Source organism: Marivita lacus, assembly GCF_014637725.1.
Classification (GTDB): Bacteria; Pseudomonadota; Alphaproteobacteria; order Rhodobacterales; family Rhodobacteraceae; genus Marivita; species Marivita lacus.
Genome location: NZ_BMFC01000001.1, coordinates 333,209 through 448,036, shown reverse-complemented (window position 1 = coordinate 448,036; position 114,828 = coordinate 333,209). Strand labels below are relative to the sequence as shown.

The 114,828-nt window shown below is 62.2% G+C and carries 104 protein-coding genes (2 of these 104 only partly in view); 56 read left to right on the top strand and 48 right to left on the bottom strand.

Annotation, left to right across the window (positions count from 1 at the left end; translation table 11 throughout):
* From IEV82_RS02245 to IEV82_RS02235, 3 genes are all read left to right on the top strand, one after another.
* A protein-coding gene (locus IEV82_RS02245) for a peptidase associated/transthyretin-like domain-containing protein (RefSeq protein WP_188480317.1) crosses the window boundary here: on the top strand, positions 1-226 show its 3' end. It extends 263 nt beyond the left edge of the window; the window shows 226 of its 489 coding nt (coding positions 264-489); its start codon lies beyond the left edge, outside the window; it ends in the stop codon at positions 224-226.
* A gap of 17 nt (positions 227-243) precedes the next feature.
* On the top strand, positions 244-849 hold the full coding sequence (locus tag IEV82_RS02240; protein ID WP_188480316.1) for a ferric reductase-like transmembrane domain-containing protein: 606 nt from the start codon (positions 244-246) through the stop codon (positions 847-849).
* A gap of 63 nt (positions 850-912) precedes the next feature.
* On the top strand, positions 913-1,845 hold the full coding sequence (locus tag IEV82_RS02235; protein WP_188480315.1) for an aldose epimerase family protein: 933 nt from the start codon (positions 913-915) through the stop codon (positions 1,843-1,845).
* A gap of 78 nt (positions 1,846-1,923) precedes the next feature.
* Here IEV82_RS02235 and cueR read toward each other — a convergent pair whose 3' ends face one another.
* The 5 genes from cueR to IEV82_RS02210 form a co-directional block, all read right to left on the bottom strand.
* Positions 1,924-2,316: a Cu(I)-responsive transcriptional regulator gene (cueR, locus tag IEV82_RS02230; RefSeq protein ID WP_188480314.1), complete on the bottom strand. Its 393-nt coding sequence runs from the start codon at positions 2,314-2,316 to the stop codon at positions 1,924-1,926.
* Positions 2,313-4,772: a heavy metal translocating P-type ATPase gene (locus IEV82_RS02225; protein WP_188480313.1), complete on the bottom strand. Its 2,460-nt coding sequence runs from the start codon at positions 4,770-4,772 to the stop codon at positions 2,313-2,315. The genes cueR and IEV82_RS02225 overlap by 4 nt, the downstream gene beginning before the upstream one ends.
* Before the next feature lie 98 nt (positions 4,773-4,870).
* The gene (locus IEV82_RS02220; RefSeq protein ID WP_188480312.1) at positions 4,871-5,323 is read right to left on the bottom strand and encodes a hypothetical protein; all 453 of its coding nucleotides are present in this window, start codon (positions 5,321-5,323) and stop codon (positions 4,871-4,873) included.
* Positions 5,324-5,508: 185 nt separating this feature from the next.
* Positions 5,509-6,696 carry a dual-specificity RNA methyltransferase RlmN gene (gene rlmN / locus IEV82_RS02215; protein ID WP_188480311.1) on the bottom strand — a complete coding sequence of 396 codons (1,188 nt, stop codon included), beginning with the start codon at positions 6,694-6,696 and terminating at the stop codon, positions 5,509-5,511.
* 114 nt (positions 6,697-6,810) lie between these two features.
* Positions 6,811-7,341 carry an invasion associated locus B family protein gene (locus IEV82_RS02210; RefSeq protein ID WP_188480310.1) on the bottom strand — a complete coding sequence of 177 codons (531 nt, stop codon included), beginning with the start codon at positions 7,339-7,341 and terminating at the stop codon, positions 6,811-6,813.
* 173 nt (positions 7,342-7,514) lie between these two features.
* On the opposite strand from IEV82_RS02210, the gene IEV82_RS02205 reads away from it, so the two are divergent.
* Entirely contained in the window at positions 7,515-8,513 is a 999-nt protein-coding gene (locus IEV82_RS02205) for an asparaginase (protein WP_188480309.1), read from the top strand.
* On the opposite strand, the gene serB is transcribed toward IEV82_RS02205, so the two are convergent.
* Positions 8,485-9,375: a phosphoserine phosphatase SerB gene (gene serB / locus IEV82_RS02200; RefSeq protein WP_188480308.1), complete on the bottom strand. Its 891-nt coding sequence runs from the start codon at positions 9,373-9,375 to the stop codon at positions 8,485-8,487. The genes IEV82_RS02205 and serB overlap by 29 nt on opposite strands.
* Positions 9,376-9,676: 301 nt before the next feature.
* Between serB and IEV82_RS02195 the strand changes: the two genes are divergently transcribed.
* Positions 9,677-10,858 carry a phosphoserine transaminase gene (locus IEV82_RS02195; RefSeq protein WP_188480307.1) on the top strand — a complete coding sequence of 394 codons (1,182 nt, stop codon included), beginning with the start codon at positions 9,677-9,679 and terminating at the stop codon, positions 10,856-10,858.
* Positions 10,859-10,962: 104 nt separating this feature from the next.
* Complete coding sequence (gene serA, locus IEV82_RS02190) at positions 10,963-12,558, top strand: phosphoglycerate dehydrogenase (protein WP_188480306.1); 1,596 nt, start codon at positions 10,963-10,965, stop codon at positions 12,556-12,558.
* A 102-nt stretch (positions 12,559-12,660) separates the two neighbouring features.
* On the opposite strand, the gene IEV82_RS02185 is transcribed toward serA, so the two are convergent.
* Positions 12,661-13,671, bottom strand: a complete 1,011-nt coding sequence (locus tag IEV82_RS02185) for a cytochrome d ubiquinol oxidase subunit II (protein ID WP_188480305.1) — start codon at positions 13,669-13,671, stop codon at positions 12,661-12,663.
* A gap of 3 nt (positions 13,672-13,674) precedes the next feature.
* Positions 13,675-15,060 (bottom strand): cytochrome ubiquinol oxidase subunit I, encoded by a 1,386-nt coding sequence (locus IEV82_RS02180; RefSeq protein ID WP_188480304.1) that lies wholly within the window; start codon positions 15,058-15,060, stop codon positions 13,675-13,677.
* A gap of 310 nt (positions 15,061-15,370) precedes the next feature.
* On the opposite strand from IEV82_RS02180, the gene IEV82_RS02175 reads away from it, so the two are divergent.
* From IEV82_RS02175 to IEV82_RS02155, 5 genes are all read left to right on the top strand, one after another.
* On the top strand, positions 15,371-15,805 hold the full coding sequence (locus IEV82_RS02175; RefSeq protein ID WP_188480303.1) for a universal stress protein: 435 nt from the start codon (positions 15,371-15,373) through the stop codon (positions 15,803-15,805).
* A gap of 19 nt (positions 15,806-15,824) precedes the next feature.
* On the top strand, positions 15,825-17,369 hold the full coding sequence (locus IEV82_RS02170) for an alanine/glycine:cation symporter family protein (protein WP_188480302.1): 1,545 nt from the start codon (positions 15,825-15,827) through the stop codon (positions 17,367-17,369).
* Positions 17,370-17,511: 142 nt separating this feature from the next.
* Entirely contained in the window at positions 17,512-17,985 is a 474-nt protein-coding gene (gene smpB / locus IEV82_RS02165; protein ID WP_188480301.1) for an SsrA-binding protein SmpB, read from the top strand.
* Between the two features lie 125 nt (positions 17,986-18,110).
* A complete protein-coding gene (gene sseA / locus IEV82_RS02160; protein WP_188480300.1) occupies positions 18,111-18,968 on the top strand; it encodes a 3-mercaptopyruvate sulfurtransferase in 858 nt (285 codons plus the stop codon).
* Positions 18,968-20,152 carry an amino acid aminotransferase gene (locus tag IEV82_RS02155; protein ID WP_188480299.1) on the top strand — a complete coding sequence of 395 codons (1,185 nt, stop codon included), beginning with the start codon at positions 18,968-18,970 and terminating at the stop codon, positions 20,150-20,152. The genes sseA and IEV82_RS02155 overlap by 1 nt, the downstream gene beginning before the upstream one ends.
* Positions 20,153-20,276: 124 nt before the next feature.
* On the opposite strand, the gene IEV82_RS02150 is transcribed toward IEV82_RS02155, so the two are convergent.
* From IEV82_RS02150 to IEV82_RS02140, 3 genes are all read right to left on the bottom strand, one after another.
* The gene (locus IEV82_RS02150) at positions 20,277-20,621 is read right to left on the bottom strand and encodes an antibiotic biosynthesis monooxygenase family protein (protein ID WP_188480298.1); all 345 of its coding nucleotides are present in this window, start codon (positions 20,619-20,621) and stop codon (positions 20,277-20,279) included.
* Positions 20,622-20,671: 50 nt separating this feature from the next.
* Entirely contained in the window at positions 20,672-23,656 is a 2,985-nt protein-coding gene (locus IEV82_RS02145; protein WP_188480297.1) for an error-prone DNA polymerase, read from the bottom strand.
* Positions 23,657-23,761: 105 nt separating this feature from the next.
* The gene (locus IEV82_RS02140; RefSeq protein ID WP_188480296.1) at positions 23,762-24,493 is read right to left on the bottom strand and encodes a 4'-phosphopantetheinyl transferase family protein; all 732 of its coding nucleotides are present in this window, start codon (positions 24,491-24,493) and stop codon (positions 23,762-23,764) included.
* 110 nt (positions 24,494-24,603) lie between these two features.
* Between IEV82_RS02140 and IEV82_RS02135 the strand changes: the two genes are divergently transcribed.
* The 5 genes from IEV82_RS02135 (at position 24,604) to rlmH (ending at position 29,726) form a co-directional block, all read left to right on the top strand.
* Positions 24,604-25,287 carry a hypothetical protein gene (locus tag IEV82_RS02135; protein WP_188480295.1) on the top strand — a complete coding sequence of 228 codons (684 nt, stop codon included), beginning with the start codon at positions 24,604-24,606 and terminating at the stop codon, positions 25,285-25,287.
* A gap of 76 nt (positions 25,288-25,363) precedes the next feature.
* Positions 25,364-26,350, top strand: a complete 987-nt coding sequence (gene deoC, locus IEV82_RS02130; protein WP_188480294.1) for a deoxyribose-phosphate aldolase — start codon at positions 25,364-25,366, stop codon at positions 26,348-26,350.
* Between the two features lie 34 nt (positions 26,351-26,384).
* Positions 26,385-28,733: an aldehyde dehydrogenase family protein gene (locus tag IEV82_RS02125; RefSeq protein ID WP_188480293.1), complete on the top strand. Its 2,349-nt coding sequence runs from the start codon at positions 26,385-26,387 to the stop codon at positions 28,731-28,733.
* Positions 28,734-28,885: 152 nt separating this feature from the next.
* Complete coding sequence (gene rsfS / locus IEV82_RS02120) at positions 28,886-29,251, top strand: ribosome silencing factor (RefSeq protein WP_188480292.1); 366 nt, start codon at positions 28,886-28,888, stop codon at positions 29,249-29,251.
* A gap of 1 nt (position 29,252) precedes the next feature.
* Positions 29,253-29,726: a 23S rRNA (pseudouridine(1915)-N(3))-methyltransferase RlmH gene (rlmH, locus tag IEV82_RS02115; RefSeq protein WP_188480291.1), complete on the top strand. Its 474-nt coding sequence runs from the start codon at positions 29,253-29,255 to the stop codon at positions 29,724-29,726.
* A 14-nt stretch (positions 29,727-29,740) separates the two neighbouring features.
* On the opposite strand, the gene IEV82_RS02110 is transcribed toward rlmH, so the two are convergent.
* Positions 29,741-30,544, bottom strand: a complete 804-nt coding sequence (locus IEV82_RS02110) for an undecaprenyl-diphosphate phosphatase (protein ID WP_188480290.1) — start codon at positions 30,542-30,544, stop codon at positions 29,741-29,743.
* A 220-nt stretch (positions 30,545-30,764) separates the two neighbouring features.
* Here IEV82_RS02110 and IEV82_RS02105 point away from each other — a divergent pair, with 220 nt between their 5' ends.
* Positions 30,765-32,198: an NAD(P)-dependent oxidoreductase gene (locus IEV82_RS02105; RefSeq protein ID WP_188480289.1), complete on the top strand. Its 1,434-nt coding sequence runs from the start codon at positions 30,765-30,767 to the stop codon at positions 32,196-32,198.
* A 68-nt stretch (positions 32,199-32,266) separates the two neighbouring features.
* Positions 32,267-36,805, top strand: coding sequence for a glutamate synthase large subunit (gene gltB / locus IEV82_RS02100; protein WP_188480288.1), 4,539 nt, complete (start codon positions 32,267-32,269; stop codon positions 36,803-36,805).
* A gap of 81 nt (positions 36,806-36,886) precedes the next feature.
* On the opposite strand, the gene IEV82_RS02095 is transcribed toward gltB, so the two are convergent.
* Positions 36,887-37,234, bottom strand: coding sequence for a hypothetical protein (locus IEV82_RS02095; protein ID WP_188480287.1), 348 nt, complete (start codon positions 37,232-37,234; stop codon positions 36,887-36,889).
* Between the two features lie 131 nt (positions 37,235-37,365).
* On the opposite strand from IEV82_RS02095, the gene mtgA reads away from it, so the two are divergent.
* The 6 genes from mtgA to msrA all read left to right on the top strand — a co-directional run bounded on the left by mtgA (position 37,366) and on the right by msrA (position 43,212).
* Complete coding sequence (mtgA, locus tag IEV82_RS02090) at positions 37,366-38,178, top strand: monofunctional biosynthetic peptidoglycan transglycosylase (protein WP_229747633.1); 813 nt, start codon at positions 37,366-37,368, stop codon at positions 38,176-38,178.
* Between the two features lie 122 nt (positions 38,179-38,300).
* Complete coding sequence (fzlA, locus tag IEV82_RS02085; RefSeq protein ID WP_188480286.1) at positions 38,301-38,966, top strand: FtsZ-binding protein FzlA; 666 nt, start codon at positions 38,301-38,303, stop codon at positions 38,964-38,966.
* Between the two features lie 132 nt (positions 38,967-39,098).
* Positions 39,099-40,157, top strand: coding sequence for a tRNA epoxyqueuosine(34) reductase QueG (queG, locus tag IEV82_RS02080; protein ID WP_188480285.1), 1,059 nt, complete (start codon positions 39,099-39,101; stop codon positions 40,155-40,157).
* Positions 40,158-40,184: 27 nt separating this feature from the next.
* Complete coding sequence (locus IEV82_RS02075; protein ID WP_188480284.1) at positions 40,185-42,194, top strand: hydantoinase/oxoprolinase N-terminal domain-containing protein; 2,010 nt, start codon at positions 40,185-40,187, stop codon at positions 42,192-42,194.
* A 65-nt stretch (positions 42,195-42,259) separates the two neighbouring features.
* Positions 42,260-42,709: a peptide-methionine (R)-S-oxide reductase MsrB gene (msrB, locus tag IEV82_RS02070; protein WP_188480283.1), complete on the top strand. Its 450-nt coding sequence runs from the start codon at positions 42,260-42,262 to the stop codon at positions 42,707-42,709.
* A complete protein-coding gene (gene msrA, locus IEV82_RS02065; RefSeq protein WP_188480282.1) occupies positions 42,706-43,212 on the top strand; it encodes a peptide-methionine (S)-S-oxide reductase MsrA in 507 nt (168 codons plus the stop codon). Before msrB ends, msrA begins: the two co-directional genes overlap by 4 nt.
* A 33-nt stretch (positions 43,213-43,245) precedes the next feature.
* On the opposite strand, the gene plsY is transcribed toward msrA, so the two are convergent.
* The 5 genes from plsY to IEV82_RS02040 are packed head-to-tail and all read right to left on the bottom strand — an operon-like array spanning position 43,246 to position 47,069.
* Positions 43,246-43,857: a glycerol-3-phosphate 1-O-acyltransferase PlsY gene (plsY, locus tag IEV82_RS02060; protein WP_188480281.1), complete on the bottom strand. Its 612-nt coding sequence runs from the start codon at positions 43,855-43,857 to the stop codon at positions 43,246-43,248.
* A complete protein-coding gene (gene pyrC, locus IEV82_RS02055) occupies positions 43,857-45,152 on the bottom strand; it encodes a dihydroorotase (RefSeq protein ID WP_188480280.1) in 1,296 nt (431 codons plus the stop codon). The genes plsY and pyrC overlap by 1 nt, the downstream gene beginning before the upstream one ends.
* Before the next feature lies 1 nt (position 45,153).
* Complete coding sequence (locus IEV82_RS02050; RefSeq protein WP_188480279.1) at positions 45,154-45,543, bottom strand: hypothetical protein; 390 nt, start codon at positions 45,541-45,543, stop codon at positions 45,154-45,156.
* Positions 45,544-45,561: 18 nt separating this feature from the next.
* Positions 45,562-46,098, bottom strand: a complete 537-nt coding sequence (locus IEV82_RS02045; RefSeq protein WP_188480278.1) for an aspartate carbamoyltransferase catalytic subunit — start codon at positions 46,096-46,098, stop codon at positions 45,562-45,564.
* Between the two features lie 8 nt (positions 46,099-46,106).
* The gene (locus IEV82_RS02040) at positions 46,107-47,069 is read right to left on the bottom strand and encodes an aspartate carbamoyltransferase catalytic subunit (protein WP_188480787.1); all 963 of its coding nucleotides are present in this window, start codon (positions 47,067-47,069) and stop codon (positions 46,107-46,109) included.
* A gap of 103 nt (positions 47,070-47,172) precedes the next feature.
* On the opposite strand from IEV82_RS02040, the gene IEV82_RS02035 reads away from it, so the two are divergent.
* The 4 genes from IEV82_RS02035 to IEV82_RS02020 all read left to right on the top strand — a co-directional run bounded on the left by IEV82_RS02035 (position 47,173) and on the right by IEV82_RS02020 (position 53,465).
* Positions 47,173-47,961 (top strand): uracil-DNA glycosylase, encoded by a 789-nt coding sequence (locus IEV82_RS02035; RefSeq protein ID WP_188480786.1) that lies wholly within the window; start codon positions 47,173-47,175, stop codon positions 47,959-47,961.
* Positions 47,962-47,964: 3 nt separating this feature from the next.
* On the top strand, positions 47,965-48,507 hold the full coding sequence (gene moaB / locus IEV82_RS02030) for a molybdenum cofactor biosynthesis protein B (RefSeq protein ID WP_188480277.1): 543 nt from the start codon (positions 47,965-47,967) through the stop codon (positions 48,505-48,507).
* A 92-nt stretch (positions 48,508-48,599) separates the two neighbouring features.
* Positions 48,600-50,057 (top strand): efflux RND transporter periplasmic adaptor subunit, encoded by a 1,458-nt coding sequence (locus IEV82_RS02025; RefSeq protein ID WP_188480276.1) that lies wholly within the window; start codon positions 48,600-48,602, stop codon positions 50,055-50,057.
* A 3-nt stretch (positions 50,058-50,060) separates the two neighbouring features.
* Complete coding sequence (locus IEV82_RS02020) at positions 50,061-53,465, top strand: efflux RND transporter permease subunit (RefSeq protein ID WP_188480275.1); 3,405 nt, start codon at positions 50,061-50,063, stop codon at positions 53,463-53,465.
* A gap of 2 nt (positions 53,466-53,467) precedes the next feature.
* On the opposite strand, the gene IEV82_RS02015 is transcribed toward IEV82_RS02020, so the two are convergent.
* Positions 53,468-54,289 carry a protein-disulfide reductase DsbD domain-containing protein gene (locus IEV82_RS02015; protein WP_188480274.1) on the bottom strand — a complete coding sequence of 274 codons (822 nt, stop codon included), beginning with the start codon at positions 54,287-54,289 and terminating at the stop codon, positions 53,468-53,470.
* Between the two features lie 121 nt (positions 54,290-54,410).
* Between IEV82_RS02015 and IEV82_RS02010 the strand changes: the two genes are divergently transcribed.
* A complete protein-coding gene (locus tag IEV82_RS02010; protein WP_188480273.1) occupies positions 54,411-54,980 on the top strand; it encodes a YqgE/AlgH family protein in 570 nt (189 codons plus the stop codon).
* A 5-nt stretch (positions 54,981-54,985) separates the two neighbouring features.
* On the opposite strand, the gene IEV82_RS02005 is transcribed toward IEV82_RS02010, so the two are convergent.
* Positions 54,986-56,032 carry an MBL fold metallo-hydrolase gene (locus IEV82_RS02005; protein ID WP_188480272.1) on the bottom strand — a complete coding sequence of 349 codons (1,047 nt, stop codon included), beginning with the start codon at positions 56,030-56,032 and terminating at the stop codon, positions 54,986-54,988.
* Positions 56,029-57,729, bottom strand: coding sequence for an acyl-CoA dehydrogenase (locus IEV82_RS02000; RefSeq protein WP_188480271.1), 1,701 nt, complete (start codon positions 57,727-57,729; stop codon positions 56,029-56,031). The genes IEV82_RS02005 and IEV82_RS02000 overlap by 4 nt, the downstream gene beginning before the upstream one ends.
* 138 nt (positions 57,730-57,867) lie before the next feature.
* Between IEV82_RS02000 and IEV82_RS01995 the strand changes: the two genes are divergently transcribed.
* Together IEV82_RS01995 and IEV82_RS01990 are read left to right on the top strand one after the other, a co-directional pair.
* The gene (locus IEV82_RS01995; protein WP_188480785.1) at positions 57,868-58,821 is read left to right on the top strand and encodes an L-threonylcarbamoyladenylate synthase; all 954 of its coding nucleotides are present in this window, start codon (positions 57,868-57,870) and stop codon (positions 58,819-58,821) included.
* Between the two features lie 5 nt (positions 58,822-58,826).
* Positions 58,827-59,039: a hypothetical protein gene (locus IEV82_RS01990; protein WP_188480270.1), complete on the top strand. Its 213-nt coding sequence runs from the start codon at positions 58,827-58,829 to the stop codon at positions 59,037-59,039.
* Here IEV82_RS01990 and IEV82_RS01985 read toward each other — a convergent pair.
* Complete coding sequence (locus IEV82_RS01985; RefSeq protein ID WP_188480784.1) at positions 59,003-59,974, bottom strand: MBL fold metallo-hydrolase; 972 nt, start codon at positions 59,972-59,974, stop codon at positions 59,003-59,005. The genes IEV82_RS01990 and IEV82_RS01985 overlap by 37 nt on opposite strands.
* Before the next feature lie 271 nt (positions 59,975-60,245).
* Here IEV82_RS01985 and IEV82_RS01980 point away from each other — a divergent pair, with 271 nt between their 5' ends.
* Entirely contained in the window at positions 60,246-61,289 is a 1,044-nt protein-coding gene (locus IEV82_RS01980; RefSeq protein ID WP_188480269.1) for a TRAP transporter substrate-binding protein, read from the top strand.
* A gap of 78 nt (positions 61,290-61,367) precedes the next feature.
* Here the strand turns inward: IEV82_RS01980 and IEV82_RS01975 are convergent, their stop codons facing one another.
* The 3 genes from IEV82_RS01975 to IEV82_RS01965 are packed head-to-tail and all read right to left on the bottom strand — an operon-like array spanning position 61,368 to position 63,346.
* The gene (locus IEV82_RS01975; protein ID WP_188480268.1) at positions 61,368-61,541 is read right to left on the bottom strand and encodes a hypothetical protein; all 174 of its coding nucleotides are present in this window, start codon (positions 61,539-61,541) and stop codon (positions 61,368-61,370) included.
* Between the two features lie 12 nt (positions 61,542-61,553).
* A complete protein-coding gene (rsmD, locus tag IEV82_RS01970; RefSeq protein WP_188480267.1) occupies positions 61,554-62,126 on the bottom strand; it encodes a 16S rRNA (guanine(966)-N(2))-methyltransferase RsmD in 573 nt (190 codons plus the stop codon).
* On the bottom strand, positions 62,123-63,346 hold the full coding sequence (locus IEV82_RS01965) for an NAD(P)/FAD-dependent oxidoreductase (protein ID WP_188480266.1): 1,224 nt from the start codon (positions 63,344-63,346) through the stop codon (positions 62,123-62,125). Before IEV82_RS01965 ends, rsmD begins: the two co-directional genes overlap by 4 nt.
* A gap of 94 nt (positions 63,347-63,440) precedes the next feature.
* Between IEV82_RS01965 and IEV82_RS01960 the strand changes: the two genes are divergently transcribed.
* Positions 63,441-63,929 (top strand): peroxiredoxin, encoded by a 489-nt coding sequence (locus IEV82_RS01960; RefSeq protein ID WP_188480265.1) that lies wholly within the window; start codon positions 63,441-63,443, stop codon positions 63,927-63,929.
* A gap of 63 nt (positions 63,930-63,992) precedes the next feature.
* Here the strand turns inward: IEV82_RS01960 and IEV82_RS01955 are convergent, their stop codons facing one another.
* A complete protein-coding gene (locus IEV82_RS01955; protein WP_188480264.1) occupies positions 63,993-65,135 on the bottom strand; it encodes an alkane 1-monooxygenase in 1,143 nt (380 codons plus the stop codon).
* 75 nt (positions 65,136-65,210) lie between these two features.
* Positions 65,211-66,266 (bottom strand): A/G-specific adenine glycosylase, encoded by a 1,056-nt coding sequence (mutY, locus tag IEV82_RS01950; RefSeq protein ID WP_188480263.1) that lies wholly within the window; start codon positions 66,264-66,266, stop codon positions 65,211-65,213.
* A gap of 82 nt (positions 66,267-66,348) precedes the next feature.
* On the opposite strand from mutY, the gene IEV82_RS01945 reads away from it, so the two are divergent.
* Entirely contained in the window at positions 66,349-66,858 is a 510-nt protein-coding gene (locus IEV82_RS01945) for a DUF721 domain-containing protein (protein ID WP_188480262.1), read from the top strand.
* A 32-nt stretch (positions 66,859-66,890) separates the two neighbouring features.
* Entirely contained in the window at positions 66,891-67,571 is a 681-nt protein-coding gene (locus IEV82_RS01940) for a DsbA family protein (RefSeq protein ID WP_188480261.1), read from the top strand.
* A 159-nt stretch (positions 67,572-67,730) separates the two neighbouring features.
* Here the strand turns inward: IEV82_RS01940 and IEV82_RS01935 are convergent, their stop codons facing one another.
* Genes IEV82_RS01935 through IEV82_RS01920 form a run of 4 tightly spaced genes read right to left on the bottom strand, consistent with a single transcriptional unit; the run spans position 67,731 to position 74,420 of the window.
* Complete coding sequence (locus IEV82_RS01935; RefSeq protein ID WP_188480260.1) at positions 67,731-69,773, bottom strand: hypothetical protein; 2,043 nt, start codon at positions 69,771-69,773, stop codon at positions 67,731-67,733.
* Entirely contained in the window at positions 69,773-72,544 is a 2,772-nt protein-coding gene (locus IEV82_RS01930; RefSeq protein ID WP_188480259.1) for a DUF4159 domain-containing protein, read from the bottom strand. The genes IEV82_RS01935 and IEV82_RS01930 overlap by 1 nt, the downstream gene beginning before the upstream one ends.
* Positions 72,541-73,416 carry a DUF58 domain-containing protein gene (locus IEV82_RS01925; RefSeq protein WP_188480258.1) on the bottom strand — a complete coding sequence of 292 codons (876 nt, stop codon included), beginning with the start codon at positions 73,414-73,416 and terminating at the stop codon, positions 72,541-72,543. Before IEV82_RS01925 ends, IEV82_RS01930 begins: the two co-directional genes overlap by 4 nt.
* The gene (locus tag IEV82_RS01920; protein WP_188480257.1) at positions 73,413-74,420 is read right to left on the bottom strand and encodes an AAA family ATPase; all 1,008 of its coding nucleotides are present in this window, start codon (positions 74,418-74,420) and stop codon (positions 73,413-73,415) included. Before IEV82_RS01920 ends, IEV82_RS01925 begins: the two co-directional genes overlap by 4 nt.
* A 70-nt stretch (positions 74,421-74,490) precedes the next feature.
* Here IEV82_RS01920 and IEV82_RS01915 point away from each other — a divergent pair, with 70 nt between their 5' ends.
* A complete protein-coding gene (locus IEV82_RS01915; protein ID WP_188480256.1) occupies positions 74,491-75,081 on the top strand; it encodes a DUF1285 domain-containing protein in 591 nt (196 codons plus the stop codon).
* A 27-nt stretch (positions 75,082-75,108) separates the two neighbouring features.
* Here IEV82_RS01915 and IEV82_RS01910 read toward each other — a convergent pair whose 3' ends face one another.
* The gene (locus IEV82_RS01910; protein ID WP_188480255.1) at positions 75,109-75,915 is read right to left on the bottom strand and encodes a phosphate ABC transporter ATP-binding protein; all 807 of its coding nucleotides are present in this window, start codon (positions 75,913-75,915) and stop codon (positions 75,109-75,111) included.
* Between the two features lie 115 nt (positions 75,916-76,030).
* Positions 76,031-76,849: a sulfotransferase family protein gene (locus tag IEV82_RS01905; RefSeq protein ID WP_188480254.1), complete on the bottom strand. Its 819-nt coding sequence runs from the start codon at positions 76,847-76,849 to the stop codon at positions 76,031-76,033.
* A 140-nt stretch (positions 76,850-76,989) separates the two neighbouring features.
* Between IEV82_RS01905 and IEV82_RS01900 the strand changes: the two genes are divergently transcribed.
* Complete coding sequence (locus tag IEV82_RS01900; RefSeq protein ID WP_188480253.1) at positions 76,990-78,567, top strand: DUF5928 domain-containing protein; 1,578 nt, start codon at positions 76,990-76,992, stop codon at positions 78,565-78,567.
* Between the two features lie 11 nt (positions 78,568-78,578).
* The gene (locus tag IEV82_RS01895) at positions 78,579-78,950 is read left to right on the top strand and encodes a histidine triad nucleotide-binding protein (RefSeq protein ID WP_188480252.1); all 372 of its coding nucleotides are present in this window, start codon (positions 78,579-78,581) and stop codon (positions 78,948-78,950) included.
* Positions 78,951-79,001: 51 nt separating this feature from the next.
* On the opposite strand, the gene IEV82_RS01890 is transcribed toward IEV82_RS01895, so the two are convergent.
* Positions 79,002-79,919: an ABC transporter ATP-binding protein gene (locus IEV82_RS01890; RefSeq protein WP_188480251.1), complete on the bottom strand. Its 918-nt coding sequence runs from the start codon at positions 79,917-79,919 to the stop codon at positions 79,002-79,004.
* A 78-nt stretch (positions 79,920-79,997) separates the two neighbouring features.
* On the opposite strand from IEV82_RS01890, the gene IEV82_RS01885 reads away from it, so the two are divergent.
* From IEV82_RS01885 to IEV82_RS01870, 4 genes are all read left to right on the top strand, one after another.
* The gene (locus IEV82_RS01885; protein WP_188480783.1) at positions 79,998-80,183 is read left to right on the top strand and encodes a zinc-finger domain-containing protein; all 186 of its coding nucleotides are present in this window, start codon (positions 79,998-80,000) and stop codon (positions 80,181-80,183) included.
* Positions 80,180-80,800: a Pr6Pr family membrane protein gene (locus tag IEV82_RS01880; protein ID WP_188480250.1), complete on the top strand. Its 621-nt coding sequence runs from the start codon at positions 80,180-80,182 to the stop codon at positions 80,798-80,800. The genes IEV82_RS01885 and IEV82_RS01880 overlap by 4 nt, the downstream gene beginning before the upstream one ends.
* 66 nt (positions 80,801-80,866) lie before the next feature.
* Positions 80,867-83,668, top strand: a complete 2,802-nt coding sequence (gene polA / locus IEV82_RS01875; RefSeq protein ID WP_188480249.1) for a DNA polymerase I — start codon at positions 80,867-80,869, stop codon at positions 83,666-83,668.
* 33 nt (positions 83,669-83,701) lie between these two features.
* Positions 83,702-84,889 carry a winged helix-turn-helix domain-containing protein gene (locus IEV82_RS01870; protein WP_188480248.1) on the top strand — a complete coding sequence of 396 codons (1,188 nt, stop codon included), beginning with the start codon at positions 83,702-83,704 and terminating at the stop codon, positions 84,887-84,889.
* A gap of 321 nt (positions 84,890-85,210) precedes the next feature.
* Here IEV82_RS01870 and IEV82_RS01865 read toward each other — a convergent pair whose 3' ends face one another.
* Together IEV82_RS01865 and nth are read right to left on the bottom strand one after the other, a co-directional pair.
* Positions 85,211-86,203 carry an adenosine kinase gene (locus IEV82_RS01865; RefSeq protein ID WP_188480247.1) on the bottom strand — a complete coding sequence of 331 codons (993 nt, stop codon included), beginning with the start codon at positions 86,201-86,203 and terminating at the stop codon, positions 85,211-85,213.
* Positions 86,200-86,844, bottom strand: coding sequence for an endonuclease III (gene nth, locus IEV82_RS01860; protein WP_188480246.1), 645 nt, complete (start codon positions 86,842-86,844; stop codon positions 86,200-86,202). Before nth ends, IEV82_RS01865 begins: the two co-directional genes overlap by 4 nt.
* 165 nt (positions 86,845-87,009) lie before the next feature.
* Here nth and IEV82_RS01855 point away from each other — a divergent pair, with 165 nt between their 5' ends.
* The 3 genes from IEV82_RS01855 (at position 87,010) to IEV82_RS01845 (ending at position 89,266) form a co-directional block, all read left to right on the top strand.
* Complete coding sequence (locus IEV82_RS01855; protein WP_188480782.1) at positions 87,010-87,810, top strand: methylated-DNA--[protein]-cysteine S-methyltransferase; 801 nt, start codon at positions 87,010-87,012, stop codon at positions 87,808-87,810.
* A gap of 114 nt (positions 87,811-87,924) precedes the next feature.
* Positions 87,925-88,578, top strand: coding sequence for a YiaD family glycine zipper/OmpA-like lipoprotein (locus IEV82_RS01850; protein ID WP_188480245.1), 654 nt, complete (start codon positions 87,925-87,927; stop codon positions 88,576-88,578).
* 133 nt (positions 88,579-88,711) lie between these two features.
* Complete coding sequence (locus IEV82_RS01845; RefSeq protein WP_188480244.1) at positions 88,712-89,266, top strand: NADPH-dependent FMN reductase; 555 nt, start codon at positions 88,712-88,714, stop codon at positions 89,264-89,266.
* On the opposite strand, the gene IEV82_RS01840 is transcribed toward IEV82_RS01845, so the two are convergent.
* Positions 89,267-89,956, bottom strand: coding sequence for a sugar transferase (locus IEV82_RS01840; RefSeq protein WP_188480243.1), 690 nt, complete (start codon positions 89,954-89,956; stop codon positions 89,267-89,269).
* Between the two features lie 906 nt (positions 89,957-90,862).
* On the opposite strand from IEV82_RS01840, the gene IEV82_RS01835 reads away from it, so the two are divergent.
* From IEV82_RS01835 to IEV82_RS01810, 6 genes are all read left to right on the top strand, one after another.
* Entirely contained in the window at positions 90,863-91,477 is a 615-nt protein-coding gene (locus IEV82_RS01835) for a ribonuclease D (protein ID WP_188480242.1), read from the top strand.
* 17 nt (positions 91,478-91,494) lie between these two features.
* Entirely contained in the window at positions 91,495-92,088 is a 594-nt protein-coding gene (locus IEV82_RS01830) for a hypothetical protein (protein WP_188480241.1), read from the top strand.
* Positions 92,088-92,570: a lipopolysaccharide transport periplasmic protein LptA gene (lptA, locus tag IEV82_RS01825; RefSeq protein ID WP_188480781.1), complete on the top strand. Its 483-nt coding sequence runs from the start codon at positions 92,088-92,090 to the stop codon at positions 92,568-92,570. Before IEV82_RS01830 ends, lptA begins: the two co-directional genes overlap by 1 nt.
* Entirely contained in the window at positions 92,570-93,328 is a 759-nt protein-coding gene (lptB, locus tag IEV82_RS01820; RefSeq protein WP_188480240.1) for an LPS export ABC transporter ATP-binding protein, read from the top strand. The genes lptA and lptB overlap by 1 nt, the downstream gene beginning before the upstream one ends.
* A 224-nt stretch (positions 93,329-93,552) precedes the next feature.
* Entirely contained in the window at positions 93,553-94,116 is a 564-nt protein-coding gene (gene hpf / locus IEV82_RS01815; RefSeq protein ID WP_188480239.1) for a ribosome hibernation-promoting factor, HPF/YfiA family, read from the top strand.
* Between the two features lie 41 nt (positions 94,117-94,157).
* Positions 94,158-94,622: a PTS sugar transporter subunit IIA gene (locus IEV82_RS01810; RefSeq protein ID WP_188480238.1), complete on the top strand. Its 465-nt coding sequence runs from the start codon at positions 94,158-94,160 to the stop codon at positions 94,620-94,622.
* 12 nt (positions 94,623-94,634) lie between these two features.
* Here IEV82_RS01810 and IEV82_RS01805 read toward each other — a convergent pair whose 3' ends face one another.
* The 7 genes from IEV82_RS01805 to cysQ form a co-directional block, all read right to left on the bottom strand.
* A complete protein-coding gene (locus IEV82_RS01805; RefSeq protein ID WP_188480237.1) occupies positions 94,635-96,068 on the bottom strand; it encodes a sulfotransferase family 2 domain-containing protein in 1,434 nt (477 codons plus the stop codon).
* Between the two features lie 3 nt (positions 96,069-96,071).
* Positions 96,072-97,778: a DUF5927 domain-containing protein gene (locus tag IEV82_RS01800; RefSeq protein ID WP_188480236.1), complete on the bottom strand. Its 1,707-nt coding sequence runs from the start codon at positions 97,776-97,778 to the stop codon at positions 96,072-96,074.
* Positions 97,775-98,761, bottom strand: a complete 987-nt coding sequence (locus IEV82_RS01795) for a glycosyltransferase family 2 protein (RefSeq protein WP_229747632.1) — start codon at positions 98,759-98,761, stop codon at positions 97,775-97,777. The genes IEV82_RS01800 and IEV82_RS01795 overlap by 4 nt, the downstream gene beginning before the upstream one ends.
* A 67-nt stretch (positions 98,762-98,828) precedes the next feature.
* Positions 98,829-100,046 (bottom strand): glycosyltransferase, encoded by a 1,218-nt coding sequence (locus IEV82_RS01790; protein WP_188480234.1) that lies wholly within the window; start codon positions 100,044-100,046, stop codon positions 98,829-98,831.
* Between the two features lie 52 nt (positions 100,047-100,098).
* The gene (gene galU / locus IEV82_RS01785) at positions 100,099-100,989 is read right to left on the bottom strand and encodes a UTP--glucose-1-phosphate uridylyltransferase GalU (protein WP_188480233.1); all 891 of its coding nucleotides are present in this window, start codon (positions 100,987-100,989) and stop codon (positions 100,099-100,101) included.
* A 107-nt stretch (positions 100,990-101,096) separates the two neighbouring features.
* Positions 101,097-102,338 carry a glycosyltransferase family 2 protein gene (locus tag IEV82_RS01780; protein ID WP_188480232.1) on the bottom strand — a complete coding sequence of 414 codons (1,242 nt, stop codon included), beginning with the start codon at positions 102,336-102,338 and terminating at the stop codon, positions 101,097-101,099.
* Positions 102,339-102,346: 8 nt separating this feature from the next.
* Positions 102,347-103,144: a 3'(2'),5'-bisphosphate nucleotidase CysQ gene (cysQ, locus tag IEV82_RS01775; RefSeq protein WP_188480231.1), complete on the bottom strand. Its 798-nt coding sequence runs from the start codon at positions 103,142-103,144 to the stop codon at positions 102,347-102,349.
* A gap of 126 nt (positions 103,145-103,270) precedes the next feature.
* Here cysQ and IEV82_RS01770 point away from each other — a divergent pair, with 126 nt between their 5' ends.
* A complete protein-coding gene (locus tag IEV82_RS01770; protein ID WP_188480230.1) occupies positions 103,271-104,101 on the top strand; it encodes an ABC transporter permease in 831 nt (276 codons plus the stop codon).
* On the opposite strand, the gene IEV82_RS01765 is transcribed toward IEV82_RS01770, so the two are convergent.
* A complete protein-coding gene (locus IEV82_RS01765; RefSeq protein ID WP_188480229.1) occupies positions 104,102-104,704 on the bottom strand; it encodes an alpha-ketoglutarate-dependent dioxygenase AlkB family protein in 603 nt (200 codons plus the stop codon).
* 208 nt (positions 104,705-104,912) lie between these two features.
* Here IEV82_RS01765 and dnaK point away from each other — a divergent pair, with 208 nt between their 5' ends.
* From dnaK to radC, 3 genes are all read left to right on the top strand, one after another.
* Positions 104,913-106,835 (top strand): molecular chaperone DnaK, encoded by a 1,923-nt coding sequence (gene dnaK / locus IEV82_RS01760; RefSeq protein WP_188480228.1) that lies wholly within the window; start codon positions 104,913-104,915, stop codon positions 106,833-106,835.
* Between the two features lie 77 nt (positions 106,836-106,912).
* Positions 106,913-108,064: a molecular chaperone DnaJ gene (gene dnaJ / locus IEV82_RS01755; protein WP_188480227.1), complete on the top strand. Its 1,152-nt coding sequence runs from the start codon at positions 106,913-106,915 to the stop codon at positions 108,062-108,064.
* A gap of 67 nt (positions 108,065-108,131) precedes the next feature.
* Positions 108,132-108,908 carry a RadC family protein gene (radC, locus tag IEV82_RS01750; RefSeq protein WP_188480226.1) on the top strand — a complete coding sequence of 259 codons (777 nt, stop codon included), beginning with the start codon at positions 108,132-108,134 and terminating at the stop codon, positions 108,906-108,908.
* A gap of 8 nt (positions 108,909-108,916) precedes the next feature.
* Here the strand turns inward: radC and IEV82_RS01745 are convergent, their stop codons facing one another.
* From IEV82_RS01745 to secA, 3 genes are all read right to left on the bottom strand, one after another.
* On the bottom strand, positions 108,917-110,476 hold the full coding sequence (locus tag IEV82_RS01745) for a substrate-binding domain-containing protein (RefSeq protein ID WP_188480225.1): 1,560 nt from the start codon (positions 110,474-110,476) through the stop codon (positions 108,917-108,919).
* Between the two features lie 24 nt (positions 110,477-110,500).
* Positions 110,501-111,466, bottom strand: a complete 966-nt coding sequence (locus IEV82_RS01740; protein ID WP_188480224.1) for a translocase — start codon at positions 111,464-111,466, stop codon at positions 110,501-110,503.
* A gap of 108 nt (positions 111,467-111,574) precedes the next feature.
* Positions 111,575-114,295: a preprotein translocase subunit SecA gene (secA, locus tag IEV82_RS01735; RefSeq protein ID WP_188480223.1), complete on the bottom strand. Its 2,721-nt coding sequence runs from the start codon at positions 114,293-114,295 to the stop codon at positions 111,575-111,577.
* 175 nt (positions 114,296-114,470) lie between these two features.
* Between secA and IEV82_RS01730 the strand changes: the two genes are divergently transcribed.
* Positions 114,471-114,828, top strand: the 5' end (the start) of a protein-coding gene (locus tag IEV82_RS01730; RefSeq protein ID WP_188480222.1) for a peptidylprolyl isomerase. The gene runs 494 nt beyond the window's last position; the window shows 358 of its 852 coding nt (coding positions 1-358); its start codon is at positions 114,471-114,473; the stop codon falls past the right edge of the window.

Below are 114,828 nucleotides of genomic sequence, written 5' to 3'. Positions count from 1 at the left end.
CACGACCGAAGGCCATGAACGCGACTGGGACAGCCACGGCGCGACCCTGACCGATGCCAACGGCGAATTCAGGCTTGAGATGCCGCAGATCGTGCCCGCGTTTGGACAGGCGCACGGCCATTTGGCCTATGATGGCGATGCGTTCGACACCGTGTTCCTGCGTCCGCTCATGGCAAGTGCAAACGACACCAGCCTGAGCGCGCATTTCGTGTTGCAGCCGGCCTGATCTTCGGGCGAGGCATCATGCAGGGGGTCATGCTCTGGGCCGCAAGTTTGGTCGCGATTGCCGTGCCTGCCGCCTTTGCCCTGACCAGCCCGCTGCTGCAATGGCGCGATCCGGTCTATATCCTGGCCGGATTTGCGGGGGTTGTCGGCATGGCGCTCCTGTTGTTTCAGCCCTTGCTGGTCGGCGATCACATGCCGGGGTTGGCTGGAAAACGCGGACGACTGGCGCACCGCGTTGTCGGTGCTGCGCTTGTCCTGGCCGTTGTGGTGCATGTGGTCGGGCTCTGGATCACCAGCCCGCCGGATGTTGTGGATGCGCTGCTGTTCCTTTCTCCGACACCATTTTCGGCATGGGGCGTGATCGCCATGTGGGCGGTCTTTGCCGCAGCAATGCTTGGAGTTCTGCGCCGCAGGATGGGATCAAGGCTGCGCCTTTGGCGCATGCTCCACAGTGCTTTGGCGGTGGTGATCGTGCTGGGAACGGTGGTTCATGCGGTGCAGATCCAAGGTACGATGGAGCCCGTGTCAAAAGGCATTCTGGCCGCTGCAATCCTCCTCGCCCTCGGTCGCGTTCTTCTAGACCGTCGCGTCTGGGCCTTGCTGCCCGTTTTGCGCCAACGCTGACGCACAGCGCGCATGGCTTGACGGTGCTCCGCCGCTTCGGTCAGGTGGTATCGGGGGAGCCGAATGGACCAGATCACATCGCATGTGCTGCGCGACGGTGACACTAAGGTGACGGTGTTGTCACTGGGCTGTGCCGTGATGGACTGGCGCGTGCGCGACCGGCATGTCGTGTTGGGCTACAGGACGCCCGAGCATTACCGACAGAACCCGGCCTCGATGGGGGTCATCTGCGGGCGTGTGGCGAACCGCATCGCCGGGGCGCAGTTCGACCTGGACGGTGTGACCTACAGTTTGCCCGCCAACGCGTCGCCGCATCATCTGCATGGCGGTCCGGGCGGAATCGGTCGCCGCAATTGGCAGATGTCGCGTGATGGTGAGCGTGCCGTGGAATTCCGGCTGCTGTCCGAAGACGGTGATCAGGGCTACCCTGGTCGCGTGGCGTTTCGTGTGGTCATGCGGCTAAAGGGCGGTCGCCTTACGTGGAAGATGGAGGGTGTGCCCGACCGTGTGACACCGATCAATTTGACGCAACATCTCTATTTCAACCTGACGGGGCAGGGGACCGTTGCGGATCACAACCTGCGGATTGTGGCAGATCGCTATACGCCCAATGGTCCGGACCTTGTTCCCCTAGGTCGGATCGACCCGGTGGCGGGCACGGCATACGACTTCAGAACCCCTGTGCGGCTCGGTGACGGGGAGGGCTGGGACGGGAATCTGATCCTGACCAAGGGGGCCGATCCTGCTGCCGAAGTGGCCGTGCCGGATGGCATGACATTGCGGCTCTGGACCGACAGGCCGGGGATGCAGGTCTATACAGCCAACACGTTGAAGCACGTGTTGCCCGAAGGACCAGGCGCGGCCCATGGGAGGTTTGCCGGTCTTTGCCTCGAAGCGCAGGATATGCCGAACGCGGTGAACGTGCCTGCATTCGGCTCGATCCTGTGTTCGCCAGATGCGCCGTATCGACAGGTCACATCCATCGAGATCGGTTAGTCTTGGGCGCACGATGCGTCGACGCATCGCAGCTTTCCGTCGACGGAAAGCCACGCGCCAAGAGAAGCCCGGTCGCGATCAATGCTGCCCGGTCGCAAGATCGCTCAGGATCGGACAGTTCGGGCGGTTGTCCCCCGCGCAGCTGTGCACCAGCTCCGACAGCGTATCGCGCATGGACTGGAGCTGTGCGATCTTGTCTTCGATCTTGGTCAGATGCGCCTGCGCCAGGTCTTTCACATCGGCACTGGCGCGGGTGTTGTCCTCGTACAGCGCCAGAAGCGTGCGGCAATCCTCGATGGTGAAGCCAAGCGCGCGCGCCCGGCCCAGAAAGGCCAGCTTGTGCAAATCGCTTTCGCGGAAAAGCCGGTAGCCGTTGGTGTCACGCAGCGGCGTGATCAGCCCGATATCCTCGTAATACCGGATTGTCTTCGGCGGCAGGCCGGCGCGCTGGGCCACGTCTCCGATGTTCATGCCGTGGCCTCCGTGTAGCGGGATGCAGGTGCGTCCTGTTGCACCGGTGCAATCCTGCGCAAGCGCAGCGCGTTGGTCAGCACGAAAACCGAACTGAAGGCCATCGCCCCCGCGCCCAGCATCGGGGACAGCAGGATGCCGAAGGCGGGGTAAAGGACACCGGCCGCCACCGGAATGAGCGCCGTGTTATAGGCGAAGGCCCAGAACAGGTTCTGACGAATGTTGCGCATGGTGTGTTTCGACACGTCCACCGCGTTGACCACGCCGGACACCCGGCCCGAGGACAGCACGATATCCGCCGCTTCGATGGCGACATCCGTGCCGGTGCCGATGGCCAGCCCGATATCGGCCTCTGCCAGCGCGGGCGCATCGTTGATCCCGTCGCCGACAAAGGCCACCGCGCCAAACTGGTGGCGCAGCGCCTTGATCGCGTCGACCTTGCCATCAGGACGCACACCTGCGGTGACATGGTCGATGCCCAGTTGACGCGCGATGGCCTCTGCAGCGGCAGCGTTGTCGCCGGAGATCATCGCGACCTTGAGGCCCGCGGCATGCAGTGCTTCGATGGCGGGTTTCGCGCTTGGCTTGATCCGGTCGGCCACGGCAAAAACCGCGACCGCTTGACCGTCAAGGGCAAGGCACACCAGCGTGTGACCCTTTTCGGCATATTGCCCGATGGCCTCCTTGAGCGGCGCGGTGTTCACACCCTGTTCCGAAAGGTGCGACTCCGAGCCCACCAGCGCTGTCTGTCCGTTCACTGCAGCGATCAGGCCATAGCCGGGAACCGTTTCACTGCCTGTCACCTTGGGCAGCAGATCGGACGGGGCCGCCACCAGAATGGCCCGCGCAATCGGGTGATCGGATCCCTGTTCCACCGCAGCGGTCAGGCGCAGCATCTCGGTCGGATCGGCACCCGGCACCACGTATTGATCGACCAGCGTTGGCCGCCCTTCGGTCAGGGTGCCGGTCTTGTCGAAGGCCACCACCTTGGCATTGTCGAGCCGTTGCAGCGCGTCGCCCTTGCGGAACAGCACACCCAGTTCGGCAGCACGTCCCGTGCCGACCATGATCGAGGTGGGCGTGGCCAGACCCATGGCACAGGGACAGGCGATAATCAGCACAGCCACCCCGGCGACAAGCGCGTATCCAAGCGATGGCTGTGGTCCGAAGACCAGCCAGACCGCGACCGTCAGCGCGGCGATCCCCAAAACCACGGGCACGAAGATGCGCACAACCTTGTCGGCCAAGGCCTGGATCGGCAGCTTCGCGCCTTGCGCGGTCTGCACCATGTCGATGATCCGCGCCAGCACCGTGTCGGACCCGACCGCCGTCGCCCGGTAGATCAGCGCCTTGCGCCCGTTGATCGTGCCGCCGGTGACCGGGTCGTCGACGGTTTTTGCAACGGGGATCGGTTCACCGCTGATCATGGATTCGTCGACAAAGGCGTCGCCTTCGATCACGACGCCATCCACCGCGATGCGGCCACCGGGCAGCACCTTGATGACGTCACCGACGGCAATCTCGGCCAACGGGACTTCGGTGAACGTGCCGTCCCGCGCCAGCAGAACCGTGTCCGGGCGCAGCCCGATCAGGTGACGAATGGCAGCGCCGGTACGCCCTTTGGCGCGCGCCTCCATCCAGCGACCGGCGAGGATCAGGGTGACGATCACACCCGCTGCTTCGAAGTAGACCGCGCGGGTGCCTTCGGGCAGCAGGGCAGGCGTAAAGGTGGCGATGGTGGAATAGCTCCAGGCCGCCAGCGTTCCTAGCGCAACAAGGCTGTTCATGTCGGGGCTGCCCTTGGCCAGCAGGGGCAGACCGATGCGGAAAAAACGCAGGCCGGGCCATACCAGAACCAGCGTGATGAACACGAATTGCATCACCCAGAAGCTTTGCATCCCGAGGCTGCCCATGATCGCGTGATGGATCGGCGGGTAGAGGTGGCCCCCCATTTCCGTCAGGAACACCGGCAGCGTCAGCGCTGCCGCGATCAGCGTATCCCGGCGCAGCGGTTCGATCTCTGAGGGTGGCTCGGTCTGGCCATCCGTATCGACCGGCTTGGCCGGGTAGCCTGCATCGGTCACGGTCTGTGCCAGTGTTTCGACCGACACGGCACCGTCAAGGCTGCGCACCGTAGCGGTTTGAGTGGCAAGGTTCACCTGTGACGACAGCACACCGGGCAGGGCCGCAAGTGCCCGCTCGACGCGTCCGGTGCAGGACGCGCAGGTCATGCCCGAAATCGACAGGCGATGCGTGGCTTCCCTGGCCGGGTAGCCTGCGGTCTTGAGCGCGTCGCGCAGCGTTTCGGATGACGCCTTGCCTGTGACCTGTGCGACATGATTGGCGATGTTGACCGACGCCTCAGTCACTCCGGGCGCCGCGGCAAGCGCACGTTCGGCGCGTCCCGCGCATCCTGCACAGCTCATGTTGTCGACGGAAAAGCGAAGCGTGGTCATGGGGAGATCCTTGTTGCGTAAGGATCACATAGGGCTTCCAGTCACTGGAAGGTCAAGAGGCTAGGCCAAAGAATGGCTGCGACGCTTTGGACACGAAATCAGTGGGTCGGCGTCCTGACCGATGGCGGCAGGATTCGCGACCGACATTCTTCGCACAAGAGCGGAAGCCCGAACTTGGAGGCAGCGCAGAGCAGGGGCAAAAGCCCTGCCGGCGACACGAAGAAGCCCGCCTCGGCCAATGCGGCGTCCCTGCGTTGTTCTGTCGATGCCATCACGAACCGTGCCAAAGCTGCTTCGTCCGGCGATACGCCCTTTGTGCCGATGGGCATGATTGCCAGCGATTGCCAGCCATGCAGGTTCAACAAGCCGAGCATCTGTTCGAACGCCTGCAGACAGGATTTGGCCCGCAGATCACCCATGGAAGTGGCCAGATCCTCCCACATGTCCTGTTGCGCTTCGGCACCGGTGTTCCATGCGCGCAACAGCGAGATCACACGTTTTTCAGCGGATCGCTGGTCATCGTCGGGCAATAGAATCGGCGTGTGTTGCATCTGCGGGCCTTTGAAAGCGGACGAGCCTGTGCGAATGAATCCTTAAGCCCGATAAAAAGAATCAGGTATTCACAGATATCGATGATTTCCGCCGCTGTTCAACCCTCAGAATACGACCCTGCGCGCAAAAGCGCGTTTACTTGCTGAATTTTCTGGGGGCTGATCGAAAAAAAAGCGAAATCGGGTCAGGCCGTTCCGCTCTCTGCCGCGATCTGCGCGCGGCTCTTGCGTTCGCGTTCCGTCGCTGATTTCAACTGACCGCAGGCTGCCATGATGTCTTCGCCACGCGGGGTGCGGATCGGGCTGGCATAGCCCGCCTTGTAGAGGATGTCGGCAAAGGATTCGATGCGGCTCCAGTCGGACCGCTCGTACGGCGCGCCGGGCCATTCGTTGAAGGGGATCAGGTTGATCTTGGCCGGGATGCCCGCGATCAGCTTGACCAGGCGCCGGGCGTCCGCGTCGCTGTCGTTCACGTCCTTGAGCATAACGTATTCAAAGGTGATGCGCTCGGAGTTCGAGTTCTTCGGATATTCGCGCAGGGCATTCAGCAGCGTTTCGATGTTCCAGCGCTTGTTGATCGGCACCAGCGTGTCACGCACCTCGTCGGTGGTGGCGTGAAAGCTGACGGCCAGAAGACAGCCGATTTCCTCGGCAGTCTTTGCGATCTCTGGCACGACACCGGAGGTGGACAGCGTGATGCGGCGGCGCGACAGGGCGATGCCCTCGCCATCCATCGCGATCTTCATCGCGTCACGCACGTTGTCGAAATTGTAAAGCGGCTCACCCATGCCCATCAGCACGATATTCGACAGCAGGCGCGGGCCATTTTCGCCAGTGCCGATGCCCGGCTCGGGCCATTCGCCCAGATCGTCGCGCGCCAGCATGACTTGCCCGATGATCTCTCCGGCAGTCAGGTTGCGCACGAGTTTTTGCGTGCCGGTGTGACAGAAGGAACAGGTGAGCGTGCAGCCGACCTGAGACGAGATGCACAGCGTGCCGCGGTCGGTTTCGGGGATGTAGACCACCTCGACCTCGTGCCCGCCCGCGATGCGGACAAGATACTTGCGCGTGCCATCCGCCGAGACCTGCTTGGACACGATCTCGGGCAGGGCAATCTCGAAATGATCGTCAAGCAGGGCGCGGTACCCTTTGGCAAGGTTGGTCATGGCGTGGAAATCGCGGACACCCCACTGGTAGACCCATTGCCAGATCTGGTTGACCCGCATCTTGGCCTGTTTTTCCGGCGTTCCCATCGCGATCAGCGCGTCGCGCAGTTTGACGCGGGTCAGCCCGACGATATTCGTCTTGCCTCCCTCCGGCAGCTTGCGGGGGATTGTCAGAACGTCTTGCGTGATCGGTGCAACGCCGGTCATGGGTCAGCCTTTCTCGAGAAGAGTAGGCCACATATAGGATTCTTTGGACTTTGCCAAAGGGGTTATCGCCCGACAGCACCAAACTGTCAGGCCGGACCGGTCTCGAACGTCAGATCAGGACTCGCAACGTTTCTCGGCATCCTCGACTGCGGCGGTGAAGCCCAGAAGCGAGAATGTGTCTTTTGTCGTGGTCCCGCGTGCCGACCGTGCCGTCACAACTGCATCCGCACCGCGCTTCATCGCGGTGACGATCTTTGAATCGTCCTGCGGCGTCGCGGGCCATGCCCAATCCCCCTCGGTAAAGAGCTCGAACTCGGTGCCGCTGATATTGAGGTTGACGGTCGACCCCGGTGCAAACGGATAGCCTCCGGTAAAGGCCAGCTGCCCCTGCACTTCGGCTCCGGGACGGTAGAACACCATCAGCAGGATTTCGCCGCGCGTCACGGCCACAACCCGGCCATCCTTCGTATTCACGCTTTCCTTGTAGGTCGTCACCGCCCAGCACTCGCGGGGCTCCTGACCTTCAAAAACGCTCCAGTCCGTGATGGCGTTCACGCGGTTCGTGCTTGTGTCTTGTGCAAAACTCGCACTTGCCGCCACCAGCGCCAGAGCACCGATCACCGTACCACCTATCCATGATTTCATGCGTCCAGCCTCCAGACTGTCCTTAGCCTCAACTCGTTTCTGCGCCACAGTATGGGGTTTGGCCCCCTTATGTCACTGCAACTTTGCCCTCGACGGCGTGAGAATAGCCTGATTTACGGGGGCCTTCAAAGCCCAATTGGCAGTTTTTTGCCCAAGTAGGAAGGAGCGAACCCATGGCACACCCCGTGTCGTTGGCCGAGGTTTGGCGCGGCCCATTTCTGGAGAGCCATCATAGTGGTCACGCGGTGATCTGTGACGGGTCAGGGCAGATCGTTTCGGCCTGGGGCGATCCGGATGCGGTCGTGCTGCCGCGCAGTTCGTCCAAGATGATCCAGGCGCTGCCACTGGTCATGTCCGGTGCCGCAGATGCCCGCAGCTTGACCAGTGAGCAACTTGCCTTGGCCTGCGCATCGCACCAGGGCGCGCCGATTCATGTCGACAGGGTGAATCGCTGGCTGGCGGATCTGGGCCTCGATGACGCTGCGCTGTGCTGTGGGCCGCAGGTGAGTCGGGACACCGACCTCAAGCTTGCAATGATCCGCGCCGACGAATCGCCCTGCCGGGTGCACAACAATTGCTCGGGCAAACATGCAGGCTTCCTGACGCTGACACAGCATCTGGGCGCGGGGCCGGATTATGTCGATCCCGACCATCCGGTGCAGCGCGCCTGCCTCGACGCGTTTGAGACGGTGACAGACCTGACCAGCCCGGGTTTCGGAATCGACGGCTGTTCTGCGCCGAACTTTGCCACGACGATGCACGGGATGGCCCGCGCCATGGCGTGGTTCGCCACCGCCGGTCAGCGGTCTGACACGATGAGCACCGCCGCCGCGCGGCTGGTCGAGGCGATGCACACGCATCCCGAACTGGTGGCCGGTGAAGGCCGGGCCTGCACCCGGCTGATGCGTGTGGCCAAGGAACCTGTCGCGCTCAAGACCGGGGCCGAAGGCTATTTCATCGCCATCCTGCCGACCCGCGGTCTTGGCGTGGCGATCAAGGCGGCGGATGGCGCGACACGAGCCGCCGAATGCGCGATTGCCGCGATCCTCGTGCGGCTCGATGTGCTGGATGCGGCCCATCCCGAGGTCAAGGCGTTCCTGAACCCGAGCATTCACAACTGGGACGGGCTTGTCACCGGAGAGATCAGACCAGCGCCCGGATTTCTGGCGTGACGAACTCATCACGGCCATAGCCCTGCAGGAACAGCAGCGCGGTCAGATCGCCATGATTGATTCGCAGCTTGGCCTGCGCCTGCACGCTGGGTTTGGCGTGCAGTGCCACACCGGCACCGGCGCGTTGCAACATGCCAAGGTCATTGGCCCCGTCGCCCACGGCCATGACATCCGCCTCTCTTATACCAAACCGCGCCGAGATTTCCTCGAGCGCGGCAACCTTGGCCTCACGACCCAGAATCGGGCGGGTCACATCCCCGGTCAGGGTGCCGGTCTCGACAAGTAGCGTGTTGGCGCGATTTTCGTCGAATCCCAGCGCTGCGGCCACGGGCCCGGTGAACGCCGTGAACCCGCCCGACACAAGTGCCGCATGCGCGCCATGCGCCTTCATCGTCGCGAGGAGAATGGGGCCGCCCGGCATCAACGTGATCCGGCTGGCCAGCACCTCGGTGATGACACTTTCGGACAATCCCTTGAGCAGGCCAACCCTCTCGATCAGCGCGCCTTCGAAATCCAGCTCTCCGTTCATCGCCCGCGCCGTGATGTCCTTGACATGCGCACCAACGCCCGCAACCTCGGCAAGTTCGTCGATGCATTCCTGCTCGATCATGGTGCTGTCCATGTCTGCGAGCAGCATCTTCTTGCGCCGTCCCGCACTGGGCTGCACGGCAAGGTCGACGCCCTGATCCTGCAACGCGGACCAGCTTGCGTCCGCAGTGTCCGGTTGTTCCGGCATGTCGAATTCGGCCGCCTCGTCGGGCGAGAGCCAGACAAGATCACCACCGCCCCAGGCATTGCGCAGCGCTTCTGCAAGGGCGGGATCAAGCGTTCCGGGTCGGGCGATCAACGTTGTCGTGTACATGGCGCGCGTCCTTTTCAACCGTCGCGGCCATGTAGCGAGGGTGGCGCAAGAAGGCCAGATGGAACAATCGCGCAGGTCCGGTCTTCTTATTTTCAAAAATATCGCCCGCCGGAGGCATCCGACATCGCAAACCGTACGGCATTTGGCAAAGTTTCCGATCCGCAACACGTGCTCTGCGCCGACCCCCAAATGCGTCACAATGGTCGCATTTTCCGACTTGCGCGGCATGCGGCGCCCACATAAACGCAGCAGTGGGACACCCCTCCCCAACGAGGGGCGCTTATCTGGAAGGATAGCATAAATGGCTATTGAACGACCTGCGTCGCACGCAAGCGTGCGCAAACCAACGACGCGGCCGGAAAATCCGCGTTTCTCCTCTGGCCCCTGTGCCAAACCCCCCGTTTTCAAATTGGACAACCTTGCCGACGCGCCCTTGGGCCGCTCGCACCGTGCCGCTGTCGGCAAGGCCAAGCTCAAGGCCGCGATCGAAGAGACGCGCGACCTGCTTGGCGTGCCCGCCGACTACAAGATCGGTATCGTTCCTGCGTCCGACACCGGCGCGGTCGAGATGGCCATGTGGTCTCTGCTTGGGGCCCGCAAAGCCACCATGGTCGCCTGGGAATCCTTCGGCGCTGGCTGGGTCACGGATGTGGTCAAGCAGCTCAAGATCGACGCTGACGTGCAGACAGCCGAATATGGCCAGATCGTTGACATGGCAGCGCTCGATTACGACACCGACGTCGTCTTCACCTGGAATGGCACGACCTCGGGCGTGCGGATGCCGAACGGCAACGCGATCCCGGCAGACCGCGAGGGGCTGACCATCTGCGATGCCACATCGGCAGCCTTTGCGCAGGATCTCCCCTGGGACAAGCTCGATGTCACGACCTTCTCCTGGCAGAAAGTGCTGGGCGGCGAGGCGGCACACGGCATGCTGATCCTGAGCCCGCGCGCGGTGGAACGGCTCGAGTCGTACACACCCGCATGGCCGATGCCCAAGATCTTCCGCATGACCAAGGGCGGCAAGCTGATCGAGGGTATCTTTGTCGGCGAAACGATCAACACGCCGTCGATGCTGGCGGTCGAGGATTACCTGCAGGCGCTCGACTGGGCACGCTCGATCGGTGGTCTGACGGGCCTCATGGCGCGGGCGGATGCCAATGCGCAGGCGATCTTCGATTTCTGCGTGGCCAATGACTGGATCGACAACCTGGCCGAAGACCCGGCAACGCGGTCGAACACCTCGGTCTGTCTCAAGTTCACCGATGACCGCATCGCCGATGGGGCGGTCTTTGCCAAGGCTGTTGCCAAGCGGCTCGAGGCGGAAGGTGTGGCGCTGGATATCGGTGCCTATCGGGACGCGCCTGCCGGTCTGCGCATCTGGTGCGGTGGCACGGTCGAAACCTCGGACATCGAAGCGATGTTGCCATGGCTCGACTGGGCATTCCATGCCGAGATCGAGGCGCTGGCCCAAGCTGCCTGATCGAACACAATCCAGCGCTCATCAAGCCTGACGGCTTTCTTCGCGAAGAAGGGCGTAAGCCCTGATGAGCGCCACCCTTCCCATTTGTTCAAAGGACCACTGACATGGCCCCCCGTGTACTCATTTCCGACAAACTCTCCGATGCTGCCGTTCAGATCTTCCGTGACCGTGGCATTGACGTGGATTTCCAGCCCGATCTGGGCAAGGACAAGGACAAACTGGCCGAAGTGATCGGTCAATATGACGGCCTTGCGATCCGTTCGGCCACCAAGGTCACACAGGCGATCCTCGAGAATGCAACCAACCTCAAGGTGATCGGCCGCGCCGGAATCGGCACTGACAATGTCGACAAGGACGCCGCGTCCAAGAAAGGCGTGATCGTCATGAACACGCCCTTCGGCAACATGATCACCACCGCCGAACATGCCATCGCGATGATGTTCGCCTGTGCGCGGCAGATCCCCGAGGCGTCCGCCTCGACCCATGCGGGAAAGTGGGAAAAGTCCAAATTCATGGGGGTCGAACTGACCGGCAAGACGCTTGGCGTGATCGGCGCGGGCAACATCGGTGGGATCGTCTGTGACCGTGCGCGCGGCCTCAAGATGAAGGTCGTGGCCTATGACCCTTTCCTGGGCGAGGAAAAGGCCAAGCAGATGCAGGTCGAGAAAGTCGAGCTGGAGGATCTGCTCAAGCGCGCCGATTTCATCACGCTGCACGTGCCTCTGACCGACCAGACCAAGAACATCCTGTCTGCCGGAAACCTTGCCAAGACCAAGAAGGGCGTGCGGATCATCAACTGCGCCCGCGGCGGCCTGGTGGACGAAGCCGCGCTGGCGGAACTGCTGAAATCCGGTCATGTCGCCGGTGCTGCCTTTGACGTGTTCGCCGAAGAACCCGCCACCGACAACCCGCTCTTCAACCTGCCCAACGTCGTGTGCACGCCGCATCTGGGTGCTGCCACAACCGAGGCGCAGGAAAACGTGGCGCTCCAGGTGGCGGAACAGATGGCGAATTACCTGCTGACAGGCGCTGTCGAAAACGCGCTCAACATGCCGTCGGTGACCGCCGAAGAGGCCAAGATCATGGGGCCGTGGATCAAGCTGGCCGATCATCTGGGCAGCTTCATCGGCCAGATGACAGACGAGCCGATCAAGGCGATCAACATTCTGTATGACGGTTCGGTGTCCGAGATGAATCTCGAGGCGCTCAACTGTTCCGCCATCGCGGGGATCATGAAGCGTGTGAACCCGGATGTGAACATGGTCAGCGCGCCGCTGATCGCCAAGGAACGCGGTATCAAGATCAGCACGACCAACCAGGCGAAATCGGGCGCCTTCGACGGGTACATCAAGGTTACCGTTGTCACCGCCGAACGGGAACGCTCGATCGCGGGCACCGTGTTCAGCGACGGCAAGCCGCGCTTCATCCAGATCAAGGGCATCAATATCGACGCCGAGATCGGGGCGCACATGGTCTATACCACCAACGAGGACGTGCCGGGCATCATCGGGACGCTGGGCATGACCATGGGCCAGAACAACGTGAACATCGCGAACTTCACGCTGGGCCGGTCTGTTGCCAAGGGTGAGGCGATTGCGTTGCTCTATGTTGACGAGGCGGTGCCCGCCAGTGTGGTGGACAAGCTCAAGGAAACCGGCCTGTTCCGGCAGGTCAAGCCGCTGCAATTCGACGTGGCGTGACCTATTTTGAATTGGCTTCGCCAATCCGATCAATGCGAGAGGGCAAAGCCCTCTCGCATCTTTTTTTGCATATTTGTAAAAAGAAGAAGACGCGGAAAGTCGTCAATCGTAACTGAGCGCCGTCGCCTTGCCTCGGAACACGGTATAGGCCAGCGCGGTATAGCCAAGGATCATCGGCAGAACGAAAAGCGTCCCGATCAGGATAATGAACAGGCTCTCGGGGGCGCTGGCGGCCTCGTAGATGGTGATCTGGTCCGGTACGATGAACGGATAGAACGAATAGGCCATCCCGAAAAAGCCCAACACGAACAGCACGATGGTCGCGGCAAACGGAAACCATGCAAAGCTGTCATCGCTGGTGGGAAGACGGCGCAACGCCACCCACAAGAGCACGATCAGGGCCCCCGACATAAGCGGCAAAGGCAGGAGCAGGAAAAACTCGGGCATCGAGAACCACTTGTCGAAGATGCGCTGGCTGACCAGCGGAGAGGCCACCGAGATTGCGCCAAGGCCCAGCACGACGCCCCAGATGCCGCCTTTCGACCATGCGACCGCCTTGCGCTGCAAATCGCCTTCCGTTTTCAGGATGAGCCAGGTCGCGCCGATAAAGCTGTAGGCGACGGTCAGGAACACGGCGGTCACAACTGAGAAGGCCAGCGTGAACGCTGTTACCTGAAGGCCCATGATGTACATGCCCAGCATGTAGCCTTGGCTGAGCGCGGTCATCATGGAGCCGATATAAAACGCCCTGTCCCATGCGGCCTTGTGGCTGATCGGTGCCTTGACGCGAAACTCGAACGACACGCCGCGCAGGATCAGGCCGACCAGCATCACCGCGACGGGCAGGTACAGCGCCGTCAGAATGGTGCCATGCGCGCTGGGAAAGGCCACCAGCAGGATGCCGATAGCCAGCACGAGCCATGTCTCGTTGGCGTCCCAGAAGGGGCCGATCGAGGCGATCATGCTGTCTTTCTCGTCCTTGTCCGCAAAGGGGAACAGGACACCGACGCCCAGATCGAACCCGTCCAGAACCACGTAGATCAGGATGGACAGGCCAAGCAGGGCTGCGAAAGCGAGGGGCAGCCAGATGGCGGGATCTCCGAAAAGGGTCATGGCTTACTCCGCAGCAACTGTGACGGCGGCCTCTTCGGCAACCGGCATGCGTGGCCCGATCGGTTCACCCTTGGTGGCCTTTCGGGCGAGGTAGAACAGCACGCCGATATAGGCGGACAGGAGTGCCGCGTAGATCACAAGATACACGATCAGCGTCGAGGCGACCATCGGTGCGGGCACATCGGCAACGGCGGCTTCTGTGGTCAGCACGCCTTGCACCAACCATGGCTGACGCCCGATCTCGGTGGTGTACCAGCCTGCCAGCGTTGCGACCCAGCCCGAGAACGCCATCGGCACCATCGCCCAGAGCATCGGCTTTGGCAGACCTTCGACACCGCGCCGCTTGCGCGCCATCAAGAACACGGCGGTCCAGCTGAGCAGCAGCATCGCCATGCCGGTCGCCACCATGATGCGGAAGCTGAAGAACACGGGCGCGACAGGCGGGTGCTGAACTGTGCCATCCTCGGCCACGAAGTCATTGAGTCCCGGCACCACGCCATCTGGCGAATGCTTGAGGATCAGGGACGCGCCGTTGGGGATCGCGATCTCGAAATCATTGGAGCGGGTTTCCTCGTTCGGGATGGCGAACAGCACGAGCGGTACGTTCGGCCCGGTTTCCCAGTTGCCCTCCATCGCCGCCACCTTCTGCGGCTGGTGTTCCAGCGTGTTCAGCCCGTGAAAGTCACCGGCTAGGATTTGCAGCGGGATCAGAATGGCGCCGATGGTCATGCCGGTCTTGATCGTCGCGCGCACACCATCCGACCGATCCCCGATCAGCCAGCGGAACGCACTGAGCCCTGCCAGCAGGAACGCAACGGTCAAACCCGACGCCAGAAGCATGTGCACAAGGCGATATGGCATCGACGGGTTGAAGATGATCGCCCACCAATCGGTCGCAAAGGCCACGCCATCGCGCATCTCGAACCCGGCGGGTGTGTGCATCCAGCTGTTCAGGACGAGGATCCAGAAGGCCGACATGGTTGTCCCGAAGGCCACGAGGAACGTGGACAGCGTGTGCAGCCAGCCAGGGACCTTGGACATCCCGAAGAGCATGATCCCGAGGAACACCGCTTCGAGGAAGAATGCGGTCATCACCTCGTAGGCCAGAAGCGGTCCCGCGATGTTGCCGACGCTTTCCATGAAGCCGGGCCAGTTGGTGCCGAACTGGAAGGACATGGTGATGCCCGACACGACACCCATCGCAAAGCTCAGCGCGAAGACCTTGACCCAGAAGCGATAGGCTTCGAGCCATTTCTGGTCACCCGTCCCGGCAAAGCGCAGCTTGAAGAACAGCAACACCCAACCCAACGCAATGGTGATCGTGGGGAATAGAATGTGAAACGAGATATTTGCACCGAACTGGATGCGCGAAAGGATGAGTGTGTCCATGTTTCGAAGACCTTTGAACAAAACCTTTTCTGTTGTCACATGACATAGGCCTCGAATGCCGGTTTCCCGCCTCCTGCGACAGCATTGCACACCGCGCCGTTTTGACCGCCTGATGCAGATTCTTCCGCAGGTTGTGCGGGTGCGGAAATTCCTGCATGTCGCATCAAGTTTGTCCTAATCGTCTGACAAGAGACGTAACTTTGCAGCGTTCACCTCTCCATAAAAGCCAAATGAGGCGATTTGACTTCTTGCGGGGTGATATATTGTCCAGACCGGCGCTGAGACCGGGAACACTCCAAAGGGGGACAGTATGTCCGAGAAATTCGTCGTTGGATATGATGGCAGCGATGTCGCGAAACGTGCTCTCGATTTCGCCGTATCGCGCGCCAAGGCCCAAGGGGGCAGCATCCTGATCGTTCATGTGCTGGAATGGTCGCCTTATTCCTTCCTCACACCCGAAGAGATCGAGGAACGTCACGCGCGCCGCACCGAAGAACTGGAGCGGGCGGAAACAGCGCTTATGACACCGCTGAAATCCACCATTGCCGCAGCCGGTGTGCCGGTCGAAACCCGGATCAAGTACGGGCATGTGGCAAAGACGCTGTGCGATGTCGCCAAGAAGGAAGGTGCAACGCAGATGGTCATTGGCCGAGACGGCGATGGCGGGCTGTCCAGCCGCGTCTTCGGCTCGGTCGCGGGCTCTCTGGTTCAGGTGGCCCCGGTGCCCTGCACGATCGTTCCCTAACCGCAAAGGAATTTCATAGATGACACGTCTTGTTCCAACGGCGGTTCTTGCTGCCTGCTTTACATTTCCGGCCGCGCTGACGGCCTCGGCCCAATCCATCGACGAAACCATCAACGGTATCTTCGCGAGTTCGACCGGCTGGTTCGTCAACCTGATCTTCAGCAACTTCCCCGGCACCAACTTTCCGTGGATCGTCGCATGGCTGGTGATCGCGGCAACAGTGTTCACCGTCTATTTCGGGGTGATCCAGTTCCGCGCCTTCGGCCACGCCATCGCACTTGTCCGTGGGGATTACTCCGATCCCGACGACGCGGGTGAGGTCAGCCACTTTCAGGCGCTGGCAACCGCGCTTTCGGGCACTGTCGGCCTTGGCAACATCGCCGGGGTGGCGGTGGCCATCGGCATCGGTGGTCCTGGAGCGACGTTCTGGATGATCCTTGCGGGTCTTCTGGGCATGGCGTCGAAATTCACCGAATGTACGCTGGGCGTGAAATATCGCAACGAATACGCCAACGGCAAAGTGTCGGGCGGTCCGATGTATTACCTGACCAAGGGCTTCGCCGAACGCGGCGTGCCGGGAGGGCGGTTCCTCGCGATCCTGTTCTCGATCTTCTGCATCCTTGGCGCGCTGGGCGGCGGCAACATGTTCCAGGCCAATCAGGCCCATGCACAGCTGACCAATGTCTTCGGCGTGTATCCGGGCTGGATCACCGGAATTGTCTTCGCGGGCATCGTGTTCGCGGTCATCGTCGGCGGGATCAAGTCCATCGCGCGGGTGACGGAAAAGGTCGTGCCGATCATGGGCGTGATCTATGTCGGCACCGCGCTGATCATCATCCTGATGAACTACGACATGATCGGCTGGGCCTTTGGCCAGATCTTCGCAGGCGCCTTCACCGGTCTTGGCGTCGCAGGCGGTTTTGTCGGTGCGTTGATCCAGGGCTTCCGTCGCGCCGCCTTCTCGAACGAGGCGGGGGTCGGGTCTGCCGCCATCGCCCACTCGGCGGTCCGCACGAAGGAGCCGATCACCGAAGGCTTCGTATCCCTGCTCGAGCCGCTGATCGACACGGTGATCGTCTGCACCATGACCGCGCTGGTGATCATCATCACCGGACAGCTGATTTCAGATCCGAACACCGGTCTCTACCTTCTCAATGAAGCCGGCACAGCGATCCGGACCGTCGGGGACACATCCGGTGTCGCGCTGACATCGGCGGCGTTCTCGTCCTCCATCGGTGGGTTCAAGTATGTGCTGGCGCTGGCCGTGATCCTCTTTGCCTTCTCCACCATGATCTCGTGGTCCTATTACGGCCTCAAGGCGTGGACCTACCTGTTTGGGGAAAGCAAGACGCAGGAACTGGTCTTCAAGTCGATCTTCTGCCTGTTCGTCGTGATCGGTGCGTCGGCCAGCCTTGGTCCGGTCATCGACTTCTCGGATGCGGCGATCTTTGCGATGGCAGTCGTCAACATCATCGGTCTCTATGTGCTGATGCCGATCGTGAAGCGGGAACTGAACAGCTACTGGTCGCGCCTCAAGTCGGGCGAAATCAAGAAATTCACCTGATCCGGCAGAAATGCCGACAAAGGATCTGGAAAGGGCGGGCCGATCGGTCCGCCCTTTTCCGTGACCGCCGCGCAAAAGCGGTTTCAAAAACCCCGAGACATCATATATCTACCCCTCTCGCGGGCCAAAGGAGACCGCAGCGATGGCAAAGCCGAAGGACAACCCGAACTACAAGGTGATCGCCGACAACCGTCGCGCGCGGTTCGACTATGCCATCGAGGACGATCTGGAAGTGGGCATCATCCTCCAAGGGTCCGAAGTGAAATCCCTGCGCGAGAACAGTGCCAACATCACCGAATGCTACGCCGCCGTCGAAGATGGCGAGCTGTGGCTGGTGAACTCCTATATCGCGCCCTACAACCGCGCGATGTTCCCGCATGAGGAACGCCGCCGCCGCAAGCTTCTGGTGTCGCGCAAGGAATTGTCGCGCCTCTGGAACGAGACCCAGCGCAAGGGCATGACCCTTGTGCCCTTGGTGATGTATTTCAACGACAAGGGCATGGTGAAGATGAAGATCGGCATCGCCAAGGGCAAGAAGAACCACGACAAGCGCGAGACTGAAGCCAAGCGCGACTGGGGCCGTCAGAAACAGCGGCTGCTCAAGAACGCGGGCTGAGGGAAAGGGCTGCGTCCCGTTGGCGAAAAGCGTCGACGCGTCGTACCGCGCCTCGCGGGCAATTACTTGCGCGTCGATCCTTCGGGTTCTATGCAGGATCGACCTTGGCAACCTCGGTGACATGCATGGCACAGGACGACCCGAAAACACTTGTTTCGACTGACTGGCTCGCGTCGCATATGCGCGACCCTGATCTGCGCATTCTGGATGCATCCTGGCACATGCCGGACTCGGGCCGCGATGCCAAAGCCGAATATATCGCCGGACATATCCCCGGAGCACGGTTCTTTGATATCGACGATGTCTCGGACAGCCGATCCGACTTGCCGCACATGGCCCCGCCGATTGAAAAGTTCATGTCGCGCCTGCGGGCGATGGGTGTGGGCGACGGTCATCAGGTGGTTGTCTACGATGCCTCGGGAATCTTGTCCGCCGCCCGCGTCTGGTGGCTGTTCAAGCTGATGGGACAGAACGATATCGCCGTGCTGGACGGCGGGCTGCCGAAATGGGTGGCCGAGGGCCGTGCGCTCGAAGACCTTCCGCCGATCGTGCGCGACCGGCATATGACCGTCCGGCGTCAGGCCCATCTGGTCAAGGACGTCACACAGGTCGCCGCCGCGTCCAAGCTGCGCGATCAGGAAATCATCGACGCGCGATCACCGGGCCGGTTCCGGGGCGAAGAACCCGAACCGCGCCCCGGCATGCGCGGCGGGCACATCCCCGGATCGAAGAACGTCCATTATTCGAGCCTGCTGAACGCCGACAAAACGATGAAATCGCCCGAGGAGACCCGCGCGATCTTCGAGGCGGCGGGCGTGGACCTGTCGAAGCCCGCAATCACCACATGCGGCTCTGGCGTCACGGCGGCGATCCTCTCCTTGGCCATGGCGCGCATGGGCAAGGATGACCATTCCCTTTACGACGGCTCGTGGTCCGAATGGGGAATGTTCCCCACCGTACCCGTGGCCACAGGAGACAACTGATGTTCGAGACTCTCAAGGAACAACCCGCAGACAAGATCCTCGCTCTGGTGCAGACCTACCGCGAGGATCCGCGCGACCCCAAGATCGACCTCGGTGTCGGCGTCTACAAGGACGCGTCGGGCAACACGCCGATCATGCGCGCGGTCAAGCAGGCCGAGCAGCAGCTTTGGGAGGCCGAGACCACCAAGGCCTATACCGGGCTTGCCGGTGATCCGGCCTTTGCCGACGCGATGATCGCGATGGTTCTGGGCGACGCGGTGCCGCGCGCCAATGTGGCTGCGGCAGCAACGCCGGGTGGCACCGGTGCCGTGCGTCAGGGTTTCGACATGATCCGCATGGCGAACCCGGATGCGCGCGTCTTCGTCAGCGACCCGACATGGCCGAACCACCTGTCGATCCTCAAGCACATGGGCATGGAAATGGTGCCCTACCGCTATTTCGACGACGAGTCGCGCGGCGTGGATTTCAACGGCATGATGGAAGACCTCGCGCAGGCCGGTCGGGGGGATGTGGTGCTGGTGCATGGCTGTTGCCACAATCCCACAGGTGCAAACCTGAACATGACCGAATGGAAAGCGCTGGTCGATCTGCTGCTCAAGACCGGCGCGACCCCGATGGTCGACATCGCCTATCAGGGCTTTGGGGATGGCCTCGAGGAAGACGCGGCGGCCACCCGGCTGATCGCGTCCTCGGTGCCGGAAACCATCATTGCGGCAAGCTGTTCCAAGAATTTCGGCATCTACCGCGAACGCACCGGTCTGCTGATGGCGGTTGCCGCCGATGCGTCGGCGCACAAGCTGAACCAGGGCACGCTGGCCTATCTGAACCGGCAGAACTTTTCCTTCCCGCCCGATCATGGCGCGCGGCTTGTGACCATGGTTCTGAGCGATGACGCCTTGCGCGCGGATTGGGCCAAGGAACTGGAAGAGATGCGCACCGGCATGCTCGCACTGCGCGAGCAGCTGGCGGCGGAATTGCAGCGCCTTTCGGGGTCGGATCGTTTCGGCTTTATCGCGCAGCACCGGGGCATGTTCTCGCGGCTTGGGGCGACACCCGAACAGGTGGACCGCCTGCGCGACGAGCACGCGATCTACCTCGTGGGGGATTCGCGGTTGAACATCGCCGGTCTGAACAAGGACTCGGTGCCGATCCTTGCCAAGGCGATGATCGACGTCGGGATCTGATCCCGTCTGAAAGTCCGAAATCCATGGGCGCCTGCGGGCGCCCATTTTGGTTTCAGGTGCCGCGTCATCCAGCGGGGAGCAGTTTGCAAAGTCGTGTTTGCATATTTGCAAAAAGAAGAAGCCGCTAGCCGTGCACCTTGACGCTGTCCTCGGGCGCCTGATCGCGGTCGAACATGCCGTAATTGCGCAACACGTGGCAGACGCGCAGGCGGTAGTCCGAGAAGATGCCGCTCCGGCCCTTGGATTGGGCGTTGCGGTGCGCGGCCAGCTTGCGCCAGCGCAGCACGGCGTCTTCGTCTTCGAAAAAGCTGATCGACAGGAGCTTTTCGGGGTTGGTGAGGCTTTGGAACCGTTCGACCGAGATGAAGCCTTCAACCTCTTCCACCATGGGGCGCATGGTGGCGGCGATGTCGAGATAGGCGTCTTTCTGGCCCTCGGCGGGCGTGAGTTCGAAGATGATGGCGATCATTTTGGGTTCCCTTTTTTGCGGGACACTGATCCCTGCATCGTCCGGCACTGTCAATCCGGGTTTCCGCGGGTGAAGGGCAGGGGCATCGGCGGTTTGTACGGTTTGGTCGTTGAAACATACGGTTCGATCCGACGGGACGGATCGGGTGTCAGGATGTGCCGCAAGAGCGCCAGCGGGTGGCGGCGCAGGGTGAGGCGCATGGACACGTAATCCTCGACCACCTGTTCGCCTTCGGTCATCTGCGGCAGCAATGCGGCGGGTTCATGGATGGCTTCGCCGTCGATATCGCCATCGAAAAGCGGCAGGGTCTTGCGGGTGGTAAGCGCCTTGGCCTCCCACAGGGCCTGACGGCGGGTGAGGCGCAGGTCGCGGAAGGTGTCGGCCTCGGCCAGACGCGCGATGGTGGCGGGGTCCAGCCCGGCGCGGCGCCAGAGGTCACGCACGCTCTGGTAGCCATTGCCGCGCCCGGCGGCGATCCAGGCGGCGTCTTCTTCGTTCAGGCCCTTGATCTGGCGGAAGCCCAGCCGCAGGGCAAGACCGCCCTTGGCGTCAGGCTCCATCACGTTGTCCCAGAAGCTGGCATTGATGCAGACGGGCAGAACGGTGACGCCATGTTCGCGCGCGTCGCGCACGATCTGGGCGGGCGCGTAGAAGCCCATGGGTTGGGAGTTCAGCAGCGCGCAGGCGAAGATGCCGGGGTGGTGGTGCTTGATCCATGCGCTTGCATAGACCAGCAGGGCAAAGCTGGCGGCGTGGCTTTCGGGAAAGCCGTAAGAGCCGAAGCCTTCGATCTGCGAGAAACAGCGTTCGGCGAAATCCTCGTCATAGCCCTTGTTGCGCATGCCGCGCATGAAAAGCGTGCGGAACTCTGACACGTTGCCGTGTTTCTTGAAGGTCGCCAGAGACCGGCGCAGGCGGTCGGCCTGTTCGGGAGTGAAGCCCGCGCCGACAATGGCGATCTGCATCGCCTGTTCCTGAAAGAGCGGCACGCCCAACGTCTTGCCCAGCACCGCGCCCAATTCGTCCGACGGAAAGCTGACTGCCTCTTCGCTATTGCGGCGGCGAATATACGGATGGACCATGTCGCCCTGAATAGGGCCGGGGCGGATGATGGCGACCTCGATCACCAGATCGTAGAAGGTGCGGGGCTTCATGCGCGGCAGGAAGTTCATCTGCGCACGGGATTCGACCTGGAAGACGCCGATGCTGTCGGCTTTGCAGAGCATGTCGTAGACGCTGGGGTCTTCGGGCGGCAGGGTGGCGAGGTTGTAGCTCTGGCCGTGATGCAGGGTCATCAGGTCGAACGCCTTGCGAATGCAGGACAGCATGCCAAGCGCCAGCACATCGACCTTGAGGATGCCGAGCGCGTCGATATCGTCCTTGTCCCAGCAGATGACGGTGCGGTCCTCCATCGTGGCGTTTTCGATCGGGACCAGTTCATCCAGCCGGCCTTCGGTGATGATGAAGCCGCCGACATGCTGCGACAGGTGGCGGGGGAAGCCGATGATCTCGAAGATCAGCTCCATCGTCAGCATGAGGCGGTGGTCGTCGGGATCGAGACCGATCTCGCGCATGCGGTGCTCTTCGAGGCCATTGGTCGAGAAGAAGCCCCAGAGTTGCGACGACAGCGCGCCGATGGTGTCCTGTGACAGGCCCATCGCGCTGCCCACCTCGCGGATGGCGCGTTTGCCGCGATAGTGGATGACGGTGGCGCAGAGGCCCGCGCGGTGCCGGCCGTAGCGGTCGTAGATATGCTGGATCACCTCTTCGCGGCGTTCATGTTCGAAATCGACGTCGATGTCGGGCGGCTCGTCTCGCGCCTCGGAGACAAACCGTTCGAACACCATCGTCCCGATTTCGGGGCTGACCGAGGTGACGCCGAGGCAGTAGCAGACCACCGAGTTGGCGGCGGACCCGCGCCCCTGACAGAGGATGCCGCGGTCGCGGGCGAAGGCCACGATGTCGCGCACGGTGAGGAAATAGGGCTCGTAGTGCAACTTGCCGATCAGGGTCAGTTCATGGGCGAGCAGTTTTTTCACCTTGTCTGGTGCGCCATGCGGGTAGCGCCATTTCAGTCCCTCATGGGCGAGGCGCGAGAGGCGCTGGGGGGCGGTCTCAGACCCGGTGATCTCGCTTGGATATTCGTAGCGCAGCTGGCCCAGATCGAATTGGCAGGCCTCGGCCAGTTGTGCGGCGCGTGTGACAGCCTCGGCATGGGGGCCAAGCAGGCGGCGCATCTCGGGGTCCGAGCGCAGGCGCTGTTCGCCATTGGCCAGCGCGCGGGTGCCCAGCTCGTCGACGCGGCAGCCCTGGCGGATGGCGGTGACCACATCGGCCATCTTGCGGCGGCGGCCATGGTGCATGAGCGGTGTGGCCGAGGCGATGGTGGGCAGGCCAAGAGTGTCGGCCAGATCTGCGATCCGGTCGAAATGCTGCCTGTCGCGCCCGTCATACCGCGGGCTGAGCACGACATGGGTGTGCCCGGCAAAGCGGCGCCCCAGCCGTTCCGCCTGTGAGGACCACTCACCCGCGCCGCTCTTCGTCGCCTGGGCTTGTGTCGGCGGGTGCAGGAGCCAGTGCAGGCCGTCCGTGCATTGGAGCAGATCGTCCAGCGTCAGGTGGCAGTCGCCCTTGGGCGCCCGGCGGCGTCCGGTGGTGATGAGGCGACACAACTGCGCCCAGCCTTGTCGCGTGGCCGCCAGCGCGGTGGCGGTGAAGCCGGTGTCTGTGACGATGCGCGCGCCGGGGATCAGTCGGGGGACATGGGTGAGGACAAAGCTGCGCTGGTGGTCGATGTGATCCGGTACCGGCGGGCCGATGGGACCATTGCGCGCCTCGAGCTCGGCGCGTTCGCGGATCAGCCTCCGGAGGTTCTTCCCTTCGGTCCAGGCCCGGACGATGCCCGCCACCGAATTGGTGTCGGTGATGGCGATGGTGGACAGACCCAAAGTGGCGGCACGCTCCATGTACTCCTCGGGGTGGGAGGCCCCGGTGAGGAAGGTGAAATTGGAGGTGATCGACAGCTCTGCGAACATGTCTGTCTTTTATGTTCTTATTTTGTTCTTTTTCAAATGATTCGAGTCATCCAAAGGGCGGACCTTTGCAGGCGTCGTGCAGGAGTATTTGGAACAAGAAGAAGATCAGGGGGCAGGCACCGACAGCCATGTCAGCACATGGGAGTCGGTCACGCGGTGGTGGATGTCGAAGCGGCGGCCCTTTGGCAGGGTTTCAGTGAGATCGGTGGTCAGGGACAGGGCCAGGCTGTCGCTTGTCGGTGGCGCGATCAGTTCGGCGGCATCGAAGCCGAAATGGCGACCGACCTGCGGATAAAGCGCCTTGAAGAGCGACTCCTTGGCCGAGAAGGTCAGCGTGGCGTTGATGGCTGCGGGCAGCGGGCCTTTGGCGATCCTGTCGCGTTCGGTGGGGTTCAGAGTTTCGGTCAGGATCGCCGTCAGGCTGCGGCCTGATGCGATGGCCTCCGTATCGACGCCGTAGCTGCGGCTGGTGTCGCGCGACAGCAGGCAGGCGCAGCGGCCCCTTGCGTGGCTGATCGAGCCGGCAAGACCTTCGGGCCAGAGCGGCGCGCGGCCGGGTGTGGTGGTCACGGATGCCGGTGGATGCTCGAGCAGCGCCATTGCGGCAGATGCCATCGCACGGCCCGCGAGGTAATCGGCACGGCGTTTGTCCACGGCGCGGTCCAGTGTGTCGGGGCAGAGGATGTCCAGCGCGTCGAAGAGGCTCTGCGAGAATGCGGCGGTCTCATAGCTGGCGGCAACGAGGACAGCACCCGGAACCAGGCTGTCCTTGGCTCCGATGTCGGAGAGGAAGCCGTTGGACCGGGAGTGCATGTCGATGAGGGCCTGGTGGGTCATGGACGTGTGAAATCCCTGCAAGCCCGAGAATGGTCAAGCAAAATCCACCGGGGCGGATTTACTTGGTCTGGGGGCGGCGCTAGGGCTTTGACGACAAAAGGAGTGATGGCATGTCGGAGCCGGGGCGCAGCCGAGGCGTGATGTATGTGGCCTGGGGCAAGGCGCATGTGGATGTGGCGCGGCGGTCGGCTGCGTCGGTGAAAAAGCGCAACCCGGGGATGCCCTGTGCGATCTGGTGTGCCGAGGATGACGACACCACGGGGTTCGATCAGAAGCTGGTCATTCCGGCCGACATGACCCGGCCCAAGGTGGGGGCGCTGAAGTTCAGCCCTTACGACGAAACCCTGTATCTGGACAATGACACCATGATCCGGGCCGATCTGTCGTCCTTGTTCGACCTGTTGCTGAAGTTCGACCTGTGCGGCGCGCATGTGATGCTGTGGCATCGGCCGCGACACAGGCGGATGTGGCAAACCGAGGTGCCCGAGACCTTTCCCGAGATCAATTGCGGGGTGTTGTTGTATCGCAAGAACGCGGCTACGGACCGGTTTTTTGAAGATTGGCAGGCGGCCTATGATGCGGCGGGGATGAAGATCGACCAGCCGACGTTCCGGGAAACGCTGTGGCATTCCGATCTGCGGTTCTACGTGTTCCCGCCGCAGTTCAACAAGCGGATCTTCGAGGCGTCGGAGCTGATCTGGTCGGACCAGCCGAAACCACGCATCCTGCATTTGCCGATCCTGCGGCCGCAGAAAAGCGCGTTCAAGCGGTGGTTTTCGAACCTGATCCGATAGGGGCTGCGGACGCCGCGTCGTGGCTTGTGTGCTCCCGGTGGGCATGTCAGCATCACGGTTCAAGGAGTGGGGTTCCATGAAGACGACGCAGACAGACAATGTGCATTTGCCGCAGACGCTGGAGCCGCGAAATCCCGGCATGGCGCTGGATCTGGATTGGGTGATGCGCGCCACCGCGAACAGGTCGGCGATCGAACGGCGCGCGGCAACGTTGCCGGGGCGGCGGTCGGTGAAGAAGGATCATCAGGCGGCGTGGCTGTGTCGGGCGGTGACCTGTATCGACCTGACAACGCTGGCCGGCGACGACACGGTGGGACGGGTGAACCGGCTGTGCTCCAAGGCGCGCCAGCCGGTGCGGGCCGATCTGTTGCAGGCGCTGGGCATGGAGGGGCTGAAAGTCGGGGCGGTCTGCGTTTACCACGACATGGTCGCGCCTGCCGTTGATGCTCTGGCCGGGTCGGGCATTCCGGTTGCGGCGGTCAGCACGGGGTTCCCGGCGGGCCTCTCGCCGTTCCACCTGCGGGTGGCCGAGATCGAGGAAAGCGTGAAGTCCGGTGCTGCCGAGATCGACATCGTGATCTCGCGCAGGCATGTGCTGACCGGGAACTGGCAGGCGCTGTATGACGAGATGCGCGCCTTTCGCGCTGCCTGTGGCGAGGCGCATGTGAAGGCAATCCTGGCCACCGGAGAGCTTGGGACGTTGCAGAACGTGGCACGGGCGTCGCTTGTTTGCATGATGGCGGGTGCCGATTTCATCAAGACCTCGACCGGGAAGGAAAGCGTGAACGCCACGCTGCCGGTGTCTCTGGTGATGATCCGGGCGATCCGCGATTATTTCGAGGAAACCGGCTACCGGGTGGGTTACAAGCCTGCGGGCGGGATTTCCAAGGCCAAGGATGCCTTGGTGTATCTTGCGCTGATGAAGGAAGAGCTGGGTGACCGCTGGGTGCAGAACGACCTGTTCCGGTTTGGCGCGTCGTCCCTGCTGGGCGATATCGAGCGGCAGTTGGAACATCACGTGACCGGGGCCTATTCGGCCTCGTGGCGGCACGCTTCCGGGTGATGTCGTGTTTGCATATTTTTGAAAAGAAGAAGCCATGACCGTGCGAGAGAAATTCGAGAGTATGGATTACGGGACCGCGCCGGAATCGGCGGCGGATGCGCTGGCGTGGCTGATCGACCAGGGCGACCGGTTCGGACATTTCATCGACGGGCGCATGACCGAACCGGGTGATGTCTTCGAGAGCCGAAACCCGGCTACCGGTGAGGTGCTGGCGCATGTGTCTCAGGCGACACAGGCCGATGTAGATGCGGCCGTTGCGGCGGCGCGCAGGGCGCAGAAGGGCTGGGCCAAGCTCGGCGGGCCGGGTCGCGCGCGGTACATCTATGCATTGGCGCGGCTTTTGCAGAAACACGCGCGGCTCTTCGCGGTGCTGGAAAGCCTCGACAACGGCAAGCCGATCCGGGAGAGCCGGGATATTGACATCCCCCTCGCGCAGCGGCATTTCTACTATCACGCAGGGCAGGCGCAGCTGTTTGACAGCGAATATGTCGGGCGCGACGTGCATGGGGTTTGCGGTCAGGTGGTGCCGTGGAACTTTCCGCTGCTCATGCTGGCGTGGAAGGTCGCACCAGCGCTCGCGGCGGGCAACACGGTAGTGTTGAAGCCTGCGGAGTACACCTCGCTGACGGCGCTTCTGTTCGCGGATATCTGCCGTCAGGCCGGACTGCCGAAAGGTGTGGTGAACATCGTCACCGGTGATGGCAGCGTGGGCGAGATGATCGTCACACACCCGGACGTGGACAAGGTTGCCTTTACCGGATCGACTGCCGTGGGGCGGCGTATTCGCGAGGCGACCGCCGGTTCCGGAAAGGCGCTGACGCTCGAGTTGGGCGGCAAGTCGCCCTACATCGTGTTCGAGGATGCCGATCTCGATAGCGCGGTCGAGGGTCTCGTCGATGCGATCTGGTTCAATCAGGGGCAGGTCTGCTGTGCGGGATCGCGGCTCTTGGTTCAGGAAGCTGTCGCGGAGCGGTTCCACGCCAAACTGCGTGCGCGGATGGACAGGCTGCGGGTCGGGTCGCCCTTGGACAAGTCGATCGACGTGGGCGCGATTGTCGATCCGAAACAGTTGGAGACCATCACGCGACTGGTGGACGGCAACACGGCGGGGGAAACCTATCGGGCGAACTGCGACATGCCGGAAACGGGCTGCTTCTATCCGCCGACGCTGATCACCGGGCTGAGCAGCGCTGATCCGCTGATGCAGGAAGAGATATTCGGCCCGGTTCTGGTGGGAACCACGTTCCGCACGCCGTCCGAGGCGGTCGATCTGGCGAACAACACGCGCTACGGGCTGGCGGCGACGCTCTGGAGCGAGAATATCAATGTCGCTCTGGATATCGCGCCCAAGCTGGCTGCCGGTGTGGTCTGGATCAACGGAACCAACATGTTCGACGCCGCAGCGCCCTTTGGCGGTGTGCGCGAAAGCGGGTTCGGGCGCGAGGGTGGGCCGGAAGGGATGATGGCCTACACCAAGCCATCGGGCTCCGGCAAGGCGCTGGGCAAGGTCGCAGGCTTCAGCAGCGGGCCGGATACGGAACCACAGGCGGTGGACCGGACCGCGAAGCTCTATGTCGGGGGCAAGCAGGCGCGGCCCGATGGGGGCTATGCCTACGAGGTGTACACCAAGGCGGGCAAGCTGATCGGGCAGGCGCCGCTTGCGAACCGCAAGGATGTACGCAACGCGGTCGAGGCGGCGCGGGGGGCGTCGGGCTGGGCCGGGACGACGGCGCATCTGCGCGCGCAGATCCTTTACTACATCGCCGAGAACCTTGCGGCGCGGAAAGACGATTTCACGGCGCGGATCAACCAGATGACCGGCGTGCGCACGGGTGCAAAAGAGGTGGATGTGGCGGTGGACCGATTGTTCACCTATGCCGCCTGGGCCGACAAGTTCGACGGGCGCGTGGCGCAGGTGCCCTTGCGCGGTGTGGCGCTGGCCATGCGCGAACCCTGTGGCGTGATCGGGGCGTTTTGCCCGGACGATCATCCGCTTCTGGGTCTCGTGTCGGTGATGGCGCCCGCGATCGCGATGGGCAACCGGGTTGTGCTGGTCGCGTCGGAACCGTTCCCGCTGGCGGCCACGGATTTATACCAGGTGCTGGACACGTCGGATGTGCCGGGCGGGGTGGTCAATATCCTGACCGGGCGACACGCAGAGCTTGCGCCGACGCTGGCGGGCCACATGGATGTGGAGACGGTCTGGTCGTTCTCGTCGTCCGACCTTTCGGCCGAGATCGAGCGTGGTGCGGCTGGCAATCTCAAGCGGACATGGGTCAACAACGGGCGCAGCCGCGACTGGCTGGGGGCCGAAGGCGAGGGCCGCGCATTCCTTGATGCGGCGACCGAAACCAAGACAGTGTGGGTTCCTTACGGCGCATGATCGCCAATTTTCGTGCAGGTCATTGAGAATTCCTCAGTGCGGTGCTATTTTCAAGTCACCCAGCGCCGGGGCGGAACGGCGTTTTTACCTAGGAGGACGATGTCCTGTCTTTTCAAACGGATGTGGCGCGTGCCACTGACGGGGGTCTGCCCATGACCGGCACACCCGGAACCGGATCAGCCAGCGAAGCGACGCTCGCGGTGATTCTCTCTGAACTCGACGATAACAAAGCCGAAGACATCGTGCAGATCGATCTGCGCGGCAAAACGTCGATCGGCGATTACATGGTTGTGTGCTCGGGGCGCTCGACCCGCCAGGTGTCGGCATTGGCCGAAAAGCTGGTGGAAACGTTGAAAGCCGAGCGCGGTATCCTGTCCAAGATCGAGGGCAAGGAAACCGGCGATTGGGTGCTGATCGACACGGGCGACGTGATCGTTCACATCTTCCGGCCCGAAGTGCGGGAGTTCTACCAGTTGGAAAAAATGTGGCTCCCGGCAGGGACTGCACTGACCAACTAGGATGCGGGTACATCTTCGCGCGGTCGGGCGGCTGGGAGGCCGCTCGGAGGAACGCGCGCTGACCGACGATTACCTGTCTCGCTTCGGCCAGACAGGTCGCAGCCTTGGTTGGCGCTTCGACGGCGAGACCGAGGTCGAGGACAAGAAGAACGGCGGGATGGCGTCAGAGGCCGCGTTGCTGCGGGCGGCAATCCCGGCGGGTTCCCTTCTGGTCTGCCTCGACGAGCGGGGCTGCGTGATGTCCTCTCCTGAATTTGCGAGAAAACTGCAGGGCTGGGCCGACCATGGTCGGGCGGATGTCTGTTTCGTCATCGGTGGCGCGGACGGGATCGACCCGTCGCTGCGGACCGAGGCAGAGTTTCTTCTGTCCTTCGGCAAGATGGTCTGGCCGCACAAGCTGGTGCGGGTGATGATTGCAGAGCAGCTCTATCGGGCCGCGTCGATCATCGCGGGGACGCCGTATCATCGGGATTAGGCATGCGACCCCTGTCAGGTGTAGGCGATAACCAGCAGGACGACACCAAGGACAACCCGGTAGATCACGTAGGGCGTGAAGCTGATCGATTTCAGCAGCTTGAACATCAGTTTCAGGGCCAGCAGGGCCGACACAAAGGCAAAGACCGCAGCGATCGCGGCGTCCTTGAAGAGCGCCATATTCGCGTCTTGCGCCACTTCGACCGACAGGAGCGCGCCCGAGGCGAGGATCGTCGGGATCGACATCAGCATCGACAGTCGCGCGGCGCTGGTCCGGTCATAGCCCAATTGCCGCCCTGCGGTGATGGTGATGCCTGATCGGGATGTGCCCGGGATCAGGGCCAGCGCCTGCCAGAGGCCCATGATCGTTGCGTCCTTCAGGCTCCAGCTTTCGGCGCGTTTCGTCACCGGGCCGGTCTGGTCGGCCCAATAGAGCACGATGCCGAAAATCAGCATCATCCAGCCAATCACGACTGTCGAGCGCAACAGGTCGTTCAGGCCCGAGAGTTTGAGTGCAAGTCCCACGAGCACCACCGGGATCGTCGCGATGATCAGACAGAGCGCCCAGAACGCGCCTTGGGTGTCAATGCGGCCCTGGATGAGCCGGCCGAGACCGCAAGTCACCACCTTCACGTCCGACCGGAAATACAGGATCACGGCAAGCAGCGTCCCGACATGCACCGCCACGTCCAGCGTTTGTCCCTGATCGGTCAGCCCGGTCAGATTCGGCAGCAGAATCAGGTGGCCCGACGATGAAATCGGCAAAAATTCGGTAATGCCCTGAATCAAAGCCAGGATAAGCAAGTGGGTCAGGGCCATGGTCGGGCGTCCAGAAACGAATATCGCCTTGGGTATAACCCGTTAAAAACCAAGAGAAAGGTTTATTTTAGGGCCGTATCGGACCTAAAATAGCTGCATTGCAGCATGCTTTCCTCCTCGGGGTGCGAAAAAACGTGAAAATAGGTCAGCAGTAATGACTTTTCTTTCTGATGACTATTCTATAATGAGACGCGACCACATGAACGGAAGGATGTGAGCCATGGCAAAACAGCCAATGTTGAAGTTCGTCAAAGTTGAACGCGACATGCCCACGAAGCGTGCTGCCGAAGAGCGGCGTGCGGACTTCCAGGAGATTTACGCGGAATACGCCGATGCAAAGGCCAAGGAGCAGTCCAGCCGCTGTTCGCAATGTGGCGTGCCCTATTGCCAGTCGCACTGCCCCTTGCACAACAACATTCCCGACTGGCTGCGCCTGACCGCCGAAGGCCGGTTGCAGGAAGCCTACGAGATCAGCCAGGCCACCAACACCTTTCCCGAGATCTGTGGCCGCATCTGTCCGCAGGACCGTTTGTGCGAAGGCAACTGCGTCATCGAGAAATCGGGCCATGGCACCGTGACCATCGGATCGGTCGAGAAATACATCACCGACACCGCCTGGGACGAAGGCTGGGTTCAGCCGGTCAAGCCCGCGCGGGAGCGCAAGGAAAGCGTCGGCATCATTGGCGCTGGCCCCGGTGGTCTGGCCGCTGCCGACATGCTGCGCCGGCAGGGTGTTCAGGTCACGGTCTATGATCGCTATGATCGTGCGGGCGGTCTGATGACCTATGGCATTCCGGGCTTCAAGCTCGAGAAACCGGTCGTCACGCGTCGCAACGATCAGTTGGAAAAGGGCGGTGTGCGCTTTGTCCTGAACTGCAACATCGGCGAGGACATGTCGTTCGAGGAGATCCACGATCAACACGACGCGGTGATCATCGCCACAGGTGTCTACAAGTCGCGCGATCTGGCAGGGCCGGGATCGGGTGCGGATGGCATCATCAAGGCGCTGGACTACCTGACCGCCTCGAACCGCAAAAGCTTTGGCGACGCGGATGACGGGTTCGACAGCGGCAAGCTGAACGCCGAGGGCAAGAAGGTTGTCGTGATCGGTGGCGGCGATACCGCGATGGATTGCGTGCGCACGGCGATCCGTCAAGGCGCCACATCGGTGAAATGTCTGTACCGCCGTGACCGCGCCAACATGCCGGGGTCGCAGCGCGAGGTGCAGAATGCCGAGGAAGAGGGCGTGCAGTTCGAATGGCTCACCGCGCCCAAGGGCTTCACCGGTGATCCCGTGGATGGCGTGATCGTCGAGCGGATGCGCCTTGGCCTGCCGGACGCGACGGGCCGCCAGATGCCCGAAGTGATCGAAGGGTCGGATTATATCGAACCTGCGGATATCGTGATCAAGGCGCTGGGTTTCGAGCCCGAGGATTTGCCGACGCTCTGGGGTGTGCCCGAACTGGCCGTGACCCGCTGGGGCACGATCAAGGCGGAATTCACCTCGGGTGCCACCGCACTGCAGGGTGTGTATGCTGTCGGTGACATCGTGCGCGGCGCGTCGCTTGTCGTCTGGGCGATCCGCGACGGGCGCGATTGTGCCGAAGCGGTCATGCGCCAGTTGAACGGTGCAAGCGCCGTGGCTGCGGAATAGATCAACATTGATACAGGCCGCGCGAGGATGCGTTTCCCCGCGAACCGGCCCCTGAGGAGGGATACCAAATGACCAACTATGATGCAGAATGGGTCCGCGCCGAGGAAGCCAAGCGCAAGTGGATGGCTGAAAATGGTCTTTATTCTGAAGCGGACGAGCATTCGTCCTGCGGCGTGGGCCTCGTGGTCAGCCTTGACGGCAAGCCGTCGCGCAAGGTGGTCGCGGCGGGGATCGACGCGCTGAAGGCGATCTGGCACCGCGGTGCCGTCGATGCCGATGGCAAGACCGGCGATGGCGCGGGCATTCACGTGCAGATCCCGGCGCCCTTTTTCTATGATCAGATCGAACGTACCGGCCACACGCCGCGCATGAACGAACTTATGGCGATTGGTCAGGTGTTCCTTCCGCGTACCGATTTCGGCGCGCAGGAGACCTGCCGGACCATCGTCGAGACCGAAGTCCTGCGCATGGGCTATTACATCTACGGCTGGCGGCACGTGCCCGTCAGCGTGGGATGCCTTGGCGAAAAGGCCAACGCGACACGTCCCGAGATCGAACAGATCCTGATTTCGAACTCCAAGGGTGTGGACGAGGAAACATTCGAGCGCGAGCTTTACGTGATCCGCCGCCGGATCGAAAAGGCTGCGGCGGCTGTTGGCATCGGTCAGTTGTATATCGCGTCACTGTCCTGCCGGTCGATCATCTACAAGGGCATGATGCTGGCCGAACAGGTGGCCGAGTTCTATCCCGACCTGCAGGACGAGCGGTTCGAGAGCGCCTTCGCGATCTACCACCAGCGCTATTCGACCAACACCTTCCCGCAGTGGTGGCTGGCACAGCCATTCCGCATGTTGGCGCATAACGGCGAGATCAACACGCTTAAGGGCAACGTCAACTGGATGAAGAGCCACGAGATCCGCATGGCCTCTTCGGCCTTCGGTGACATGGCGGAGGACATCAAGCCGATCATCGCCAATGGCGCGTCCGATTCCGCCGCTCTGGATGCCGTGTTCGAAGTGCTGGTGCGCGCGGGCCGCAATGCCCCGATGGCCAAGACCATGCTGGTCCCGGAATCGTGGTCCAAGCAGGCGATCGAACTGCCCGAGGCATGGCGCGACATGTATTCCTACTGCAACTCCGTGATGGAGCCGTGGGACGGCCCCGCAGCGCTTGCCATGACCGACGGTCGCTGGGTCTGTGCCGGGCTTGACCGGAACGGGCTGCGTCCGATGCGCTATGTCGTGACGGGCGACGGCATGCTGATTGCCGGCTCCGAAGCGGGCATGGTGCCGATCGACGAAGGCACCGTGCGCGAAAAGGGCGCGCTTGGACCGGGGCAATTGCTGGCCGTCGATATGAAAGAGGGCAAGCTCTACCACGACGTCGAGATCAAGAACAAACTGGCCGCCAGCCAGCCGTTCGGTGAATGGGTCGGCAAGATCAACGAGCTTGACGAAGAGTTGGGCAAGGTGACCGAGACCGCGATGTACGAGGGCGCTGAACTGCGCCGTCGCCAGATCGCTGCGGGCTACACCATCGAGGAACTGGAGCAGGTGCTCGCCCCGATGGCCGAGGACGGCAAGGAAACACTGGCGTCGATGGGCGATGACACGCCGTCTGCGGTTCTGTCCAAGAAGTACCGCCCGCTGTCGCATTACTTCCGCCAGAACTTCAGCCAGGTGACCAACCCGCCGATCGACAGCCTGCGTGAATTCCGCGTGATGAGCCTCAAGACGCGGTTCGGCAACCTCAAGAACGTGCTGGACGAGTCGAGCGCGCAGACCGAGATCCTCGTTCTGGACAGCCCGTTCGTAGGCAATGCGCAATTCAAGGAGCTGGCCAACCACTTCAACGCCGGTCTCTGCGAGATCGACTGTACCTTCCCGGCAACAGGGGAACAGGGGGCGTTGCAGGTCGCGTTGGAGCGTGTGCGCGCCGAAGCCGAAGACGCCGTGCGCTCCGGTGCAGGGCATATCACCCTGACGGACGAGTATTGCGGCGAAGGCAAGGTGGCGATGCCGATGATCCTTGCCACCAGCGCGGTGCACAGCCACCTGACCCGCAAGGGACTGCGGACCTTCTGTTCGATCAACGTGCGCTCAGCCGAATGTATCGACCCGCATTACTTTGCGGTGCTGATCGGTGCGGGTGCGACAGTCGTGAACGCCTATCTGGCCGAGGATTCGCTGGCCGACCGCATCAAGCGCGGTCTGCTGGATCTGACGTTGACAGAGGCGGTGGCCAAGTACCGTGAAGCGGTGGATCAGGGCTTGCTCAAGATCATGTCGAAGATGGGCATTTCCGTCATCTCGTCCTATCGCGGTGGCCTGAACTTCGAGGCCGTGGGCCTGAGCCGGGCCATGTGCGCGGAATACTTCCCCGGCATGCTGAGCCGTATTTCCGGCATTGGCCTGAACGGGCTGCAGCGCAAGGCCGAGGAAATCCACGCGCTGGGCTTCCGTGGGGGTCAGGATGTTCTGCCCATCGGCGGTTTCTACAAGGCGCGTAAATCTGGCGAAACTCACGCCTGGGGTGCGCAGACGATGCACCTGATGCAGATGGCGTGCAATAAAGCGTCATACGAGATCTGGAAGACCTATTCAAAGGCGATGCAGGCGAACCCGCCGATTCATCTGCGCGATCTGCTGGCGATCAAGCCTCTGGGTGAACCTATCCCGCTTGAGCAGGTGGAATCCATTACCTCGATCCGCAAGCGCTTCGTGACTCCGGGCATGTCGCTCGGTGCGCTGTCGCCCGAGGCACACAAGACGCTGAACGTGGCGATGAACCGGATCGGGGCCAAGTCCGACTCGGGTGAAGGTGGCGAAGACCCGGCGCATTTCGTGCCCGAGCCGAACGGCGACAACCCCTCTGCCAAGATCAAGCAGGTGGCGTCGGGCCGCTTTGGTGTGACCGCCGAATACCTGAACCAGTGCGAAGAGCTGGAAATCAAGATCGCTCAGGGTGCAAAGCCCGGCGAGGGTGGTCAGCTTCCGGGGATGAAGGTCACCGACCTGATCGCCCGCCTGCGCCATTCGACCAAGGGTGTGACGCTGATTTCACCGCCGCCGCACCACGACATCTACTCGATCGAGGACCTTGCGCAGCTGATCTACGATCTCAAGCAGATCAACCCGCGCTGCAAGGTGACGGTCAAGCTGGTGGCGTCGTCGGGCGTTGGCACGATTGCGGCCGGTGTGGCCAAGGCCAAGGCGGACGTGATCCTGATTTCGGGTCACAACGGTGGCACGGGCGCGTCGCCTGCGACCTCGATCAAATACGCCGGTCTGCCGTGGGAGATGGGCCTGACCGAGGCGCATCAGGTTCTGTCGATGAACAAGCTTCGGGATCGCGTGACCTTGCGGACCGATGGTGGTCTGCGCACGGGGCGTGACATCGTCATGGCGGCAATGCTGGGGGCCGAGGAATACGGCATCGGCACAGCCGCGCTGATCGCGATGGGCTGCATCATGGTGCGTCAGTGCCAGTCGAACACCTGCCCGGTCGGTGTCTGCACGCAGGACGAAGAACTGCGGGGCAAGTTCACCGGCAACGCGGACAAGGTGGTGAACCTCATCACCTTCTACGCGCAGGAAGTGCGGGACGTTCTGGCTTCGATCGGGGCAAGGTCCTTGGAAGAGGTGATCGGCCGCGCCGATCTGCTGAGCCAGGTCAGCCGTGGGTCGGATCATCTGGACGATCTGGACCTCAACCCGCTCCTGATCCGTGTCGATGGGTCGGACGACATCGTCTATGACCGCAACCGTCCGCGCAACCCGGTGCCGGATACGCTCGATGCCGAGATTGTCCGCGACGCGGCGCGGTTCCTCGAGGATGGTGAGAAGATGCAGCTGTCCTACGCGGTGCAGAACACCGACCGCACCGTCGGCACCCGCACCTCGAGCCATATCGTGCGCAAGTTCGGCATGCGCAATTCGCTGCAGCCGAACCACCTGACGGTGAAACTGACCGGCTCTGCGGGACAGTCTCTGGGGGCGTTTGCAGCGCCGGGGCTCAAGCTCGAAGTGTCGGGCGATGCCAACGATTATGTCGGAAAGGGCCTGTCGGGGGGCACCATCGTTGTCCGCCCACCGATGATGTCGCCGCTGGTGGCCGCCGACAACACGATCATCGGCAACACCGTGCTTTACGGGGCGACCGATGGGTACCTCTTTGCCGCCGGTCGCGCGGGCGAACGCTTTGCCGTGCGGAACTCGGGGGCCAAGGTCGTGGTCGAAGGTTGCGGATCGAACGGCTGTGAATACATGACCGGCGGCGTAGCCGTGATCCTGGGTGATATCGGTGCCAATTTCGGCGCGGGCATGACCGGGGGGATGGCGTATCTCTATGACCCCGAAGGCAAGGCGCAGGCGCTCATGAACATGGAAAGCCTCGTGACTTGTCCGGTGACGGTCGATCACTGGGTCGACCAGATGAAGGGTCTGATCGAACGGCATGTCGAGGAAACCATGAGCCGCAAGGCGCAGGACATCCTGCAGCACTGGGACCTTGAACTGGGCAACTTCATGCAAGTCTGCCCGAAAGAGATGCTGGACAAGATCAGCCATCCGCTGGAGATCGAAAAGCGGGCGGTCCCTGCCGAATAAGCGCGGCGATGCGTTGACATCAAGAACCCGGCCATCTGGCCGGGTTTTTCATGGTGAGGATATTTTGCGGATTTGCTGCGCTCAGCGCGCAAGCAGGAGAGCGGCGCCAAGTACGATTGGCACCGATGCCCCAAGACGGGTCAGCACAAATACCCAATTCCGTTTTCTTGCGGTGATGCGGATGAGACCACCCATGGTCAGGCCGAGTCCGATCAGGCTTGCCGGCAGCGCGATCACACCGACAAGAGCGATGGCAAGCCACGCCTCAAGATAGCCAGCGCGAACAAGCAGCCAGAGCGTCAGCGCGGCCACCCCCGCCACGGACATGAGACCTATGCCTTGGACCAGCGCCTGACCGGGCAGAGTATAGGCGCAGGCCAACCAGATGCTGGCCGCGTAAATTCCCAAGAGCACGAAAAGCATGAGCATGCTCTTGGTCTTGTGCGATATCGGGCAAAAAGCAAACAGGTTTCACCGTGTTGCCACGCGGATGTCCAGCTTGTAACGGAAACCACCGCTACGCCGGAGGGTGGATCGGATCACAGAGGATGTTTTCTTGGATGGCAGTTGCGCCTAATGTGCCTGCGATGGCGAGCGGTAAACCCAAAGACACATCTCAGCAGGGGCCTCGGCTGGACAAGCCGAAGTCCAAGCGCGCGCGCGTGGCCAAAGAGCCGGGGCTGGTGGACAAGATCCTCGCACCCTATCGCTGGCTGCTGAAATGGAGCGTTCGTGCGGGTCTGGGACTGATCGTGCTGGTGCTTGCGTTGGTGGTCTTGTTCGGTTTCGTGAACCCGCCGACGACGCACACCATGTGGTCAGAAGGTCGGCGTCTCGGGGCGCCGGTCGATCAGGTCTGGGTCGATGCCGATCAGATTGCGCCCGTGATGTTCCGCTCTGCGGTCGCGGCAGAGGACGCGAATTTCTGTCTGCATTGGGGGTTCGATGTTGCCGCGATCCAGGCTGCGATCGAAGCAGGCGGCGCGCGGGGCGCTTCGACCATCTCGCAACAGGTCGTCAAGAACGTGTTCCTTTGGCAGCAGCGGTCCTGGGCGCGCAAGGGTATGGAGGCGGTGCTGACCCCGGTTTCAGAGGCGATGTGGTCGAAGCGGCGCATCCTCGAGCTGTATCTGAACGTGGCCGAATTCGACGAGGGCGTGTTCGGTGTGCAGGCGGCGGCGCAGCATTATTTCGGCGTCGATGCCCGCGATCTCAGCGCGCTACAGGCGGCAAGACTGGCGGCGATCCTGCCGTCCCCGAAGACAAGATCGGCCTCGAGGCCCAGCGATTTTGTGGAGCGGCGCGCCCGGTCGATCCGGGGCGGTGCGGAGACCATCAATCAGGACGGACGGGCCGCCTGTTTCCAGAATTGAGCCTGCGCAGATGAGACGAAAACCGCGCGAACGGGATTAAACCGGCGCGGGGCCATTGTATTGTGGGGCGCTTCGCGGCAATTAGTGGACGTCTGAACCACCATCTTCGGGACCCTCTTCGCATGGCCAAACTGTATCATGTTCCGTTGTCTCCGTTCTGTCGGAAGGTCCGGCTGAGCCTTGCGGAAAAGAAGATCGAGTGCGAACTGATCGAAGAGAAGTACTGGGAAAAAGACCCGGATTTCCTGCGCCGCAACCCTGCTGCCAAGGTTCCTGTTCTCAAGATCGACGGGCGCACCATGGCCGAAAGTGCAGCAATCTGTGAATATCTCGAAGAGAAGTATCCCGCACCGCCGCTGATGCCCCGCTCGCTTGATGCGCGCTACGAAGTGCGGCGCCTTGTGGGCTGGTTCGACGACAAGTTCCACAACGAGGTCACGTCCAAGCTGCTTTATGAGCGGGTGAACAAGAAGGTCACCAAGCAAGGTTTTCCGGACAGTGGAAATGTCAAGGCAGGGGCCAAGGCGATCAAGTATCACCTCGATTACATGGCGTGGCTTCTGGATCACCGCCGTTGGCTGGCGGGCGACACGATGACGCTGGCGGATTTCGCAGCGGCCGCGCATCTGTCTTCGCTGGATTATATCCGTGACGTGGACTGGAACCGCAGCGCGGTGGTCAAGGATTGGTATGCCAAGATCAAGTCGCGCCCGGCCTTTCGGTCGATCCTTGCCGATCAGGTTCCGGGGTTCCCCCAACCACCGCATTATGCCGATCTGGATTTTTGAGGCAGGGCAGATTTTTCGTCCGAAAAATCCGCCACTGGGGTGCCAGCCCCGTCGTCCATTGGGCTTGAACCAATGGCGCCACAATGGACGACCCCCCGGCATATTTGGAAAAAGAAGAAGACAGGGGCGGGGATGGACCTGACAGCCCGGATAAAATCGCAGGCGATCGCCGAAGGGTTTTCGGCCTGTCACATCTGTCGGCCCTGGGACGTGCCGGAGGTGCCCGCGCGACTGCAGGCGTTTCTGGACAAGGGGTATCACGGCCAGATGGGGTGGCTGGAGGACCGTGCGCATTGGCGTGGTGCGCCGCAGGTGCTGTGGCCAGAGGCGCGCTCGGTGATCATGCTGGCCGAGAATTACGGGCCGGATCACGATCCTTTGGAATTGCTGGAGCATCCCGAACAGGCTGCGATTTCGGTCTATGCGCAGAACCGCGATTATCATGATGTGCTCAAGAAACGGCTCAAGCGGCTGGCGCGCTGGCTGATTGCCGAGGCCGGCGGCGAGGTGAAGGTGTTCGTGGACACGGCACCCGTGCCGGAAAAAGCGCTGGGGCAGGCGGCGGGGCTTGGGTGGCAGGGCAAGCACACGAACCTCGTATCGCGTGATCTGGGGTCGTGGTTCTTTATCGGATCGGTGTTCACGACGCTGGACCTGGTGCCCGACCCGGCCGAGGTCGATCATTGCGGGTCGTGCCGCAAGTGTCTGGACGTGTGCCCGACGGAGGCATTTCCTGTGCCCTACCAGCTCGATGCGCGGCGGTGCATCTCCTACCTGACCATCGAACATCACGGGCCGGTCGATGAGGACCTGCGCGCGTTGATGGGCAACCGGATTTATGGCTGTGACGATTGCCTCGCCGTCTGTCCCTGGAACAAGTTCGCCAGTCGCGCATCGGAAGTGAAGTACCATGCACGCGATGATCTGTTGGCACCCGACCTCGCGGAACTGGCGCAACTGGATGATGTGGCGTTCCGCGAGCGGTTCTCGGGATCTCCGATCAAGCGGATCGGGCGCAACCGTTTTGTCCGCAACGTGCTTTATGCCATCGGCAATTCCGGAGCGCCGAACTTGCGGGCCGTGGCGCAGGGATTGGTGGACGATCCCGATGAAACCGTCGCCGATGCCGCGCGCTGGGCCGTGATGCGACTTGCCGATGTCGCAAACGCGCGGGCCAAGTCGGGCGACTAGGCTAGGTCCATCGCAGGAGGCGGCGTTATGGCAATTCTATTGGGTGTGGACACCGGCGGTACCTATACCGACGCGGTGCTGATGCGCGACGAAGACGCGGTGATCGCCAGTGCCAAGGCGCTGACGACGCGACAGGATCTGGCCATCGGTGTGCGCGAAGCGGTTCAGGCGGTGCTGGCCAACTCGTCCGTGGCTCCACAAGACATCGCGCTGGCCTCGCTGTCGACGACGCTTGCCACCAATGCTCTGGTCGAAGGGCAGGGCGCGCGCGTGGCGTTGATCTATATCGGCTTTTCCGAGCGCGATCTGGCAGCGCAGGGTCTGGCCGATGCGCTTGGCGGCGATCCGGTCTTGGTGTTGCCTGGGGGCCACAGCCACGGCGGGGCCGAGGTTGCGCCGCTGGATGTGCAGCGGATCGCGGATTGGGCCAGCTCGCAGGACGTGTCGGCCTTTGCCATCGCTGCGCAATTCGGCACCCGCAACCCGGCGCACGAGGTGGCCGCGCGGGATGCGGTTCGGCTGGCGACCGGGCGACCCGTCACCTGTTCGCATGAGCTGTCGGCCAAGCTGGGGGGTCCGAAACGGGCGCTGACGGCGGTTCTCAACGCGCGGCTGATCGGTCTGACCCATCGGTTGATCGGGCGGGCCGAAGGGGCCCTGCGCGAAATTGGCATCGATGCGCCGCTGATGGTCGTCCGGGGCGACGGTGCGCTGATGTCGGCGGCACAGGCGCAGGAGCGTCCCATCGAGACCATCCTGAGCGGGCCTGCCGCCTCCATCGTCGGGGCGCGGTGGCTGACGCGGGCGGATCACGCGCTGGTGTCGGATATCGGCGGGACGACGACGGATATCGCGGTTCTGCGCAACGGCCAGCCGGTGATCGACCCCGATGGCGCACGGGTTGGGCCGCATCGCACCATGGTCGAGGCAGTGGCGATGCGCACGCATGGGCTGGGCGGTGACAGCGAGGTCCGGTTGACCAGCGAAGGTCTGAGCGGCGGCGTGAGCCTTGGGCCGAGGCGGGTGCTGCCTGTCGCCCTGGTGGCGCAGGACGCGCCAGAGGTGGTGCATCGCGCGCTGGACGCGCAACTGAACCGCGCTGTGCCGGGAGAATACGATGCGCGCTTCGTGCGCCTGGTCGAAGGTCAGGATGCAGTTGGACTGTCCGAACGGGAGCGCGCGGTGCTGGACCGGATCACCGTTCCGCCGCAGCCCTTGGGATCCGTCGTGCAAACGCGTCTGGAAGCCCAGTCGCTGCGGCTCTTGGTGTCGCGGGGGCTGGTTCAGGTGGCTGGTCCAACGCCGACGGATGCGCTTCATGTGCTGGGGCGGTTCACCCATTGGGACGCCTCGGCGTCGGAAAAGGCGTTGGCGTTGCTGGCGCGCAATCGGGCCGGATCGGGAGAGCGCCATGCGCACTCCCCGCAAGAGATGGCAGGCCAGATCGTCGATGCGTTGACGCACGCCACCGGAACCGCGCTGCTTGAGGCGGCTTTTGCCGAGGACGGGTTGGACGACCCGGCAATGCTTGCCGTGCATCCGTTGTTGCAACGCGGATTGCGGCAGGTGCCGGGGCTTGTGCGCCTCAGTGCCGGGTTGAGCGTGCCGGTCGTGGGGCTGGGCGCATCGGCGCAGACAACCTATCCGGCGGTGGGGGCGTATCTGAATGCCGAGATGTTGCTGCCCGAGCATGGGGATGTGGCCAATGCGATCGGTGCGGTCACGGGACGTATCCGTATGCTGCGGGAGGGTTTGGTGAGCAGCCCGTCCGAGGGTCTTTTCCGCGCGCATTTGCCCGACGCGCCGCAGGATTTCCAGACGGCCGAGGCCGCGATGACGCGTCTCGAGACGGCGTTGAGCGCGGTTGCGACCCAGGATGCCGAAGCGGCAGGCGCGGCCTCGGTGCATCTGCAGGTCACGCGCGAGGTCAAGCGGGCCGAGATCGAGGCCCGCGAGATGTTCGTCGAGGCGCGGATCGTCGTCGAGGCGACGGGGCGACCCCGCATCGCGGCTCACGCTCGGGAGACCGCGCTGTAACAGGGGTTGGACTTTGACCGATCCGCGCCATCTATAGGGACAAGCTCACGGACAGGAGGCGATCTATGCCCAAATACGAAAAGAACCCGGATGTCATTGCGACGCTGACCCCGGAGCAGTTCTACGTCACGCAGGAAAGCGGGACGGAACGGCCCGGCACGGGGGAGTACCTCAACAACAAGGAACCCGGCATCTACGTGGATATCGTCAGCGGTGAGCCGCTGTTCGCCAGCGCCGACAAGTACGAGTCGGGCTGCGGCTGGCCCAGCTTTACCAAGCCGATCGAACCGGCGCATGTCACCGAATTGCGCGACATGAGCCTTGGGATGGTCCGCACGGAGGTGCGCTCTGCCCATGGGGACAGCCATCTGGGCCATGTGTTCCCGGACGGCCCGCGCGACCGGGGTGGTCTCCGCTATTGCATCAATTCCGCCAGCCTGCGGTTCATCCATCGCGACGAGATGGAGGCCGAGGGCTATGGCGCTTATCTGGATCAAGTGGAGGATGTGGCATGAGTGAACGTGCAGTACTGGCGGGGGGGTGTTTCTGGGGCATGCAGGACCTGATCCGCAAGCTGCCCGGCGTGCATGAAACCCGCGTGGGCTATACGGGTGGCGACGTGCCCAACGCGACCTATCGCAATCATGGCACCCATGCCGAGGGGATCGAGGTCATCTTTGATCCGTCCGTGATCTCGTATCGCAAGCTGCTTGAGGTGTTCTTTCAGATCCACGATCCGACCACTCTCAACCGGCAGGGCAATGACCGTGGGCTCAGCTATCGCTCGGCGATCTACTATGTCGACGATCAGCAGAAAGCTGTTGCCGAGGACACGATCGCCGATGTGAACGCGTCCGGCATCTGGCCGGGCAAGGTGGTCACCGAAGTGGAGCCCGTTGGCGATTTCTGGGAGGCCGAGCCTGAGCATCAGGATTATCTTGAGCGGTTCCCGAATGGCTACACCTGCCATTTCCCGCGCCCGGATTGGGTGCTGCCCAAGCGCGACGCGGCGGAGTAGGTAAAGATGCCTGAGCTTCCCTGTAACGGAAGCTCAGGCCTTGCTGCCGCCGATCCGGGGTTCCGTGCCCGCCTTGAGGCGCGCCATGTTCTCGCGGTGCCGCCAGACGATCAGCAGCGCAAGCGCAAGGGTGAGCACAAAGACCTGTCCCTGACCGACAAGCAGGCACCACAGGGTTGACCAAGTTGCCGCGACCAGTGCCGACAGGCTGGAAATACGGCTGATCACGGCGGTGGCGAACCACGTGGCACAGGCCAGAAGGCCCACCGGCCATGCGAGTGCCAGCATCAGGCCAAGGAATGTTGCAACACCCTTGCCACCCTTGAAGCCCAGCCAGACCGGAAAGCAATGGCCCAGAAAGGCCATCAGCGCGGCGATCTGGGCGGCGTCCTCGCCTGCCATGGAACGGGCGAGCAACACGGCGGCTGCGCCCTTGGCCCCATCGAGAATAAGAGTGGCGGCTGCCGCGCCCTTGTTGCCGGTGCGCAGCACGTTGGTCGCGCCGATATTGCCCGATCCGATTTCGCGCAGGTTGCCCAGACCCAAGGCCCGTGTCAGCAACAAGCCGAACGGGATGGACCCCAGCAGATAGCCGACAGCGCCCCAGAGGGCAAGAAGCGTTAAGCTGGTCTCAAGCGATGGCATCAGGTGCTCCGGTAGACCGAGGTTCCGCTGACGAAGGTTTCGAGAACCTTACCCTGCAATCTTGCGCCGTCAAAGGGCGTGTTTTTCGACTTCGATTTCAGTTCGAACCGGTCCAGAACAATGGGCTTGTCGGGATCGAACAGAACGAGGTCCGCAGGCGCGCCCTTGGTCAGGCGACCGCAGTCAAGGCCAAGCCGCTTGGCCGGGTTCAACGACAGCGCGCGGAACAGCGTCGGCAGGTCCAGATCGCCGGAATGATAGAGGCGCATCAGCACCGGAAGCATCGTCTCCAGACCCACGGCACCGCTTGCGGCTTCCTCGAAGGGGAGGCGTTTGCTTTCCTCGTCCTGCGGCGTGTGGAACGATCCGATCACGTCGATCAGGCCGGACTTGACCGCCTCGACAACTGCCTGCCGGTCATCCTCGGACCGAAGCGGCGGCTTGACCTTGAAGAAGGTGCGGTAGTCGGCAACATCGTATTCGTTCAGCGTCAGATGGTGCATCGATACACCAGCCGTGACATCGAAGCCGTTGCGCTTGGCCCGTTCCAGCGCGGGCAGGGCGCGGGTCGTGGTGATCTGGTCGGCGTGGTAGCGCACACCGGTCATTTCAACCAGGGCGATATCCCGGTCCAGCCCCATGCGTTCGGCCATCGGTGTGACACTCGGCAACCCGCGCAGTGAGGCGAACTTGCCCGATGTGGTGGCTGCGCCTGCGGACAGGTTGGGTTCCTGCGGGTGTCCGACAATCAGCGCCCCCAAAGCGCGGGCATAGGTCATCGCGCGGCTCAGCACCTTGGTGTCGCGCACAACGCGGTCGCAATCGGTGAAGGCGACGGCCCCGGCATCCATCAGGAAGCCGATCTCGGTCATCTCGCGCCCGTCGCGCCCCTTGGTCAGGGCGGCCATGGGCAGGACATGCACGGGGGCCGCCTCGTTGGCGCGGCGGCGCACGAATTCGAGCGTTTCAGGCGTGTCGATGGCGGGGTTCGTGTCGGGACGGGTGACGATGGTGGTCACACCGCCCGCTGCTGCGGCCAGCCCGGCCGAGCCATAGCTTTCCTTGTGCCGTTCTCCGGGCTCGCAGATCTTGACGCCGATATCCACGATGCCGGGGGCAAGGCACTTGCCACGGGCATCGCGGCGGTTCTCGGACGGGATATTGTCCGTGCTGATTTCGGGTGCCGGTGTGTCGAACACCTCTGCGATCACACCGTTGCGGATCAGCACGGCACCCGTCCTGACGGTGGCGGCGTCCGGGTCGATCAGCCGGGCATTCGTGATAAGGAGTGTCATGTCACGCTGCCTGCTTCTGCCGCGCCGCGTTGATCGTGTCGATCACCGCCTTGGGGTCGGGTTGATACTTGATGAGGTGCTTCAACCCCGATTTGGTCACGATCTGCACTGAACCGGCAATTATGCGCAACTTTGCGATGTCATCGAGGTTGGCCTGACGCTCGTAAGGGCCCTTGAGGCCCGTGCGGTTCAGGACCCAGACCTCGTCCATGACCTCGTCCGCCATGTACCAGCCCCGCAGGGCCACGGCGGCCAGACCCCCAATCGCGCCGGTCCAGATATGCGGGTTGCCAAGGACCCACAGGATGACCATGCCCGCCGCCATTGCAAACAGAGTCATCACCGCATGGGCGCGGATATAGGTGGACATATCAGGTTTGAATTCGATCATGGGCGCTTTCGGCAACAATCAATTGAGCAGGACCCGGGCGGCGACGACCGCCAGGGGGACCAGGAAAAACAGGCCGATGACGACCCAAATGGCGGTGTTCGACGTTTTTGGTGCCCCACCTTTCGGGGTGCCGACTATGCCCTTGGCCGATGTCGTGCGGATCGGCGCTCCGCCCGGAGCGGGTTTCGGTTCGTTGAACGTGCCGACCCAGCGCAGGGGTGCCGCGATGGTCAGATCCTGTTCGGTCTGGTCGAAAGCCTGTGACGGCAGCACGAGCGCGAAGCCCGTCAGCTGATCGAGGCGCGGGCGCATCTTGTCGAAATCCGCTCCGCTCACGTCATGGGCGCTGACCAGGTATTGCGACAGCGACATTTCCCCCAGATCGCGGAGGTCGACCACTTCGACAAAGGCCGCCCGTAGCGATGTCGCCCCAAGCGCGTATTGCACCGGCCATTCCCCGGTGCCCGCCTGCGTGGTAAACCGGTCGACCGCTTCGCGCGGCAGGTCAATGTGGAAGACCCGGATCACACCGCGCTCGCTGCTCTTGATGTGCATTTTCGTGCTCACACCATCACACCTTCGGGTTGCGCCGCGCGCCGTTCCCTGAGCGACCGGGCGAGCAGGTCCATGGCTGCCATGCGCACGGCGACACCCATCTCGACCTGTTCCTGGATCACGGAGCGGTTGATATCGTCCGCGAGTGTGCCGTCGATTTCGACCCCCCGATTCATGGGTCCGGGATGCATGACGATGGCATCCTCCTTGGCGTGACCCAGCTTTTCCGCGTCCAGCCCGTAGCGGTGGTAATATTCGCGTTCAGACGGGATGAACCCGCCATCCATGCGTTCTTTCTGCAGCCGCAGCATCATCACCACGTCCACATCCTTGAGGCCTTCGCGCATGTCCTCGAACACTTCGACCCCGAATTCACCGATTCCGGCGGGCATCAGCGTGGGCGGGCCTACAAGACGCACGCGGTTTTCCATCTTGCCCAGAAGCAGGATATTCGACCGGGCCACGCGGCTATGCGCGATGTCACCGCAAATGGCGATGGACAGGCGGTGCAGGCGTCCCTTGGCACGGCGGATGGTCAGCGCGTCCAGAAGCGCCTGCGTCGGGTGTTCGTGCTGGCCGTCACCGGCGTTCAGCACCGCGCAATTCACCTTTTGCGACAGAAGGTCGACCGCGCCGGAATGCGGATGCCGGACCACCAGCAGATCGGGATGCATCGCATTCAACGTCAGCGCGGTATCGACAAGGGTTTCGCCCTTTTTCACCGACGAGGCCTGCATCGCCATGTTCATCACATCCGCGCCCAGCCGTTTGCCCGCCAGCTCAAAGCTGGCCTGCGTGCGGGTGGAGTTCTCGAAGAACATGTTGATCTGCGTCATGCCCGCCAGAACATCGGTGCTGGGCGTCCGCTTTCGGTTGCGGTCGGCATACTGGTCCGACAGATCGAGCAGCGTCGTGATTTCGTCCGGACGGAGGGGTTCGATCCCAAGCAGGTGTCGTTGATCGAAACGCATCATCTGGCCTTTTCGGAGTGGTCGGGTGCTTATAGAAACTGCGCCGCCGCGCGGCAAGACCGTCATCCCTTTTGTGCGCCAGATTGCCGGGATAGAATACCCTATGGATTCGCACATGGACTGGCACGCGGCGCGTGCTGCACTGGAATGGCAGCTTGAGATGGGTGTGACCGAGGCGATCTCGGAAACGCCCATCAACCGTTTTGAACAGGTTGCTCCGCCGCCGAAAGCGGGTGTCGCGCCGGGTGCGCAGGAACCTGCCGTTCCGGTTGCGCCCGCCGCAACCGTCGATCCGGTGGCCGAGGCTGAAACCGCGGCCAAGGCTGCGCAGGATCTGGCCGGGCTGAAAGCGGTGATGGCCGCCTATCCGCATTGCGACTTGCAGAAAGGCGCGCGCAATCTCGTGTTCTGCGACGGTGTCCCCGGATCGCGGGTGATGATCGTCGGCGAAGCTCCGGGGCGCGACGAGGACCGGATCGGCAAACCCTTCGTGGGCCGTGCCGGGCAATTGCTGGACCGGATGCTGGCGGCGATTGATCTGGGACGCGACCGCGAAGGCGCACATTCGGTCTATATCACCAATGTGCTGCCATGGCGGCCGCCGCAGAACCGCGATCCGAAACCTGACGAGATCGCGATGATGATGCCATTTCTCAAACGCCACATCGCCTTGGCCAAACCCGAAGTTCTGGTTGTCATGGGCAATATCTCGTGCCAGGCGCTGCTGGGCAAACGCGGCATCACCCGGCTGCGCGGACAATGGGACGAGGCCGAAGGGCTCCCCGCGATCCCGATGTTCCATCCCGCCTACCTTCTGCGAAATCCTGCCGCCAAACGCGAAGCCTGGGCGGATCTTCTCGACCTGCAAGCGCGCCTGACCAAGAAAGCCTGACCCATGAGCCGTATCGACGAGACCAAGGATTTCCTGCCCATCCGCATCGCCGTTCTGACGGTCAGCGACACGCGGTCGCTGCAAGAGGATCGCTCTGGCGACACTCTGGTCGGGCGGATCGAAGGCGCGGGGCATATCCTTGCCGACCGCAAGATCGTGCAGGACGAGCGCGACGAGATCGCGGCGCAGCTGCGTGCGTGGTGCGACAACCCCGAGATCGACGTTGTGATTTCCACCGGTGGCACAGGATTGACCGGCCGTGATGTGACGGTCGAAGCGCATCGCGATGTCTATGAAAAAGAGATCGACGCCTTCGGCACCGTGTTCACCATGGTGTCGTTCCAGAAAATCGGCACAAGCGCCATTCAAAGCCGCGCCACGGGCGGTGTGCGCAATGGAACCTACCTGTTTGCGCTCCCCGGAAGCCCCGGTGCCTGCAAGGATGCGTGGGACGAAATCCTGAGCCTGCAGCTCGATTATCGGCACCGGCCCTGTAACTTTGTCGAGATTTTACCGCGATTGGACGAACATTTGCGACGGAAATAGCGCGTATCGTCGTGTAACCATGAGATGTGTTATTGGAAAACATTCCGTTCTGGCTATCTGTTAGTCAGAAGCACTCATGAGGATTGTCGTACATGCGGTTTTTGCGCCGTAGCCTGACAGGGCTGTTCCTGCTTTCACTGACGCTTGGGTTGCTGGCCTATGCCGGGATTCAGGTGCGGGATGCGGTGCAGGACCGCATGGCACAGGAGCCGCGCAGCTTTCCGCAGCGCGAACGCGTCTTTGCGGTCAACATCGTCACGGCGGAATTCGAAACGGTCACACCTGTCCTGACAGCCTTCGGCCAGATCGAAAGCGTCCGTACCCTGGAACTGCGTGCTCCGGTCGGGGGGCGGGTGATCGAGATTTCGCCGGATTTCATCGAAGGCGGAACTGTCACCGAGGGGCAGATGCTTCTGCGGATCGATCCCACGGATGCGGAATCGGTGTTGCAGCGGGTCCAGAGCGATATCCTCGATGCGGAGGCCGAAAAGCGCGAGGCGGAGCGGGCGATCATCCTTGCCCGCGATGAGCTTGTCGCAGCCGAGGAGCAGGCCACGCTGCGCGAACGGGCGTTCCAGCGCCAGCGCGACCTGCAGGACCGCGGTGTCGGGACTGCAGCTACGGTCGAGGTTGCGGAACTGGCGGCAGCACAGGCGCGGCAGGCGGTGTTGTCGCGACGGCAGGCTGTGGCGCAGGCCGAAGCACGGATCGATCAGGCGACCACGCGCCTCTCCCGCGAGGTGATCGCCGAGGCAGAAGCGCGGCGGCGGTTGGATGACACGCTGATCGCGGCGGATTTCTCGGGAACATTGGCGGATGTGTCTGTGGTGCAGGGGCGACTGGTCTCGTCGAATGAACAGCTTGCCCGCCTCATCGACGCCGATGCGCTCGAAGTGGCGTTCCGGGTCTCGACCCAGCAATTCGCGCGGCTGCTGGATGAAGATGGCGACCTGACCATCACGGACGTAACTGTGGTTCTGGACGTGTTCGGCACCAACCTGACCGCAACCGGCCGATTGAGCCGGACCGGGGCGGCGGTGGGTGAAGGCCAGACCGGGCGGCTGTTGTTCGCCACGCTGGACAGCGCACCGGGGTTCCGGCCCGGCGATTTCGTGACCGTGCAGATCGAAGAACCGCCGCTCGAATACGTGGCGCGCCTGCCCGCGTCGGCGTTGAACGCCGCAAACGAGGTGCTGGTTCTGGCCGAAGAGGACCGGCTCGAGGTCTTGGAGGTCGACCTGCTGCGCCGGCAGGGGGATGATGTGCTGGTCCGCGCCCGTGGCCTGCAGGGGCGCGATGTCGTTGCCGAACGCACGCCACTGCTGGGCGCGGGCATCAAGGTGCGCCCGCTGCGCGACACGGGGCAGCCAGCGCCGGAAGAGCCCGAAATGGTGGAGTTGACCGACGAACGCCGCGCGCGTCTGACCGCCTTTGTGCAGGGAAACACGCGGATGCCCGAAGAGGCCCGTCAACGCCTTCTGCAACAGCTCTCGCAAGGACCCGTGCCGGCTCAGGTGGTCGAACGCATCGAATCCCGGATGGGGGGTTAAGCCATGGCGCGGACATTGTCGGTCAAGGCCGGAGGCATCCTCAGCTATTTCGTGCGACACCGCACGGTTGCGAACCTGTTGCTGATCCTGTTGCTGGCCGCCGGGGCGTTCTCGATCCCGAACATGCGGGCGCAGTTCTTTCCCGACGTGGTGGTCGATGATGTCGATGTGTCGGTGATCTGGGAAGGGGCCGGTGCCGAGGACGTGGACCGTGGCATCGTGCAGGTTCTCGAACCGGCGATCCTGTCGGTCGAAGGTGTCGAAAGCTCCGAAGCGTCGTCGCGCGAAGGCCGCGCCAGCATTCGGCTGGAGTTCGAACCGGGCTGGGACATGTCGCGCGCCGCCGATGATGTGCAATCCGCGATCGATGCTGTCTCGAACCTGCCCGCCGATGCCGAAGACCCGGTGGTCCGGCGCGGCACGTGGCGGGACAGGGTGACCGATCTGGTCATCACCGGGCCCGTGGGCGTCGATCAACTGGCGCGGTTTGCCGATGAACTCAGCGCACGGCTTTTTGCCGAAGGCGTCACGCGCACCACCATTCGCGGTCTGTCCGCCCCCCGCACTGTGGTCGAGGTGCCCTCGGCCAACCTGATCGCGTTCGACATCTCGATGCGCGCGATTGCCGATGCCATTGCCCAGGAGGTCGATGCCGATCCTGCCGGGGATGTGGGCAACGCCAACACGCGCGTGCGCACCGGGGTCGAAAAGCGCAGCGCGGAACAGATCGCCAATATCGTCCTGCGGTCGAACCCGGATGGATCGAACCTGACCGTCGGCGATGTCGGCACGATCTTCATCGAAGGCGTCGATCGCGAACGCAGCTATTTCGTCGGGGACAATCCCGCGATCTCGATCCGGGTCGACCGCAGCGACCAAGGTGATGCCATCGGCATTCAGCGCACCGTCGAAGACGTGGCAGCCGAATTCCAATCCTCCTTGCCCGACGGAGTGACCGTCGATCTGATCCGCACCCGCGCCGAGGCGATCACCGGACGTCTGGACATCCTGCTCGACAACGGCCTGACTGGCCTGTTGCTGGTGGTCCTGCTGCTGTTCCTGTTCCTGAACGCGCGGACGGCCTTCTGGGTGGCGGCGGGGATTCCGGCGGCCATGATGGCGGCGATTGCGCTGATGTATGCCGGTGGGATCACGATCAACATGATCTCGCTGTTCGCGCTGATCATCACTTTGGGCATTGTCGTCGATGACGCCATCGTCGTGGGCGAACATGCCGATCATCTTGCGCGCACCGGTTTGCCCCCTGTCGAAGCGGCGGAACGCGCGGCACAGCGCATGGCGCTGCCTGTCTTTGCGGCGACCCTCACCACCATCATCGCGTTCTTCGGCCTTGTTGCCATTGGCGGGCGGTTCGGCGGCCTGATCGCCGACATTCCCTTTACGGTGATCGCGGTGCTGGCCGCGTCGCTGATCGAATGTTTCCTGATCCTGCCGAACCACATGGCGCATGCCATTGCCCATTCGGCCAAGGAACACTGGTACGATGTTCCGTCCCGCGTGGTGAACCGGGGCTTCCGCTGGATGCGCGAGACCCTGTTCCGCCCGTTCATGGCGCTTGTGATCCAGGCGCGCTACGCGGTGCTTGCCGGGGCTGTTGTGCTCTTGGCATCGCAGGCGGCGCTGTTCATCCGGGGTGACGTGCAATGGCGGTTCTTCAATTCGCCCGAACAAAGCTCTGTCACCGGCAATTTCGCCATGGCGCCGGGGGCCACTCGCGAAGACACGTTCGAGATGATGCGCATCTTCCAGACAGCGGTCGATGATGTTGCCCGCAGCTTTGAAGAGCGGCATGGCGTCAACCCGATCGACTATGTGATCGCCGAGGTGGGCGGCAATGCCGGACGCGGGATCGCCGGAACCGACACGAAGGATGCCGACCAGCTGGGTGGCATTTCCATCGAACTGATCGACGCCGATCTGCGCCCCTTCTCGAGCCAAGCCTTCGTGAGTGAACTCGAGGACAGCGTGCCGCGCCATCCGATGGTCGAGACGATCAGCTTCCGCAGCTGGGGCAGCGGACCGGCGAGCGATGCGCTCGACGTGCAATTCTTCGGGGCCAGCGCCGAAACGCTCAAGATGGCGTCCGAGGATCTGAAAAACGCCCTGCTGCAATATCCCGAAGTGTCGGCGGTCGAAGACAATCTGGCCTACGACAAGGAAGAACTGATCCTCGAACTCACGCCGCAAGGTCAGGCGCTGGGGTTCACCACCGACGCACTGGGCAGTGTCCTGCGGGCACGTCTGGGCGGCATTCAGGCGGCGACCTACCCCGACGGTCCACGCAGCGCCGAGATCCGCGTCGAACTGCCCACAGGCGAGTTGACGGCGGATTTTCTTGAACGCACCCAGATGCGCACGCCCGAGGGTGCCTATGTGCAGCTTGCCGATATCGTCAGCGTCGAACGCCGCGCCGGGTTTTCCACGGTGCGCCGCGAAAACGGCATTCGCCTGATCTCGGTCACGGGCGATATCTCCGAGGACGATCCGGCGCGGGCCAACGATATCATGCTGGCGCTCGAGACACAGATCCTGCCCACCATCTCCAGCGAACGGCAGGTGGAATACCGCCTGTCCGGCCTCAGCGAGCAGGAGGGTGATTTCCTCAACGATGCCCGAACCGGTCTGATCCTGTCGCTTCTGGCAATCTACCTTGTCCTGGCCTGGGTCTTTGCAAGCTGGACGCGCCCGATGGTCGTCATGTCGGTGATTCCCTTCGGCCTCGTGGGCACGATCTATGGCCATGCGGCCTGGGATGTCCCGCTCAGCATGTTCACCGTGGTCGGGCTTTTGGGCATGACCGGTATCATCATCAACGATTCAATCGTGCTGGTGACGACAATCGACGAAAAGGCGCAGGATCGCGGGCTGTTCCCGTCCATCATCGACGGCGCGGCAGACCGTCTGCGCCCGGTGTTCCTGACAACCGCGACCACTGTTCTTGGCCTTGTTCCGCTGCTCTACGAGCAATCCAGCCAGGCGCAATTCCTGAAGCCGACCGTGATCACTCTGGTCTACGGGCTTGGGTTCGGGATGTTCCTCGTGCTGCTGATCGTGCCGTCGCTCATGGCGGTCCAGAACGATCTTGGACGCCTCACCCAGACCGCCCGGCGCGGCTTGCGGTTCCGTCAGGGCGGAGTACGCTCGGCGCTGACGGTGGCGTCCGCGCTGATCGTGGCATGGCTTGGCGCAACGATGGGCGCATTTGCCGTAACCGGAGCATTGCCCGAAGCGCTGCGCTTGGCGCTGGTCGGCACACCCTTTGGTGGCGACTCAACATTGTCGATGAGCCTTGGCCTGTTCGTCACGGGGGCCGCCGCGATCTGCCTCGCGCTCTATATCCTGTCAGCGCTGGTTATGGGGCTGTCGCGGATGCGCCGCCCAGCCTGAGGTCAGCGCGTACAGCCAAGGATATCGACCGCGCGGCTCTCCCCGATCACGGTAAAGCGCAACTCAGACCGGGTCAGCGCAAAGCTGCCACCTTCGACATGAACAAGCCGCGTGCTGGCATGAAGTGTGCCACCCTCGCGGTAGCTGTCCGGCTCGGCCACCCAGACAAGCGGATTGCCTGCCTCGACCACGACGAATTCGGTTCCGCCCGCTGACGGCATGTCGATGCTCGCGCGCAGGATCAACCCGTCCTTGCCTGTGGCGGGATCGATGCTGCACCTGACCTGTGTCACACCCGCCTCACGCGCCGAATAAGGCCTGTCGGTCAACGCGGCGGCAATCACCGGGTCAGGGCGCGACACGTCCGGCGGCAGGGTGGCGGCAAAGGCAAGCGTCGCGGGGATGCAGATGTCCTTGCAGATGCCGATCTGCATCTCACCCGCGATCTGCATGTCCGACCCTGCACTTTGCGCGGTCAGGTGCAGTGGAATGATGACTTCGGACATATAGCCCACAGACCGCATCCCCTGTTCGAAGAACACCAAGGGCGTCGGCCAGTTGGCGGACACGGCCTCTATGTTCTCTGATCCGGCCCAGTCGAATTGCGGAGGAATGCCCACATCGCCGGGCGCACGCCAATAGGTCTTCCACCCCGGTTCCAGCACGATGTGCAGCCCCGCCATATGGGTTCCATCGGCCATCCGCCAGCCGGGGCGCAGCTCGACCTTGGACAGGCCCATCATGTCCGAGGCCGTGGCCGCCGCAGGCAGGACGGTTGCAAGAGCCAGCGCGAAACTGGAAACAAGGGTGCGAAACTGCGTCATACCCAAGCAGATGGCGGTTTTCTGCCGCGATGAAAAGTCACAAACCGGCGATCCGCCGTGTGCAGACCCCGGCTGTGGTCTTGCAACCCCTTGCTGCGCTGTCCATGTTCAGAACGTGACAATGACAGAACCCATAACCGACCTGACCGGGCAGTTGCTGATCGCGATGCCGGGGATGCCTGACCCCCGCTTCGCCAACAGCCTGATCTACTTGTGTGCGCATTCCTCTGACGGGGCAATGGGCCTGATCGTCAACAAGCCTTCGGCCGAGATGAGCTTCGAGACCCTCTTGGATCAACTGCCGATCGAGAACACCGGCAATCTGAAAGAAATACGCGTCCACTTCGGCGGCCCGGTCGAAGTGGGCCGTGGCTTCGTTCTGCATTCGCCGGATTTCCAGTCCGACATGACGACCCTGCAGGTAGACGATACCTTCGCGATGACCGCGACGCTGGATGTGCTGGAAAGCATCGTGCAGGGCAAAGGCCCGGAAAAGCGGCTGATCGTTCTGGGCTATGCCGGGTGGGGACCGGGGCAGCTTGAACGCGAGATCGCGGCCAATGGATGGCTGGTTTGCGAGGCAAGCAGCGAAGTTGTGTTCGACACGACGGACACTCACAAATGGGAAGCCGCACTGGGCAGCCTGGGGATTTCCCCGCTCACCCTTTCCTCAACCGGCGGACGCGCCTGACAGGCTCAGGCCTTGGTCTGAAACAACCACGCGCCCTGATCGCTCAAGGTCCGGGTGGCGCGGCCCTCGTGCCAGAGGTGCTGGCAATGCGCCATCGCCTCGACAATCGCCAGCCCGTATTCGCCCTCACCGATCTGCCGTTTGAACAGCGGCGCAAAGCACTCACCGGCAGAGTGTGCCGTCGACAGATGCGCCTCCAGCCTGCGCAGCGCACCATGGTGGTTCTCGATCAACTGGCGTAGCCGCAGCGGCAGCCCGGTAAAGGGCAGCTTGTGCCCACCCAACACCAGATGGTCGTCGCGGGCGATGGTGGACAGGCGTTCACAGGATTCGAGCCAATCCGCCACCGGATCAGCCTCGGGTTCCGTGGCATAGACCCCGATATTCGAACTGATCGAGGGCAGGATCTGATCGCCCGCAAGGATCAGCGAATCGTCCTGCGACCAGAGCGTCGCATGTTCGGGCGCGTGACCATTGCCGATATGGATGTCCCAGGTCCGCCCACCTGCGCGGATCGTGTCGCCCTGCTGGATACGGGTGTAGCCCAGCGGCATCGGCGCGACGCAATCGGTGAAATTGAACGGGCGTTCGGTCCGGCGCTTGTCCAGCAGGTCCGCATCCATCCCGCAGCGCTTCCAGAACCGCAGCGTTTCCGCGCTGGGCGTCGGTTGTTCGTCCAATTGCAGCATCCGTGCCGTCAGCCAGGCCGTGCGTGTGGTGACCAACTCTGCACCATGCTCGGACTGCAGCCATCCGGCCATCCCGACATGATCGGGATGGTGATGGGTCACGATCACGCGGGTGATCGGCTTTCCCTTCAGCGGCCCGTCCATCAACTGCGCCCAAAGCGCGCGTCCCCGGTTCGAGGCAAAGCCGGTGTCCACGATGGTCCAGCCCTCGCCATCGTCCAGCGCATAGACGTTCACATGATCGAGCTTCATCGGCAGCGGCAGGCGAATCCACAGCACCCCGTCGGCGATCTCGGTCGCGGCGCCCTCTTCCGGGGGCGTGTCCCAGGGATAGCGAATTCCGGCTGTGCTGCGGTCCTTCATGCGGCAAGATCATCCATGCTCAGGGCGTAAAGATCATCCGCACCCTGTCGGGCATGGGTCAACAGACCGACATGTTCGGGCAAGAGGCGGTGGATATAGAACGCGGCCAGTCTTTCGTGTTTCCCGGCCCGGTCGGCGCGCGCTGCCTTGAGGTGGAAATGCGCGCCCAACACGCGGGCAAAGCCCCGCAGATAGGGCACGGACCCGGCAAAGCGGTCCTGCGCGCCCTTGGTGACCATCCATTCCGTCGTTTCCCGCAGCGTTTCGCAGGCCTGCCAGACCGGCTCTGCCAGATCGGGCAGATCGGCGCGCGCTGCCTCGGCATCGGCCTCCATCTCGTCGAGCAGACGGTACGCGGCCTCGCCGCCATCCATGAGCTTGCGGCCCACAAGGTCCATCGACTGAATACCGTTGGTGCCCTCGTAAATCGCGGTGACACGCACATCGCGCGAATATTGCGCAGCACCGGTTTCTTCGACAAATCCCATACCGCCATGCACCTGCACGCCCAGTTCGGCCACGTCAATCCCCGTCTCGGTGCCGAACGCCTTGGTGATCGGCGTGAGCAAGGCCGCACGCGCGGCCCAGTCGGCATGTCCTGTCGCGGTTTCCATGTCGATGGCCACGGCATTGGCCAGCGCAATGGCCCGCGCGGCAAAGGTGTCGGCCTTCATCGTGGCCAGCATCCGGCGCACATCGGCGTGGTCGGTGATGGAGTTGTTCTCGGTCCGGCCCTGCTTGCGGCCCTCGGCATAGGCCAGCGCGTGTTGATAGGCACCTTCGGCCACGCCGATGCCCTGCACCCCTACACCAAGACGCGCGTTGTTCATCATGGTGAACATCGCGCGCATGCCGTCATGTTCCGCGCCGACAAGCCAGCCGGTTGCGCCATCATACTGCATCACGGCGGTGGGGCTGCCATGCAAGCCCATCTTGTGTTCGAGGCTGACAACCTTGAGGCCGTTGGCAACACCCGGCACGCCCTGTTCATTCGGGATGCGCTTGGGCACGAGGAACAGGCTGATCCCCTTGGTTCCCGGCACAGCATCGGGCAGCCGCGCCAGAACAAGGTGGCAGACATTCTCTGTAAAATCGTTGTCGCCCCACGAGATATAAATCTTCTGGCCCGTGATCGCGTAGGTGCCGTCGCCCTTGGGTTCGGCCTTGGTGATCAGCGCGCCCACGTCGCTGCCCGCCTGCGGTTCGGTCAGGTTCATCGTGCCCATCCATTCGCCGGAAATCAGCTTGGGCAGGTAAAGTTCCTTGATGGCGTCGCTCGCATGATGCTCGAGTGCTTCGATCTGACCCTGCGTCATCAGCGGGGCAAGCTGGATCGACAGGCAGGCGGCGCTCATCATGTCATTCACGGCGGTCGCCATCGCCATTGGCAGGCCCATCCCGCCATGCTCCGGATCAGCCGCAATCGCGATCCATCCCCCCTCGGCGATGGCGCGGAAACCATCGGCAAACCCCGGAGAGGTGCGCACGATCCCGTTTTCAAGCCGCGCCGGATGCAGATCGCCCGCGCGCTGGAGCGGCGACAGAACCTCTTCGCACAGCTTGCCCGCTTCACTCAGTACGGCGTTCACGGTCTCTGGCGTGGCATCTGAAAAACGCTCTGTCGCGGACACCTGGTCAAAGCCGACGACATGATCGAACAGGAAACGGATTTCGGAAACGGGGGCGCGGTAAGACATAATGACTTTCCTTGGACGTCTGGACCTGAGGGCTGTGGCTTGGCAATTGCAAGCCGGATCGCTAAGCAAATGGAAACTTTTGACACGACCCTGACGAATGCGACCCACCCCATCAACCAGAACGCGGCGTCATATTTCATGAACACCACCTCTCCAAGGATCGTGCCCGACACCATGGCAGGCCACGCCACCGCCGCCGCCATCCTGCGCTCCGGTGGGCTGGTCGCGTTTCCGACGGAAACCGTCTACGGCCTTGGTGCCGACGCCTGTGATGATCGTGCCGTCGCGCGGATCTACGAGGCCAAGGGCAGGCCAAGCTTCAACCCGCTGATCGTGCATTTCGCGGATCTCGACACGCTCAAACAGCATGTCGTCTGGACCGAGGAAGCCGAGATGCTCGCCAGCGCCTACTGGCCCGGACCGCTGACTCTGGTTCTGCGCAAGCAACCACACAGCCCGATCTCTGCACTTGTGTCGGCGGGGCTCGAGTCGATCGCGGTGCGGTTGCCTGCGCATGACACGGCGCGCGCGATCCTGCGGGAATTCGGCGGCGGCGTGGCCGCGCCTTCGGCCAACAGGTCCGGCCAGATCAGCCCGACACAGGCGCAGCATGTGGCCGACAGCCTTGGCGCGCGTGTCGATGCGATTCTCGACGGTGGGCCTTGCAAGGTCGGTGTGGAATCCACCATCGTCGGACTTCTGGACAAACCGCTCCTGTTGCGCCCCGGCGGCATCACCGAAGAAGACCTTGCCAGGACGCTGGGCCACCCGCTCACCGTGCGCCACAAGGCCGAGGCGATCTCGGCACCCGGCCAGCTCATGTCGCATTACGCCCCCGTCGCGCGGGTGCGCCTGAACGCCACCGACTGGGAACCGGGTGAACTGCGGCTTGGCTTCGGGGATGTCGACTGCGATCTCAACCTGTCCGCGTCCGAGGATCTGGTCGAAGCGGCGGCGCATCTCTTTGACCACCTGCACAGGCTCGACGCACAGGGCGGCAGTGTGATCGCGGTCTCGCCGATCCCGCATGAAGGCCTGGGGATCGCAATCAACGACCGCCTCAGCCGCGCGGCCGCCCCGCGCGAAGGATGACCCGGATGACATCGCAGACAGACACCAGCCGACTGCCCGTCGGACTCATCGCTCTTTTGTCGGCCTGCAACTTCGTCATCGGCAGGGGCGCGATCTATGTCGGCACCGCGTCAGGGTCGGCGTTGGGCGCGCTGGGTCACCTGCTCTGGACCCACCGCGCCGCCAATCCGCGCGCTGCGCGTCAGTCGAACTTCCAGAGCGCCGGAACAAAGCTGTAGGCTCCGCCGTCGCGCATCACGTGCCCGACACCGGGGAAGGGAAAGTGATAGCCCAGAACCGCCATCCGGTCGGTCGCCGCCATATCCAACAGCCGCGTGCGGGTGGCAACGGTCTGATCCCCGTCGGCATCGAAACTGTTGTACCATTCGGGATGGGCAAAGTTGGTATAGGCATGGCTCATCGCGTCCCCCAGTGCGATCACCTGCTGACCGCCGCTTTCGACCACAACCGCCATATGGCCGGGCGTGTGACCGGGCGTGTCGATCACGCGCACACCGGGCACCACCTCGAACCCGTCCGACATCAACTCCCAGTCGGCACCATCCACATTGATGGAATTCTGCGCACCAACGACGAATTGCTGCATCTCTGCGGGAACCTGTGACGCCAGCCCGTCCTGCATCCAGTAATCATGCTCGGTCTCGCCAAGATAATAGGCCGCGTCAGGAATGATCGCCTCATCGAAATCGTCACGGATGCCCCAGATGTGATCCGGGTGCGCATGGGTGATGACCACATGGGTGATGCCGGACGGGTCGATCCCCGCCGCGTCCATATTCGCCCAAAGCCGCCCTGCCGTGTCCATGAACCGGTTGCCAGACCCGACATCGACCAGCACGGTGTTGCCGCCAATCTCGACGATCAGGTGATTGGTGTGGGATGTGTTGGTCTCGGTCGACAGGTAATGCGCGGCCAGAAACGCCTGCACTTCGGCGGGGTCGGCATTCACGCCCAAGCCATCGGTCGGCAGGCTCAGGTACCCGTCCGAGACAATCGTGATCCTGGCCTCGCCCATGGTGAACCGGAAATATCCCGGATTGCCCCCCTCGGGACCACCCAGTTCGGCAAGCGCCTGCGCACCGGGCAGCGCAAAGGCCGGCATGGCGGCGGCGGTTTTCAGGAATGTCCGGCGTGTCGGGCGCAACAGCATGATGTCTCCTCCCAGAGATAAATTCAAATTCGTGAATAACATTACTGCATGACCTGCTGCAATTCTGTTTTTCGCCCGCCGTTCATTTGCGGGGAACCACCTGCGACAATTCCCCGTCAGGTCGCAATTCGTGTTGCAGGGCAAAGGTTTGGCGATTGATGCATCAACGGAAGTCTTGCGAGCCATTTGCAACAGCCTCGGTCCCGGCATAAATACCCCTTGCGCTGCAGTGCAGCAGCGCGTGAACCCAGCTTCATGAAGGAGCCGTGCCGTTATGACACTTCTCAAGACAGCCGCTCTCGCCGCCCTGCTTGGCCTGACCGCAACCACTGGCATCGCGCAAGAGGTCACTCTGCGCTTTCAGCATTTCGTGTCGCCCAATTCGGCGAACCCGAAATACTTCCTCGACCCCTGGGTCGAAAAGGTCGAAGCCGAGTCGGGTGGCCGGATCAAGATCGAAATCTATCCCTTCATGCAATTGGGCGGCAAAGCCACCGCGCAATATGACCTGATCCGCGATGGCGTGATCGACGGCGGTTGGGTGATCCCCGGCTACACGCCGGGCCGCTTCCCCGAGGCCGAGGCGCTTGAACTGCCCTTCATGGTCACCAAAAGCGCGGAAGAGGCGTCGCGCGCGGCGTGGGAATACACGCAACAGCACCTGATGGACGATTTCGCCGACGTGCACCTGATTGCGGCCCACATGCACGGACCGGGCATCGTGCACAAGACGGGCGGTGCCATCGAAGACCTGACCGATTTCGCCGGTCTCAAACTGCGCGGTCCGTCGCGTCCCGCGACGCTGCTGCTTGAAAAGCTGGGCGCGGAACCCATCGGCCTGCCCGTCCCGCAATTCCCCGAAGCGCTGTCCAAGGGCGTTGTCGATGGCGGTGTGATCACATGGGAAATGTCGCCCTCGCTCAAGCTCGATGAACTGACCGACAGCCATACGGATGTGGCGGGCGACATGTCGCTCTACAACCTCTACTTCCTCTGGGCGATGAACAAGGACAGCTACAACGCGCTGCCCGATGACCTGAAGGCGGTGATCGACGCCAATTCGGGGCTCGAGACCTCGGCCATGGCGGGCCGCGCGCATGACACCGGCGACCGTGAAGGGCGTGCGCTCATGGAAGAGGCGGGCAACGAGATCGCCACCCTGAGCGAGGTCGAGACCGCGCGCATCGTGGCACTGGGTGACGCCGTCACGCAGGAGTGGATCGCGGAGATGACCAAGCGCGGACTGGATGCCGCGCAACTGGTCGAAGACGCCCGCGCGGCGGTCGAGGCGACCCGAAGCCGCGGCACCGACGGCTAAGGGCGACGGGTTCTCAAGGGCGACGCGGCATCGATGCCGCGTCGTTTTTGCGTCGACGCAAAAACGCCTCCGGTCCCGTCAGTCCTCGCGGTCCCAGCGTTTCCAGAGCAGCGACAGCAGCGTTTCACCCGCCAGAGGCGTGGTGCAATCGGTCATCAGAACCGGCCCGTCGCGCCGGGGCGACTTGGTGTCTGCCTGCGTCCGTGTCTCCAGCGCACGCAACTCGTGCAGGGTTGGGCTGTAGATATCCATGATCGAACCCTATCACGACTCGGACATTTCCCCAAATTGCAGCACCGTCACATGCGTATCGCCATAGCGCCGCGCCTCCAGTCGGGTGAACCCTTCGGGCGCCAGTTGCGGCGTGTTTTCCTCCCACACGATCAGTGCACCATCGGCCAGCCACGCGCCCGCAACCGCCGCAGCCAACGCCTTGGCGCCCAGTCCTTTGCCATAGGGAGGATCAAGAAAGACCAGCGTGGCCCGGTCTCCGTCGCAGGGCGGCAATCGCGTGGCATCGCGCGCGATCACGCGCGCCGTTTCGCAGCGCAACATCTTGATGTTCTCGCGGATCAGCGACAGCGCCTTGCGCCCGTCATCGACGAACACCGCAGACGCCGCACCGCGTGACAGCGCCTCCAGCCCCAAGGCCCCGGTGCCGGCAAACAGGTCGAGCACATGCGCCTCCTCGAACGGGTCTCCGAACCGCCCACCGGCCAGCATGTTGAACAGGCTTTCGCGCACGCGGTCGGTGGTAGGCCGCAGATGCGCGCCGGGGTCGCCCTTGCCAACATTGGCCAGAGCGCGCCCGCGATGAATCCCGGCGATGATCCTCACGCCTTGAGCAACGCCTTGAGCAACGCCTTGAGATCGGTGCCCGTGTCGCGCACCGCGTCCGGCGCGGGTGACTTGCCCGCCTCGATCAACCGCTTGCCCACCATGTAGGCGCGGGGATCGTTCATCGCGTCGATGGCCAGCAACCGATCCCCGGCATAGTACCAGAAAGACACGACTCCCCCCTCACCCTGACGTGTGACAATTTTGTCATAGCCTGTGTTCAGCCCGACGATCTGCAGTTTCACGTCATACTGGTCTGACCAGAACCACGGCTTGGCCTCGTAGGGCAGGTTCTCGCCCAGGATGTTGTCCGCCACGCATTCCGCCTGATCGATGGCATTGCCGACGCTTTCCAGCCGCATCTGCTGGCCCTGCCACGGGAACGACGCGCAATCGCCCGCTGCCCATATATGCGGATCAGAGGTGCGCCCCAGCGCATCCGTGGCGATCCCGTTGTCGATCCGCACACCCGCCGCCTCGGCAAGCTGCGTGTTCGGCATGATGCCGACGCCGACCAGCACGAAATCCACATCGACCCTGCTGCCATCGCCGAGCACCGCACCGGTCACGCGGCCTTCGTGGCCCGTCAGGTGATCCAGCCCCACGCCCTCTCGCAGGTCGACGCCATGGTCCCGATGCACCGCGCGGAAATAGGCCGAGGTTTCGGGGGCGGCGACCCGTTGCAGGATGCGGTCGGCCATTTCCACCAGGGTCACTTTCAGGCCCAGCTTGGCCGCAACAGCCGCCGCCTCAAGCCCGATATAGCCACCGCCCACGATCAGCACGTGTGCACCCTTGGCAAAGCGTGCGGCCATTGCATCGACATCGTGCAACCCGCGCACCACCATCACACCGTCCAGATCACCCCCGATCGCGGCAGGCAGGCGGCGCGGAGTCGACCCGGTCGTCAGCACCAGATCGTCGTACCGCAGCACCTCGCCCCCCACCGTCAGCGTCTGCGCCACAGGATCAATCGCGGTCACGGGCGCACCCAGCTTCAGGGTGATGCCCTGTTCCGCATAGAAACTCTCGGGCCGCAGATAAAGCCGGTCGCGTTCCATTTCGCCCAGCAGGTAGGCCTTGGACAGGGGCGGGCGCTGGTAGGGGGGGAACGGTTCTTCCCCGATCAGGGTGATCTGCCCGTCAAAGCCCTTGGCCCGCAGCCGCGCAACACAGGAGGCCCCGGCCTGTCCGGCCCCGACGACTATTACATGACGCATCGTTGAACCTTTTTGCACAATGGCATTGGTCTCGTTACACGGGACCCTATATGCCAGCCCATAACAGATGCAATTCATCAACGAGGGACAGACCATGACAATCGCACCGGGTGACACGCTTCCTGCAGCAACACTTGTGAAAATGGGCGCCGACGGCCCCGAGGCCGTTTCGCTGGCAGACCACGCCAAGGGCAAGAAGCTGGTAATCTTTGCCGTGCCCGGCGCGTTCACCCCGACCTGCCACGCGGCGCATGTGCCCAGCTTCATCCGCACCAAGGATCAGTTCATGGCCAAGGGCGTGGACGAGATCATCTGCGTGTCGGTCAACGATCCCTTCGTGCTCAAGGCGTGGGGCGAAAGCACCGGCGCGACCGAGGCGGGCATCACCATGCTGGGCGACGCGGAAAGCACGTTCACCAAGGCGATCGGCCTCGATTTCGACGCGCCTCCCGCTGGCCTGATCGCACGGTCCAAGCGCTATGCGATGATCGTGGACGACGGCACCGTCACCACGCTGCATGTCGAGGAAAGCCCGGGCGTGTGCGAAGTCTCGGGCGGTGAATCGCTGCTCAAGGGGCTTTGAGCGCGGGGCAATCCTTCGAAGGATTGCCGTGAACTCTTCGAAGAGTTCAGGCCCGGTGACGGATCAAATCCCGTGCCGGGCCTTGTTGTATGCGGACCAATCGTCGATCTCGGGGTAGTGTTGCGCGCGCCAGGCGCTGACCCTCGGGTTCATCATCGCACGCCATCTGCGCGGGAACAGCGCGAAGAACGTCATCACCGGGTAGCCATAGGGCAATTGCGGCGCCTCGTCCTCGTCGTAAGTCTGCAGCAGAGGAAAGCGGCGGTCGGGCTTGTAGTGGTGGTCCGAATGGCGTTGCAGGTTGATCAGAAACCAGTTCGACGCCGTGTGTGAGGCGTTCCAGCTGTGGCGCGGTTTGACGTGTTCGTATTTGCCGTCGCCAAGATATTTCCGCGTCAGCCCGTAATGTTCGACGTAGTTCACGACCTCAAGCTGGAATATCGCGGCTGTGGCCTGAAGCACGAAGATCAGAACCCCCAGCCAACCGCCCAGTGCAAAGGCAGCCACGACGAAAAGCGCCTGCAGTCCCCAGTAGCGCCAGAACGGATTGCTGGCATGCCACCATGGCAGGGACTTGCGGGCCAGCATGTCGCGTTCGGCGCGAAACGATGACACGAGGCTTTGCCGCAGCACGCGTGGATAGAACCGCCAGAAGCTTTCGTTGAAGCGCGCGGTGACCGGATCGCGGGGGGTGCCGACGTGGCGGTGATGCACCAGCAGATGCTCGGACCGGAAATGCCCGTAAAGCGCCATGCACATCAGGATGTCGCCCAGCCAGCGCTCCAACCTGTTGCGCTGGTGCATCAACTCATGTGCGTAGACGATGCCGACGCTGCCCGACAGAACGCCCATGCCGACCGTCACAAGGTAGATCTCCAACGGGCCAAGATGGTCGGTGCGCGGGATGTACCAGATCAGGCCGAAGATCATCGCACATTGCAGCGGCGGCCAGATCAGCGTGATCATGCGGTGCCAGTAAAGCGCGCTGTCCTTGGTCTGCGGATCGAGATTGCTGGTGTCGAGCCCAAGTGCCGCGTCCAGCGTGGCGAACACGCCCCATGCGGCGAGGATCGGCACCACGACCCAGACCCCACCGATAAACGCGGCGGACAGGACCAGCGGGATCATCACCAGCGACAGCCAGAACGGCATCGCTGCCCGGAAGGGCAGACGGGATGCAGAGGCGTGCAAGATGCTGTCGGACATGGGCCTGCTCGGGTTGGACGTGAACAAGGACTTAACGGCAGAAAGCCATTTCACCAATACTGACGTAACGTGGCGTCATTTCGATTTCGTCAACGCATGCGCCTTGCGCATCACCGTGGGCAGGTTGTCTGGGTCGAAGGTTTCGGCCTCGACGAACATGCCCCGTGTCGGCGTGCGGTCCATCGGGACAAGCGCGGTCTTGACGGTAAGCTTCAGGTGGAAATGCGTGAAGGTGTGGCGCGCCTCGGCGGGCAGGGTGCGCCATTCCGCACGGATCGGCGGGTCTTCGGTCGGGGCGTCATTCCACTCGCTGCCGGGCCAGCCGAGCATACCGCCCAGAAGCCCGCTGTCGGGGCGCTGTTCGAGCAGCCATGCGCCATCGACCCGGCGGGCAAGATAGGCGATGCCGAGCCGCGTGGGCTTGCGTTTCTTCGGCGTCTTCCTGGGCAGGTCCTTTGCGGTTCCCGCCTCCCACGCGGCGCAGGATTTGCGCCACGGGCACAAGCCACAGGCCGGGTTGCGCGGGGTGCAGATGGTGGCGCCAAGGTCCATCACCGCCTGCGCGTAGCAGCCGGGCCGTTCACGGGGCGTCAAGGCCGAGGCGTAGGCCATGAAGACAGGTTTCGCAGCGGGCAGCGGCGTGTGGTCGTCATACACCCGCGCCATCACCCGTTCGACATTCCCGTCCAGCACCGTTTCCGGCAGGTCGAAGGCGATCGAGGCGATGGCGGCTGCGGTATAGGGGCCGATGCCCGGCAACGCGATAAGCCTTTCATAGCTGTCTGGAAAGACGCCGCCATGCTCCGAGTGCACAGCACGCGCGCATTTCAGCAGGTTGCGGGCGCGGGCATAATATCCAAGGCCCGCCCATGCGGCCATGACATCTGCATCCTCGGCCAATGCCAGATCGCTGACCGTGGGCCAACGGGCCGTGAACGCCTCGAAATAGCTTTTGACGGCGGCCACGGTGGTCTGTTGCAGCATGATCTCGGACATCCAGACGCGGTAGGGGTCCGGGCGTATGCCTTGGGCGCGGGCAGCAGGGCCGACACGCCACGGCATTGTGCGGGCATGTCTATCGTACCACTCCAGAAGAAGTTGGGGATCGGGCGGATCACGCAGGTCTGACATACCTTTGATTTTGGCTCTCATTTGTGGGGTGGTTGCAACGGCGTCAGGCCACTAGAATAGCGTTCGGACAAAGGAGTCAAACATGGCACCGCGCAACGGTCAGACATACGGCTTCAAACGCACGGCGAGCCTCTTGCAGACGCAGATCCGCAAGACCTCGGAATCCCGTGGCTTTGCGCAATCGCGGCTTCTGACGCATTGGACGGAAATCGCGGGCGACGACATTGCCGCGATCAGCCGCCCTGTCGAGGTGCATTATGGGCGTGGCGGGTTCGGGGCGACGCTGACGCTTTTGACGACAGGGGCCAATGCGCCGATCCTCGAGATGCAGAAGGAAAAGCTGCGCGAGAAGGTGAACGCGGTTTACGGCTACAATGCCATCTCCAAGGTCAGGATCACGCAGACCGCCGCGACCGGGTTCTCCGAAGGTCAGGTGAGTTTCGACCATCGCCGCCAAGTGCGGGATGACACGCCAGCGGCGATCCTGCCCGAGGCGCAACAGGTGGCCGGGGGTGTTCAGGATGACGGGTTGCGCGCAGCGCTGGAACGTCTGGCGACAAACGTCTATTCAAAAACGCAAGATCGGACCTAAGTCCTAAGGCAAACAGAACAAAGGGTTTCGCAATGAAACAACGGATGATGACGATTGCACTGGCAACGGCCCTCGTGGCGGGCGCGGGATGGTGGGTCGCCGGGACACCCAAGGCACCCACGATCAACGGGCAGGCCATCACGCTGCCAGGGGCGGCCAACGCGCAGGAAAGCGCGGCGGCAGATGTGACCATTCAGGAAATGGTGCTGGGGGCCGAGGATGCGCCGGTCGAGATCATCGAATACGCCTCCTACACCTGCCCGCATTGCGCGACATTCCATCAGGGCGCGTTCAAGAACCTGAAGGCGGATTACATCGACACCGGCAAGGTCAAGTTCACTTACCGCGAGGTGTATTTCGATCGCTACGGTCTTTGGGGATCTCTGGTGGCGCGTTGTGGCGGTGAAGATCGGTTCTTCGGCATCACCGAGATGATCTATGATACCCAAAGCGAGTGGTCCCGTGCCGGATCGGAGGCGGCCATCGCAGATGAGCTGCGCAAGATCGGTCGGATTGCCGGGCTTGAGAACGATCAGCTTGAGGCGTGCCTGAGCAATGGCGAAAAGGCGCGCGGATTGATCGAATGGTATCAGGCCAATGCCGAAGAGCATGGCATCAACTCGACGCCCTCTTTCGTCATCGACGGCACCACCTATTCGAACATGAGCTACGGCGAATTCGAGGAAATCATCGACGAGAAGCTGGGGAGCTAAGCACTTAGCGCCTTGTAGAATGTCAGAAGGCCGGTTCGTTGGAACCGGCCTTTCTTGTTGTCCTGATGGCTTGCAGCGAAAGGTCCATTTCGGCCCGAATGTTTCGCGCGCGAAACAATGGGACCGGTTCGGACCCTTTAACCTTTTGTTAACAATGTCTTAACTCCGGCGCCCCTCGCGCAGCCATGCACCAAGGATAAGACCGGAGGCGAGAAGCAGAACCAGCCAGCCCGGCAGCATGGGGGTCTGGGTCACGTCCAGTGTCTCGAACGCCTCGCGGGGGGTGATGCCAAGCCAGCCGCGACCGGCGGCAGGGCGGCCTTCGCCGACCGCGCGGATGCTCGGCACGCCGTCTTCCAGACGACGCACACCACCGCGTGTGCCCTCAACGACCGGTTCGAGCAGATCACCGCTGGCGATGGTCTGTTCGAACTCGCGCGGCGCTGAGGGGCCAAGGCCGACAACCGCCTCCTGATCACCCTCGGCCAGACGGTAGAGACCGATCTCGGGACCGGTATAGAGCGCCTCGAACCGGCCGGGTGTCACCTCTTCGAGAGTGATCTCTTCCTCGGTGCCATCGGGGCGGGTGATGGTGACCGTACCTACGGTCTCGTCAAGCGTACGTCGGATGATGCGCATGGTCTGGCCGGTGGGTTCGGCCCAGAGCGCTTCTTCCTCAAGCTCGGGTTCCTTCATCATCCAATGCGCAAGACGGCGCAGCAGGTCGAGCTGCGGCCCGCCGCCTTCGAAGCCGCGCGACCAGAGCCAGGCATGATCGGAGGCAAGCAGTGCGACACGGCCTTCTCCGACGCGGTCGAGTACCAGCAGGGGCTTGTCGTCGATGCCGCTCATGACGACATCGCCGGCAACGGGATCGACCTCGATCTGGCGCATCCAGCGGCCCCAGGTGTCGGCCCCGGCAAGGCCCGAGGTGACCGGGTGGCGCTGGCCCAGATCGGTGATGCCGGGACGGTACCCGCGTTCGATCACACGTGCGGTCGGCTCGGCCGGGATGATATCGGCAAGCGGTGAGCGGTAGATGCTGTCGGCGCTGGCGAAATCGGGACCTGCGGCGACCAGAACCGCGCCACCTTCTTCGACATAGTTGCGCACGTTGTCGAGATAGATCGCGGGCAGGATGCCCCGGCGCTTGTAGCGGTCAAAGATGATGAGGTCGAAATCCTCGATCTTTTCGAGAAACAGTTCGCGGGTCGGGAAGGCGATCAGCGACAATTCGGTGACCGGCACGCCGTCCTGTTTTTCGGGTGGCCGCAGGATGGTGAAATGCACAAGGTCGACCGAGCTGTCGGATTTGAGCAGGTTGCGCCATGTGCGCCCGCCTGCATGCGGCTCGCCGCTGACCAGCAACACGCGCAACCGGTCGCGCACACCGTTGATCTGCACGAGGGCGGTGTTGTTGCGGTCGGTCAGTTCGTCATCGGCGGTCGGAACGGTGAACTGGATCACGTTCAGCCCGCCATGGGGCAGGGTGATCGGCAGTTCGATGTCGCGCCCGATGGGCATGTCAAAGCGCTGCGGTTCACCCCCGTCCACGGAAATGTCGATCACCGTCGAGGTGGCCTCGGGCGCCGCGCCATCGTCTTCGACCCGCAACGTCAAGGTGACGGGTTCGTCGAGAATGGCGAAGGCCGGCGCATTCTTGACGATCAGGCGGCGGTCCCAGTCCGTTTCCTTGCCTGTCAGCAGCAGATGCAGGGGCGCAGGCAGGTCGGGGGTGCGTTCCAGGTCATGCACGCGCCCGTCGCTGAGCAGGAAGATGCCCGCGATCCGACCGCGCGGTTCTTCGGCCAGCGCATCGGACACGGCGGACATGAGCAGCGTTCCGGTGTCGCCTTCGCCATCACCGACGTCGATCCGGCGGATCTCGGTGTTGTCACGGGTGGCCAGTTGGGTGGCCAGCGCATCGGCCGCACCGGTGGTGTCGGTCAGGCGATCGCCCAGCGACTGGCTGGCGCTTTTGTCTTCGACGATCAGCACGATGTTCGACAGCGGCGCGCGGTCTTCGACCTGGTAGGAGGGCTGTGCGAGCGCCGCGAGCAAGACCAATGCGGCCAGCGCCCGCAGCGCCCAGCCCTGCAAGCCGCGCCACAGCGCAAGGCCCACGCCGGACGCGGCGAGAACCGCCAAGACGGCGATGATCACCCAGGGAAGGAGCGGATCGAAAACGATGCTGCCGGTCATCAATTGCCCAATCTGTCAAGAAGTGCAGGCACGTGAACCTGATCGGATTTGTAGTTGCCCGTCAGCACGTGCATGACGAGGTTCACCCCGAACCGATAGGCAATCTCGCGCTGGCGTTCGCCGGAATAGCCGCGCCCGACGGGAAACAGCGGGTTGCCGCGTTCGTCCATCGCCCAGGCTGCGGCCCAGTCATTGCCGCCGATGATCACCGGGGTGACGTTGTCGTTGAGGTTGCGGAACGGCATGCCTTCGACCAGTTCGGCATCGGGAGGCGACGCCTCGACCCAGACATCCCGGCTGTTGTGGCGTCCGGGGAAATCCTGAAGCAGGTAGAAGGTGCGGGTCAGCACGTGATCCTCGGGCAGCGGTTCCAGCGGCGGAATGTCGAGAGGGGCCGCCAGTTGTTGCAGCTTGCGGCCATTCGGGCTGCCGGTGCCGAACCGGGCGATGTCGGCATCGCGGGTGTCGAAAAGGATCATGCCGCCCGACCGCAGATAGGTGTTCAGCTTGGCATAGGCCTCGGCTGAGGGGGTTGGCTGATCCGGCGTGATCGGCCAGTAGAGGAACGGAAAGAAGGCCAGCTCGTCGGTCTCGAGGTTCACCGCGACGGGATCTGCCGGTTCGACCGAGGTGCGGAAGAAGAGCGTTTCCGTCAAGCCTTGCAGGCCAGCCAAGGCTGTCCGGTCAAGTGCCGCGTCCCCGGTGACGACATGCGCGAAGGTCACCTCTGACGTGGCGGCGAGTGCAAACGCATCCTCGGTGGATTGCGCCTGTGCCGGGGTGACGGGCATCAGCAGCACCGCCAGCATAAAGCCAGCCGCAGTTGTGGCGCGCGACCCCGACAGGCGACCCGACAGCAGCAGGGATGCCACGATATCGGCCAGCAAGAGCGCGATGGTCAGCGCCAGCAGCCATCCGGCAAGCGGTGTTTCCTCGGACTGGGTGAGGCCTTCGACGGTGATGTTCGACGGCCAATTGGCGGGCGTCAGAGTGGCGTCCGCGTTCAGCACGTTGCGGGCCAGCGCCCGGTCCTGGCTCTGGTAGAGACCGGGGCGCAGGTCGGGACCAAGCGGCGCATCGACAAGGGCTTCACCGGTGACACCGGCCAGCGTGTTGCCGTCGTTCAGCGACCCGAACGCGTCGAGCACGAGGTTCGGTTGCCAGATCGTACCGGCAAGGTCTTCGGCGCTGGGTTGGGTGCCGTTTCCGGATGCGATGGCGAGCCGTTCGAGCATCTGCACGAAGAGGCCAGAGAGCGGCAGGGAGGACCATTCGGCATTGGCTGTGACGTGGACGAGGATGATCTGTCCCTGACCTACGGCCTTGCGGGTCACCAGCGGCGTGCCATCGGTGAGTTGCGCGATGACCCTGTCGGCCAATGCCGGGTCGGGTTGCGCCATGACTTGCGCGGTCACGGTGACATCTGCGGGGATGGGCAGGCCGAAGAATGGGCTGTCCTCGCTGAACTCGGCCAGCGATTTCGGCTCTCCCCAGCTCATGGCGCCGCCGACGCTGCGGCCCCCGGCGCGCAGACGGACGGGCATCAGGGGGTCTTCGCTGTCGCGGCTGATGTCGCTGGCGGCGAGACGCGGACCGGCAAAGCGCAAGAGGATCCCACCCCGATCCAGCCAGTCGAGCAGCGCCTCTTCTTCGGCCGAGCCGAGCGTGGCCACATCGGCCAGTGCGATCACGTCCGGATTGGCCGGGATCATGTCCATCAGCGCGCCATCGAGAAGGTCGGCGTTGGGTTCAAGCGCCTTTTGCAGGTAATGCAGCGGCGACAGCAATTGCAGTCCTTCGCGGTCTTCCCGCCCGGCCACAAGTGCGATCTCGCGGCGGCGCAGGCTGTCGTCGGGCAGGGTGGTGGCCCCGGCGCTGCGGTTGCCTTCGATCTCGAACCGGGTGATCCGTGCGCGCAGTTCGGATGGCAGGGCCAGCGCGGTTTCGGCCGTTGCCGCGTCGGCGTCGAACGTGGCAGTCGCACGGGCCAGAACGGCGGGGTTGCCTGCGGGGTCGCGGCCTTGGGCCAAGATTGTGACCTCGCGGTCGCTGCCGGTCTGGGCGCGCAGGGCGGTCAGCACGATGTTGCCGTCTTCGAACCGTGCAGGCGCAAGACCCAGAATGGTTTGCCCTGCTTCGAACACCGTCACCGTGCCGCGATCCTCGAGGGTTGCCAGCAGGGTCGTGCGGTTGTCCCGGTCAAGCCCGTCGGACATCCAGTAGGTGTCGAAATCGCCGTCGGGCAGCAGGGTCAGTGCGCGGTCGATCAGCGCATCGCCGGGTGCCCACGGGTCAGGGCTCAGGCCGACCAGCCGCGCGCGCAGGTCGTCGGCGGTCTGAAAGCTGGTCGGTTCCGGTGCAGTCAGTTTCAGGAGCGCGACGCGACGGTCGTCGCGGGCGGCCTTTGCCAGCAGACCGTCCAGCGCTTGCGTCCGGGCGCGCCAGCTTGCGGCACTGGCCCATGAGCCGTCCATCACCACCAAAAGCGGCCCGTCATTCGCGGCGATCTCGTCGGTTTGCGGGTTCAGGATCGGCCCGGCCAGCCCGATGATCAGGGCGGCCACCGCCAGCATCCGCAGCAACAGCAGCCACCACGGGGTGCGGTCGCTGACCTGATCGTCGTCCTTGAGACCCAGCAGCAACACGACGCCCGGAAACATCCGGCGGATCGGGGCAGGCGGCACGGCGCGCAGGATCAGCCAGAGGATCGGCAGCGCCAGAAGCGTCAGCAGAAGCCAGGGTGTCGCGAAGCCGATACCAAATAGCGTCATCCGTGGGTTCCATCCATAGCCCGGTAAATCCAGAGGAGCGCCGATTGCGCGCTCTCGTTCGTGTGGTGGCAGAGATATTGCCAACCGGTCAGGCGCGAGAAACGCTCGAGCCGGTCTTTGCGCTCCGCCAGACGGTCGAGGTAGCGTGTCCGCAAATCACCCGCCTTGAGGGTTTCGTGTACGATCCCGCCGCCGATGCTCTGGAAGATCGTGCGTCCGTTGAACGGGAAGCTTTCCTCGGTCGGGTCGAGGATCTGCACCAGCGCGCCGCGCACGCCGCGATCCGCCGCCTTGGTCAGTGCCGCCTCGACCGGGGCGGGATCACCCAGGAAATCGGAAAAGAAGATCGCCCGCGATTGCGGGATCATGCCGCGTGCTTCGGGTTCCGCGTAGTCGTCGCCCTGATCAACCGACAGCATATGGGCAAGGCGGGTGATCTGAGCCTGCCCGCGTCGCGGCGGCAGGTCGAAGCCGGTCAGACCGACACGTTCGCCACCGCGCACCAGAAGGATTGCACTGGCAAGCGCCAGGGTCCGTGCGCGGTTGGCCTTGGTGTCGAGATTGGCATCCGACGCAAAGCGCATGGAGGCGGCCTGATCGACCCAGAGGATCACGCTTTGGGCAATCTGCCATTCGCGCTCGCGCACGAATTGCGCATCGCTGCGCGCCGACCGCCGCCAGTCGATATCGCGCAGCGCATCGCCTTGCTGCATCGGGCGGTATTGCCAGAAATCGTCGCCCAGCCCGGCGCGCCGCCGTCCGTGTTCACCCAGCAGGACAGTGCCGGCAAGATGCTCGGCCCGCGCCAGCAGCGCGGGGAGTTTTGCGGCTTCCTCTTCGGAGCGTTGTCTCAGGGTCGTGACAGGTGTCACGCAGCCTCCTCGGTCGCCACCAGGCGGTGGGCCACGTCGTCGATCAGGGCACCGAGGTCTTCGCCGCGCGCCCGCGCCGAGAAGGTCAGCGCCATCCGGTGGGTCAGCACGGGCCGTGCCATGTTGATCACGTCCTCGGGTGAGGGGGCCAGACGCCCTTGGAGCAGCGCCCGCGCCCGGACTGTCAGCATCAACGCCTGCGCCGCGCGTGGACCGGGGCCCCAGGACACCGTGTCCTTGACCCGGTCGCTGGACATGGGGTCGTGCGGACGGAAGGCGCGCACGAGGTCGAGGATCATCTCGACCACGGCATCACCGACAGGCATCCGGCGCAGCAGCCTTTGCGCGGCGATCAGTTCGGCGGCGGTGAAGACCCCGTAGGCGTCGGTCTCTTCGGCACCGGTCGTGGCCAGCAGGATTTCCTTTTCCGTCTTGCGGTCGGGATACTGCACGTCGATCTGAACGAGGAAGCGGTCAAGCTGTGCTTCGGGCAGGGGATAGGTGCCTTCCTGTTCGATGGGGTTCTGGGTTGCCAGAACGTGGAATGGCGCGTCGAGCTTGCGGGTCTCGCCTGCAACGGTGACCGCCTTTTCCTGCATCGCCTGCAACAGCGCCGACTGTGTCCGCGGGCTGGCGCGGTTGATCTCGTCCGCCATCAGAAGCTGGCAGAAGATCGGGCCCTGGATGAACTTGAACGCCCGGCTGCCATCAGCGCCGGTTTCCAGAACTTCGGAGCCGAGGATATCGGCGGGCATCAGGTCGGGGGTAAACTGCACGCGGTTGCCATTGAGGCCCATCACCGTCGATACGGTTTCGACAAGCCGTGTCTTGCCAAGGCCGGGAAGACCGATCAGCAGGCCGTGCCCGCCGCACAACAGCGCAGCCAGTGTGAGTTCGACCACGCGTTCCTGACCGATGAAGCGGCGGGTGATCGCGGTCTTGGCCTGCGCCAGCTTTTCTTCCAGCGCTTCGATCTCTGCGACCAAATCTTCGCCTGCGGCCATGACGTGTCTCCCTTGCGCATTACATCTGTTACATCAAAGTGTAACGCGCGAGGGGGAAATGGCAAAAGCAATGAGCGCACAAGATCGTGTTATTCCATCCGCCGAAGGCATCGCTGCCTCTATCCGTGGCACCAAGAGCAAGGGACTGCCGCCTGTCCACCTGTGGAATCCGCCCTTCTGTGGAGATCTGGACATGCGGATCGCCCGCGACGGGACGTGGTTCTACCTAGGCACGCCAATCGGCAGAGCGCCGCTGGTCAAGCTCTTTTCCTCTATCCTGCGCAAGGATGGTGACAAGTACTTCCTTGTGACGCCTGTGGAGAAGGTGGGAATCACCGTCGATGACGCGCCGTTTGTGGCCACCGATTTCGAGGTGACCGGCGAGGGCGACGCGCAGCTCCTGACCTTTACCACCCATGTCGGAGACACCGCGGTCGCTGGTGCCGATCATCCGATCCGGGTGGAGCGGGACGCCGAAACCGGTGAGCCGTCGCCCTATGTGCTGATCCGCGCCAATCTCGAGGCGCTGATCGACCGCAAGAGTTTCTACCGACTGGTCGAATGCGGCACGCATCACGATGTGGACGGGCAAAGCTGGTTCGGCGTCTGGTCCAGCGGCGCGTTCTTTCCGATCATTCCGTCCGAGGACCTGCCGGACTGAAGCGGCTTGTCTTGGCAGTGCGAGAGGTCAGCCGAACTTTCCCGCAATGAAATCGGCGACGCGCCGATCCCGCGGCGATTCGAACATCAGCTCGGTCGGCCCGATCTCGACCAGCGCGCCAAGGTGGAAATAGGCCACCCGGTCCGCGATGCGGCGGGCCTGCATCATCGAATGTGTCACGATGACCACCGAATGGTCCTGCCGGAGCGTCAACAGAAGCTCTTCGATCCGGGCCGTTGCGATGGGGTCGATCGAACCGGTGGGTTCGTCCATCAGCAGGACATCCGGCTTTGTGCCAAGCGCCCGTGCAATGCAGAGGCGTTGCTGTTGCCCGCCGGACAGGTCGGTTCCTGCGATACCGTGCAGATCGTCCTTGACCTCGTCCCAGAGCATGGCGCGCCGAAGGCAGTCTTCGACATGGGCGGCCAGATCGGCCTTGCTGGCGGTCAATCCGTGAAGCCGCGCGGCATAGGCGACATTCTCGAACACCGTTGTCGGAAAAGGGTTCGGCTTTTGCGCCACCCAGCCGAACTTGCGCCGATGCAACGGGGGATCGATGTCAGCGCCTTGAATGTCGGCACCATCCATCCGGATCGTACCGGTGATCCGCACCCCTCGGGTGTCGTCATGCATGCGGTTCAGGCATTTCAGCGCGGTGGATTTCCCGCATCCCGATGGCCCGATGAAGGCGAGTATTTCCTGTGGATGCAGGTCGAACGACACGTCTTTCAAGGCATGGGTGTCACCGTACCAGAGATTGACCCGGTCAACCTCGATGATCGGCGGGCTGTTGCGCTGGGCAGGGTGGTGGATTGTCTGGGTCTGGTCACGCATGGCTCTGGTCCCGATGATGTCTTCGGGGCGAGTCTACGCCAAACCTGTTATCGCCGGTCGGGGTCAGATCAAGTCCGAAAAAACTTCATGAAAGTTTCACAAAAGCCCGGTGGGGTCAGTCCCCCAGCTTGGCGTGCACCTCGTCGAGGTCGATCTCGCCGATGGGCATCTTGTTGCCCGGGTTTTCGAAATCGTATTTGAACAGCTCGAAATCCTTTTTGTAGATTTCGTAGATCAGATGCATCGACAGATCGTCGAAATACTCCTCGACCGGATGCGCCCGTTTCGGGCCGTGCCCTTCGCTTTCGTTGAAGCGCGGAATCGTCGCGAGGTCGATCGTCTGCTTCGTCTCGACATGCCTGAGCACATTGGCCATGCCGTCGTTGAACGTCTCGGTCCAGAAGATGTTGTCGTACCGGCCGCCATTCACGATGAAGGTGCTGATATGACCCGACATGGCCGACCAGTGAATGTCCGGGTCCATCGGACGCCGCCAGCGGATGGTGTCGCGGGCAAAGAGAAGGAATCTCCGGAAGCTTTTGACCTGATCGAACTCCTGCTTGCCATCCTCGCCACCGACCTCGATCCCGTATTTCTGGATCAACAGCGGGACAAGGTTGCCCCGGTAGCGTTTGCCGTTGCGCTGGATGCCGCAGATCTTGTCGAAGAACGAGCTCAGGATGCGGGTATAGGGGTTGCGCACGCAGGTGAAGGCATAGGTGTCCTGCGCCTGAATGCGCTTGGTGATCGGATCTTTCGACTGATCCAGCGCCCATTTGTGCAGGCCGGATTGCGCATCATGGATGTCGCCGTCGAAGAATTCGCCATGGTCGGAATAGAACATGATCTGACCGATGGTCGAGCATGCGCATTTGGGGACCACGCGATAGACCATGCTCTCGCTCTCGGTCATCCACGTTCCGGGAAATCCCATGTTCTGCCGCCTCCAGCCGCGTTCCGGGCTCTTGTCGTCCGGTAACGTAAACAAAAAATCAAAGAAAGTCGGTTTATTCAATCTCTGAACGCGCTTATCACTACAAGAACGAGGTAAAAGTTGGGCAAATGAAGACCTGAATGGCGAATATTGCCTTCATACTCCTGTGTCACAAGGACCCGGACGCGATCATCCGACAGGCGCTGAGCCTGACGGCGGTCGGAGATTTCATTTCGATCCACTTCGACGCGCGTGCAGATGCGGCGGCTTTCACGGCGATCCACACCGCCCTGTCCGACAATCCGAACGTGACCTTCGCGAAACGCAGAATCAAATGCGGCTGGGGCGAGTGGTCGCTGGTGCAGGCCACGCTCTACGCGGTGGAAGCGGCGGTTGCGGCATTTCCGCGGGCCACGCATTTCTACATGCTTTCAGGCGATTGCCAGGCGATCAAGACGGCTGAATACGCGCATGCCTACCTTGACAGGGTGGACGCCGATTTCATCGAAAGCTTCGATTTCTTTGCCTCGGACTGGATCAAGACCGGGATGAAGGAAGAGCGGCTGATCTACCGCCACTATTTTAACGAGCGGACGCAAAAGACGATCTTTTACCAGAGCTTCAACCTGCAGCGAAAGCTGGGGCTGACCCGCAAGATCCCCGAGGATCTGGAAATCCAGATCGGCAGCCAGTGGTGGTGCCTGCGGCGGCGCACGATCGAGGCGATCCTTGATTTCATCAGGCAGCGCCCTGATGTGAAGCGGTTCTTCAGCACCACGTGGATTCCCGACGAGACGTTCTTTCAGACGCTGGTGCGCCACCTCGTTTCGGAACACGAGATCGAGTGCCGCACGCTGACCTTCCTGATGTTCTCGGATTACGGGATGCCGGTGACGTTCTACAACGATCACTTCGACCTGCTGCTCAGCCAGGATTTTCTCTTTGCCCGCAAGATCAGCCCCGAGGCGCTGCAACTCAAGGAACGGCTCGGGTCGCTTTATTCGGCGAAGGGCGTGAATTTCCAGATCTCGAACGAGGGGCGGTCGCTCTACAAGTTCCTGACCGGCAAGGGGCGCATCGGTCGCCGGTTCGCGCCGCGGTTCTGGGAAACCGAAAGCACGCTGGGGCGCGAACGCGAATTGCTGATCGTCGTGTGCAAGAAATGGCACGTGGCCAAGCGTCTGGTGTCGCGCATCCGTCAGCAGACCAACGTGCCCTGCATCGAATACCTGTTCAACGAGGAACAGACCGACCTGCCGGACATGGGGGGCATCCAGTCGACCCTTGGCAAACGGCACAGGCACCGCCGGTCCCTGATGCGGATGCTGTTCGATTATTTCGATTCGGATCGCATGGTGGTCTGCATGGACCCCGGCAATCTTGACCTGCTCGAGGATTTCTGCCGCGACCGCGCGACCACCCGCCTGCTCGAGATCAACTGCACCTTCACGGATGCATACCTGACCGGACATGCGATGCGGGTCGGGCTGGCGGGAGAACGCACGCCGCAGGAAACGCTTGAGCGGTTGTTGCCGACGATCCGCAACGATATCGTGCATGAAAGCGACCGCATCCGCGACGCCGAGTTCGAAAACCACCTGCGCATCCGCGAGGAAGATTCCATCGAGGTCAATGCAACCGCGCTGGCCAGCTTCCTGTCGATCGCGCCGGAACAGGCGCGCGAGATTGCGCGCACAGACCATTTGTTTGCAGACTGAGGAACCGCCGCATGGCTTATGTCTATGACGACCAGAACATCTTCGCCAAGATCCTGCGGGGCGAGATCCCCAATAGCACCGTTCTGGAAACCGACCACACGCTTGCCTTCAGGGACATCCAACCGCAGGCGCCTGTGCATGTGCTGGTGATCCCCAAGGGGCCCTACGTCTGCTACGATCATTTCGCGAGCGATGCCAGCGATGCCGAGATCGTGGATTTCAACCGGACGATTGCAGAGGTCTGCAAGACGGAAGGTCTGCAGGACGGCGGCTACCGGATCATCTCGAATGCCGGTGAGGCCGGAGTGCAGGAGGTGCCGCATCTGCACATCCACGTGCTGGGCGGTCGCGGTCTGGGACGGATGCTGCAACCTGCGCGGTGACCGCCATTTCAAGGGCCTTTTGCGTTTTCGAAAACGCAGCTCCGCGCAGGATCAGGCCGAGCGTGTCAGGGACAGGAACACGTCCTCCAGATCGGCCTGCTCGGTGCGCACATCGCGGATGCGCACACCGTTGTCGCGCAGCATCGACAGCACGTCCTCGGCAGACGTCTGCCGCGCGCGATAGGTGACGGCCAGCGTGCCATCCTCGCGGGTGGTCACGCCGATGCCGTCGACCTCGGGCAGAATGCCGACCTTCGCATCTGGCAGGATGACCATGGTCTTGGCATCCAGCGCCCCCAAAAGGTTGCGCGTGCTATCACGGGCCACCACTTCGCCATGGTTGATGATCGCGATCTCGTCGCACATCTCTTCGGCCTCTTCGAGGTAATGGGTCGTCAGGATGATGGTCATGTCCGACTCGCGGTTCAGCTTGCGCACATTTGTCCAGAGCATCTGGCGCAGTTCGATATCGACGCCCGCCGTGGGCTCATCCAGCACAAGAACATGTGGGCGATGCACCAATGCCTTGCCCAGCAGAAGACGGCGCCGCATGCCGCCCGACAGCGTGCGCGCATAGGCTTCGGCCTTGTCGGTCAGCCCGATCATTTCGAGGATCTCGTCGGACCGGCGCTGTGCCTTGGGCACGCCATAGAGTCCCGCCTGAACCTCGAGCGCACCGCGCGGTGTGAAGAACGGATCGAGGTTCAATTCCTGTGGCATCACCCCGATCGCGGCACGCGACTGGCGCGGGTTCACATCCTGATCCCAGCCCCAGATCGTCACGCTGCCCGCCGATTTCGTCACCAGCCCGGCCAGAATGTTGATCAGCGTCGATTTGCCCGCGCCGTTCGGCCCCAGCAGGCCAAAGACCGATCCGCGCGGAACCTTCAGATCGATGCCCTTGAGCGCTTCCTTGCCTCCGGAATAGGTCTTTTTCAGGCCTTCGATCTCAATGGCGTTCTGTCTCATAGCTCTCACTCTTGCTCCCGTGGCCTCGTCGTCTTACACCGCTCCTAGTGGAAAACGCGCATGAAGGAAACGCAGCAGATGGCAACGCAAGCGCCCGAAACCAAGATCGTGGACAGCCACCGTATCGCCTGTGATGGCGGCGAAGGGGCTTTGGGGCACCCGCGCGTCTGGCTGCAAATCCCGCATGACACCGGCTGGGTCGAATGCGGCTATTGCGATGCCCGTTACGTCCACAGGGATTTCGCAGACCAGCAGGACCAGTGATCCTCAAGCGGACAGCGGCGGCGCTTCTGGCGCTTGGCGTCTTCGCGGCCATTGTCACCCGCATCTGGCTGCGGATGGACGGTGACGGCGAAACTTTCGGTGAAGCCGTCTGGGCGATGTACCGGTTCTACACGATCTGGACGAATACTCTGATCGGGTTGACCTGCGGCGCGGTAGCGCTGGGGCGCAAGGTGTCGCCGCAAATTTTCGGCAACCTGCTGCTGTCGATCATCATCGTGGCTGCTGTCTATCACGCGCTTCTGGCGCATCTGAACGACTTTACCGGACTTGACGCGGTGGTGGATGCGCTGCTGCATACGGTTGTGCCGGTCGGGTTCGGTCTGTTCTGGCTGACCTTTGTGTCCAAGGCAGACCTGCGGTTCTCGGATATCCTGCCGTGGCTGATCCTGCCGCTGATCTATTGCATCTACGCGATGGCACGGGCGCAGGTCGATGGCGTCTATCCCTATTTCTTCCTCAACCTCGACAAACTCGGGCTTGCCCGGACGGCTCTGAACATCGTCGGGCTGTTGATCGCCTTTGCCGGGATCGGCGCGCTGATTGTGCTGCTGGCGCGTGGGCTTACGAAGTTCGAGCCTGGAAGGCAGGTAAGGTAGGTTCGGACTGGATACGGCCCGCCGTCCGTGGCAAACCTGCGCCATTCATCACACGGGGCGCGCGACATGGCATTCGGCAAAGGACATCACCTTCACCTGATCGACGGATCGGCCTTCATCTTTCGCGCCTATCACGCGTTGCCGCCGCTGACGCGCAAATCCGATGGGTTGCCCATCGGGGCTGTGTCGGGCTTTTGCAACATGTTGCAGCGCTATGTCGAAGGGAACGCCGGGTCGGATGTGACCCATATCGCGGTGATCTTCGACAAGGGCAGCCACACCTTCCGCAACGACATGTACGACCTGTACAAGGCCAACCGCGAGGCGATGCCCGAGGACCTGCGCCCGCAGATCCCGCTGACTCGCCGCGCGACCGAGGCGTTCAATATCGCCTGCGAGGAAAAGGAAGGCTATGAGGCCGACGACATCATCGCCACTCTTGCCGTGCAGGCGCGCAAGGCCGGGGGGCGTGTGACGATCATCAGCTCCGACAAGGACCTGATGCAGCTTGTTGGCGACGGGGTCGAAATGTTCGACGCCATGAAGAACCGCACCATCGACCGCGAGGGCGTGTTCGAGAAATTCGGCGTATACCCTGAACGCGTCGTCGATGTGCAGGCGCTGGCCGGGGACAGCGTTGACAACGTGCCGGGCGCGCCGGGTATCGGGGTCAAGACGGCGGCTTTGCTGATCAACGAGTTTGGATCGCTGGAGGAATTGCTGGACCGTGCAGACGAGATCAAGCAGCCCAAGCGGCGCGAAACGCTGATCGACAAGCGCGAACAGATCGAGCTGTCCAAGAAGCTGGTGCTGCTGGACGAGAACACGCCGCTTGATTTCACGCTCGATGACCTCGAGATACGTGAACCCGATCCTGAAAAGCTGATGACCTTCCTCACGGAAATGGAATTCCGAACACTGACCAAGCGCATTGCAGAGGCGCTCGAGGTTGAACCGCCGGTCATTCCGGACACCACGCCCGAAGGGGCCAATCCGCCCGAAGACGATGCGCCCGAATTGCCTGCGATGAACACCGAAGGCTACGACTGCGTGCGTGATCTTGCTGCGCTGCAAAGCTGGATCGACGCCGCCAACGAAAAAGGCTGGGTGGCGTTTGACACCGAAACCACCGGGCTGAACGACATGACTGCCGACCTGGTCGGTGTGTCGCTTTGTGTCGAGGCGGGCAAGGCGTGCTACGTGCCGCTGACCCACAAATCCGAACAGGGCGAGGGGCTGTTCGGTTCTGATGCGCTGGCCGAGGGTCAGATCCCGCTGGATGAGGCTCTCAAGCTGCTCAAGCCCTTGCTTGAAGACCCGGCGGTTCTGAAAATCGGCCAGAACATGAAATACGACACGAAGATCATGTCGCGCTACGGGATCATGGTCGATCCGATCGACGACACGATGCTGATGTCCTACGCGATGAACGCGGGCCTGCACGGGCATGGCATGGACACGCTGGCCGAACGCTATCTCGGGCATACGCCCATCCCGATCAAGGAACTGCTGGGGTCCGGCAAGTCGCAGATCACCTTTGACCGCGTGCCGATCGACAAGGCCGTGCCCTATGCCGCCGAGGATGCAGAGATCACGTTGCGCCTGTGGCAAATGTTCAAACCGCAACTGCACCGCGTCAAGGTCACCCGCGTCTACGAGACGATGGAGCGCCCGCTTGTGCCGGTTCTGGCCCAGATGGAGCGGCACGGGATCAAGGTCGACCGGGACACGCTGTCCCGCATGTCCAATGCCTTCAGTCAGAAGATGGCGGGGCTGGAGGACGAGATTTACGAATTGGTGGGACGCAAGTTCAACGTAGGCTCCCCCAAGCAGCTGGGCGAGATCCTGTTCGACGAAATGTCCCTTGATGGTGGGAAACGCGGCAAGACAGGAGCCTATGCCACTGGCGCGGATGTGCTTGAAGACCTTGCCACGGAACACGAACTGCCCCGCCGCGTGCTGGACTGGCGGCAGCTGTCCAAGTTGAAATCGACTTATACAGACGCGCTTCAGGATCACATCAACACCGAAACGGGCCGCGTTCACACCTCCTATTCCATCGCCGGGGCGACCACTGGGCGTCTGGCCTCGACCGATCCGAACCTGCAGAACATTCCGATCCGATCCGAGGAAGGCCGCCGCATCCGCGAGGCGTTCGTGGCCGAGGAAGGCAAGACGCTGGTCGCGCTGGACTATTCCCAGATCGAGTTGCGCATTCTTGCGCATATCGCCGACATCCAGGCGCTCAAGGATGCGTTCAAGGACGGTCAGGACATTCACGCCGCCACCGCGTCGGAGATGTTCAACGTGCCGCTGGAAGAGATGACACCCGATGTGCGCCGTCAGGCCAAGGCGATCAACTTTGGGGTGATCTACGGGATCAGCGGGTTCGGCCTTGCCCGCAATCTGCGCATTCCGCGGGCCGAGGCGCAGGGCTTTATCGACCGGTATTTCGAACGCTTTCCCGGTATCAAGGCCTATATGGAGGAAACCACGGCTTTTGCGCAGAAACACAACCGGGTCGAGACCCTGTTTGGCCGGGTGATCCACACGCCCGAGATCAACGCCAAGGGGCCGCGTTCCGGGTTCGCCAAACGCGCCGCGATCAACGCGCCGATCCAGGGGACGGCCGCCGACATCATCCGCCGCGCCATGGTGCGCATGCCGGACGCGATTGCGGGTCTGCCGGCCAAGATGCTGCTTCAGGTCCATGACGAATTGCTGTTCGAGGTCGAGAAAGGTGCAGAAGACGAGCTGATCACAGTCGCCCGCGCCGTGATGGAAGGGGCCGCCGATCCGGTGGTGCATCTGACCGTGCCGCTGGTTGCTGATGCCGGGCAGGGCAAGAACTGGGCCGAGGCGCATTAGGGTTTACCCAATGTTCCCCGGACCGAAGACCGCGTGACCGCGCCCCTCAAGATCCCCAACCGCACCGCGCGGCGCTTGTGGCTTTCGGTGAACGGGTTGGGTGGCGCGCCGACAGGTCCGCTTGACCTGTCGGGTCTGATCCGCAGCCTTGGCTTTGTCCAGCTCGACACGATCCAGGTGGTGTCCCGCGCGCATCACCACATCCTCTGGAGCCGCAACCAGAACTACCGGGAACCGATGCTGGACCGGTTGCTCGCACGTGATCGCGCGGTCTTCGAGCATTTCACTCATGACGCGTCAGTTCTGCCGATGGAATTCCTGCCGATGTGGCAGCGCCAGTTCACGCGCATGAAGGCCAAGGTCAGCCGGTCGTCCTGGTTCGGCAAGCATCTGGCCGACGACCATCTGGCCCATATCCGGCGACGTATCACCGAGGAGGGGCCGCTTTGCACGCATGATTTCGACACGAAAATCCAAGGAGCGCGCGAGATGTGGAAACGTCCGCCGCACAAGATCGGGCTGGATTACCTTTGGTATGCAGGCGAGCTTGCCACCTGTCATCGGGACGGTTTTACCAAGTACTACGACTTGGCAGAACGCGTTTTTCCCGAAGACCTGCGCAGGCAGGACATCCCCGAGCAGGATCAGGTCGACTGGCTCTGCCATGTGGCGATTGATCGGCTTGGCATTGGCACGCAGGGCGAGATCCGCAAGTTCTGGGAGGCGACCGATGTGGCAGACGTTGCCGATTGGGCGAGCCGGCACGCTGGATCATTGGTCCCGGTCGAGGTTCAATCTGCAGGTGGCAGCTGGAGCAGGGCGCTTGCCGCCCCCGATATCGAGGCACGGCTGGCCGCGCTGGTCCCGCCCACATCGCGGTTGCGCATTCTCAATCCGTTCGATCCCGCGATCCGCGACCGTGCGCGCCTGAAGAGGTTGTTCGGGTTCGACTACACGGTCGAGATGTTCGTGCCCGCCGCCAAGCGCGTGTGGGGGTACTACGTCTATCCGCTGCTTGAGGGGGATCGCTTTGTCGGTCGGATCGAGGTCAAGGCGGATCGACGACACAACCGCCTCGCGGTTCCGGCGCTTTGGTGGGAGCCGGGCGTTCAACCCACACCGCACCGGCGGAAAAAACTGCAGAGCGAGTTGGAACGGTTTGCCCGTCTGGCTGGTGTTCATGATGTGTACTGGGATGCTTCCGTGATCGCCAAAATATGAGCGTCCGTCGACCTCCCATAAGAGGTTCATCGCTGTTTCCAGCGTCTTCGGCGCTGGCACAGCCAATGCCATCAAGCCTAGAAAAGGCCACACCATTTCTGGTGTTGTCCGAGTTCGAAAAATTCGACATTCGGGGAGCATTGTTGAACGTGGTTTTGCAAAATAGCGAAAGCTCCAGCTCGCGCGTTACCGGTCAAGAGCAACTGTTCTTTTCCTTACTCTGATGCCAACAGACGCCCGTCCGGCACATCGCTTGTATATCTTTCTTGACGAAAGTTGCCGATTATCAAGAAACTGCTCATCCTTCTGTAGCCCTTAACTCTAAATCAGCCCTGCATCCTTGAAAAGGTCCGGCAGGCTGGACTCCGGACGTGGCCCGATGTGGGAAATCACCTCTGCGGCCGCGACACATCCCATGCGGCCGGCGGTCTCCATGTCGCGGCCCGTGGCAAGACCGTACAGGAACCCTGCGGCGAACTGATCGCCCGCACCGGTGGCATCGATCGGAACAACCTTTTCAACCGGGATGTTCACGCGTGCGCCTTCATTGATGATCGTCACGCCATCGCCCGACCGGGTGCAGACCACCAGCGGGCAGATCGCGGCAACGGCGGCCAGATCCGCCTCGAGATCGTTGTTCTGGAAAAGCGACATGATCTCGGCCTCGTTGCCGATCACGTAATCCATCTCGTGTTCGATCAGGTTCAGGAAATCGTCGCGGTGACGTTCGACGCAGAACGGGTCGGAAATGGCGATTCCCGCCTTGCCCCCCGCCGCGCGACAGGTGCGTGCCGTGCGGATGAAGGCGTCCTTGCCCTTGTCCTTGTCGAAGAGATAGCCTTCGAGGAAGACGATCTCGGCCTCGGCGGCGACATCTTCGGACACGTCCTCGGGGCCAAGTTCGGCAGAGATGCCCAGATAGGTGTTCATCGACCGCTCGCCATCGGGCGAGACAAAGATCATCGACCGCGACGTGGGCAATTCGCCGCCCGGCACGGGCGCGTTGACGAAATCGGTGCCGTCTTTCTCCATCGCGCCCGCATAGAACCGACCCAAGGCATCGTCATGCACCCGACCGATAAAGGCGGTGCGCAGCCCGAGATTGCCCAGACCCGCCAGCGTGTTGGCCACCGATCCGCCGGGCGTCTGGGTGCGTTCGGCCATCGCGGCATAAAGCGTCTCGCCACGTTCGCGTTCCACCAGTTGCATGATTCCCTTCTGGATGCCCATGAGGTCCAGAAACGTGTCTTCGGCCCGTGCGATCACGTCGACAACGGCGTTGCCGATGCCGACAACCTGGTACTTTTTGTTCATTCGGTCTTGTCCTCGAATTGGCAGAGATCGCGGATCACGCAGACGCCGCATTTGGGTTTCCGGGCGACACAGGTGTAGCGCCCGTGCAGGATCAGCCAGTGATGGGCGTGCTGCTGGAAATCGACCGGGATGTGGTCTTCGATGGCCCGCTCCACGGCAACCACGTCCTTGCCGGGACAGATGCCGGTGCGGTTGCCGACACGAAAGATGTGGGTGTCCACGGCCTGCGCCGGATACTGCCACCACATGTTCAGCACCACATTCGCAGTCTTGCGCCCCACTCCAGGCAGGCTTTCCAACGCGGCGCGGGAATTGGGCACGTCGCCGCCGTAGTCATCGACCAGAATACGGCTGAGCTTGATGACGTTCTTGGCCTTGTTCCGGTAGAGGCCGATGGTCTTGATGTGCTCGGTCACACCCTCTTCACCAAGCGCCAGCATCTTTTCCGGCGTATCGGCGATTTTGAACAGCTCCTTGGTGGCTTTGTTCACGCCCACATCCGTCGCCTGCGCCGACAGCGCCACCGCCACGACCAGCGTATAGGCGTTGACGTGGTCCAACTCGCCCTTGGGTTCGGGGTCCACCGCCTGAAAGCGGGTGAAGATCTCGCGGATCGTGTGATAATCAAGCTGCTTGGCCATGGCCTTCCATATGCCGCGCGGCGGTCACAGGGGCAAGCATTCACCTTGCGCAGGTTTCGGGTCGCGCGGGGCGTGCCCTATCGGCTACATCTGGGCTGACACAGCCGAAGGGGTGATGGCGTGAACAACCTCGCAGAAGACAGCCAAGGCTATCATTTCAACGTCATGCGCCGTGCGCTCGACGTGATCGACGATCAGGGGCCTGCGGTGTCGCTGGACGCGCTGGCCGCGCAGATGAACATGAGCCCCGCGCATTTCCAGCGCGTTTTCTCGCGCTGGGTCGGGGTCAGCCCGAAACGCTATCAGCAGTACCTGACGCTGGGACATGCCAAGGCACTTTTGCAAAACCGGTTCACGACTTTGCAAACCGCGCACGAGGCCGGTCTGTCCGGCGGGGGCCGGTTGCACGACCTGTTCCTGCGCTGGGAGGCGATGAGCCCCGGTGACTTTGCCCGCAAGGGCGACGGTCTCACGATCCATTGGGGATGGTTCGACAGCCCGTTCGGCCCCGCGCTTGTCATGGGCACCGACAAGGGGCTGTGCGGGATCGGGTTTGCCTCGGAGTGCACCGAGGCCGAGGCAATGCAGGACCTGCAAAGCCGCTGGCCCAATGCCGCCTATGTCGAAGCTCCCGAGCGCCTTGCCCCCTGGGTGCGCAACGCGTTTGGGCAGGCAGAGGGCGATGTGCCGCTTTTCCTGATCGGCGCGCCGTTCCAGATCAAGGTCTGGGAGGCGCTGATGCAGATCCCGTCGGGCCATGTGACCAGCTATTCCGAGATTGCGGATTTCATCGGCCACCCAAAGGCGGTGCGGGCGGTCGGTACTGCGGTCGGGCGCAACCCGATCAGCTATCTCATCCCGTGTCATCGCGCGCTGCGCAAATCCGGCGGATTGGGCGGCTATCACTGGGGTTTGCCTGTCAAACGCAGCATGCTTGCCTGGGAATCCGCCCGCGTCGAAGCTTGAGCCTTGGGCGGAAACTCGCCGATTTTCTGCCGAAACCAAGGTTCGACAAGGCTATGTTATCGCATAGCAGACACCAGACCCGTACACTTGGGCATAATCTAGCGAGGCGAAATCATGACACTATCAAGACTATCCCTTTCCACGGCCCTGTGTGGCGCGATCCTGCTGTCGGCCTGTACCGACGTGAACGACCCCAACCGCCAGACGAAATCCGGCGCGTTGATCGGCGCAGGCGCAGGCGCGACCATCGGTGCGCTGATGGGCAATGACCCCGAAGAGCGCCGCCGCAACGCGGTTCTGGGCGCAGCCATCGGCGGTGGCAGCGGTGCCCTCATCGGCAACCGGCTGGACCGGCAGGAAGCAGACCTGCGCGCCCAGCTTGGCAATGACAACGTGACGATCCGCAACACGGGCGAGCGTCTGATCGTGACCCTGCCGCAGGACATCCTGTTCCCGACAGACAGCGCGACGCTGCGCCCCGATCTGCAGCGGGATCTGCGCTCCGTGGGTCAGAACCTGCTGGCCTATCCCGACACCACGGTTCAGGTCATCGGCCACACCGACAACACGGGCGACGCGGGCTACAACCTCAACCTGTCCCGTCAGCGGGCGCAGTCGGTTGCGAATCTCCTGATGAGCGAGGGCGTTTCGTCCTCCCGCCTTCAGAGCATCGGTCGCGGTGAGGATCAGCCGATCGCCAGCAACCTGACACCCGAAGGCCGGGCGCAGAACCGTCGCGTGGAAATCGTGATTCTGCCCAACGCCTGATCCTTCGATCTGTCCGAAAAATTGGCCCGCGCCCCGGTGGCGCGGGCTTTTTCATGCGTATCGTCCCGGCGATGGGTTGCCGCGCCCTTGATGCGGGCCACATGTCAACGCGTCAAAGCAGGAGAAAGACAAAATGGCGGATTTGAAACTCGTGGGCCTGTGCGGGTCGTTGCGTCAGGCGTCGACCAACCGCTTGCTCATGCTCGAGGCGGTGCGCCGTTTCGGAGAGGCGGAGTTCACCGAAGGCAATCTGCGTCTGCCGCTTTATGACGGGGACTTGGAAAACGACACCGGCATCCCCGAAGAAGTCCAGACACTGTCGGATCAGATCGCGGCTGCCGATGCGGTGATCGTCGCCACGCCGGAATACAACAAGGGCATTTCAGGTGTGCTCAAGAACGCGCTGGACTGGATCAGCCGCACCAAGGGCGCGCCTTGGGCAGACACGCCGGTCGCGGTCATGTCGGCGGCGGCCGGGCGGGCTGGTGGCGAGCGCACGCAGAACATGGCGCGGCTCTGTCTCACACCATTCCGCCCGGTGTTGCTGACCGGTCCCGAGGTTTTGGTCGGGGCGACCTCTCAGCAATGGGACGAAGACGGGCGGCTTATCAACGAGATCAATGCCAAGGCGCTGGACGATCTGATGCAAAGCCTGCGCCGCCACGCCCTAGCGGCCCGGTCTGCCTGATCAGCAGCCGGTGCCTTTGGTCACGACGCTGACGGTCTTCAGCATCACCGAAATGTCCTGAGCAAAGGTGACCTTGCGCAGATATTCCGCATCGTAGGTCGCACGCTCGGCAAAGCTGCTTTCGTGGCGGACGGACACTTGCCAGAAGCCGGTCAGACCGGGACGCAGCGCGTAATAGGCAGAACCGGGATAGAGCGCCTGCTGATCCACCATCATCGGGCGCGGGCCGACCAGCGACATGTCGCCTTTCAGCACGTTCCACAGCTGCGGCAACTCGTCCAGCGAGGTCTTGCGCAGCATCTGGCCTACCTTTGTGATCCGGGGATCATGACGGAGTTTCTGGTTGCGGTTCCATTCGATCCGGGCCGCCGGGTTGGCATTCAGGTGGTGTTCGAGTGCAGCATCGGCATTCGCCACCATGCTGCGCAGTTTCCACATCTTGAAGGTCTTGCCGAACTGGCCGATGCGGTTTTGATGATAGAAGGGCGATCCGCCATCGCGGGCGATCAGAAGAGCGCAAATCCCAAGCACCAGAAGCACGGCGGGTGCGGCCATGATCACAAGAGTGACGTCGAGGACACGCTTGAAGCGGTCACGGTAGATGCTTGTCGGTTCGGTCTTCGAAAAAGCCGCGTTGACCAGAGTTTCGATATTGGCGTGCGGACGTGGCTGGCGAATGTGAAGTGTCATTGAGACCCTGTTGACCCTATGCGATCGGGTCGCCGCTGGACGCTTCAAGCATGAAATCGTTGTTTGCTCACAGCATGTTGCCGCGAACATTGAACTCGGCCGTGGGACCGGTATTCAGATTTTCAGACTATGTGGCAGACTTCAGCAGACGAACCCTCACGCAACTCCTAGAAGAAGCACCAGCCCCCAAGTGCCTTACGATAATGCGGCAGGATTGTGGCCTGCCAAAGCATGACCTCTTTATGACCTTCCGCCTTATTCCGGTCAACTTCTGGAACGGGGAAAAACTTTTGCGTGTATTCCCAATACGTAATCTTCTTCTGGGTGCGCTGCGGGTCGTCCGGATTTCAGGCAAATTGCGCCATTGAATCACTTTTTCATCCTGTGCCCTAAAATGGCTGAATTGGGGCAAAACGAAGGGTCCAGCCAGTGCCGAGCGCTGTGGCCGAACGCGCCCGCACCTGCAAATTGGACACTTTGCGTGATCAATCATGCTGCGGCTGCACGATTGACCGTTACTTTCGTCACGAAGCAGTACCAGTTCGAGACATGTCCACCGGATTGTTTCGTCAACGTTGACAGTCGCGTAAAGTCGCCAATCTACTGCGAAAAAACAGATTGTTGCCGCGTGCGAGACAATGGTGGGGTCAATTGTTACAGGGTTTCAGGCGGAACAGCCGTAAAGCGCTATAGCATTACATGTCAGATGACGATATCACGAACTGACACAAAGTGAAATATATTTGGTATAATTGAGGCTATCGAAAGACAACTTGCGACACGAATGAGCCCGAATCGTGTCCGAAATTCCCGAATCGGACCAAACTGCGGCAAGCCTGCGCAGGTTGCGCCACAATCGGCGAAGGTCTATCTGCCCATCATGTTCCAAGAGCAGGATGACTTCCAATGGCCCATACTGTCCATGCACGCGATCTTCCGGCCGGGCTTGACCTCGGACCCGAGGTCGCCATCGACTGCGAGACGATGGGGCTGCACCCGCGCCGCGATCGCCTTTGCGTCGTGCAATTGTCGAGCGGTGACGGCACGGCCCATCTCGTGCAGATCGAAAAGGGGCAGACCTCTGCACCCAACCTTGAAAAGCTGCTGACCGATCCGAATGTGCTCAAGCTCTTTCACTTTGGCCGCTTCGATATCGCCGCCATGCAGAACGCCTTTGGCGTCGTGACCGCGCCGGTCTTCTGTACCAAGATCGCCAGCCGCCTGATCCGCACCTATACGGACCGCCACGGGCTCAAGGTGCTGTTGCAGGAGCATCTGGGAATCGACATTTCCAAGCAACAGCAGTCAAGTGACTGGGGGTCCGAAACCCTGAGCCAGGCACAGGTCGATTATGCGGCGTCCGATGTCCTTTACCTGCACAAGCTGCGCGACGTCCTGCAGGAAATGCTGGAACGCGAGGGACGTGCCGAACTGGCGCAATCCTGTTTCGACTTCCTGCCCACGCGCGCTCAGCTTGACCTTGCCGGGTGGCCCGACATCGACATTTTCGCGCATAGCTGATCGCGCGGACAAATAAGATGTATTCACGCCTGATCGCCTGGCTGAAGATCCTGCTTCCGCTGGGCGCTCTTGTGCTCTTGTCCACGATCTTTCTCTATTCCCGTGACCCCGACCCGATCGTCAACATCCCAGTGCTGACCGGGGGCGCGGACCCGACGCAGACCGAACAGGTGGGCAGTCCTTTCTATGCGGGCACGACCGAGGGTGGGCAGGGCCTGACCATTGCGGCACGGCAGGCCCGGTTCAGCACATCGAACGGTTCGGGCATGATCGCGGACGACCTTCAGGCGGTCATTGATATCAGCGACGGCAACCGCATCGTGATCGACGCCAATGTCGGGCGGATGGAAGAAGGTGACCGCCTGCTGCTGCGCGAAGGTGTGACGTTGCAAAGCAGTTCCGGCTACACGGTGCGGACGGAAGGTCTGGATGCCGCGATGGACCGCGTGTCCATCGAGAGCACCGCGCAGGTCGAGGCGGACGGTCCCGGAGTGACGCTGTCGGCGGGAAAACTCCGGGTCGAGGAGATTGAAAACGGTTCGGACATTCAGTTGCTGTTCACGGATGGGGTAAAGCTGGTATACATCCCGCAACAGGACGAGGCCGAATGATGATCCGAACAGTCATGACCGTGATCGCGGTCTGCTTTGCCAGCTTGGTGCAGGCGCAGGGGACGCAGGTCGCCTTTGGTACCGTTCAGCAGGACACGTCGCTTCCCGTCGAGGTCAGCGCGGACTCGCTGACGGTGTCGCAAAACGACGGATCGGCGCTCTTTACCGGGAATGTCATCATCGGGCAGGGTGACATGCGCCTGTCTGCGCCGCGCGTTCTGGTCTTCTACACCCAGAACCAAAGCGGTGTGGAACGGCTCGAGGCGACGGGTGGCGTGACGCTGGTCAATGGCGAGCAGGCCGCCGAGGCTGATACTGCCGAATATGAAGTCAATCGCGGCACCATTCGCATGATCGGCAATGTGCTGTTGACGCAAGGCGCGAACACGCTTGTTTCCGACAGCATGGATGTGGACCTCGAAGCGGGAACCGCCCTGATGAATGGTCGCGTGCGCACGGTGTTCCAGTCGGGCGACAACTGATGCCCGGCCCGGCCCTGTCTGTCACCGAGGGGCAAAGCGGCCTGCTGGTCCGGCATCTGCGCAAGAGCTACAAGAAACGTGTCGTGATCCGGGATGTCTCGCTCGAGGTGCATCGCGGCGAAGTGGTGGCCCTGCTCGGCCCCAACGGCAGCGGCAAGACCACGTCGTTTTATGCCATCGCCGGGCTGGTGAACCCCGAAGGCGGGCAGGTGCTGATCGACGGACAGGACGCGACGTATCTGCCGATGTACCGTCGCGCCCGCATGGGGATCGGGTATCTGCCTCAGGAAATGTCGATCTTTCGCGGCATGAGCGTCGAGGACAACATCAGCGCCATTCTCGATATCAGCCAGCCAGACCGCCACAAGCGTCGCGAACGGCTTGAAGAACTGCTGGGCGAGTTTTCCATCGAACACCTGCGCCGCGCGCCTGCGCTGGCCCTGTCGGGGGGCGAACGCCGTCGCGTCGAGATTGCGCGCTGTCTGGCGGCTGACCCAAAGTATCTGCTGCTTGACGAACCCTTTGCCGGGGTGGACCCGATCAGCGTCGGTGACATTCGTCATCTGGTGGCTGATCTCAAGAAACGCGGCATCGGCGTTCTGATCACCGATCACAACGTGCGCGAAACCCTCGAGATCGTGGACCGCGCCTATATTCTGCATGATGGCAAGGTTCTGATGTCCGGGTCACCCGACGAGGTGGTGCGCAACGAAAATGTCCGTCGCGTCTATCTGGGCGACAGTTTCCGCATCGGATAATTCTCGCCGGTTTTACGGAAATGATTGACACGAAGCCCATGCGGGATTGAGATATACCCATGGCGTTTGCAGACACAGACCGTCGATTTTCGCTTCGCCTGCCCCCTCGGCTGGGCAAGGAAACACAACGGTCACGCCGCCATCTACCTTTTGCCCTTGAACGCGTGCCCGGGCTTGCCCGGTCCCGTTCGAGTGCGAAACCAAAACAATAAAAAGGAAATGCTATGCTTTACCAGATAACCGGCAAACAGATTGATGTTGGTGAAGCCCTTCAGACACATGTAAAGACCGAACTGGATGCGATGCTGGGCAAGTATGCCGGCCGTCCGACGGATGTGACTGTCGTCTTCTCCAAGAGCGCCCATGAATATGTTTGCGAGACAGTGCTGCACCTGTCGACCGGTTTGAACGCCACGGCCAAGGCCCATGCAACGGAAATCTATGCGGCCTTCGAAGCCTGCAGCGAAAAGATGGACAAGCAGTTGCGCCGCTACAAACGGCGTCTGAAAGACCACCACAAGGACAGGCCGGAACCTGTTGAACTTTTCGGGGCGTCCTCTTATATCCTCGCCAGCGAAGTTGATACGATTGACGACGAGCCTGAATCGCTCCAGCCCATCATCGTCGCCGAGATGGAGACAAAGATCCCATCCCTGACAGTGGGCGAAGCGGTGATGCAGATGGAGTTGGCGGGACTGCCTGTTCTGGTGTTCCGAAATGACAAAAAGGACGGTGTGAACGTCGTATATCGTCGGGAAGATGGCAACATCGGCTGGATTGATCCATAACTTCGATAGACGGGCGCGTACCGTTCCCAAAAGAGCAGCACATGAAATTTGCAGACCTGTTGAATTCGAAGGCCGTAAAGGCCGTGACGACGGCATCAAGCAAGAAGCGCCTGATGCACGACATCGCCGACCTCGCCGAGTCTGCCTATGGCATCTCTGCTTCGCGTGCCGTCGAGGCGCTTCTTGAACGCGAAAGCCTTGGCCCCACTGGTGTGGGCCATGGCGTCGCGCTGCCGCATGCGCGGCTTGATGGTGTGAACGCAGTTGTCGGCGTGTTCATCCTGTTGGAAAAGCCGATTGATTTCGACGCGATCGACCGTCAGCCGGTGGATGTGATCTTCGCGCTCTTCGCGCCCGAAGACGCGGGCGTCGAACATCTCAAGGCGCTGGCGCTTGTATCCCGCACCCTGCGCGACCAAAGCTTCTGTGCAAAACTGCGGGCCAATCCAGACCCCTCCACGCTGCACACGATCATCACCGAAGCAGCCACCGTTCAGGCCGCCTGACCCCACGCGCTTTCAGCTTGGGGCGCTGAAATCCGAAAACCCGAACATCATGTAGTCGCGCGGATAGGCGTCGCGGCACAGCCGGTCGAGGGCGCTGTCATGGATGCGAGCCAGCCGGTCGGCAAGTGGGTCACCGGCGTGATCCCACTCGGGTACGCGCGCGACGCCAAGGTCGCGGGCCATCTGGCCCAGCACCGACGGCAAATCCTCTTCTCGAAGCACGCGGTCCGGCAGGCAGAAGTCCGACATGCCCTGCAGGCAGGTCACCTGACTGGCCCAATGCGCATCCACCCGGATGCTGGTCTGGCCGTTCAGGTTTGACCGCAGGAAGGTCAGAAACCCCTCGAATGCCGCCCTGTGTGCGCGCAGATCATAGGCGGGATCGTTCGGGTCTTCGGGCAGGTTCAGGCCGTGAAACCGGACCAACTGGTGGCGTATCTTGGCAAAGCTTCCGGGTCCGGTTTTCAGGATCTTGTCACAAAAAGCGGCATGTGCCCGCGCCAGAGGATGGCGCAGCACGGTGAACCGGTGATGACCGGGATGATCCTGCAACCAGCCCCGCAGGCTTTTCTGGTTGAAATCCGTCAGCAGGTCTGATGCGCCTCCGTCCAGCGCCGACATCCACGCCTTCACCTGCTCTTCCGGCCCTGACCGGATCGGCATGAACAGCAGAGGATGGCGCGCGCAGGCAACATAGGCCGGCACGACGGGCCCGCGCCTTGGCTCAAAGTTCGGCGTGCGCGTCAGGTCGAACCGGTCAAGCGTCCGCAGCGCGGTTTCCATCTGACCGAAATTTGCCACCTTGTCCGACAGGGGTTGCGGGTTCTGTGGTTTGAGATTGGTCTGAAACCCGTCGGGTGCCGCCGCTGCTCCGAGCCAATGCGCAAGTCCGCTCAGCACTTCGGTGTCGTGCAGATCGTCATAGCCGATGTAGAATGCGCTTTGGCCGGTCACCTGCAACGCCCGCATGATCTCGAGCTGGAAGGCCTGTGTTTGCCCCAGATGCCGTTCGAATTCATGCAGGTCGAAATGTGCCTGCGCGTCCTTGCGGTTCTTGACGTTGGTCAGCTTCCACTGATCGGTCGCCCGCGCGATCTTGAGGCTGATGTAGCTGTCCAGAGGGTTGCGCGTCAGGATGATCTTGGCGCAGCGCGGGTCCGACAGGATCGGTGCCAGAACCCGGGGATCGTGATCGTGGAAATAGCGAAACCCGCCCAGACCCTCGGTCCCACCGCGGATCGCCCGCAGCAACCGATCCGGGTTGTCCTCGCGTTGGCGCTGGGAGACACCCATGATCTCGTCCCGGTTCGGATAGCCGATGAAATTCGGATTGAACGCTTCGCCGTGGCAGGTGATGCCATTGATCTGGTTCAGGTAATCCTCGAGCAGATTGGACCCGGTGCGCATCTCCGCGAAAACGACGAAAAGATCAAACCCCACAGCCACGCGTCACTTCTTGACAAGATAGGGCCGGGGGCGCGGCGCATCGCGGACGGGTCCGAGGGCAATCGGATCCGCCGGGAAATCGCCCATGAGATAGGGATGCATCCCCTGGTTCTTGAGATTCTGCAGAAATTGGCCAAAGCCGCTCAGATCGACCATCTTGGGCGCCTGGGTCAAGAGGCGGTTGGGCTGCGATCCGATTTCGTCGACGATCACCTGAATCGCTTCCATCGGGCTTTCGATGAATTCCGCCATCGTCCAGATCCGCCTGCGGCACTTGGAATAGGGCGACCGCAACGCGTCAAGCATATCGGTTTCGATCTTTTGCAATTTTGCCGCCTCGCGCCGCAATTCTGCAAAGCTGCGGTTCGACTGAAACAGCGGGATCGCCCAGGCACCGCTGATGACCGACACCTGCGCGTTGGGGTCCTTGGCAATGTCCCAGACCACGTGCGACGTGCTGTGCGGCCCAAGCTGAAAACACTGACGTTCACCGCGCGTGTTCCACAGCAGGTTGGTCAGGAACATCTTGGTATCGTAATCGCGCAAGGTCGCATTGTCCGACAGCGCGCCGTTCATCACGGTCTGACCGTCCGCGAAATGCGCCCGGTCAGGGGCAAACAGGTGCCCATGCACCCGCGCGCCTGTGACCTGAGCCAGCCACGGCTCAAAATCGGTGAAAAGCTCGGTGAACCCCTGGAACACCGAATACTTGGCCGCTGTCACACCGTTTTCCCAATCCTCGTTGGGAAAGCGGCTTTGCATGTAAAGCCCCGGCCGCCCGCGCGTCCGCCGATCCACCGCCTTGGCAAAGATGCGGTCGATCTTGCCGGGGTTTGGTTCCTGCAGGTTCAGTTCACCGGGCTTCGGGCACAGGAAGGTCTCGTACAGCCGGTCCGCATTCTGCCAGATCTTGCGCGCCACGAAACAGTCCGAGCGGCGCAGCAATTGCAGGTGATCGTCGTAAAAGATGTGCGGCTTGCCCTGAAAATCGAACTTCGACAGGGTCAGCGACCGGCTGACGATATTGGTGGAATAGAGCCGCGCCAATGTCTGGAAATAGCTTTCATCGGGAATCCAGACATGGCGGAAATACCGATCATACACCTTGCGCTTCGGGTCTTCGAGGATCGAGGCCAGTGTCTGCCGCGTGAGGCACCACCACTGGCTGCCCATGTGCGGTGTCAGCCCATCGGGGATCTTGCGCCTGTAGCCGACCCTGCGCTGCAATTCGACAAAGCGGTCAAACAGATACCGGTTGCGCCGCCACGAGAACGGGAACCGCATGGTGAACCGCTCTTCATCCAGCCCGCCCACGGTCCAGGGCACATCCGCCGTTGTCGCGCTTTCGATGTGATCGGTGCGGGGGCGTGCCTTGAGGTAGTCGATCAGTTCCTGAACCGGGCGCAACGGCAGGCACGCACCCGAGGTCAGGTAGACATGGCTCACCTCTTCGAACTCGGCCAGCATCAATTCGCTCGCGTCCTGGCTGGCGGCGACCAGCCCCCAGGTGCCCCAGTCACAGCGATGTCTGCGGGAAAAGCGGATCATCGGATCATCGCTCAGCCGGTCTGTGAAAATCCTGTAGCGCTTGGCAGACACCACCTGATCGACATGGATCACCACCGGACAGCCCGCCTTGGTCCAGTGACGCGCGACCTGCTCGGCCCGGTGCAGCGCGGTGTGCGCCAGCATGATGATCCCGATGCTCACGCCCAGTTGCCCATCGACATCAGGCCAAGGATCTCGAGCTGCCGCCAGTTGATGTATTTTTCAGACCATTTGCACCACAGTTCCGGATTGTCCTGCAGCGCGTTGGCATAGGCCACGTATTCAAGACTGCCCGCGTAATGTTCTCGGCGCTTGAGTTCTTCCATCGCCTTTTCGTTGAAGGTGCTGATGAACTTGGTGTGCAGCAGAGCGCCCGACGCCTTTTCGCCCCCCCATTCGTCATAGACCTTGTTCAGGCCGCGCGGCAAAAGCATGTGTGTCGAACTGGCATAGGCATAGCGGTGATGCCATTTCACCAGCGGGATCTTGTTCAGCGCAGGCGCTGCCTCGGGGCGGTCGGCAAAGAACACGCGCGCCCGTGGTCCGCCCTGAATCCACAGATTGCCCAGTTGGTGGTTCCGCTTGAACGTGTAATTCCCGGAGTCGAACCAGGATGCGATGTCCAGAGGATTCTGACCGACCTGATAGGGCACCGCGTCGATCCGGCCTTTGGGATACATGTCCAGCAGCATCGCGCTGAACGACCGGATCGACGATGCATCAAGCCAATCCGTCAGGGCGGGCAAGGGGCGCGAGTCGCAGAACGGGTAGACAAAGAATTCGTCCGGGTCCACGGTCAGGCACCAGTGGTCATGCCCGTACCGCCGCAGCAGCCAGTTCATCCAGTCCATACCGAACCGGGACCGCTTGTAGCTCTTGCGGGAATGCCAGACAGACACGTCAGGCTGTTGCGCCAGCATCTCGGCAGTGCCATCAGTGCTGTCGTTATCTACGAAAAAGAAATGGGAAATGCCCATTTCGCGGTAGTATTTGAGGAAATACGGCAGGCGGATGCCTTCGTTCCGCACGGTGCTGAACAGCAATATGTCCGACTTGCGGATCAGATCGGTGCGATTGGACACAGGTTTCAGTTCGCGGCGTTTCCTGAACGCGCGAAATCTCCAGCGTTTGCGCTGGAGCCTCAAACCGTATCTTTGCACCACTCCCAAGAGTCAGCTGCCTGTATTTGTGGTCGCAACCCACGCGCAAGTATCAAAAAACGGTAAATAGTTGATTGAAATGAGCCTGCCAAGTCAGGGTCTCTAAAGACATCGTCCCGTTCTGTTCACCGCTTCGACCCCGACGTCTTTGCGCCAGTTCTTCGATTTCCTTGCGCCAAGCGTAGCGATCTGATTCGGTTGCGTAAATAGGGATGCGCCCCAACACTTCCTCGAATACCGGCAAAGGGTTGCAAATCAGCGGCACATCCAGCAGCGCAGCTTCAAGAGCCGGATATCCGAACCCTTCGGCGCGGCTGGGAAACAGCAATCCGTTGCTGTCCCTGAGCAATCCCCACATCGCTTCGTCGTCCAGCGCGGCAAGCTCGTGCACATGCGCCGGGCGTTGGTCCAGCCGTGCGAACACGTCCTCGTTCATCCAACCCCTGCGCCCGCACAGGATCAGATGCGGGTCGTCGTCGCCGGTGAAATCCTCCCAGAGATCGAGCAGGAAACCGATGTTCTTGCGCGGCTCGATTGTGCCGATGGCCAAAAAGTAGGGCTTGCCGGTCCAGGGCCCCTCGGGCGGGGCGCCCAAGCGGATATCCGGTAGTCCCGGCAGGAGAACGTGAACCCTTTCGGGATCGAGGTGTTGCGCACGCGACAAAACATGCGATCTGGTGTCCTGCGAATTGCACAAGACAAAATCGGCATGGCGATCCACCTTGGCAAAGAACGCGCTGAACGCCTTCCGCGCTTTCGGCGTCTGGAACTCTGGCCAGTCCAGCGGAATCGTATCGTGCAGATAGACCCCGATCCGCAACCCGTCACAGCCCCGCAAAGCCTGCACCACGCGGTCGTTGAAATGGCTCTGCCCGACATTCAGATACACCGTGCCGGGGGGCAGATGCCGCCTCAGCATCCGCGTCAGCCCTGACGGGAGAGCCCGGTCGAGCGCGATCTTGCGCAGCCCGCTTTCGGTTCTGGCGCGGGCAGCGTCCTTGGTCCGCGACACCCAGGACATCAGGTCCGACTGCGTCCAGACAGGTTCATCGCAATGGGTCAAAAGCCGGGCACAGCCGTGTTTGTCCAGAAGCAGGAACCCCAGCCTGGTGCGCACCAGCCCGAACAGCGGCTCGGGATCGTCGATCAGCTGGTCGATATAGGCGCGTTCGATCCGGTCGATGCCGGTCGGACGCATCCCCGCGCGCCGAACCGTACGGGTGACATCCAGAAGGTGGGCCCCGGCGGGGCTAGGTGCAATGGTCTGCAATGCGCTGTCGCCACAAGCTGTGTTGCCCCAACCTGTCGCGGCTCAACATGGATCACTCGGCTGCGTTGTCGATCTGCATGACGGAGTGCAGGAACTTGCGCAGATCGTCCTTGAGATCGTCACGCGCCAGCCCGAAGGCGACCGTTGCCTGCAGGAACCCGGCCTTTGATCCGCAATCGAAACGCTGACCGCGGAACCGGTAGCCATAGACTCCCGTACCCTCGATTTCCTGCGCAATGGCATCCGTCAACTGGATCTCGCCACCCGCACCGGTCTTCACCTTGTTGAGGTTCTTGAGAACCTGCGGATGCAGGATATAGCGCCCGATCACGGCAAGGTTCGACGGGGCATCTTCCACCGACGGTTTCTCGACCATGCCCTTGACCGACACCATCGACCCCATGTCCTCTTTAACGTCGAGGATACCGTAGTTCGAGGTCTTGTCACGGGGCACTTCCATCGCCGCAACCATGTTGCCGCCGGTTTCCTCGTAGGCTTCGATCATCTGCTGGAGGCAGGGCTTTTCTGCCGAGATCACGTCGTCGGGCAGCATCACCGCGAAGGGCTCATCCCCGATCAGACGCCGCGCGCACCAGACCGCGTGGCCCAGACCCAACGCCTTGTGTTGCCGCATGTAGGCAATCGCGCCGCTTTCCATGTTGGTGGATTTCAGGTCTTCCAGAGCCTCAAGCTTTCCCTTCTTGCGCAGCTCACGCTCGAGAATGGGAGACTCGTCGAAATAATCCTCAAGCGCGCTTTTTCCGCGCGAGGTGATGAAGATGAATTCCTTGATCCCCGCCGCGCGCGCCTCGTCGATGGCGTATTGCACCAAGGGGCGATCGACCAGAGTCATGATCTCCTTGGGGACAGATTTCGTGGCAGGCAGAAAGCGCGTTCCAAGCCCTGCTACCGGGAAAACCGCTTTGGTTACTTTTCTTCGCATCGGGCTGCTCCTCCTTGTCGCGTCTTACTGCGCGGCGATGATTACGTCACGGACACACACCTAAGTGTACGGCTTCACAAGCCAAATAATAAGGAGTTTTGTCGAATTTATGTCTCATGAGCGGTCAGGCGCGGATTTTTTGATCGGATCCCCTGCAGTCGGGACAGCGTTTGCTGCACTCTCTCGGCGTGGCTGCTCAGTCGGAACACTGGCTCTTCCCGTGACTCGCGACCGAATATCCCGCCGGTATGGAGCCAGTAGCCATCCGGCGTGTATGTCACCCGATGATACCGCGCGTTTCGCCGGTATTCGAACACGGTCACACGGTGGCCCTGATCTGCGAACGCTTTGGCCTCGGTCCTGATGGCCTTGGCGTCTGATGATGCATCAAGGTAATAATCCCGACAAACCAACGGTTTGATCTCGATCCCCGTGGCCTCGCGCACAGGTCCTGATGAAGCCACAATCTGCAACCGCTCACACCCCGCAGCATATCCTGAAGCCAACTCACGGATCAGGGCCCAGGCCCTGTCCGGCGTCAACGTTCCGCGCTGCATGTGCCGCAGGATCCACCTGCGCCGTTCGGCTTGAAACGTCACTCGCGCCGTGTCCCGGTCGGCCACTGGGCAGTGCTTGCCATGGAACACCGCGGCAGAGGCTGCAATCTCGAACACATGGCGCGGCGTGCGCTCTGCGTCGCGGTAGCGGCTCGGGCCGCTGGCGTGGTGAACGACTGCCTTGGGCACGAACATCGTCTTCCCGCCCGCCCGCGCGATCCGGTAGGTCAGATCGGTTTCATCAAGGTAAAAGGCGAACCGTTCGTCAAATCCCGACTGCTCCAGAACCAAAGACCGCCGCAGCGCCATGTTCGTTCCATGCAGCCGTGGGACCTGATCCCCAACCGGTGGCACGACAACCGGCTGCGTCGTGGAGGTATCTGCAGCATAGCTCTGCCCGGTGGCATCGACCCGCGCAGCCCCGTGTTGAACCGAAATCCCGTTTCGGCCAAGCGTCGTACCGCCTGCCTGGGCAATCTCTGGATCATCAAAGACCCTAGCAAGCTGCGCCAGCCACAAGGGCTCCGGCACCGCATCGTCGTCCAGAAACGCCACCACCTCGCCTTGCGCAGTTGCGACACCCATGTTGCGGGCGGCAGAGATATTGGCACGATCACACGCGATCACCCGCGCCCATCCAGCCTGTCGCGCGACCTTTTCCCCGGCAGGACAGGCCACCACAATCGTCTCGAACTGGGGATAATCAAGCTGCGCCACCGCCCGCAGGCACCGCATCAACCAATCCGGCCTGTCGCGGTTGACGATGATGACACTGATCCCGAGAGCTGTCATGCTGCGGGTCAGACAGGGGTCAGGTCAATGCCCGGTGCCGTTGCAACGAAGAACGGGTTTGCAAATCCCGGCTTGCCATAGGTCAGCGTCTGCAGATCATCCAGCCGCAACACCTGCCCGCCGGCACCGTTCAGAACGGCATGCCCGGCAGCCGTATCCCACTCCATCGTGCGGCCCAGACGGGGATAGAAATCCGCCTCCCCGGTGGCGACAAGGCAGAACTTGAGCGACGAACCCGCGCTCCTGCTGTCCTTGACGGGATAGCGGTTGATATAATCATCTGTCGCCTGATCCCGGTGCGATTTCGACGCGACAACCATCAGCGCGGCGGTGTCCGGCTCGGACACGCGGATCGGCGTCGTGGGACCTGGTGTTTCCTTGTCGAAATCCCCGGTTTCCTCAACGCTTTGCCCCGAAGCGTCCGTATAGAACAGCCGGTTCTTCGCAGGCGCATAGACCACGCCGCGCGTCGGCACACCGTTCTCGACCAGCGCGATGTTGACCGTAAAGTCACCGCGCCGGTGAATGAACTCCTTGGTGCCGTCAAGCGGATCGACAATCAGGAAATCTCGCGCCTCCAGCGCATGGGTGTCGGCCTGCTCCTCGGTGATCAGCGTGACGTCCGGAAACGCAGCGCGCAGCCCGGCCGAGATCAGCGCATCCGCCGCCTCGTCTGCTGCCGTGACGGGGCTTTCGTCGGTTTTCGAGCGCACCTCGAAATCATCCGCCTCGTAGATCTCCATGATCCTGTCGCCAGCCTCAAGCGCAAGCCGACGCATCGTTGTTGTCAATTGATCATGGTCCATCCGCGTCCGCCCTCAGTCCGATTGATTTAAATGCGCGTCTCTCTTATTGTTGGCTTAACGAATGTCCGCAACAACAGTCAGGTCAATTGACGGAAAAACGCGGGCTGCGGCAGAGGCAGACAACAGATGTTCCAGAAAACGGTACCGACGAACCGGGCGTCCTCGGCCGTCAGCATCCTCGAACTGATCTACCACAACACGGTCCGCGAAATTCGCAAGTCGCATGGCAACGCCTTCATGTCGATCGCGGTCAGCGTGTTTCAATCGCTGATGTTCGTGCTGTTCTTCTATGTCATGTTCTCGATCATGGGCCTCAAGGGGCTGGCCCTGCGCGGCGATTTCGTGATCTTCCTTCTCACCGGCATCTTCATGTTCATGACCCACAACAAGGCCGTTGGCGCGGTGCTTGGCAGCGAAGGCCCCTCCAGCGCGATGATGCAGCATGCGCCGATGAACACCTTTATCTCGATCGCAGCGAGCATGCTCTCGGTCCTGTATATCCAGATTCTGTCGGTGTTCTTCATCCTCTTCGTCTACGACGTTGCGCTTAATCCTTACGTTCTGAAAGAAATTGTCGATCCTGCGCCCGTGATGGGCATGCTGTTGCTGTCCTGGGTTTCCGGCGGTGCGGTGGGGATGGTTTTTCTGGCTCTGAAACCCTGGCTTCCGGGGGTGACCAACACGCTCTCGACGATCTACAAGCGGGCCAACATGATCGCGTCGGGAAAGATGTTCGTGGCAAATTCGCTGCCATCCTTCATGGTCTCCATTTTCGACTGGAATCCGCTCTTTCATACCATCGATCAGGCGCGCGGCTTTGCGTTCATCAATTACGTGCCGCGCAACTCGAACTGGGAATACGTGGTCTATCTCACGCTGACTCTGCTGATGATCGGTTTGATGGGAGAATTCTATACCCGCAAGCACGCGTCGGTATCGTGGTCGGCACGCCGCTGATCAGGTCACGACCCGCAGCGTCAGATTGATCCGCCCGCCCTTGGGCAAGAGTGTCGAAGTGTCGGCACGCACCCGGTCGATGCCGTGATAGGCAGTCCGCGCTGCGCCTTGCATCACGACCACATCGCCCGACCGCAGCCAGACCGACTCGGTCTTGCCGCCGCGCGTCTGGTTGCCCATGCGGAACAGCGCCTCGTCGCCCAAGGATACCGACACCACGGGTTGCGACAGGTCGGCCTCGTCCCGGTCCTGGTGCATCCCCATCTTTGCCGATGCGTCGTACCAGTTGATGAGGCAGCACTCTGGCGCTCGGGCGTCGGGCACAAGGCTCTGCCACATTGCCAGAAGCGTGTCGGGAATCGCCGGCCACGGAACCCCGGAAGGATGCACCGGTTCATAGCGATACCCCTTGCGGTCACTGATCCAGCCATAGGTGCCTGCCGCGCTCATCCGCACCGACATCGGTGTGCCCCGCGGCGTGACCGGCTGCACCAGCGGCGCCTGCGCAAGTATCCTGCGCAGATCCGCCACAAGCCGGGCCTGTGCATCGGGCGTGAAAAAGCCGGGGTGAATTTCGAAATCTCGGACGCGCAGCAGGGTCATATCCAAAGAATAATGCGTGCAGCCGCGAAACACACACCGAATTTTCAGAAATTCCCGGTAGCTGAGGCGCTTGCAGGCCTCTTGATGCCTCCTTATATACCCACCGGACCCGCTGGACTGTTATGGCAGCGGAATGAAATGCGGGGCGGGATGCCGGAATGGGTCATCGTCTCGTGACATCGCCTTAAGATATGAAGGGATCGAAAACATGGCCAAAGTGATTGGTATTGACCTCGGTACAACCAACAGCTGCGTCGCGATCATGGACGGTTCGCAACCGCGCGTGATTGAAAACTCCGAAGGGGCTCGCACCACCCCGTCCATCGTCGCGTTTACCGATGATGAGCGTCTGGTCGGACAGCCGGCAAAGCGCCAGGCAGTCACCAACCCGGAAAACACCGTCTTCGGTGTCAAGCGCCTGATCGGCCGTCGCAATGATGACGCGGATCTCGCCAAGGACCGCAAGAACATGCCGTTCGACGTGATCGACGGCGGCAATGGCGACGCATGGGTGCGCGCCAAGGGCGACAAATACAGCCCCTCCCAGATTTCCGCCTTCATCCTGCAAAAGATGAAGGAAACCGCCGAGAGCTATCTTGGCGAGGAAGTGACGCAGGCGGTCATCACCGTTCCCGCGTACTTCAACGACGCGCAGCGTCAGGCAACCAAGGACGCGGGCAAGATCGCCGGCCTCGAAGTGCTGCGGATCATCAACGAACCGACAGCCGCCGCGCTCGCCTACGGCCTCGACAAGAAAGAATCCCGCACCATCGCGGTCTATGACCTTGGCGGCGGTACGTTCGACGTGACCATCCTCGAAATCGACGATGGCCTCTTTGAGGTCAAATCCACCAACGGCGACACGTTCCTCGGTGGTGAAGATTTCGACATGCGGATCGTCAACTACCTTGCCGACGAGTTCAAGAAGGCGAACGGCGTTGACCTGACCAAGGACAAGATGGCGCTCCAGCGTCTGAAAGAAGCTGCGGAAAAGGCCAAGATCGAACTGTCCTCCTCCAGCCAGACCGAGATCAACCAGCCCTTCATCTCGATGGACGGCAAGACAGGCCAGCCGCTTCACCTCGTGATGAAGCTGACCCGCGCCAAGCTGGAAAGCCTTGTGGGTGACCTTATCAAGGCGTCGATGAAGCCCTGTGCTGCCGCTCTGAAAGATGCCGGTCTCTCGACCTCCGACATCGACGAAGTCGTGTTGGTCGGCGGGATGACCCGCATGCCGCGCGTCGTGGAAGAAGTGACCAAGTTCTTCGGCAAGGAGCCGCACAAGGGTGTGAACCCCGACGAAGTCGTGGCACTTGGCGCGGCCATTCAGGCTGGCGTGCTGCAAGGTGACGTCAAGGACGTTGTCCTGCTCGACGTGACGCCGCTGTCGCTGGGCATCGAAACGCTGGGTGGCGTCTTCACCCGCCTGATCGACCGCAACACGACAATCCCGACCAAGAAGTCGCAGATCTTCTCGACCGCCGAGGACAATCAGAACGCGGTGACGATCCGCGTGTTCCAGGGTGAACGCGAGATGGCAGCCGACAACAAGATGCTCGGTCAGTTCAACCTCGAAGACATCCCGCCCGCACCGCGCGGCATGCCGCAGATCGAGGTGACGTTCGACATCGACGCCAACGGCATCGTGTCCGTGTCCGCCAAGGACAAGGGCACCGGCAAGACGCAGAACATCACCATCCAGGCGTCCGGCGGTCTGTCCGACGAAGATATCGAGAAGATGGTGCAGGACGCCGAGGCAAATGCCGAAGCGGACAAGGAACGCCGCGGGATGGTCGAGGCGCGCAACCAGGCCGAAAGCCTCATCCACTCGACCGAAAAGTCGGTGGAAGAACACGGCGACAAGGTCGACCCGACCACTGTGGAAGCGATCGAACTGGCCATCGCTGCGCTCAAGGATGATCTGGAAGACGAAAAGTCGTCTGCGGAGAAGATCAAGTCCGGCATCCAGAACGTCACCGAAGCGGCGATGAAGCTGGGCGAGGCGATCTACAAGGCCCAGGCCGACGATGGCGACGCTGAACCTGCTGCAGCGGATCGTGGGCGCGGTGATGACGATGACACCATCGTCGATGCCGATTTCGAAGATCTCGACGACAACAAGCGCGCCTGACGCTTGTTGGGCGGAACCGAAATGGGGCCGGTCCGGATACCGGGCCGGCCTCTTGCGTTCCGTAGATGGAGGGCATGATGTCCAAACGTGACTATTACGAAGTGCTCGGCCTCGCCAAAGGCGCTTCTGCAGACGAGATCAAGAAAGCCTATCGCTCAAAGGCGAAAGAGCTTCATCCCGATCGCAATGCGGACAACCCGAAGGCCGAAGACCAGTTCAAGGAAGCGAACGAGGCCTACGAGGTTCTCAAGGACGCGGACAAGAAAGCGGCCTATGATCGCTATGGCCATGCGGCCTTCGAAGGCGGCATGGGCAGCGGTGGCCGTGCCGGTGGCGGCATGGGGCCGGGGCAAGGTGACTTTGCCAGCGCCTTTTCCGACGTGTTCGACGACCTGTTCGGCGATTTCATGGGCGGCCAGCGTGCTGGCGGACGTCAACGCGCGTCGCGCGGGGCCGATCTGCGTTACAACCTGCGGGTGACGCTCGAAGACGCCTATCAGGGCATGCAGAAAACCATCCAGGTGCCGACATCCGTACAATGCGGATCGTGCTCTGGCTCGGGTGCCGAAGGCGGGGCCGAACCCTCCACCTGTCCGACCTGTTCGGGCATGGGCAAGGTCCGCGCGACCCAAGGCTTCTTTACCGTCGAACGCACCTGTCCAACCTGTTCGGGTCTGGGTCAGACGATCAAGAACCCCTGCAAGACCTGCGGCGGGGCAGGGCGCGTTCAGAAGGAGCGCGCGCTGTCGGTCAACATCCCCAAAGGTGTGGAAACCGGCACCCGCATCCGTCTTGCCGGTGAGGGTGAGGCAGGCTTGCGCGGCGGGCCTCCGGGTGATCTCTACATCTTCATCGAAGTCGCCAAACACGAGCTTTTCGAACGTGATGGCGTGCATCTTCACTGCCGCGTGCCGGTCTCCATGATCGTCGCCGCCTTGGGTGGCAACATCGAGGTGCCGACAATCGACGGGGGACGCAGCCGCGTCGCGATCCCCAATGGCAGCCAGTCGGGCCGTCAGATGCGCCTGCGCGCCAAGGGCATGCCCGCCCTGCGCGGTGCCGGTCAAGGCGACATGTTCATCGAACTCGCGGTCGAAACTCCGGTCAACCTGACCAGCAAGCAAAAAGACCTGCTGCGGGAATTCGAAGAACTGAGTGAAGACAACAACCCGGAATCAAAGAGCTTTTTCAAGTCGGTAAAAGGCTTCTGGGATTCCATGAAAGGCTGAACCTGCGGCCCCGCCGAACGCGGGGCCGTTAGCGTTTCCTTAATCCCTCCTGCGCCATGATCTCCGCATGACGCGCTCTCGCTCTCCTCAATTGTCGCTGTTCGAAACCGCTGCGGTTGTCCCTGCGCCACCTGCAAGGCCCAAACCTGTCGCTCCGGCCAAGCCCAAGCAACCGTCCTATATCGGTGGCCACCGCAAACGCCTGCGCTCCCGCTTTCTTGTCGGCGGTGCCGAACCTCTTCCGGATTATGAACTGCTGGAACTCTTCCTCTTCCGCTGTCTCAGGAACGGCGATGTCAAACCTTTGGCGCACCGCCTGATCGACACGTTCGGTGACTTCAACCGCGTCCTGTCCGCCCCCATGGAACGCCTGACCGAGGTCGAGGGCATTGGCCCCGAAATCGCGCTTGATCTCAAATTGATTGAAGCGGCAACCCATCGCATGTCGCAAGGCCGGGTTCTGAAACGCCCGGTGATCTCAAGCTGGAACGCGCTGCTGGATTATTGCCGCGTGACCATGTCCCACCGCGAGACCGAAGTGTTCCGCATCCTGTTTCTCGACCGCAAGAACGTGCTGATCGCCGACGAAATTCAGGGCAAGGGCACGGTCGATCATGTCCCGGTCTATCCCCGAGAGGTGATCAAACGCGCGCTCGATCTCAACGCCTCTGCGCTGATCCTCGTGCACAACCACCCCTCCGGTGACCCGACGCCCTCGACCGCCGATATCGCCATGACCGAAGACATCCTGCGCGCCTGCGAAGTGGTGGGCGTCACGGTGCATGACCACCTGATCATCGGCAAATCGAGGGAGGTCAGTTTCAAATCCGAAGGCTATCTCTGACCCGCGCCTCACCGCACCCACACCTCGACCCGGCGGTTCACCTGCCGTCCCCAACTGCTGTCGTCGCAGGCCATCGGCATCGCCTCTCCAAACGCATCCGTCGACAGCTGCACCTGTGACAGATCCGCGGTCTCGACAGCCGCCTCGATGGCTTGCTTGACCGCTATCGCCCTTTGCTGTGCGATCCGCAGATTGCCCTCTGCCGGACCCTCGCCATCGGAAAACCCGACAAACACCAAACGCCGCCCGTCATAGATCCCGGCCTCGATCGCATGGGCCAGTTGCTGCACGTTCGACCGCGATTGCGCATCCAGCCGCGCCGCGCCTGCCTCGAACCGGAACGATGTGGACAGCCGCCGCAACGGGGTCAGCGTGTCCACCATCCGTTTCAGAGCTGTCAAATCCGCTTCTCCCTCGGCCACGCGAATGGCATTGGCAAATCGGTCGCCCTGCGCGTTGATCGCAATCTCTTCAGGCGCCTGATCCACAAACCCCGCGCGCCGCGTGATGATCTGCGCCGGCCCGGTGCGCGTGTAGGTCAGGAAATCACGTGCCAGCTTGGGCAGGCGCCGCGCCGGAATATACAGGAACATCGGCGCGGTCAGCGGGTAATCCTCGGTCTTGATCGTCAGTCGATTGGCGCGCAACTGAAACCCGCAAGGCCCGGTCAGCGCCAGAGGCTTGCTGTTGCCGATCTCGGAATAGCTTGCCACCCCGATGGCCAGCTGATCGCGGGTCACCGCCTCGGCCAGTGCAGCGTTCGTCGCGTGTCGCGTCACGGTGTCGAGGATGCTCAACCCGGCCTCCCACATCACCCGGTCCTCGATGGCCTGCGCGATTCCGGATTGCACGTCCCGCATATGAACCGAGATCGGCGCATCCGGCCCGCCCAAGGTGCGCCAATTGTCGATCTCGCCCGACAGGATACGCGCCAGATCCAGAACAGACACCGCCGCGACCGGGTTCGTCGGCGACACGATCACCGTCATCGCATCCAGCGCCAGAACGCGGCTGCGGTTCACATCGTCCAACTGTCCCAAGCCCACTTCCGCGGCCAGCGTCAGTTCGCCGGGCCGGATTTCGCGCAGCGCCATCACCAGGTCGGCCTCGTCTGCCAGCAAGTCTGCAAAGCCTTCATCCGTGCTCGACACGCGAAACCGGAACCGGGCAACCGGCGTTTCTCCATCGGGCGCGGAGAGCACGTATTCGAATTGCGTATCGTCTGTCTTGACCCGTTCGGCCTTCAACCCGGACTGAAGGGCAAAGCCTTCGACAAGCGCAGGCATCAGAACCTCGCCCACAGTGGACGACCCTGAGATCTCGAGTTCGGCGACGAAATCGGTCAGGGACGGGCATCCCGGCCCTTCGCACAGCACACCCGATCCATCGACCGTCAATTCGCCGTATTGCGTGTCGACCCGGTAATACTGCCCGTCAAAGCCCAGCAACGTGCCGGACAGCTCAATCGCACCATCGCGCGACCGCAGGGTTACATCATCGGCGTGCACGGACGTGCCGGTCAAAGACAGGAAAAGTGCGGCCCAAAGCGCCGCACGGAGATGTTTCATGAAATGCGCCTTTGAACCGCCCGCCTAGTTGGCGGCGATTGTCAGGTCTTCCACCAGATTCTTCAACAGCAAGAAATCCCCGATGGCATCACAACCGGGCACATCAATGGTCAACTCCTTCGATGTCAGCGTGCCGCCGTTGCGAACCTCCAGCGTCTGCGCCTCCACGCTGCTGTCACAGTTCGACGCGATGATCTCGGTCTCGACGGTCAGCGCCACGGTGCCTGCCGTATCGGTCATGCCGGACGGGAAGGTATAGACCTCGGCCAAAAGCGCGTCGGGCGCGTCCGATGTGCCCAGCGTCGTCAGGAAACCGCCTTGCCCGGTCGCGGCCCGTGCCGGATCACCGACCGCGCCGTGCCAGATATGGCCGTCGGTGAAATATTCCGCGTCGAATTCCCGTGCGTGCAATTGCAGCCCCGCATCGCCGCGCCATTGCAGCACCACGCGGTCATAGAACGGCACCGAGGTCACGTCGGTCATCGCCACCGCACCCGCGCCGTCAAGGAAGGATGCGATCACCAGCGCATGTTCCGTCAGCGCCGGGATATCGACCGACAGGCTGCCATCAGGCTGCACCAGCGAGGTGAACATCAACCCGTTATGGTGCAACGTGACGCGTTCGCTGCCGTGGCAGGGGGCGGTCAGGTCAACCGACATCATCGCACCGGCGATCGGCGTTGCGGTCATGATGACGTCGCAGGCGAACCCCGTGTCCTCGGGGTCTTCGGGGATCGCGACATCCAATGGTTCGACCACGTTTGTCACTGCTGCCGACACGATGTGATCGGGAAGCGCGGCAACCACGGGCATGTCCACGGGAATCAGGTCGCGGGGCGCCGACGAGACCTGCTGCAGGTTCGACACGACCAACGGCTCCTGCGCGACAACGGGCGGCGCCGACGGGGGCAGACCCTGCATGACTGCACCGATCCCGAGGGCGGCGCAGAGCGTGACCGCTGCGATGCGAATTGTGAACTTCCGGTCCATGACAGACACTCCCGATGCACTGACTGCAACGGCGTGTTTGCCAGGAAATTTAGGTCTGCCTAGGGCGGGCGTTGGGTCTCATTGCGTCCGCAATGTGGCAGGACGGCCTCAGGCCAGCCGCCCGTGACAATGCTTGAACTTCTTGCCCGATCCGCAGGGGCAGGGATCATTGCGACCGGGAGTGCCCCAGGTGGTCGGATCGTTCTCGTCGAACCCGTCCACTGCCGCCTCGACGCTGACGTCGGCGCCAGACGCATCTGCATGCTGGGGGGATGCAGACTCTGCTGCCCGGGCCATGGCCGCCTGTTGCGCCGCCATCTGCTGGAGCATCGCTTTCTGCTCTTCCTCGGTCATCGGGCGGACCTTGCCAAGCTGCTTGCTCACGTCTTCCCGCAGGCTGTCCAGCATGGTCTCGAACAGCTGGAACGCTTCGGACTTGTACTCGTTCAGCGGATCACGCTGCGCATAGCCGCGGAAACCGACAACCGACCGAAGGTGTTCAAGCGTCAAGAGATGCTCGCGCCACTTGCTGTCGATGGTCTGAAGCAGAACCTGCTTTTCGATCTGGCGCATCGTGTCCGGGCCAAACGCCTCGGCCTTCTTGGCCATCATCCCGTCGGATGCTTCCTCAAGCCGTTCGCGGATGACCTCGGCGTCCACGCCTTCCTCGTCACCCCATTCGACGACCGGCGCATCGACACCGACCAGCTCTTGCAGGGCGGCCTGCAGCCCCTGGGTGTCCCACTGGTCGGCATAGGTCTTGGGCGGGATGTAGGTGTGGACCAGATCGTCAATCACCTGATGGCGCATGTCGCGCACAATCTCGGCCAGATCCTGCGCTTCCATGATCTCGCGGCGCTGGCTGAAGATCACCTTGCGCTGATCGTTCATCACGTCGTCGAATTTCAGAAGCTGCTTGCGGATGTCGAAGTTGCGCCCCTCGACCTTGGCCTGCGCCCGCTCAAGCGACTTGTTCACCCAAGGGTGAATGATCGCCTCGCCTTCCTTCATGCCCAGCGTCGACAGGACCTTGTCCAGACGCTCGGACCCGAAGATCCGCATCAGGTCATCGTCCAGCGACAGAAAGAACGAGGACCGCCCCGGATCGCCCTGACGCCCGGACCGACCGCGCAACTGGTTGTCGATGCGGCGGCTTTCGTGACGTTCGGTGGCCAGAACGAACAGACCGCCTGCGGTCTTCACGGCCTCTTCATCGGTGGTATGCTCAGCTTCGATCTTCTTGCGGATTGCCTCGGGGTCGCCCTCGGGATCGGCGGCAATCGCTTCCAGGATCTGGAAATCGACATTGCCGCCCAGCTTGATGTCGGTCCCGCGTCCGGCCATGTTGGTGGCAATGGTGATTGCGCCCAGCTTGCCTGCGTCGGCGACGATCTGCGCCTCCTGCTCGTGCTGCCGCGCGTTCAGAACGTTGTGCGTCAGCTCAGCCTTGCTCAGCAACTGGCTCAGCATCTCGGACTTTTCGATCGACGTGGTGCCCACCAGAACCGGTTGACCCTTGGCGTGCGCCTCCTTGATCTCGGTCACGATGGCGTCGTATTTTTCCTGCGCGGTGCGGTACACCCGGTCGTCTTCGTCGATCCGGGCAATCGCGCGGTTGGTCGGCACCTCGACCACACCCAGACCGTAAATCTCGGCGAATTCGGAAGCCTCTGTGGTGGCCGTCCCGGTCATGCCCGATAGCTTTTCATAGAGGCGGAAATAGTTCTGGAACGTTACCGACGCGAGCGTCACGTTCTCGGGTTGGATCTTGGCGTCTTCCTTGGCTTCGATGGCCTGGTGCAGACCGTCGGACAACCGCCGCCCCGCCATCATCCGGCCGGTGAATTCGTCGATCAGAACAACTTCGCCATCCCGGACGATGTAATCCTTGTCTTTCTGGTAAAGCTTGTGCGCCCGCAGACCTTGGTTCACGTGGTGGATCAGCGTCGTGCTTTCCGGATCATAGAGCGACTGATCCTCCGGCAGCAGCCCAATCCCGTGCAGCGTCTGTTCGAGAAACTCGTTGCCCTCGTCGGTGAAGGTGACGTTGCGGGTCTTTTCATCCAGCGTGAAATGCTCTTCGGTCAGCGATGGGATCACCTTGTCGATGGCGACATACAATTCGCTGCGGTCCTGCGCCGGGCCGGAAATGATCAGCGGTGTCCGCGCCTCGTCGATCAGGATCGAATCCACCTCGTCCACGATCGCCATGTAATGATCGCGCTGATACATCTGTTTCAGCTCGGATTTCATGTTGTCGCGCAGGTAATCGAACCCAAGCTCGTTGTTCGTCGCGTAGGTGATATCGCAGCCATAGGCGGCCTGCTTTTCCGCGTCGGGCTGCCGTGGATAGACCACGCCCGTGGTCAGACCCAGTGCGCCATAGACCTTGGCCATCCATTCGCTGTCGCGCTTGGCAAGGTAATCGTTGACCGTCACGATATGCACACCGCGCCCGGTGAGCGCGTTCAGATAGGCCGGAAACGTCGCGACCAGTGTCTTGCCTTCGCCGGTCTTCATTTCGGAAATATTGCCCTGATGCAGGAAGATCCCGCCCATCAGCTGCACGTCAAAGGCCCGCAGACCCAGCGCGCGCTTGGCCGCCTCGCGACAGTTGGCAAACGCCTCGGGCAGCAGCGCATCAAGCGCCTCACCATTCGAATGGCGCGCCTTGAACTCGGCCGTTTTCTCGATCAGCTGCGCATCGTCGAGCTTTTCGAAGTCCGCTTCCAGTGCGTTGATTTTCTCAACCAGCGGGCGGGTCGCCTTGACTTTGCGGTCGTTCGGCGTTCCGAACACCTTGCGCGCGACTTTACCTAATCCCAGCATTCATTCACTTTCAGCTTTGACATCTTCGTGTGCGGCATCTGCTTGCTCGCCTCGCACACAGCCCATATGTCACAGGGGAACGACTGGCTTAGCAGCGCCTTGAGGCGATGTAAGGTCAGGGCAATACACTGTCAATGTCGCCCCCCTTGTGCGGGCGGCTCTGGAAGGAACAAACATGACGAATCTCATCACGAAATTGTCGGCAAGCGCGCTCGCCCTGATGCTGGCGCTGCCGGTTCAGGCGCAGGACACCCTGAGCGCCGACTCGGTGGTGGCGACGATCAACGGCACCGAGATCACGCTGGGCCACATGCTGATGATCCGCGCATCCCTGCCGGACCAGTATCAGCAGCTTCCCGATGAGGTGCTCTGGGACGGCATCCTGGATCAGATCGTGCAGCAGACCGTTCTCAGCCAGCAGGACAGCGGTGAAGAAAGCCGTCGCGTCCAGCTTGCGCTTGAAAACGAACGCCGCGCCCTGATGGCCGCGCAGGTGATCGAAGATATCGTGGACGACGCCGTGACCGACGAGG

Coding starts and splice junctions, on each gene's coding strand:
- IEV82_RS02240 (WP_188480316.1), top strand. CDS start 244: ATGCAGGGGGTCATGCTCTGGGCCGCAAGTTTGGTCGCGATTGCCGTG.
- IEV82_RS02235 (WP_188480315.1), top strand. CDS start 913: ATGGACCAGATCACATCGCATGTGCTGCGCGACGGTGACACTAAGGTG.
- cueR (WP_188480314.1), bottom strand. CDS start 2,316: ATGAACATCGGAGACGTGGCCCAGCGCGCCGGCCTGCCGCCGAAGACA.
- IEV82_RS02225 (WP_188480313.1), bottom strand. CDS start 4,772: ATGACCACGCTTCGCTTTTCCGTCGACAACATGAGCTGTGCAGGATGC.
- IEV82_RS02220 (WP_188480312.1), bottom strand. CDS start 5,323: ATGCAACACACGCCGATTCTATTGCCCGACGATGACCAGCGATCCGCT.
- rlmN (WP_188480311.1), bottom strand. CDS start 6,696: ATGACCGGCGTTGCACCGATCACGCAAGACGTTCTGACAATCCCCCGC.
- IEV82_RS02210 (WP_188480310.1), bottom strand. CDS start 7,341: ATGAAATCATGGATAGGTGGTACGGTGATCGGTGCTCTGGCGCTGGTG.
- IEV82_RS02205 (WP_188480309.1), top strand. CDS start 7,515: ATGGCACACCCCGTGTCGTTGGCCGAGGTTTGGCGCGGCCCATTTCTG.
- serB (WP_188480308.1), bottom strand. CDS start 9,375: ATGTACACGACAACGTTGATCGCCCGACCCGGAACGCTTGATCCCGCC.
- IEV82_RS02195 (WP_188480307.1), top strand. CDS start 9,677: ATGGCTATTGAACGACCTGCGTCGCACGCAAGCGTGCGCAAACCAACG.
- serA (WP_188480306.1), top strand. CDS start 10,963: ATGGCCCCCCGTGTACTCATTTCCGACAAACTCTCCGATGCTGCCGTT.
- IEV82_RS02185 (WP_188480305.1), bottom strand. CDS start 13,671: ATGACCCTTTTCGGAGATCCCGCCATCTGGCTGCCCCTCGCTTTCGCA.
- IEV82_RS02180 (WP_188480304.1), bottom strand. CDS start 15,060: ATGGACACACTCATCCTTTCGCGCATCCAGTTCGGTGCAAATATCTCG.
- IEV82_RS02175 (WP_188480303.1), top strand. CDS start 15,371: ATGTCCGAGAAATTCGTCGTTGGATATGATGGCAGCGATGTCGCGAAA.
- IEV82_RS02170 (WP_188480302.1), top strand. CDS start 15,825: ATGACACGTCTTGTTCCAACGGCGGTTCTTGCTGCCTGCTTTACATTT.
- smpB (WP_188480301.1), top strand. CDS start 17,512: ATGGCAAAGCCGAAGGACAACCCGAACTACAAGGTGATCGCCGACAAC.
- sseA (WP_188480300.1), top strand. CDS start 18,111: ATGGCACAGGACGACCCGAAAACACTTGTTTCGACTGACTGGCTCGCG.
- IEV82_RS02155 (WP_188480299.1), top strand. CDS start 18,968: ATGTTCGAGACTCTCAAGGAACAACCCGCAGACAAGATCCTCGCTCTG.
- IEV82_RS02150 (WP_188480298.1), bottom strand. CDS start 20,621: ATGATCGCCATCATCTTCGAACTCACGCCCGCCGAGGGCCAGAAAGAC.
- IEV82_RS02145 (WP_188480297.1), bottom strand. CDS start 23,656: ATGTTCGCAGAGCTGTCGATCACCTCCAATTTCACCTTCCTCACCGGG.
- IEV82_RS02140 (WP_188480296.1), bottom strand. CDS start 24,493: ATGACCCACCAGGCCCTCATCGACATGCACTCCCGGTCCAACGGCTTC.
- IEV82_RS02135 (WP_188480295.1), top strand. CDS start 24,604: ATGTCGGAGCCGGGGCGCAGCCGAGGCGTGATGTATGTGGCCTGGGGC.
- deoC (WP_188480294.1), top strand. CDS start 25,364: ATGAAGACGACGCAGACAGACAATGTGCATTTGCCGCAGACGCTGGAG.
- IEV82_RS02125 (WP_188480293.1), top strand. CDS start 26,385: ATGACCGTGCGAGAGAAATTCGAGAGTATGGATTACGGGACCGCGCCG.
- rsfS (WP_188480292.1), top strand. CDS start 28,886: ATGACCGGCACACCCGGAACCGGATCAGCCAGCGAAGCGACGCTCGCG.
- rlmH (WP_188480291.1), top strand. CDS start 29,253: ATGCGGGTACATCTTCGCGCGGTCGGGCGGCTGGGAGGCCGCTCGGAG.
- IEV82_RS02110 (WP_188480290.1), bottom strand. CDS start 30,544: ATGGCCCTGACCCACTTGCTTATCCTGGCTTTGATTCAGGGCATTACC.
- IEV82_RS02105 (WP_188480289.1), top strand. CDS start 30,765: ATGGCAAAACAGCCAATGTTGAAGTTCGTCAAAGTTGAACGCGACATG.
- gltB (WP_188480288.1), top strand. CDS start 32,267: ATGACCAACTATGATGCAGAATGGGTCCGCGCCGAGGAAGCCAAGCGC.
- IEV82_RS02095 (WP_188480287.1), bottom strand. CDS start 37,234: ATGCTCATGCTTTTCGTGCTCTTGGGAATTTACGCGGCCAGCATCTGG.
- mtgA (WP_229747633.1), top strand. CDS start 37,366: ATGGCAGTTGCGCCTAATGTGCCTGCGATGGCGAGCGGTAAACCCAAA.
- fzlA (WP_188480286.1), top strand. CDS start 38,301: ATGGCCAAACTGTATCATGTTCCGTTGTCTCCGTTCTGTCGGAAGGTC.
- queG (WP_188480285.1), top strand. CDS start 39,099: ATGGACCTGACAGCCCGGATAAAATCGCAGGCGATCGCCGAAGGGTTT.
- IEV82_RS02075 (WP_188480284.1), top strand. CDS start 40,185: ATGGCAATTCTATTGGGTGTGGACACCGGCGGTACCTATACCGACGCG.
- msrB (WP_188480283.1), top strand. CDS start 42,260: ATGCCCAAATACGAAAAGAACCCGGATGTCATTGCGACGCTGACCCCG.
- msrA (WP_188480282.1), top strand. CDS start 42,706: ATGAGTGAACGTGCAGTACTGGCGGGGGGGTGTTTCTGGGGCATGCAG.
- plsY (WP_188480281.1), bottom strand. CDS start 43,857: ATGCCATCGCTTGAGACCAGCTTAACGCTTCTTGCCCTCTGGGGCGCT.
- pyrC (WP_188480280.1), bottom strand. CDS start 45,152: ATGACACTCCTTATCACGAATGCCCGGCTGATCGACCCGGACGCCGCC.
- IEV82_RS02050 (WP_188480279.1), bottom strand. CDS start 45,543: ATGATCGAATTCAAACCTGATATGTCCACCTATATCCGCGCCCATGCG.
- IEV82_RS02045 (WP_188480278.1), bottom strand. CDS start 46,098: ATGCACATCAAGAGCAGCGAGCGCGGTGTGATCCGGGTCTTCCACATT.
- IEV82_RS02040 (WP_188480787.1), bottom strand. CDS start 47,069: ATGCGTTTCGATCAACGACACCTGCTTGGGATCGAACCCCTCCGTCCG.
- IEV82_RS02035 (WP_188480786.1), top strand. CDS start 47,173: ATGGATTCGCACATGGACTGGCACGCGGCGCGTGCTGCACTGGAATGG.
- moaB (WP_188480277.1), top strand. CDS start 47,965: ATGAGCCGTATCGACGAGACCAAGGATTTCCTGCCCATCCGCATCGCC.
- IEV82_RS02025 (WP_188480276.1), top strand. CDS start 48,600: ATGCGGTTTTTGCGCCGTAGCCTGACAGGGCTGTTCCTGCTTTCACTG.
- IEV82_RS02020 (WP_188480275.1), top strand. CDS start 50,061: ATGGCGCGGACATTGTCGGTCAAGGCCGGAGGCATCCTCAGCTATTTC.
- IEV82_RS02015 (WP_188480274.1), bottom strand. CDS start 54,289: ATGACGCAGTTTCGCACCCTTGTTTCCAGTTTCGCGCTGGCTCTTGCA.
- IEV82_RS02010 (WP_188480273.1), top strand. CDS start 54,411: ATGACAGAACCCATAACCGACCTGACCGGGCAGTTGCTGATCGCGATG.
- IEV82_RS02005 (WP_188480272.1), bottom strand. CDS start 56,032: ATGAAGGACCGCAGCACAGCCGGAATTCGCTATCCCTGGGACACGCCC.
- IEV82_RS02000 (WP_188480271.1), bottom strand. CDS start 57,729: ATGTCTTACCGCGCCCCCGTTTCCGAAATCCGTTTCCTGTTCGATCAT.
- IEV82_RS01995 (WP_188480785.1), top strand. CDS start 57,868: ATGAACACCACCTCTCCAAGGATCGTGCCCGACACCATGGCAGGCCAC.
- IEV82_RS01990 (WP_188480270.1), top strand. CDS start 58,827: ATGACATCGCAGACAGACACCAGCCGACTGCCCGTCGGACTCATCGCT.
- IEV82_RS01980 (WP_188480269.1), top strand. CDS start 60,246: ATGACACTTCTCAAGACAGCCGCTCTCGCCGCCCTGCTTGGCCTGACC.
- IEV82_RS01975 (WP_188480268.1), bottom strand. CDS start 61,541: ATGGATATCTACAGCCCAACCCTGCACGAGTTGCGTGCGCTGGAGACA.
- IEV82_RS01965 (WP_188480266.1), bottom strand. CDS start 63,346: ATGCGTCATGTAATAGTCGTCGGGGCCGGACAGGCCGGGGCCTCCTGT.
- IEV82_RS01960 (WP_188480265.1), top strand. CDS start 63,441: ATGACAATCGCACCGGGTGACACGCTTCCTGCAGCAACACTTGTGAAA.
- IEV82_RS01955 (WP_188480264.1), bottom strand. CDS start 65,135: ATGTCCGACAGCATCTTGCACGCCTCTGCATCCCGTCTGCCCTTCCGG.
- mutY (WP_188480263.1), bottom strand. CDS start 66,266: ATGTCAGACCTGCGTGATCCGCCCGATCCCCAACTTCTTCTGGAGTGG.
- IEV82_RS01945 (WP_188480262.1), top strand. CDS start 66,349: ATGGCACCGCGCAACGGTCAGACATACGGCTTCAAACGCACGGCGAGC.
- IEV82_RS01940 (WP_188480261.1), top strand. CDS start 66,891: ATGAAACAACGGATGATGACGATTGCACTGGCAACGGCCCTCGTGGCG.
- IEV82_RS01935 (WP_188480260.1), bottom strand. CDS start 69,773: ATGACCGGCAGCATCGTTTTCGATCCGCTCCTTCCCTGGGTGATCATC.
- IEV82_RS01930 (WP_188480259.1), bottom strand. CDS start 72,544: ATGACGCTATTTGGTATCGGCTTCGCGACACCCTGGCTTCTGCTGACG.
- IEV82_RS01920 (WP_188480257.1), bottom strand. CDS start 74,420: ATGGCCGCAGGCGAAGATTTGGTCGCAGAGATCGAAGCGCTGGAAGAA.
- IEV82_RS01915 (WP_188480256.1), top strand. CDS start 74,491: ATGAGCGCACAAGATCGTGTTATTCCATCCGCCGAAGGCATCGCTGCC.
- IEV82_RS01910 (WP_188480255.1), bottom strand. CDS start 75,915: ATGCGTGACCAGACCCAGACAATCCACCACCCTGCCCAGCGCAACAGC.
- IEV82_RS01905 (WP_188480254.1), bottom strand. CDS start 76,849: ATGGGATTTCCCGGAACGTGGATGACCGAGAGCGAGAGCATGGTCTAT.
- IEV82_RS01900 (WP_188480253.1), top strand. CDS start 76,990: ATGGCGAATATTGCCTTCATACTCCTGTGTCACAAGGACCCGGACGCG.
- IEV82_RS01895 (WP_188480252.1), top strand. CDS start 78,579: ATGGCTTATGTCTATGACGACCAGAACATCTTCGCCAAGATCCTGCGG.
- IEV82_RS01890 (WP_188480251.1), bottom strand. CDS start 79,919: ATGAGACAGAACGCCATTGAGATCGAAGGCCTGAAAAAGACCTATTCC.
- IEV82_RS01885 (WP_188480783.1), top strand. CDS start 79,998: ATGGCAACGCAAGCGCCCGAAACCAAGATCGTGGACAGCCACCGTATC.
- polA (WP_188480249.1), top strand. CDS start 80,867: ATGGCATTCGGCAAAGGACATCACCTTCACCTGATCGACGGATCGGCC.
- IEV82_RS01865 (WP_188480247.1), bottom strand. CDS start 86,203: ATGAACAAAAAGTACCAGGTTGTCGGCATCGGCAACGCCGTTGTCGAC.
- nth (WP_188480246.1), bottom strand. CDS start 86,844: ATGGCCAAGCAGCTTGATTATCACACGATCCGCGAGATCTTCACCCGC.
- IEV82_RS01855 (WP_188480782.1), top strand. CDS start 87,010: ATGCGCCGTGCGCTCGACGTGATCGACGATCAGGGGCCTGCGGTGTCG.
- IEV82_RS01850 (WP_188480245.1), top strand. CDS start 87,925: ATGACACTATCAAGACTATCCCTTTCCACGGCCCTGTGTGGCGCGATC.
- IEV82_RS01845 (WP_188480244.1), top strand. CDS start 88,712: ATGGCGGATTTGAAACTCGTGGGCCTGTGCGGGTCGTTGCGTCAGGCG.
- IEV82_RS01840 (WP_188480243.1), bottom strand. CDS start 89,956: ATGACACTTCACATTCGCCAGCCACGTCCGCACGCCAATATCGAAACT.
- IEV82_RS01835 (WP_188480242.1), top strand. CDS start 90,863: ATGGCCCATACTGTCCATGCACGCGATCTTCCGGCCGGGCTTGACCTC.
- IEV82_RS01830 (WP_188480241.1), top strand. CDS start 91,495: ATGTATTCACGCCTGATCGCCTGGCTGAAGATCCTGCTTCCGCTGGGC.
- lptA (WP_188480781.1), top strand. CDS start 92,088: ATGATCCGAACAGTCATGACCGTGATCGCGGTCTGCTTTGCCAGCTTG.
- lptB (WP_188480240.1), top strand. CDS start 92,570: ATGCCCGGCCCGGCCCTGTCTGTCACCGAGGGGCAAAGCGGCCTGCTG.
- hpf (WP_188480239.1), top strand. CDS start 93,553: ATGCTTTACCAGATAACCGGCAAACAGATTGATGTTGGTGAAGCCCTT.
- IEV82_RS01810 (WP_188480238.1), top strand. CDS start 94,158: ATGAAATTTGCAGACCTGTTGAATTCGAAGGCCGTAAAGGCCGTGACG.
- galU (WP_188480233.1), bottom strand. CDS start 100,989: ATGCGAAGAAAAGTAACCAAAGCGGTTTTCCCGGTAGCAGGGCTTGGA.
- IEV82_RS01780 (WP_188480232.1), bottom strand. CDS start 102,338: ATGACAGCTCTCGGGATCAGTGTCATCATCGTCAACCGCGACAGGCCG.
- cysQ (WP_188480231.1), bottom strand. CDS start 103,144: ATGGACCATGATCAATTGACAACAACGATGCGTCGGCTTGCGCTTGAG.
- IEV82_RS01770 (WP_188480230.1), top strand. CDS start 103,271: ATGTTCCAGAAAACGGTACCGACGAACCGGGCGTCCTCGGCCGTCAGC.
- IEV82_RS01765 (WP_188480229.1), bottom strand. CDS start 104,704: ATGACCCTGCTGCGCGTCCGAGATTTCGAAATTCACCCCGGCTTTTTC.
- dnaK (WP_188480228.1), top strand. CDS start 104,913: ATGGCCAAAGTGATTGGTATTGACCTCGGTACAACCAACAGCTGCGTC.
- dnaJ (WP_188480227.1), top strand. CDS start 106,913: ATGTCCAAACGTGACTATTACGAAGTGCTCGGCCTCGCCAAAGGCGCT.
- radC (WP_188480226.1), top strand. CDS start 108,132: ATGACGCGCTCTCGCTCTCCTCAATTGTCGCTGTTCGAAACCGCTGCG.
- IEV82_RS01745 (WP_188480225.1), bottom strand. CDS start 110,476: ATGAAACATCTCCGTGCGGCGCTTTGGGCCGCACTTTTCCTGTCTTTG.
- IEV82_RS01740 (WP_188480224.1), bottom strand. CDS start 111,466: ATGGACCGGAAGTTCACAATTCGCATCGCAGCGGTCACGCTCTGCGCC.
- secA (WP_188480223.1), bottom strand. CDS start 114,295: ATGCTGGGATTAGGTAAAGTCGCGCGCAAGGTGTTCGGAACGCCGAAC.